121 protein-coding genes, 1 tRNA gene, 1 pseudogene and 1 other annotated feature (2 of these 124 cut by a window edge) are annotated in these 115343 nt (G+C 39.8%); of the genes and pseudogenes, 59 read left to right on the forward strand and 64 right to left on the reverse strand.

Translation table 11 applies throughout. The annotated features are described in order from the left end of the window. From tolB to L5B90_RS04610, 9 genes are all read right to left on the reverse strand, one after another. A protein-coding gene (gene tolB, locus L5B90_RS04570) for a Tol-Pal system beta propeller repeat protein TolB (protein ID WP_265762263.1) crosses the window boundary here: on the reverse strand, positions 1-203 show its start. 1105 nt of this gene lie to the left of the window's left edge; 203 of the gene's 1308 nt are visible here — the first part of the coding sequence; its start codon is at positions 201-203; the stop codon falls past the left edge of the window. A gap of 39 nt (positions 204-242) precedes the next feature. Next, on the reverse strand, positions 243-1457 hold the full coding sequence (tolA, locus tag L5B90_RS04575; protein WP_265762264.1) for a cell envelope integrity protein TolA: 1215 nt from the start codon (positions 1455-1457) through the stop codon (positions 243-245). 16 nt (positions 1458-1473) lie between these two features. Continuing rightward, positions 1474-1896: a colicin uptake protein TolR gene (gene tolR, locus L5B90_RS04580; RefSeq protein ID WP_250351601.1), complete on the reverse strand. Its 423-nt coding sequence runs from the start codon at positions 1894-1896 to the stop codon at positions 1474-1476. A 49-nt stretch (positions 1897-1945) separates the two neighbouring features. Continuing rightward, positions 1946-2629 (reverse strand): protein TolQ, encoded by a 684-nt coding sequence (gene tolQ, locus L5B90_RS04585; protein WP_265762265.1) that lies wholly within the window; start codon positions 2627-2629, stop codon positions 1946-1948. 44 nt (positions 2630-2673) lie between these two features. Then, a complete protein-coding gene (gene ybgC, locus L5B90_RS04590) occupies positions 2674-3072 on the reverse strand; it encodes a tol-pal system-associated acyl-CoA thioesterase (RefSeq protein ID WP_250350889.1) in 399 nt (132 codons plus the stop codon). A 170-nt stretch (positions 3073-3242) separates the two neighbouring features. Continuing rightward, complete coding sequence (gene ybgE / locus L5B90_RS04595; protein ID WP_250364130.1) at positions 3243-3545, reverse strand: cyd operon protein YbgE; 303 nt, start codon at positions 3543-3545, stop codon at positions 3243-3245. 4 nt (positions 3546-3549) lie between these two features. Continuing rightward, positions 3550-3648, reverse strand: coding sequence for a cytochrome bd oxidase small subunit, CydX/CbdX family (locus tag L5B90_RS04600; protein WP_103853713.1), 99 nt, complete (start codon positions 3646-3648; stop codon positions 3550-3552). Positions 3649-3659: 11 nt separating this feature from the next. Further along, positions 3660-4796, reverse strand: a complete 1137-nt coding sequence (gene cydB / locus L5B90_RS04605) for a cytochrome d ubiquinol oxidase subunit II (protein ID WP_250364129.1) — start codon at positions 4794-4796, stop codon at positions 3660-3662. Positions 4797-4810: 14 nt separating this feature from the next. Beyond that, the gene (locus L5B90_RS04610; protein ID WP_250364128.1) at positions 4811-6376 is read right to left on the reverse strand and encodes a cytochrome ubiquinol oxidase subunit I; all 1566 of its coding nucleotides are present in this window, start codon (positions 6374-6376) and stop codon (positions 4811-4813) included. A 427-nt stretch (positions 6377-6803) separates the two neighbouring features. Between L5B90_RS04610 and L5B90_RS04615 the strand changes: the two genes are divergently transcribed. Beyond that, positions 6804-7109 carry a DUF5339 domain-containing protein gene (locus L5B90_RS04615; protein WP_250351602.1) on the forward strand — a complete coding sequence of 102 codons (306 nt, stop codon included), beginning with the start codon at positions 6804-6806 and terminating at the stop codon, positions 7107-7109. Positions 7110-7172: 63 nt separating this feature from the next. Here the strand turns inward: L5B90_RS04615 and hpt are convergent, their stop codons facing one another. Together hpt and pmbA are read right to left on the reverse strand one after the other, a co-directional pair. Next, positions 7173-7715: a hypoxanthine phosphoribosyltransferase gene (gene hpt, locus L5B90_RS04620; protein WP_250364127.1), complete on the reverse strand. Its 543-nt coding sequence runs from the start codon at positions 7713-7715 to the stop codon at positions 7173-7175. 243 nt (positions 7716-7958) lie between these two features. Continuing rightward, on the reverse strand, positions 7959-9308 hold the full coding sequence (pmbA, locus tag L5B90_RS04625) for a metalloprotease PmbA (protein WP_265762266.1): 1350 nt from the start codon (positions 9306-9308) through the stop codon (positions 7959-7961). A gap of 119 nt (positions 9309-9427) precedes the next feature. Between pmbA and yjgA the strand changes: the two genes are divergently transcribed. After that, positions 9428-9961, forward strand: a complete 534-nt coding sequence (gene yjgA, locus L5B90_RS04630; RefSeq protein ID WP_265762267.1) for a ribosome biogenesis factor YjgA — start codon at positions 9428-9430, stop codon at positions 9959-9961. A gap of 62 nt (positions 9962-10023) precedes the next feature. Here yjgA and hflC read toward each other — a convergent pair whose 3' ends face one another. From hflC to bioA, 18 genes are all read right to left on the reverse strand, one after another. After that, positions 10024-10911 (reverse strand): protease modulator HflC, encoded by an 888-nt coding sequence (gene hflC, locus L5B90_RS04635; protein ID WP_250350896.1) that lies wholly within the window; start codon positions 10909-10911, stop codon positions 10024-10026. Then, positions 10911-12131 (reverse strand): FtsH protease activity modulator HflK, encoded by a 1221-nt coding sequence (gene hflK / locus L5B90_RS04640; RefSeq protein WP_265762268.1) that lies wholly within the window; start codon positions 12129-12131, stop codon positions 10911-10913. The genes hflC and hflK overlap by 1 nt, the downstream gene beginning before the upstream one ends. Before the next feature lie 96 nt (positions 12132-12227). Further along, positions 12228-12965 carry a 4'-phosphopantetheinyl transferase family protein gene (locus tag L5B90_RS04645; RefSeq protein WP_265762269.1) on the reverse strand — a complete coding sequence of 246 codons (738 nt, stop codon included), beginning with the start codon at positions 12963-12965 and terminating at the stop codon, positions 12228-12230. Between the two features lie 30 nt (positions 12966-12995). Then, positions 12996-13259: a DUF5339 family protein gene (locus L5B90_RS04650; RefSeq protein WP_250350899.1), complete on the reverse strand. Its 264-nt coding sequence runs from the start codon at positions 13257-13259 to the stop codon at positions 12996-12998. 70 nt (positions 13260-13329) lie between these two features. Then, positions 13330-15213: a molecular chaperone HtpG gene (htpG, locus tag L5B90_RS04655; protein ID WP_265762270.1), complete on the reverse strand. Its 1884-nt coding sequence runs from the start codon at positions 15211-15213 to the stop codon at positions 13330-13332. Between the two features lie 147 nt (positions 15214-15360). Beyond that, a complete protein-coding gene (locus L5B90_RS04660; protein ID WP_250364120.1) occupies positions 15361-16695 on the reverse strand; it encodes an anaerobic C4-dicarboxylate transporter in 1335 nt (444 codons plus the stop codon). Positions 16696-16860: 165 nt separating this feature from the next. Continuing rightward, on the reverse strand, positions 16861-17091 hold the full coding sequence (gene acpP / locus L5B90_RS04665) for an acyl carrier protein (RefSeq protein WP_005544465.1): 231 nt from the start codon (positions 17089-17091) through the stop codon (positions 16861-16863). A gap of 295 nt (positions 17092-17386) precedes the next feature. Beyond that, the gene (gene fabG, locus L5B90_RS04670) at positions 17387-18115 is read right to left on the reverse strand and encodes a 3-oxoacyl-ACP reductase FabG (protein WP_265762271.1); all 729 of its coding nucleotides are present in this window, start codon (positions 18113-18115) and stop codon (positions 17387-17389) included. 17 nt (positions 18116-18132) lie between these two features. Continuing rightward, positions 18133-19077, reverse strand: a complete 945-nt coding sequence (gene fabD, locus L5B90_RS04675; RefSeq protein ID WP_265762272.1) for an ACP S-malonyltransferase — start codon at positions 19075-19077, stop codon at positions 18133-18135. 47 nt (positions 19078-19124) lie between these two features. Next, on the reverse strand, positions 19125-20075 hold the full coding sequence (locus L5B90_RS04680; protein WP_250364117.1) for a beta-ketoacyl-ACP synthase III: 951 nt from the start codon (positions 20073-20075) through the stop codon (positions 19125-19127). A 142-nt stretch (positions 20076-20217) separates the two neighbouring features. Continuing rightward, the gene (plsX, locus tag L5B90_RS04685) at positions 20218-21249 is read right to left on the reverse strand and encodes a phosphate acyltransferase PlsX (protein ID WP_265762273.1); all 1032 of its coding nucleotides are present in this window, start codon (positions 21247-21249) and stop codon (positions 20218-20220) included. A 23-nt stretch (positions 21250-21272) separates the two neighbouring features. Beyond that, on the reverse strand, positions 21273-21443 hold the full coding sequence (gene rpmF, locus L5B90_RS04690) for a 50S ribosomal protein L32 (protein WP_005544470.1): 171 nt from the start codon (positions 21441-21443) through the stop codon (positions 21273-21275). A 17-nt stretch (positions 21444-21460) separates the two neighbouring features. After that, entirely contained in the window at positions 21461-21985 is a 525-nt protein-coding gene (yceD, locus tag L5B90_RS04695; protein ID WP_250364115.1) for a 23S rRNA accumulation protein YceD, read from the reverse strand. A gap of 80 nt (positions 21986-22065) precedes the next feature. Beyond that, positions 22066-22716, reverse strand: a complete 651-nt coding sequence (bioD, locus tag L5B90_RS04700; RefSeq protein ID WP_265762274.1) for a dethiobiotin synthase — start codon at positions 22714-22716, stop codon at positions 22066-22068. Positions 22717-22726: 10 nt separating this feature from the next. Beyond that, positions 22727-23488 carry a malonyl-ACP O-methyltransferase BioC gene (gene bioC, locus L5B90_RS04705; RefSeq protein ID WP_265762275.1) on the reverse strand — a complete coding sequence of 254 codons (762 nt, stop codon included), beginning with the start codon at positions 23486-23488 and terminating at the stop codon, positions 22727-22729. Next, positions 23488-24192: a DUF452 family protein gene (locus tag L5B90_RS04710; RefSeq protein WP_265762276.1), complete on the reverse strand. Its 705-nt coding sequence runs from the start codon at positions 24190-24192 to the stop codon at positions 23488-23490. Before L5B90_RS04710 ends, bioC begins: the two co-directional genes overlap by 1 nt. 5 nt (positions 24193-24197) lie before the next feature. Beyond that, positions 24198-25367, reverse strand: a complete 1170-nt coding sequence (gene bioF, locus L5B90_RS04715; RefSeq protein ID WP_265762277.1) for an 8-amino-7-oxononanoate synthase — start codon at positions 25365-25367, stop codon at positions 24198-24200. After that, positions 25360-26649 carry an adenosylmethionine--8-amino-7-oxononanoate transaminase gene (bioA, locus tag L5B90_RS04720; RefSeq protein WP_265762278.1) on the reverse strand — a complete coding sequence of 430 codons (1290 nt, stop codon included), beginning with the start codon at positions 26647-26649 and terminating at the stop codon, positions 25360-25362. The genes bioF and bioA overlap by 8 nt, the downstream gene beginning before the upstream one ends. A 265-nt stretch (positions 26650-26914) precedes the next feature. Between bioA and asd the strand changes: the two genes are divergently transcribed. Continuing rightward, the gene (asd, locus tag L5B90_RS04725) at positions 26915-27799 is read left to right on the forward strand and encodes an archaetidylserine decarboxylase (RefSeq protein ID WP_250364109.1); all 885 of its coding nucleotides are present in this window, start codon (positions 26915-26917) and stop codon (positions 27797-27799) included. 25 nt (positions 27800-27824) lie between these two features. Next, entirely contained in the window at positions 27825-28457 is a 633-nt protein-coding gene (locus tag L5B90_RS04730; RefSeq protein WP_250364108.1) for an FKBP-type peptidyl-prolyl cis-trans isomerase, read from the forward strand. A 109-nt stretch (positions 28458-28566) separates the two neighbouring features. On the opposite strand, the gene L5B90_RS04735 is transcribed toward L5B90_RS04730, so the two are convergent. Beyond that, the gene (locus L5B90_RS04735) at positions 28567-31140 is read right to left on the reverse strand and encodes a penicillin-binding protein 1A (RefSeq protein WP_265762279.1); all 2574 of its coding nucleotides are present in this window, start codon (positions 31138-31140) and stop codon (positions 28567-28569) included. Between the two features lie 157 nt (positions 31141-31297). On the opposite strand from L5B90_RS04735, the gene L5B90_RS04740 reads away from it, so the two are divergent. From L5B90_RS04740 to L5B90_RS04775, 8 genes are all read left to right on the forward strand, one after another. Then, positions 31298-32086 carry a competence protein ComA gene (locus tag L5B90_RS04740; RefSeq protein ID WP_265762280.1) on the forward strand — a complete coding sequence of 263 codons (789 nt, stop codon included), beginning with the start codon at positions 31298-31300 and terminating at the stop codon, positions 32084-32086. Further along, positions 32076-32600 (forward strand): hypothetical protein, encoded by a 525-nt coding sequence (locus L5B90_RS04745; protein ID WP_265762281.1) that lies wholly within the window; start codon positions 32076-32078, stop codon positions 32598-32600. Before L5B90_RS04740 ends, L5B90_RS04745 begins: the two co-directional genes overlap by 11 nt. Continuing rightward, positions 32581-33120: a hypothetical protein gene (locus tag L5B90_RS04750; protein ID WP_265762282.1), complete on the forward strand. Its 540-nt coding sequence runs from the start codon at positions 32581-32583 to the stop codon at positions 33118-33120. Before L5B90_RS04745 ends, L5B90_RS04750 begins: the two co-directional genes overlap by 20 nt. Continuing rightward, the gene (locus L5B90_RS04755) at positions 33117-33482 is read left to right on the forward strand and encodes a pilus assembly protein PilP (RefSeq protein ID WP_265762283.1); all 366 of its coding nucleotides are present in this window, start codon (positions 33117-33119) and stop codon (positions 33480-33482) included. The genes L5B90_RS04750 and L5B90_RS04755 overlap by 4 nt, the downstream gene beginning before the upstream one ends. Before the next feature lie 9 nt (positions 33483-33491). Next, the gene (locus L5B90_RS04760) at positions 33492-34904 is read left to right on the forward strand and encodes a type IV pilus secretin PilQ (RefSeq protein ID WP_265762284.1); all 1413 of its coding nucleotides are present in this window, start codon (positions 33492-33494) and stop codon (positions 34902-34904) included. 135 nt (positions 34905-35039) lie between these two features. Then, positions 35040-35588, forward strand: a complete 549-nt coding sequence (gene aroK / locus L5B90_RS04765; RefSeq protein WP_326938203.1) for a shikimate kinase AroK — start codon at positions 35040-35042, stop codon at positions 35586-35588. Positions 35589-35608: 20 nt separating this feature from the next. Next, on the forward strand, positions 35609-36697 hold the full coding sequence (gene aroB / locus L5B90_RS04770; protein ID WP_265762551.1) for a 3-dehydroquinate synthase: 1089 nt from the start codon (positions 35609-35611) through the stop codon (positions 36695-36697). Positions 36698-36702: 5 nt separating this feature from the next. After that, positions 36703-37569, forward strand: a complete 867-nt coding sequence (locus L5B90_RS04775; RefSeq protein ID WP_265762285.1) for a Dam family site-specific DNA-(adenine-N6)-methyltransferase — start codon at positions 36703-36705, stop codon at positions 37567-37569. Here L5B90_RS04775 and L5B90_RS04780 read toward each other — a convergent pair. Continuing rightward, on the reverse strand, positions 37557-37871 hold the full coding sequence (locus L5B90_RS04780) for a DciA family protein (RefSeq protein ID WP_250350924.1): 315 nt from the start codon (positions 37869-37871) through the stop codon (positions 37557-37559). The genes L5B90_RS04775 and L5B90_RS04780 overlap by 13 nt on opposite strands. Positions 37872-37977: 106 nt before the next feature. On the opposite strand from L5B90_RS04780, the gene secM reads away from it, so the two are divergent. The 3 genes from secM (at position 37978) to mutT (ending at position 41602) form a co-directional block, all read left to right on the forward strand. Beyond that, complete coding sequence (secM, locus tag L5B90_RS04785) at positions 37978-38289, forward strand: secA translation cis-regulator SecM (protein ID WP_265762286.1); 312 nt, start codon at positions 37978-37980, stop codon at positions 38287-38289. Between the two features lie 88 nt (positions 38290-38377). Next, positions 38378-41086, forward strand: a complete 2709-nt coding sequence (secA, locus tag L5B90_RS04790) for a preprotein translocase subunit SecA (protein ID WP_250350926.1) — start codon at positions 38378-38380, stop codon at positions 41084-41086. Positions 41087-41200: 114 nt separating this feature from the next. After that, complete coding sequence (gene mutT, locus L5B90_RS04795; RefSeq protein ID WP_265762287.1) at positions 41201-41602, forward strand: 8-oxo-dGTP diphosphatase MutT; 402 nt, start codon at positions 41201-41203, stop codon at positions 41600-41602. A gap of 456 nt (positions 41603-42058) precedes the next feature. Here the strand turns inward: mutT and mltF are convergent, their stop codons facing one another. From mltF to mfd, 3 genes are all read right to left on the reverse strand, one after another. Then, positions 42059-43447: a membrane-bound lytic murein transglycosylase MltF gene (gene mltF, locus L5B90_RS04800; protein WP_265762288.1), complete on the reverse strand. Its 1389-nt coding sequence runs from the start codon at positions 43445-43447 to the stop codon at positions 42059-42061. 111 nt (positions 43448-43558) lie between these two features. Beyond that, on the reverse strand, positions 43559-44143 hold the full coding sequence (gene lpcA / locus L5B90_RS04805; protein ID WP_250350929.1) for a D-sedoheptulose 7-phosphate isomerase: 585 nt from the start codon (positions 44141-44143) through the stop codon (positions 43559-43561). 86 nt (positions 44144-44229) lie between these two features. Then, complete coding sequence (gene mfd, locus L5B90_RS04810; RefSeq protein ID WP_265762552.1) at positions 44230-47664, reverse strand: transcription-repair coupling factor; 3435 nt, start codon at positions 47662-47664, stop codon at positions 44230-44232. 231 nt (positions 47665-47895) lie between these two features. On the opposite strand from mfd, the gene L5B90_RS04815 reads away from it, so the two are divergent. Beyond that, positions 47896-47985: transfer RNA gene (locus tag L5B90_RS04815), tRNA-Ser, on the forward strand. Positions 47986-48212: 227 nt separating this feature from the next. Further along, positions 48213-49400 (forward strand): tyrosine-type recombinase/integrase, encoded by a 1188-nt coding sequence (locus L5B90_RS04820; RefSeq protein ID WP_250364096.1) that lies wholly within the window; start codon positions 48213-48215, stop codon positions 49398-49400. 31 nt (positions 49401-49431) lie between these two features. Here L5B90_RS04820 and L5B90_RS04825 read toward each other — a convergent pair whose 3' ends face one another. Both L5B90_RS04825 and L5B90_RS04830 read right to left on the reverse strand, forming a co-directional pair. Next, positions 49432-49689, reverse strand: a complete 258-nt coding sequence (locus tag L5B90_RS04825; protein ID WP_250364095.1) for a hypothetical protein — start codon at positions 49687-49689, stop codon at positions 49432-49434. A gap of 226 nt (positions 49690-49915) precedes the next feature. Next, entirely contained in the window at positions 49916-50038 is a 123-nt protein-coding gene (locus L5B90_RS04830) for a hypothetical protein (RefSeq protein ID WP_265748357.1), read from the reverse strand. A gap of 330 nt (positions 50039-50368) precedes the next feature. On the opposite strand from L5B90_RS04830, the gene L5B90_RS04835 reads away from it, so the two are divergent. From L5B90_RS04835 to L5B90_RS04895, 13 genes are all read left to right on the forward strand, one after another. Further along, a complete protein-coding gene (locus tag L5B90_RS04835) occupies positions 50369-50575 on the forward strand; it encodes a helix-turn-helix transcriptional regulator (protein WP_035688126.1) in 207 nt (68 codons plus the stop codon). A 3-nt stretch (positions 50576-50578) separates the two neighbouring features. Then, complete coding sequence (locus L5B90_RS04840; protein ID WP_250364094.1) at positions 50579-51256, forward strand: hypothetical protein; 678 nt, start codon at positions 50579-50581, stop codon at positions 51254-51256. Between the two features lie 2 nt (positions 51257-51258). After that, a complete protein-coding gene (locus L5B90_RS04845) occupies positions 51259-52317 on the forward strand; it encodes a P2 family phage major capsid protein (RefSeq protein WP_250364093.1) in 1059 nt (352 codons plus the stop codon). 132 nt (positions 52318-52449) lie between these two features. After that, positions 52450-52710, forward strand: a complete 261-nt coding sequence (locus tag L5B90_RS04850; RefSeq protein ID WP_250364092.1) for a type II toxin-antitoxin system Phd/YefM family antitoxin — start codon at positions 52450-52452, stop codon at positions 52708-52710. A 74-nt stretch (positions 52711-52784) separates the two neighbouring features. Next, a complete protein-coding gene (locus L5B90_RS04855; RefSeq protein WP_250364091.1) occupies positions 52785-53882 on the forward strand; it encodes a hypothetical protein in 1098 nt (365 codons plus the stop codon). A 174-nt stretch (positions 53883-54056) separates the two neighbouring features. Next, positions 54057-54272, forward strand: a complete 216-nt coding sequence (locus tag L5B90_RS04860; RefSeq protein ID WP_250364090.1) for a helix-turn-helix transcriptional regulator — start codon at positions 54057-54059, stop codon at positions 54270-54272. Beyond that, a complete protein-coding gene (locus L5B90_RS04865; RefSeq protein WP_250364089.1) occupies positions 54262-54567 on the forward strand; it encodes a transcriptional regulator in 306 nt (101 codons plus the stop codon). The genes L5B90_RS04860 and L5B90_RS04865 overlap by 11 nt, the downstream gene beginning before the upstream one ends. 102 nt (positions 54568-54669) lie before the next feature. Continuing rightward, entirely contained in the window at positions 54670-55254 is a 585-nt protein-coding gene (locus L5B90_RS04870) for an ash family protein (RefSeq protein ID WP_250364088.1), read from the forward strand. Beyond that, positions 55247-55516 (forward strand): hypothetical protein, encoded by a 270-nt coding sequence (locus L5B90_RS04875; protein WP_250364087.1) that lies wholly within the window; start codon positions 55247-55249, stop codon positions 55514-55516. The genes L5B90_RS04870 and L5B90_RS04875 overlap by 8 nt, the downstream gene beginning before the upstream one ends. Beyond that, on the forward strand, positions 55506-55832 hold the full coding sequence (locus L5B90_RS04880) for a hypothetical protein (protein WP_250364086.1): 327 nt from the start codon (positions 55506-55508) through the stop codon (positions 55830-55832). The genes L5B90_RS04875 and L5B90_RS04880 overlap by 11 nt, the downstream gene beginning before the upstream one ends. After that, on the forward strand, positions 55822-56046 hold the full coding sequence (locus L5B90_RS04885; RefSeq protein ID WP_250364085.1) for a hypothetical protein: 225 nt from the start codon (positions 55822-55824) through the stop codon (positions 56044-56046). The genes L5B90_RS04880 and L5B90_RS04885 overlap by 11 nt, the downstream gene beginning before the upstream one ends. Then, on the forward strand, positions 56046-56189 hold the full coding sequence (locus tag L5B90_RS04890; protein WP_250364084.1) for a hypothetical protein: 144 nt from the start codon (positions 56046-56048) through the stop codon (positions 56187-56189). Before L5B90_RS04885 ends, L5B90_RS04890 begins: the two co-directional genes overlap by 1 nt. Before the next feature lie 59 nt (positions 56190-56248). Further along, a complete protein-coding gene (locus L5B90_RS04895; protein WP_265762289.1) occupies positions 56249-58441 on the forward strand; it encodes a DUF927 domain-containing protein in 2193 nt (730 codons plus the stop codon). Positions 58442-59203: 762 nt separating this feature from the next. Here L5B90_RS04895 and cysK read toward each other — a convergent pair. Then, a complete protein-coding gene (cysK, locus tag L5B90_RS04900) occupies positions 59204-60154 on the reverse strand; it encodes a cysteine synthase A (RefSeq protein WP_250364082.1) in 951 nt (316 codons plus the stop codon). A gap of 118 nt (positions 60155-60272) precedes the next feature. Then, positions 60273-61121: a sulfate transporter CysZ gene (gene cysZ, locus L5B90_RS04905; protein WP_265762290.1), complete on the reverse strand. Its 849-nt coding sequence runs from the start codon at positions 61119-61121 to the stop codon at positions 60273-60275. Positions 61122-61270: 149 nt separating this feature from the next. Here cysZ and zipA point away from each other — a divergent pair, with 149 nt between their 5' ends. Both zipA and ligA read left to right on the forward strand, forming a co-directional pair. Next, complete coding sequence (gene zipA / locus L5B90_RS04910; RefSeq protein WP_265762291.1) at positions 61271-62263, forward strand: cell division protein ZipA; 993 nt, start codon at positions 61271-61273, stop codon at positions 62261-62263. Between the two features lie 119 nt (positions 62264-62382). Continuing rightward, positions 62383-64413, forward strand: coding sequence for an NAD-dependent DNA ligase LigA (gene ligA, locus L5B90_RS04915; protein ID WP_265762292.1), 2031 nt, complete (start codon positions 62383-62385; stop codon positions 64411-64413). A 109-nt stretch (positions 64414-64522) separates the two neighbouring features. On the opposite strand, the gene L5B90_RS04920 is transcribed toward ligA, so the two are convergent. The 5 genes from L5B90_RS04920 to ubiA form a co-directional block, all read right to left on the reverse strand. Further along, positions 64523-64951, reverse strand: coding sequence for a hypothetical protein (locus L5B90_RS04920; protein ID WP_265762293.1), 429 nt, complete (start codon positions 64949-64951; stop codon positions 64523-64525). 28 nt (positions 64952-64979) lie between these two features. Beyond that, a complete protein-coding gene (gene hslU, locus L5B90_RS04925; protein WP_250350937.1) occupies positions 64980-66311 on the reverse strand; it encodes an HslU--HslV peptidase ATPase subunit in 1332 nt (443 codons plus the stop codon). Between the two features lie 46 nt (positions 66312-66357). Further along, complete coding sequence (locus L5B90_RS04930; protein WP_250364077.1) at positions 66358-66678, reverse strand: DMT family transporter; 321 nt, start codon at positions 66676-66678, stop codon at positions 66358-66360. Next, complete coding sequence (gene hslV, locus L5B90_RS04935) at positions 66678-67202, reverse strand: ATP-dependent protease subunit HslV (RefSeq protein WP_017805350.1); 525 nt, start codon at positions 67200-67202, stop codon at positions 66678-66680. Before hslV ends, L5B90_RS04930 begins: the two co-directional genes overlap by 1 nt. Before the next feature lie 82 nt (positions 67203-67284). Then, positions 67285-68160: a 4-hydroxybenzoate octaprenyltransferase gene (gene ubiA / locus L5B90_RS04940; RefSeq protein WP_265762294.1), complete on the reverse strand. Its 876-nt coding sequence runs from the start codon at positions 68158-68160 to the stop codon at positions 67285-67287. Between the two features lie 130 nt (positions 68161-68290). On the opposite strand from ubiA, the gene glpE reads away from it, so the two are divergent. After that, positions 68291-68626, forward strand: coding sequence for a thiosulfate sulfurtransferase GlpE (glpE, locus tag L5B90_RS04945; protein WP_265762295.1), 336 nt, complete (start codon positions 68291-68293; stop codon positions 68624-68626). A gap of 31 nt (positions 68627-68657) precedes the next feature. Here glpE and brnQ read toward each other — a convergent pair whose 3' ends face one another. Beyond that, the gene (gene brnQ, locus L5B90_RS04950) at positions 68658-69977 is read right to left on the reverse strand and encodes a branched-chain amino acid transport system II carrier protein (RefSeq protein ID WP_265762296.1); all 1320 of its coding nucleotides are present in this window, start codon (positions 69975-69977) and stop codon (positions 68658-68660) included. 12 nt (positions 69978-69989) lie between these two features. Beyond that, entirely contained in the window at positions 69990-72308 is a 2319-nt protein-coding gene (locus L5B90_RS04955; RefSeq protein ID WP_265762297.1) for a Tex family protein, read from the reverse strand. 160 nt (positions 72309-72468) lie between these two features. Between L5B90_RS04955 and L5B90_RS04960 the strand changes: the two genes are divergently transcribed. Genes L5B90_RS04960 through greB form a run of 3 tightly spaced genes read left to right on the forward strand, consistent with a single transcriptional unit; the run spans position 72469 to position 73666 of the window. Next, positions 72469-72729: a type II toxin-antitoxin system Phd/YefM family antitoxin gene (locus L5B90_RS04960; RefSeq protein WP_250350943.1), complete on the forward strand. Its 261-nt coding sequence runs from the start codon at positions 72469-72471 to the stop codon at positions 72727-72729. A 7-nt stretch (positions 72730-72736) separates the two neighbouring features. Beyond that, on the forward strand, positions 72737-73156 hold the full coding sequence (locus L5B90_RS04965; protein WP_265762298.1) for a type II toxin-antitoxin system VapC family toxin: 420 nt from the start codon (positions 72737-72739) through the stop codon (positions 73154-73156). A gap of 33 nt (positions 73157-73189) precedes the next feature. Continuing rightward, a complete protein-coding gene (gene greB / locus L5B90_RS04970; protein WP_250350945.1) occupies positions 73190-73666 on the forward strand; it encodes a transcription elongation factor GreB in 477 nt (158 codons plus the stop codon). 2 nt (positions 73667-73668) lie between these two features. Here greB and agaF read toward each other — a convergent pair whose 3' ends face one another. The 9 genes from agaF to L5B90_RS05015 all read right to left on the reverse strand — a co-directional run bounded on the left by agaF (position 73669) and on the right by L5B90_RS05015 (position 83542). Further along, a complete protein-coding gene (agaF, locus tag L5B90_RS04975; RefSeq protein WP_265762299.1) occupies positions 73669-74103 on the reverse strand; it encodes a PTS galactosamine/N-acetylgalactosamine transporter subunit IIA in 435 nt (144 codons plus the stop codon). Positions 74104-74162: 59 nt separating this feature from the next. Continuing rightward, positions 74163-75005: a PTS N-acetylgalactosamine transporter subunit IID gene (agaE, locus tag L5B90_RS04980; protein ID WP_250350947.1), complete on the reverse strand. Its 843-nt coding sequence runs from the start codon at positions 75003-75005 to the stop codon at positions 74163-74165. Then, the gene (gene agaW, locus L5B90_RS04985; RefSeq protein WP_250350948.1) at positions 74995-75771 is read right to left on the reverse strand and encodes a PTS N-acetylgalactosamine transporter subunit IIC; all 777 of its coding nucleotides are present in this window, start codon (positions 75769-75771) and stop codon (positions 74995-74997) included. Before agaW ends, agaE begins: the two co-directional genes overlap by 11 nt. Before the next feature lie 18 nt (positions 75772-75789). Beyond that, positions 75790-76263: a PTS N-acetylgalactosamine transporter subunit IIB gene (gene agaV, locus L5B90_RS04990; protein WP_250350949.1), complete on the reverse strand. Its 474-nt coding sequence runs from the start codon at positions 76261-76263 to the stop codon at positions 75790-75792. A 375-nt stretch (positions 76264-76638) separates the two neighbouring features. Beyond that, a complete protein-coding gene (ispH, locus tag L5B90_RS04995) occupies positions 76639-77583 on the reverse strand; it encodes a 4-hydroxy-3-methylbut-2-enyl diphosphate reductase (RefSeq protein WP_250350950.1) in 945 nt (314 codons plus the stop codon). Beyond that, positions 77580-78077 (reverse strand): signal peptidase II, encoded by a 498-nt coding sequence (gene lspA, locus L5B90_RS05000; RefSeq protein WP_265762300.1) that lies wholly within the window; start codon positions 78075-78077, stop codon positions 77580-77582. The genes ispH and lspA overlap by 4 nt, the downstream gene beginning before the upstream one ends. A gap of 863 nt (positions 78078-78940) precedes the next feature. Beyond that, positions 78941-81760, reverse strand: a complete 2820-nt coding sequence (gene ileS / locus L5B90_RS05005; protein WP_265762301.1) for an isoleucine--tRNA ligase — start codon at positions 81758-81760, stop codon at positions 78941-78943. Positions 81761-81932: 172 nt separating this feature from the next. Continuing rightward, positions 81933-82880: a bifunctional riboflavin kinase/FAD synthetase gene (gene ribF / locus L5B90_RS05010; RefSeq protein WP_265762302.1), complete on the reverse strand. Its 948-nt coding sequence runs from the start codon at positions 82878-82880 to the stop codon at positions 81933-81935. A gap of 251 nt (positions 82881-83131) precedes the next feature. Next, positions 83132-83542 carry a helix-turn-helix domain-containing protein gene (locus L5B90_RS05015; RefSeq protein ID WP_265762303.1) on the reverse strand — a complete coding sequence of 137 codons (411 nt, stop codon included), beginning with the start codon at positions 83540-83542 and terminating at the stop codon, positions 83132-83134. A gap of 130 nt (positions 83543-83672) precedes the next feature. Between L5B90_RS05015 and L5B90_RS05020 the strand changes: the two genes are divergently transcribed. Both L5B90_RS05020 and L5B90_RS05025 read left to right on the forward strand, forming a co-directional pair. Continuing rightward, on the forward strand, positions 83673-84248 hold the full coding sequence (locus L5B90_RS05020; RefSeq protein ID WP_265762304.1) for a hypothetical protein: 576 nt from the start codon (positions 83673-83675) through the stop codon (positions 84246-84248). A 1-nt stretch (position 84249) separates the two neighbouring features. After that, on the forward strand, positions 84250-84975 hold the full coding sequence (locus L5B90_RS05025) for a hypothetical protein (RefSeq protein WP_265762305.1): 726 nt from the start codon (positions 84250-84252) through the stop codon (positions 84973-84975). 78 nt (positions 84976-85053) lie between these two features. On the opposite strand, the gene mnmE is transcribed toward L5B90_RS05025, so the two are convergent. The 5 genes from mnmE to rpmH form a co-directional block, all read right to left on the reverse strand. Further along, a complete protein-coding gene (gene mnmE, locus L5B90_RS05030; protein ID WP_265762306.1) occupies positions 85054-86412 on the reverse strand; it encodes a tRNA uridine-5-carboxymethylaminomethyl(34) synthesis GTPase MnmE in 1359 nt (452 codons plus the stop codon). A gap of 511 nt (positions 86413-86923) precedes the next feature. Beyond that, positions 86924-88537 (reverse strand): membrane protein insertase YidC, encoded by a 1614-nt coding sequence (gene yidC / locus L5B90_RS05035; RefSeq protein ID WP_265762307.1) that lies wholly within the window; start codon positions 88535-88537, stop codon positions 86924-86926. Next, on the reverse strand, positions 88537-88797 hold the full coding sequence (gene yidD / locus L5B90_RS05040; RefSeq protein ID WP_250350956.1) for a membrane protein insertion efficiency factor YidD: 261 nt from the start codon (positions 88795-88797) through the stop codon (positions 88537-88539). Before yidD ends, yidC begins: the two co-directional genes overlap by 1 nt. Then, positions 88761-89120 (reverse strand): ribonuclease P protein component, encoded by a 360-nt coding sequence (gene rnpA, locus L5B90_RS05045; RefSeq protein WP_250350957.1) that lies wholly within the window; start codon positions 89118-89120, stop codon positions 88761-88763. The genes yidD and rnpA overlap by 37 nt, the downstream gene beginning before the upstream one ends. 14 nt (positions 89121-89134) lie before the next feature. Beyond that, positions 89135-89269 (reverse strand): 50S ribosomal protein L34, encoded by a 135-nt coding sequence (rpmH, locus tag L5B90_RS05050; RefSeq protein ID WP_005539760.1) that lies wholly within the window; start codon positions 89267-89269, stop codon positions 89135-89137. Positions 89270-89624: 355 nt separating this feature from the next. Here rpmH and dnaA point away from each other — a divergent pair, with 355 nt between their 5' ends. From dnaA to L5B90_RS05075, 5 genes are all read left to right on the forward strand, one after another. Next, positions 89625-90983, forward strand: a complete 1359-nt coding sequence (gene dnaA, locus L5B90_RS05055; protein ID WP_265762308.1) for a chromosomal replication initiator protein DnaA — start codon at positions 89625-89627, stop codon at positions 90981-90983. Between the two features lie 10 nt (positions 90984-90993). Continuing rightward, a complete protein-coding gene (gene dnaN, locus L5B90_RS05060) occupies positions 90994-92094 on the forward strand; it encodes a DNA polymerase III subunit beta (RefSeq protein ID WP_265762309.1) in 1101 nt (366 codons plus the stop codon). Positions 92095-92099: 5 nt separating this feature from the next. Then, complete coding sequence (recF, locus tag L5B90_RS05065; RefSeq protein ID WP_265762310.1) at positions 92100-93191, forward strand: DNA replication/repair protein RecF; 1092 nt, start codon at positions 92100-92102, stop codon at positions 93189-93191. Between the two features lie 304 nt (positions 93192-93495). Then, positions 93496-94188, forward strand: coding sequence for a 7-cyano-7-deazaguanine/7-aminomethyl-7-deazaguanine transporter (locus tag L5B90_RS05070; RefSeq protein ID WP_265762311.1), 693 nt, complete (start codon positions 93496-93498; stop codon positions 94186-94188). 36 nt (positions 94189-94224) lie between these two features. Then, on the forward strand, positions 94225-95529 hold the full coding sequence (locus L5B90_RS05075) for an MFS transporter (RefSeq protein WP_250364059.1): 1305 nt from the start codon (positions 94225-94227) through the stop codon (positions 95527-95529). A 124-nt stretch (positions 95530-95653) separates the two neighbouring features. On the opposite strand, the gene L5B90_RS05080 is transcribed toward L5B90_RS05075, so the two are convergent. The 3 genes from L5B90_RS05080 to L5B90_RS05090 are packed head-to-tail and all read right to left on the reverse strand — an operon-like array spanning position 95654 to position 99290. Beyond that, a complete protein-coding gene (locus L5B90_RS05080; RefSeq protein ID WP_265762312.1) occupies positions 95654-97021 on the reverse strand; it encodes a hypothetical protein in 1368 nt (455 codons plus the stop codon). 12 nt (positions 97022-97033) lie between these two features. Beyond that, positions 97034-98260 carry a ribonucleoside-triphosphate reductase gene (locus L5B90_RS05085; protein WP_265762313.1) on the reverse strand — a complete coding sequence of 409 codons (1227 nt, stop codon included), beginning with the start codon at positions 98258-98260 and terminating at the stop codon, positions 97034-97036. A 13-nt stretch (positions 98261-98273) separates the two neighbouring features. Beyond that, positions 98274-99290: a hypothetical protein gene (locus L5B90_RS05090; protein WP_265762314.1), complete on the reverse strand. Its 1017-nt coding sequence runs from the start codon at positions 99288-99290 to the stop codon at positions 98274-98276. A 343-nt stretch (positions 99291-99633) separates the two neighbouring features. Here L5B90_RS05090 and tnpA point away from each other — a divergent pair. Next, positions 99634-100099, forward strand: a pseudogene (gene tnpA / locus L5B90_RS05095) (IS200/IS605 family transposase). A 189-nt stretch (positions 100100-100288) separates the two neighbouring features. On the opposite strand, the gene L5B90_RS05100 reads toward tnpA, so the two are convergent. Together L5B90_RS05100 and ppa are read right to left on the reverse strand one after the other, a co-directional pair. After that, a complete protein-coding gene (locus L5B90_RS05100) occupies positions 100289-101059 on the reverse strand; it encodes a M48 family metallopeptidase (RefSeq protein ID WP_250364055.1) in 771 nt (256 codons plus the stop codon). Between the two features lie 73 nt (positions 101060-101132). Next, positions 101133-101660, reverse strand: a complete 528-nt coding sequence (gene ppa, locus L5B90_RS05105; RefSeq protein ID WP_250351556.1) for an inorganic diphosphatase — start codon at positions 101658-101660, stop codon at positions 101133-101135. A 160-nt stretch (positions 101661-101820) separates the two neighbouring features. Here ppa and L5B90_RS05110 point away from each other — a divergent pair, with 160 nt between their 5' ends. From L5B90_RS05110 to upp, 15 genes are all read left to right on the forward strand, one after another. After that, positions 101821-103065: an aromatic amino acid transporter gene (locus tag L5B90_RS05110; protein ID WP_250364054.1), complete on the forward strand. Its 1245-nt coding sequence runs from the start codon at positions 101821-101823 to the stop codon at positions 103063-103065. 74 nt (positions 103066-103139) lie between these two features. Beyond that, entirely contained in the window at positions 103140-103904 is a 765-nt protein-coding gene (locus L5B90_RS05115; protein WP_250364053.1) for a class I SAM-dependent methyltransferase, read from the forward strand. Positions 103905-103975: 71 nt separating this feature from the next. Beyond that, positions 103976-104104: a sequence feature (His leader region), on the forward strand. Between the two features lie 30 nt (positions 104105-104134). Further along, on the forward strand, positions 104135-105034 hold the full coding sequence (gene hisG / locus L5B90_RS05120; protein WP_250351553.1) for an ATP phosphoribosyltransferase: 900 nt from the start codon (positions 104135-104137) through the stop codon (positions 105032-105034). A 37-nt stretch (positions 105035-105071) separates the two neighbouring features. After that, on the forward strand, positions 105072-106367 hold the full coding sequence (gene hisD, locus L5B90_RS05125) for a histidinol dehydrogenase (protein ID WP_265762315.1): 1296 nt from the start codon (positions 105072-105074) through the stop codon (positions 106365-106367). 137 nt (positions 106368-106504) lie between these two features. Further along, positions 106505-107491, forward strand: coding sequence for a virulence protein RhuM/Fic/DOC family protein (gene rhuM, locus L5B90_RS05130; RefSeq protein ID WP_265762316.1), 987 nt, complete (start codon positions 106505-106507; stop codon positions 107489-107491). 41 nt (positions 107492-107532) lie between these two features. Beyond that, a complete protein-coding gene (gene hisC, locus L5B90_RS05135) occupies positions 107533-108585 on the forward strand; it encodes a histidinol-phosphate transaminase (RefSeq protein WP_265762317.1) in 1053 nt (350 codons plus the stop codon). Positions 108586-108677: 92 nt separating this feature from the next. Then, complete coding sequence (gene hisB / locus L5B90_RS05140; protein WP_265762318.1) at positions 108678-109772, forward strand: bifunctional histidinol-phosphatase/imidazoleglycerol-phosphate dehydratase HisB; 1095 nt, start codon at positions 108678-108680, stop codon at positions 109770-109772. 32 nt (positions 109773-109804) lie between these two features. Then, the gene (locus tag L5B90_RS05145; RefSeq protein ID WP_265762319.1) at positions 109805-110818 is read left to right on the forward strand and encodes a PDDEXK nuclease domain-containing protein; all 1014 of its coding nucleotides are present in this window, start codon (positions 109805-109807) and stop codon (positions 110816-110818) included. A gap of 15 nt (positions 110819-110833) precedes the next feature. Next, on the forward strand, positions 110834-111427 hold the full coding sequence (gene hisH / locus L5B90_RS05150) for an imidazole glycerol phosphate synthase subunit HisH (protein WP_265762320.1): 594 nt from the start codon (positions 110834-110836) through the stop codon (positions 111425-111427). Continuing rightward, positions 111427-111921, forward strand: a complete 495-nt coding sequence (locus tag L5B90_RS05155; protein WP_265762321.1) for a protein disulfide oxidoreductase — start codon at positions 111427-111429, stop codon at positions 111919-111921. Before hisH ends, L5B90_RS05155 begins: the two co-directional genes overlap by 1 nt. A gap of 23 nt (positions 111922-111944) precedes the next feature. Beyond that, positions 111945-112694, forward strand: coding sequence for a 1-(5-phosphoribosyl)-5-[(5-phosphoribosylamino)methylideneamino]imidazole-4-carboxamide isomerase (gene hisA, locus L5B90_RS05160; RefSeq protein ID WP_265762322.1), 750 nt, complete (start codon positions 111945-111947; stop codon positions 112692-112694). Continuing rightward, positions 112676-113455 carry an imidazole glycerol phosphate synthase subunit HisF gene (gene hisF, locus L5B90_RS05165; protein ID WP_250364044.1) on the forward strand — a complete coding sequence of 260 codons (780 nt, stop codon included), beginning with the start codon at positions 112676-112678 and terminating at the stop codon, positions 113453-113455. The genes hisA and hisF overlap by 19 nt, the downstream gene beginning before the upstream one ends. 1 nt (position 113456) lies before the next feature. After that, positions 113457-114083 (forward strand): bifunctional phosphoribosyl-AMP cyclohydrolase/phosphoribosyl-ATP diphosphatase HisIE, encoded by a 627-nt coding sequence (gene hisIE / locus L5B90_RS05170; RefSeq protein WP_250364043.1) that lies wholly within the window; start codon positions 113457-113459, stop codon positions 114081-114083. 9 nt (positions 114084-114092) lie between these two features. Continuing rightward, positions 114093-114596: a chorismate--pyruvate lyase family protein gene (locus L5B90_RS05175; RefSeq protein WP_250364042.1), complete on the forward strand. Its 504-nt coding sequence runs from the start codon at positions 114093-114095 to the stop codon at positions 114594-114596. A gap of 150 nt (positions 114597-114746) precedes the next feature. After that, positions 114747-115343, forward strand: the 5' portion of a protein-coding gene (gene upp, locus L5B90_RS05180) for a uracil phosphoribosyltransferase (RefSeq protein ID WP_250351541.1). The gene runs 30 nt beyond the window's last position; the window shows 597 of its 627 coding nt (coding positions 1-597); its start codon is at positions 114747-114749; its stop codon lies off the right edge, out of view.

Genomic DNA, 115343 nt, shown 5'->3' on the forward strand with positions numbered 1-115343 from the left:
CGTAGATCTGCTGAAATAATTTCAGCTACATCTGTTGGCATTGACCCAGCACCATTCCATTTGAATGGTACGACGGCGATAGGACGCGCCCCATCCACCCCTTCATCAATAACGATTCGGACTTCATCATCAGCAAGTGCTGTATTTGCTAATAATATCCATAACATCGTTAATAATTGTGTTATACGAATAATCATTTTCATTTAATTCACCTTAGGTTTAATTATTGACCTAGTCGCCGATCATTTTAGATCAAAATCAATGATTGGCGTTCTATATTTATTATAAATTGCATCTGATGGTGCAGCCGGCACTTTTTTAGTTCTCGCCACCGCACTCATTGCTGCAGAACAAATATCATCAGGACCTGAAATCCGTTGATAATTTGAAATAGTCCCATCACGCTCTAACTGGATCTTAATACGGCAGGTTTTACCGGCGAAACTCGGATCTTTTAAGAAACGGCGCTGAATTTCTTTCTTAATTACGCCTGCATAGCGATCGCCTACCTTACCGCCATCACCAGCACCTAAACCGGCTCCGTTGCCTTGACTTCCTTTTTTATTGGCGTTGCCACCCACTTTAGCACTGCCGCCACCAATATCACCGCCATTGATGAAGTCATCTAGTGCAGATTGTTGTGCGCGACGTTTATCTGCTTCCGCTTTGGCTTTTGCTTCTGCTTTAGCTTTATCTGCTTTTGCCTTAGCCTCCGCTTTTGCTTTAGCATCAGCGTCTGCTTTCGCTTTAGCCGCAGCATCAGCCTTTGCCTTTTCGGCTTTCGCTTTTTGCTCTGCATCTGCTTTTGCTTTAGCCTCAGCCGCCGCTTTTTCCGCTTTTAACTTTGCCTCTTTTTCGGCTTGTTCCTTCGCTTTTTTGACTTGCTCAGCGGCTTTTGCTTTTGCTTCTTCTTCCGCTTTTTTGGCTTGTGCAGCTAAACGTTTTGCTTCAGCCTCGGCTTTCAGCTTCGCTGCTTCGGCTTCTTGTTTCGCTTTAGCTTCTAGTTGCTTCTGCTTTTCTAATGCGATGCGTGCTTGTTCTTCGCGTTGTCTTTGTTGCTCAGCCAGCTGTTCTTGCTGTTTTTTCAGTTCAAGCTGTCTTTGACGCTCTTGCTCACGCTGTTTTTCAAGCTGCTTTTGGCGTTCCAATTCTTGCTGACGCTTTTGTTCTTCTAGTTGTGCTTGTTTTTGCTCTTGTGGATCAGGTTCTTTTTGCTGTGGTTGAGTGGGTTTATCCACTTGACCTTTTTTCTGTTGTTGCAAACGTCCCCATTCCTGTGCAGCAGATCCCGTATCGACCATAACAGCACTGATGACATCGCCATCACCTTCACCGCCCCCCATTATTTCCACTTTGTAATAAAGCGAGCCAAGAATTAACAAGCCAAATAGAATAATGTGCAGAATAATTGAAATGGCAAATGCACCAATTCCGTTATTTCGTTGATTATTACGCACAATAGACCTACTTACCTTAAATTGGGTTTGTCATTAATCCAACAGATTTTATGCCTGCTAGATGCAGTAAATTGAGTGCTTTAATCACTTCTTCATAAGGCACATCTTTCGCTCCGCCAACCAAGAACATTGTGTTGCTGTCTTTATCATATTCTTGTTTAGCCATTTGGGTAACCATTTCCTCTGTGAGGTTTTCACTGCGTTCGCCACCAATGGAAAGGCTATATTGCCCAATACCCGAGACTTCTAAAATAACGGGGACTTTATCCTCATTAGACACGGATTGACTTTCTACCGCATCAGGTAATTCCACTTGCACACTTTGTGAAATAATCGGCGCTGTTGCCATAAAAATAAGCAACAGCACTAATAACACATCTAAAAATGGCACTATATTGATTTCAGATTTTATATCACGACGTTTACGACGATAAGACATCATTGCCTCTAAAAACTTTACTAAAAATTACCGCACTTTGTGCGACAGACTATTGATGACGACCAAAAACTTGACGATGCAAGATGGTAGTAAATTCATCAATAAAGTTACCATAATTTTGCTCAAGTTTATTCACGCGTAAACTTAAACGGTTATACGCCATCACCGCAGGAATAGCAGCAAATAAACCAATTGCTGTTGCAATCAAGGCTTCGGCGATGCCCGGTGCGACCATTTGTAAGGTCGCTTGTTTTGCACCACTTAATGCCATAAAGGCGTGCATAATTCCCCAAACCGTACCAAATAAGCCGATATATGGACTGATTGATGCGACGGTTGCCAAAAATGGAACACGTGTTTCCACATCTTCAATTTCACGGTTCATTGCTAAATTCATTGCACGGGTGCTACCTTGAATAATGGCTTCTGGCACATCTGGATTCGCTTGTTTTAAGCGAGAAAACTCTTTAAACCCTACATAGAAAATTTGTTCGCTGCCTGTTAGTCCATCGCGGCGATTAGATAATCCGTCATATAATTTATTTAATTCTTCACCAGACCAAAAGCGATCTTCAAAGGTTGTTGAATCTTTTAACGCTTTTGTCAATATACGGCTACGTTGAATAATGATTGCCCAAGACATAATAGAAAATGCAATCAATATTACAATTACAATTTGAACCACAATACTGGCTTTTAAAAATAATTCCAAAAAGTTCAATTCACTGGTCATTTATCTTGCTCCAAGAAAGAGAATAAAAATAGGCGAGTACCTATTTACACTTTAAATGCTGCTTTAATTTCCTGAGGAATCGCAGCGGGTTTCATTTTTGTGAGATCTACACACGCTACTTTGACTTCAGCGCTGCAAATCAGTACATCATTGCGTTTTATTTGCTGCAAAAACAAAATTGTTGCGCCTTTAATCGCACTTACTTCTGTTTCCACTGTTAATAAATCATCTAGCTTTGCAGCAAGACGATAATCAATCTGCATTGTTTTGACAACAAAGGCTAAATTATGTTCCTCAAGCAATGTCTGTTGAGAAAACCCTAATGCACGTAGATAATCGGTTCTGGCTCGCTCAAAAAAATGCAGATAGCGAGCGTGGTAAACAACACCACCAGCATCGGTATCTTCATAATAAACGCGTACGGGTAAAGAAAATCTTTGCATATATGGGCAAACCTGAGTTTGTTTAATCGTTCTTTTTTAATACAGAAAATTGCGCGTATTGTAGAGAGCTTAATCAGGATTAGCAAGAAATAAAGTGCGGTGCAAATTAAAAAGATTTTTACTTTATTTGTTAATATAAAAAAATTTGGCAAAAAAACACCGCACTTTAATTAATGAGAGAAAGCTGGCAAAAGGAAATTGTAGATTAAAGCAACAATTCCGACGACATAACCAATATAAGGAAAAAATAAAAGTTTCCAAATGGTCGCCCGAATTTCAAACCCAATGCCGTGAATCCATAAAATAACCGTTGCCCACAAAATAAACATTACCCAAATAGGTGCTGTCGTTCTTAATTGTGTGACAAATCCATTGATATTAAAGAAAAAACAGAGGGTTAATGCGATAGCCAAGATCAACGAAAGGGCTCGCCAAGAGCCCTTATTTACTAAATGATACGCTTTATTAATCATTGACTTACTCGTCAAACTTACCTGTTTTTTCAATGCCAATGGTGATCACTGCACTTAGCATTATGGCAAACAAGACACCCACTACCCATAAAACATAAAACATAATTTCGCTCCTTAGTATAATGAGTTTTTGTTGTCTTCGATGAAATCACTGTCCAAACGACCAAACATTTTGATATATGACCAAATGGTATAAGACAATAAGATCACCACAAACACTAATGCAAAACCAAACATTAAGGTTAAGGTTAATTCGCTTGATGTGGAATCCCACATTAATAGGCTCATATCAGGGTGAGAGCTTGATGGCATTACAAATGGGAACATTGCTACACCACAAGTTAAGATCACACCAGCCATAGTTAATGATGAGAATAAGAAGGCAAATCCACAACGGTTTGCTTTCGATGCCAATACATTTAATAATGCACCACCTACTGCTAGAGCAGGGAAGATGAACAATACTGGAGCATCAAAATAATTTTTAAACCAAGCACTTGCCTCAACCGCAACCTGTTTATTCAATGGCGATGATGGGGCATTGTGATCAATCACACTGGTTACCACATAGCCGTCTTTAAAGTACAACCATACCCCTGCTAACACAAAGGTAATTAAGGTTACCATTGCACCCACTTGGGTAATCACTCTTGCACGCTCACGCAATTCAGAAGTGGTTTTTAATTGTAACCACGCTCCACCTTGGGTAATAAGCATTGACAAGCTGATTAAACCACAAAGTAATGCAAATGGGTTTAATAATTCAAAGAATGATCCAGTGTAGAAAATTTGTTGCATATCATTGAAGTAGAATGGTACGCCTTGCAACAAGTTACCAAAAGCCACACCAAATACAACGGATGGCACAAATCCACCAATGAATAAGCCCCAATCCCAAGCCTTACGCCATACAGGATTATCAATTTTCGCGCGATATTCTAATCCAACTGGGCGGAAGAATAATGCGGCTAATACTAAAATCATTGCAATAAAGAAACCAGAAAATGAGGTTGCATAAACAATTGGCCAAGCCGCAAACATTGCGCCGCCAGCCGTTAATAACCACACTTGGTTTCCGTCCCAGTGGGGAGCGATTGAGTTGATCATAATACGTTTTTCCACTTCTTTTTTACCCGCAAAAGGAAGAAGGGTTAAAACGCCCATATCAAATCCATCGGTTACTACGAAACCAATCAGTAATACACCAACGAGAACCCACCAAGCAAAACGTAGAAATTCGTAATCAATCATAGTTAGGCTCCTGCTTATTTAGATGATTGTTCAAAATAGTAACGACCTGTTTTTAATGCACTCGGACCAAGACGAGCATATTTAAACATTAAATACATTTCTACTACTAAGAAGATTGTGTAAAGTGCGCAAATTAAACCAATTGAGAACCAAAGATCGCCTTTAGTCAAATTCGAGGCCGCTACACCAACTGGTAACATATCATAAACTGCCCAAGGCTGACGACCGTATTCCGCTAAAAACCACCCACTTTCAATTGCAAACCACGGTAATGGAAGTCCCCATAATATGGCTTTTAACAATAATGGGCTACGGCCAACGGTTTTACGTACGTTTTGTACGACAGCGGCAAGCATTAGAAGGAGAATTAAACCGCCTGATGCCATCATTACACGGAATGACCAGAACGTTGGCCCAACTTTTGGCACTGTATCTGCAACAGCTTGTTTGATTTGTTCTTCTGTCGCATCAACCACTTTATCTGTATAACGTTTTAACAATAAGCCATAGCCTAAATCATTACGTACAGCATTGAATTGTGCTTTGGTTTCTTCATTAACTTGGCCTGTCGCCTTTTTCTCTGCTCTTAATTTCTCAAGTAAATCATAAGCGATCATACCTTGGCGTACACGTTGTTCATTTTTCTCAACGATGTCATTGATCCCTGCAAAGGTTTTATCAAAAGAGCGGGTTACGATAATTCCAGCGGCATAAGGAATTTGTAAGGCAAAATCATTGCGTTTTTCAGCTTGATTTGGAATAACAATCGCATTCCAACTTGCTGGAGCCGGTTCAGTATGCCATTCCCCTTCCATCGCAGCTAATTTCATTGGTTGTTTTTGACCAATTTCATAACCAGATTCATCACCCATAATTAACACCGACACAACAGCAATCATACCGAATACCGATGCGACAGAGAAAGAACGCTTCGCAAAGCCAATATCACGACCTTTTAAGATGTAATAGGCGCTAATAGCTAACACAAAGAATGCACCAGATACATAGCCAGCTGATAAAGTATGTAAGAATTTACTTTGTGCAACAGGGTTCAACCAAAGTTCCATAAAGCTGGTCATTTCCATTCGCATTGTTTCAAAATTAAATTCTGAACCAACAGGAGATTGCATCCAACCATTTGCTACTAAGATCCACATTGCAGAGAGGTTAGAACCAAAGGCAACACAGTAAGTTGCAAGTAAATGCTTACCTTTTGATAAACGATCCCAGCCAAAGAAAAATAATCCGACAAACGTGGATTCTAAGAAGAAGGCTAAGAGTGCTTCAATTGCCAATGGCGCACCAAAAATATCGCCTACATAGTGGGAATAATATGACCAGTTAGTCCCAAACTGGAATTCCATTGTAATACCAGTTGTTACCCCAAGAGCAAAGTTAATACCAAATAACTTACCCCAGAATTTTGTCATATCTTTGTAAACTTCTTTGCCTGTTGCCACGTATAAGGTTTCCATTATTACCAGAACAAAAGATAAACCTAACGTTAATGGCACAAACAAAAAGTGATATAACGCAGTTAAAGCAAACTGCAATCTAGAGAGTTCAACAACGTCTAACATCTCAACTCCTTGTAAATGCTACAAGTTCTTCATTAATGATTACTTTGTAACCACCCCAATTTCTTAAAGGATTGCCCTTAAGCTCAATTAATTGAATTATCTTCAACAGTAACTATCCAGATAACTCAAGATCGGTATGTATTCTACTACTAAAAGTGTGGATAAAAAATAGCAAATAATGTAACACCGATCACATTTTTTAGATTTACATCAAAAATAAACCCATAGAAAGTATGCGTTTTTTTGACAGGGTTCAAATTATAGTTTCTCTTAACATTTTTACAACAAGAATTGTGTGTTGCCTCGCAAAATAGAATAAAAAACGATGAATAACTAGACTTTCCTCCCAGATTTTGCTAACTTTCGCAAAGCTCATTTTTTATTATATGTTTACAGATTTGAAAATAAGGGAGTTTTAATGAAAATAATGAAGGGAATGATGTTGGTAGCAACACTGGCTGTAACCGCATTGATGAGCGTTTCAATTTCAGCAGCGCCACAACAAACAGAAAAAAATATCCTCCCTCAGCAATGCGCTAAACTCTTCAAAGAAACAGAAAACCTCATTGCTGAAGCGGAAAAACAACCAGGTACACACACTCAGTTGAATAAAATTAAGAGTAAACTAAATCAAAGTAAAAAGCAGATCCTTGAAATGGAACTTGCAACCCAAATGAAAAGTTGTGATGCGGCACTAGCGAGACTTGCCTCTAAACAACAAAATACACTTTAATAACATTAATAATTAAAAAGGCTTGTTACAAAACAAGCCTTTTATGTTATCTCAGATAGCCGTTTATTCTTCCTGCAAAACCACTTTGCCAATATAGCCCAAATTCCGATAACGTTGTGCATAATCAATGCCATAGCCCACAACAAACTCATCAGGAATAGTGAACCCCACCCAATCTACTGGCACTTCCACTTCACGGCGTGAAGGTTTATCCAATAGCGTACAGATACGTAATGACGCAGGATCACGCAGTTTTAGCATTTCACGCACTTTTTGCAGGGTGTAACCGGTATCAATAATATCTTCTACAATGAGAACCTGTTCGTTACGAATATCGCCATCAAGATCCTTGCTAATTTTCACATCGTGATTGGTTGTCATTCCACTACCATAGCTTGTCGTGGTCATAAATTCTACTTCCACAGGTAAATCAATTTCACGTACCAAATCAGCCATAAACATAAATGAGCCACGTAGCAAACCAACCACAATCAACTTTTCCACTTGTTGCTGATGGTAATATTGAGTAATCTCGCGCCCCAATTCACCAATTCTAGTACGCACATCTTGTTCCGAAATCATCACATCTACATAGTGTTTTTTCATTATTAATTTACCTTTAAGCACCCAATGGCACAAATGATCGAGTTAAAAACGGCGAAATTGTAGCAAAAAAAAGGCCGAGATATAAGTCTCAGTCTTTTAAATACCCTAACGAATTTACTTTCTACTCTACTTGTTTGGAGCATCTTAAAAATGAATGATCATTTTTAATAACAATACTTAACAAACAGGGGCATTTTAACAAACTAAAAAACAATGTCAATAAGAATAATTCTCATTTGTAAATTAATTTCCTGATACTTTCATTCTTTCTAACAAAATCGACCCTGTTTGAATATTAGAGCGGTGTTCCACATCATCTGCCACTGCGATAATTTGCTTAAACATTTCAGGGAGCAAGCCAGCAATAGTAATTTCTGCCACAGGATACTGAATTTCCCCCTTTTCAACCCAAAAACCTGATGCACCACGAGAGTAATCACCCGTGACTAAATTTACCCCTTGCCCCATTAAATCCGTAACAAGTAAGCCTGTTCCCATTTCTTTCAAGAGTGCGGGTAAACCACCTTGCAAATTCGGGGTTACTTGCCAATTATGAATACCGCCAGCGTGTCCTGTACTTTGCATACCAAGTTTTCGTCCACTGTAACTGGTTAATAAATAGGTTTGCAAAATACCTTGCTCAATGATTTCCCTATCTCGGGTTCGCACCCCCTCACTATCAAAAGGAGAGGAGGCCAATTTACCGATTAAATGTGGGCGCTCACTAATGTGAAACCAATCTGGCAAAATAGGTTTTCCTAAAGCATCTAACAAAAAGCTCGCTTTGCGATATAAACTGCCACCACTAATCGCCGCCGTTAAATGGCTAATCAGCCCTGTGGCGACATCATTTAGAAAGATCACTGGCACTTCTTGGGTCGCAATTTTTTGTGGATTGAGGCGTGATAAGGCTTTTTTCGCCGCATTTTCACCCACCCAAGCGGGATTTTCTAATTTATCGGGGTAACGCGAAACCGTATATTCGTAATCACGCTCAAGCTGATCATTGTCAGCGGCGATCATTGAACAAGAAAGGGAATAACGACTAGACAAATAGCTTTGTAACATTCCATAACTATTACCATACACTCGCACACCTGTATGAGAATTAAAAGCAGCGCCTTCACTATTTACAATGCGTTCATCATAATCTAACGCCGCTTTTTCCACCTGTAACGCTAACGCAGCCGCCTGATCCACATCAATTTCAGCAGGATGATAAAGAGATAAATCTGGTGCCTCAAACGCCATTAAATCGCGATCAGCCAAACCGGCACAATCATCAGGTGAGGTATATTTCGCAATGGCAAGCGCTGCTTCCACGGCATTTTTTATTGCCACAGGGCTTAAATCCGAAGTGGAAGCGTTGCCTTTTTGTTGTCCTAAATAAACCGAAATGCCCAATGCGCCATCATTATTAAATTCCACATTTTCAATTTCTTGCAAACGCGTGGAAACAGAAAGCCCATTTACTTTGGTCACAGCGACTTCAGCACTAGCCCCAGCTTTTTTTGCAATATCAATGGCATAACTTACAGCCTCACGTAATTCTTGCTCTTGCTGTTTTAAAAGTGCGGTGGAATTTTGTTGCATTTTTTTAACCTCTTATCCAAATTTGCCGTATTTTATCCCATTTTCCCTTATCTCGCTAATTTAGACGAAATTATGCTACACTAACGGCTATTTAATGCATTTCGATTTAGGAAACCCTTATGGCAAAACGTAAGAAAGAACAATTTGATTGGGAAGATGACGAACAAGAAGAGATTATTTGGGTAAGTAAAAGTGAAATAAAACGCGACGCAGAAGCGTTAAAACAGCTTGGTGAAAAATTAGTGAATCTGACTAAAACAAACTTGGAAAAAATACCGCTGGAAGAAAATATTCTCGATGCGATTGAACTTGCCCAACGTTTACAAAAAGAAGCCAAGCGTCGCCAATTACAATATATTGGCAAACTGCTACGCCAGATTGATACCACGGCTATTCAAGAAGCGTTGGATAAAATAGAAAATAAGCACAACCATCAACAAGCCTTACTACACAAATTAGAATTATTGCGTGATGAACTTATCATCAAAGGGGATGAAGTATTAGGCGACGTCCTGAATGATTATCCTAATGCAGATCGCCAGCATTTGCGTAACTTAATCCGTGCCGCTCAAAAAGAAAAAGCACAAAACAAACCACCAAAAGCCTATCGTGAACTCTTTCAATACTTAAAAGAATTAGCGATTGAGGAATAATTTCGAATATCTCAATAAAAATGGCACGTTAATGTGCCATTTTAGTTTCGGATGTTACTTACCTATTTCTTCGGCGCTTGCATAAAGCGGAAGAAGTCGCTGTCTGGTTTGAGAATCAGCATATTGTTGGATTCTGCAAAACTTTTTTCATAGGCTTTCATACTACGCACAAAGCTGTAAAATTCAGGTTCTTGTGCGAAAGCATCAGCATATAATTTAGCGGCTGTGGCATCACCGTTACCACGCAATTCTTGTGCTGTTTTATTGGCTGTGGCTAAAATAACGGTAACTTTACGATCTACATCAGCCTGAATAAAGGCAGCTTTTTCTTTACCTTGTGAACGATGCTCACGAGCCACTGCATCACGCTCCGCACGCATACGTTGGTAAATTGAGGAAGACACTTCATCAGGTAGATTGATTTGTTTTACCCGCACATCTACTACTTCGATACCTAATTCTGAGGTGCTATCTTGCCCTGTATTCAAGGCTTTGCGCGCACCAACCATTAATTCGCCGCGTGTGCCTGATACAATGTCTTTAATGGTGCGTGAACCCACTTCAGAACGTAAACGGTCATTCACTTTACGGCGTAGTAAATTAGAGGCTTGTGTATAATCCCCGCCACCTGTTGCTGTGAAGAAACGGCCGAAATCACTGATTCGCCATTTCACATAAGAATCCACTAAAAGATCTTTTTTCTCAACGGTAACAAAGCGATCTGGCGCACCATCAAGGGTGCGAATGCGGGCATCTAACACTTTCATTGAATCAATAAAGGGGATTTTGAAATGTAAACCCGGTTCATAGACAACCACTTTATTGTCTGAATCACGATGAACCTTGCCGAAACGCAACATAATGCCACGCGTGCCTTCATCAACAATCACAAGGCTAGAATAAATCACCGCGAGCAATACCAGTAAAACAGGGGTTAAAATCTTACGCATTAGTTAAATCTCCCTTGGCGGTTTTCAGATGATTGTTGATCGTTCTCACTGTTGGAAAAACGGCGAGTATCGGAATAAATTTCCTGATTTTTCACCGCACTTTGTGAATTTGATGAATTAGGTGCGGTGCTTTTTTCGCTATTTTTTTGCGATAAAATTTTATCCAACGGTAACACACTTAAATTATTGCTGTTGCTATCTAGCAAGACTTTCGGTGTGTTTGCCATCACTTTTTCCATTGTTTGAATATATAAGCGATCACGCAATAATTGCGGTGCTGCTTTAAATTCAGGTAAGAGACGTTGGAAACGTTCTACTTCCCCTTGCGCATTTAACACCACTTGATCTTTATAGGCAGTAGCTTCTTCGATAATACGTTGCGCATTACCACGTGCGATAGGCTCTTGCTCACGGGCATAAGCTTCAGCTTCACGAATGTAGCGCTGTTCATCTTCTTGTGCTTTAATCGCATCATCAAACGCCGCTTTGACTTCTTCTGGCGGACGGGCTGATTGGAAGTTTACATCAAGCACTTCTAGTCCCATATCATAAGGCTGAATAATGCCATTTAAGGCTTTCCAAGTGTCTTCACGCACAATTGAACGCCCTGTGGTTAAAATATCATCCATTGACATATGTCCGATCACATAACGCAAGGCACTGTCGGTAGCTTGATTTAAGCTATCGTCAGCATTGGTCACGCTGAATAAATATTTCGCTGGATCACTCACGCGATATTGTACGGTCATTTCTACTTTCACCATATTTTCATCGCGGGTAAGCATTGCACCTTGAGTTTTCAATTCTTTCACTTGTTCTACATTGACGGGAATGACTTTATCCACGAAAGTCGGTTTCCAGTTCAAACCCGGTTGGACGATTTTTTCCAGCTCACCAAAACGCAACACCACGCCACGTTCCGCTTCTTTTACAGTATAAAACCCACTCACGCCCCAAACAATTGCCCCAATTACTGCGGCAACAGGTAATAATTTACCTAAGCCAAAAGAGGTACCTTGACCGCCGTGATGGTTACCACCATTTTGACCACCGCCAAGTTTTTTCAATAAATTACTAAAGACTTCTTCAAGGTCAGGTGGGGATTGCTCTTGCTTATTGCGCTTATCCCATTGGTCATTCGGATTGGCTTTGTTATCCGATTGATTTGGGTTATTCCCCGGTTTTCCCCAAGGATCTTGATCTGAACCATTTAAGGACATTTTTTTCTCCATTTGTCAAAAAATTGTTATCAGTCTAAACAAAATATATCGTGAAGTCTAGGGCGGATTGCCCCCCTTTTCTCATTCCCTTTCCTTTCAAAAATCCGTTAAAGTGGGGTTTACTTTATAGCCAATTTTTTGCTTTAATTCGATTTGTTTCAACCCTTTGTCATTCCAATAAAAATAATGCGCTGCGGCAAGCGTTTCATTAGCAAAAGCGGACAAATAAAAGGGCAATTCTTGCGTGAATATGGCTTCCCCTTGCGGGCAATGCGCAGAAAATAATTGCAAATCATCTGCTTGGTGATCCACTTCAGACAATTTTACAATGCCAACGCCTTGAGATTTCAGCAGTGCTTCACGCAAACACCAAATGCGATAAAAGGCGTTTTGTTTATCAGGCTGTTTAGCAAACCATTGCTGCTCTTGTTCAGAGGCAAAATAGCCAAGCAAGGCAGTATAATCTCGGTTTTTTTGCGGAAATTCAATATCAATTCCTACCGCACTTTGCTTTTGGCTTGCTTTTTCATTCACGCTTAGCATCACCGCCACCCAATCTCCCGAATGGCTAATATTAAAATCAATCGTGGGGTCAGGAAAATAAGGACGCAGGCTTTGGCTGTAAGCAATCTGAGATAAAAGTGCGGTGGAAATTTTTGCTTTTTTTAATAATTGCCATAGTAAAAAATGCGCCACCCAACGGCAACGATAACGTTGCAGCAAACGCGGTTGTTCAGGCGGTGTTTGACGCAATTTGGGCGTGAGTAATGCTGTTGGAATTTGCTCGAAAGGATAAGACTGATGAATATTTCCCCACGCAATAAAAATGCTCATTGATGCTCCTTGTTACGCAGGGAAAGAAAATTAATGCTGAAAACGTGCTAAACGCGCACGGCAGAATTGCGCTTGTTTCTCGGCAGAAAGTTGAGTAAATGCTTTGCGATATTGCGCAAAATCTTGTTGCAATGCCTGCAATGTTTCCGCAGGTAAGGTGGAGGTAGCAACATTCTCATCTAAAATATTGAAATAGGTTTGGCAACTGTTCACTAATTTATCCGATTGACTGATATTCAATACTGAACTACACGCAGATAGCAATAAGCTGATAACGACAATAAATTTTTTCATACCATTCCTTTTTATAAGTCAAAAAATAAGCGTTGCCGCATTTGAGACAACGCTTCTATTCTAACCGAATTTATTTAGATAACAACTCATTTACACGTTTAATGAATGCCGTTGGGTTTTCTAATGAACCACGTTCAGCAAACATTGCTTGCTCAAGCAGTAACTCAATCCAGTTTGCAAATTGTTCTTCATCTGCCATATCAGCCACTTTTTTCACTAAATGATGCTCTGAGTTTAACTCGAACGTATATTTTACTTCAGGCACAGGCTGACCGCTCATCGCAAACAATTTTGCCATTTGGGTAGTCATCTGATCATTGTCCGTTGATACCACAGCGGGGGTGTCTGTTAAACGATGGGTTAAACGCACCGCTTTTACGCGATCTCCTAATAAGGTGGTTACTCGTTCAATAAAAGATCCAAAGGCTTGATCTTGGGCTTTTTGCTCTTCCTGTTCTTGGTCAGCCAAATCACCTAAATCGAGATCGGATTTTGTGATTGGTTGCAATGGTTTGCCATCAAATTCAGTGAGATAGCTAAGCATCCATTCATCAATACGATCAGAAAGCAATAAGACTTCAATGCCTTTCTTATTAAATAGCTCTAAGTGCGGGCTATTTTTCGCAGCAATATAGCTATCTGCGGTGATGTAATAAATGGCTTTTTGCCCTTCTTTCATTCGTGAAACATAATCATCTAAAGAAACGGTTTGCTCGTTGCTATCATTATGTGTTGAAGCAAAGCGATACAAGCGCGCAATTTGCTCACGATTAGCAAAATCTTCTGCAACCCCTTCTTTTAACACCAAACCAAATTCTTTCCAGAATTGTAAGTATTGCTCTGGGTTGTCTTTTGCTAATTTTTCTAGCATTTGTAATGAACGCTTGGTGAGCGCTTTACGCAAGGCGGCGGTAACTTTGTTATCTTGCAAAATTTCGCGAGATACGTTAAGCGGTAAATCATTGCTGTCAATTAAACCACGCATAAAACGCAGATAGTTCGGCATAAATTGTTCTGCATCGTCCATAATAAATACACGTTGCACATAGAGCTTCAAGCCCTGTTTATGATCACGGTTGAACAGATCCCAAGGGGCTTTAGATGGCACATAAAGCAGGCTCGTATATTCTTGATTGCCTTCCACTTTATTGTGCGCCCATAAAAGCGGATCAGCAAAGTCGTGGCTTAAATGCTTATAAAATTCCTTATATTCCTCATCAGAAATATCGCCTTTTGCTCGTGTCCAAAGTGCTTGCGCTTTGTTAATTTTTTCCCATTTTACGCCCGTTTCTTTGCCTTCATCGTCATATTCTTGCGTTAAAATTTCTACTGGCAAGCCGATATGATCAGAATATTTGCTGATGATTTCACGCAAACGCCACGCATTGGCAAAGCCTTTATCTTCCTCGCGTAAGTGTAAAGTAATCTCGGTGCCACGATCTTTTTTCTCAATATTTTCAACGGTATATTCACCTTCACCAGCGGATTCCCATAACACGCCTTGATCGGCAGGCACGCCCGCGGCACGGGTTTTCACCGTAACTTTATCCGCCACAATAAAGGCTGAATAGAACCCCACACCAAACTGTCCAATAAGCTGACTATCTTTAGCTTGATCTGCACCAAGGGCGCTCAAAAATTCTTTCGTGCCTGATTTGGCAATTGTGCCTAAATGGTCGATAACTTGCTCGCGTGTCATCCCAATGCCGTTATCGCTAATGGTGATCGTGCCTTTTTCCTCATTAAAGCTGATACGTACTTTTAAATCACCTTCGCCCTCATACAGTTCTGGAGCAGAAAGGGCTTTAAAGCGCAATTTGTCCGCTGCATCAGAAGCATTTGAAATTAGCTCACGTAAAAAGATTTCTTTATTGGAATAAAGTGAGTGGATCATTAATTGAAGCAATTGTTTAACTTCAGACTGAAATCCACGGGTTTCTTGATTTTTGTTCATATTGTATCCTCTCTTTTTAATGGGATCTTATATAAGAATAAATGAAGGAATTTCAATGGCCTCGGTTTTATTCGATGAAAGTTTAAGCATTTCTACATAATAAAAATGCGGTGAAAAACCACCGCACTTTTTTATTTATGAAATCAATTATCTAATCACAATTTCTGCGATGACATAACCAACCATACAAGCGACAACCACGCCAATTAAGCCCGGCATCATAAAGCTGTGATTGAAATAGTATTTACCAATTTTGGTTGTTCCTGTTACGTCAAAGTTCACGGTTGCAATATCTGACGGATAATTTGGAATGAAGAAATAACCGTAAGTTGCTGGCATTAAACCAACCAGTAGCGGTGCTGGTAAGCCTAAACCAATACCAACAGGCAACATCATTACTGCCGTAGCGGCTTGACTGTTAATCACAACAGAAACAGCAAACAAGGCGAAAGCAAATGTCCAAGGGTAGGCTTTTACCATTTCAGTAATGCCCGCTTTAAATTGTGGCATAGCATATTGGAAATATGTATCGCTCATCCACGCAATCCCAAAAATCGCAATCGCCGCAACCATTCCTGATTTAAATACCACACCATTAGGCACAATTTGCGGGTTAGTTTTTGTCACTAGGAGAATAATCCCACCGAAACATAGCATCATCATTTGAATAATGATAGACATTGAAATGGCTTTTGTCCCCTCGCCGATAGTACGTACTTCTGGGAACATTGCGATACAAACAATCACAATAAGTGAAAGAATGAAAAGATAAACAGACTGTTTCGCTGCGGGTGGTAATTCTTCATTCAATGTGGTGCTTGTTGTATTTAAAATACGTTCACGCCAAATAGGATCTTGTAAACGGCGTTGATATTCTGGATCTTGTTCTAATTCTTTACCACGACGCATACTATATAATGCAAGTGCAATCGTACCGGCAAACGTAGCAGGAACAGTAACACAAATAATATCCAATAAACTAATATGCTCAAATCCCGGTAATTCCGTAATTTTACCTAGATAATATACCACTGCCGCAGAAAGTGGGCTTGATGTAATCGCTAACTGGGAGGCAACAGAGGCTGCAGCCATTGGTCTTTCTGGACGAATTTTATTTTTTAGCGCAACATCACCAATAATTGGCATAATAGAATACACGGAATGACCTGTACCAAGCATAAAGGTCATCAAATAAGTAACGATTGGCCCAAGTAACGTAACGCGCTTAGGGTTATTACGCAAAATCCGCTCTGCCACTTGTAACATAAATTTTAACCCACCCGCGGCTTCTAATACGGAAGCACAAGTAACAACCGCTAAGATGATTAGCATTACACTGATAGGCGCTTTCCCTACGGGCATTCGTAATACAAAAACCTCAATGGCAAGACCTATTCCTGAAACAACACCAAGACCAATCCCGCCATAACGGCTACCGATATAAAGCATTAAAAGTAGAAATAAAAATTCTAAATAAAGCATAGTCTATCCCTAAAATGAGTTATAAAAAATTCTACTCACAATAATACTTTATTTACTATTTTCTACAATATGGGAAGAGAAATTATTTAATGAAAAGGCTATCTAAATCAAATTTTACAGAAAAGAGAAAAAATTAAGGCGGTCTAAAAACCGCCTTAACTATAATTATTGATTGTTTTGAACGTAATCAATTGCAGATTGAACTGTCGTAATTTTTTCTGCTTCTTCATCCGGAATTTCAATATCAAATTCTTCTTCTAAAGCCATTACTAATTCAACAGTATCTAAAGAGTCAGCACCTAAATCTTCAACGAATGAAGCTTCTGGTTTTACATCTTCTTCTTTAACACCTAATTGTTCAACAATGATTTTTTTTACGCGTTCTTCAATGCTCATTTGCTTTTTCCTATTTATAGTTAGCCATAAAATAATGGTTTTATAGTGTATTTATTTTTTGCTAAGTTGCAACCTCTTTTTACAAGGTCAAACCACAAATTCTTAATGAAAATACACTTGTTAAAATACGTTAGCTTACTCTGCTAACGCAACAGCCAACGTAAATAATTTACATCGCTACCAATGATTCTAGCATTAAGGCTAGTTTTTGGCTATGTTTTCATTCGATAAATTGCGTTAAATTCAAGATAGATCAAACAAATTTAATGGAATACCTCCACGAAATGTTTCTATCTTAAGTCATATACATACCGCCATTAACGTGCAATGTGCTTCCTGTAATATAGCCAGCATCATCAGAGGCTAAAAAAGCCACTGCTTTGGCAATGTCTTTTGGCTCGCCTAAACGCCCAGCAGGCACGTTAGCCAACGTCGCTGCTTTTTGTTCTTCAGTTAACGCATCGGTCATATCTGTTGCAATAAAGCCGGGCGCAACAACATTAACCGTAATGCCACGGGAAGCCACTTCTTTTGCTAATGCTTTACTAAAGCCGATAAGCCCCGCTTTTGCCGCGCAATAATTTGATTGTCCAGGGTTACCCATTGAACCAACCACAGAACCGATAGTAATAATACGCCCAAAACGTTTTTTCATCATTGAACGTAGCATCGCCTTAGAAAGATGGAATACGGAAGTAAGGTTAGTTTGTAAAATATCAAACCATTCTTCCTCTTTCATTCTCATTAATAGGTTATCACGGGTGATCCCAGCGTTATTAACCAGAATATCAATATCACCAAAGTCTGCTTTAATTTTCGCTAATACATCTTCAATAGATTGCTGATCTGCAACATTTAAAACTAAACCTTTACCTTTCTCACCTAAGTAAGCTGAAATACTTTCCGCCCCTTTTTCAGAGGTCGCTGTACCAATCACAAAAGCCCCTTTAGCACTTAACTCTTCGGCAATTGCACGACCAATGCCACGGGTTGCTCCTGTTACTAACGCAATTTTACCTTGCATAATGTTTCTCCTAATTTTTAGGCTTCAGTTAATAAAGTGTGCGCCTTTTCTAATGAGGCAAGATCATTTACCGCAACAGCCGTTAATTCTTTCACAATACGACTCGTTAATCCTGTTAATACTTTATTCGGTCCGATTTCAAGTAATACTTCAATGCCATTCTGTGCCATTGCTTCTACGCTTTCAGTCCAACGTACAGGGCTATATAGCTGGCGAACAAGTGCGGTGCGAATTTCGTGACTTTTTTCTTCTGCTTTTACATCAACATTGTTAATCACCGCAATTTCAGGCGTTTTGATGGCAATGCTTTCTAAAGAGACCGCTAATTGATCGGCAGCTGGTTTCATTAATGCACAATGGGATGGTACGCTTACTGCAAGTGGTAAAGCACGTTTTGCGCCCGCTTCTTTACAAGCCGCTGCGGCACGTTCTACTGCAGCTTTTGCACCAGCAATCACCACTTGTCCCGGTGAATTAAAGTTCACCGCTGAAACCACTTCACCCTGCTCTGCCTCTTTACAGGCTTTAATGATCGATTCATTATCTAAGCCAATAATGGCATACATTGCCCCAGTTCCCTCTGGCACGGCTTGCTGCATTAATTTTCCACGTAACTCAACTAATTGGATAGCGTCTTGAAAATCAATTACGCCAGCACAGACTAAGGCTGAATATTCACCTAAGCTATGCCCCGCCATAACAGCAGGCACTAACTGTGGATATTGCTGTTGCCATACTCGATAAATTGCAACAGATGCTGCTAAAAGAGCGGGTTGAGTTTGCCACGTTTTATTTAATTCTTCAGCGGGTCCTTGTTGGACTAATTGCCATAAATCATAGCCAAGTACCTCTGAAGCTTGCTTAAAGGTTTGTTCTACAACAGGAAATTGCTCAGCTAATTCCGCTAACATTCCCACTGTTTGTGATCCTTGTCCGGGGAAAACCATTGCAAATTTTTTCATTCTTATATCCTATTTTTGAAATTGAGTTGCTATTCTAGCAGATAAAGTTAAAAACGAACTAAGGCTGATCCCCAAGTCCAACCACCGCCAAAGGCTTCTAATAAAAGTAATTGACCGCGCTGAATACGCCCATCGCGTATTGCTTCATCTAGCGCGGTAGGAACGGTTGCGGCACTGGTATTACCATAACGATCAAGGGTAATAACCACTTGTGCCATATCCATTTCTAGTTTTTTCGCAGTGGCACTAATAATGCGTAAGTTTGCTTGATGTGGCACTAACCAATCCAGATCTTTTTTATCTAAGTTATTGAAAGAAAGGGTTTCTTCCACCACGTTAGATAATTGACTTACCGCCAGTTTAAAGGTCGCATTGCCTTGCATTGAAATATAACCAGACTGCTCATTACCACGTTGTGCCTGCGGTAAGACGAGCATATCTTCTGTATCTGGTGAAGCGTGTAGATGGGTAGAAATAATTCCCGCTTTTTCGCTTCCTTCCAAAATCACAGCCCCTGCCCCATCACCGAATAGCACCACAGTACTACGATCTGTTTCATCAAGATGGCGAGAATTTAGATCTGCACCAAGCACCAAGGCTTTTTTTACCTGTCCGTTACGCACAAATTGATCAGCAACAGAAAGCGCATAAATAAAGCCTGTACAAGCTGCTGCGACATCAAATGCAATCGCATCTTTAATTCCTAATAAGCCTTGTATTTGACAGGCGGCACTTGGATAAGAATGAGAATTTGTCGTTGTCCCCACCACAATCAGATCAATTTCTTGTGGATCAAGATTTGCCATTGCCAAAGCATTTTTTGCTGCTGCTGCGCCCATTGTTGCAACGGTTTCATTCTCACCAGCTATGCGACGTTCTTTAATACCTGAACGAGTCGTAATCCATTCGTCCGAGGTATCCACCATTTTTTCTAAATCCGCATTTGTTCTCACTTGCTCTGGTGCATAGCTACCAGTGGCTAAAATTCTACTATACATAATAATTTCAAATAATTAATGTTCACTAACGAGGAAAGCCCGCTGAAAAAAGAAAGTGTATTAAAAGTGCGGTCTGTTTTTTGCACATTTTTACTAAAACACCGTTTATCCTATCAGCTTGACAGAATAATCATCTCCGAGATTACTTTTCTAACCCTGCCAAAATTTTTTCTGGAAGGTTGTACCTTGCTTGCTGTGCGGCATCAAGGATTGCATAAGCAAAACCATCAATATTTGCACTACCGTGGCTTTTTACAACCACTGCAGTTAAACCGATTAGGGTTGCACCGTTATATTGATCAGGATTAATTTGTCTTAATCGCTGAAAACTTCCTTTTAATAAAAAAGTTTTGACGAACCAACGCCCAATAAATTTACAAATATGATTTGTTTTATTCAATGTTGAATGCCCTTTGAATAAAGAAATCACATTCTTCGCTGCGCCCTCTAAGGTTTTGAGCGCAATATTACCCGCAAAACCATCATTTACGATAACATCTGCTTTACCATTAAGTAATAAATCCCCTTCAATAAATCCGATATAATTTAACGCCGGATTTTGCTTCAACAGGGTGGCGGCCTCACGAATAGACTTATGCCCTTTAATTTCTTCAATACCAATATTCAATAACGCAATACGAGGATAAACCAATCCAAGACAACTTTCCGCAAAAATTGCCCCCATTAAGGCAAACTGATAAAGATTCTGTGCAGAACAATCAATATTTGCCCCTAAATCTAACATCACACTGCGATCGCCATTAATCGTAGGAATAAGTGAAACGAGTGCTGGACGTTCGATCCCTTTAAGCGGTTGCAATAAAATTTTTGCTAAGCCCATTAATGCCCCTGTATTCCCTGCACTGACACAAGCCTGTGCCTCACCTTTTTGCACGGACTCAATGGCTAAACGCATTGACGTCCCTTTACTATGACGCAAGGCATAAGATAAATCTTGGCTATTATCAATCACCTTAGTGCAGTGGCAAACTTTAATTCGTTCTTGCAAAGATGAAGAGAGGTTTTCTAATAAAGGAAGAATTTGTTGGCTATCGCCAAATAATAAAACAGAAAGCATTGGATCTTGCTCCAACGCTTTTATTGATGCGGGGATAGTAACACGGGGACCAATGTCCCCGCCCATCACATCTAACGCAAGGGTTAGACGGCTCAAGTCAATACCTTATAGAAAAGGAATTACTTGTTGATCACTTTACGGCCACGGTAATAACCGTCAGCGGTAACGTGATGACGTAAATGAGTTTCGCCACTTGCTTTATCTACTGATACTGCAGCAGTAGTTAAGGCATCGTGTGAACGACGCATATCACGACGTGAACGAGATTTTTTATTTTGTTGAACAGCCATTGGCTATACTCCTAAATTTACTTTTGCTTTAAACTAGCTAATACAGCGAACGGGTTCGGTTTTTTTGCCAACTCTTCGGGCAATGTTCCAAAAACCTGTTCAGCCACGGACACTTCACAGTGTTCAGATGAATGCATCGGCACAATCGGCAGACATAACATAAGTTCATCTTCAATCGTTGCCAATAAATCTATTTCACCAAATTCGTTAAGTTCTATTGGTTCATAAATGTCTGGTAACGCATCAGCTTGATCCAAATGAGAAACAGGGCTATATGCAAATTCAGTTTCTAAAAGCTGATTAAAAGGTTCTCCACAGCGCTGACAAGTAAGTGCCACCTCAACGCGTGCGTTGCCTTTCATAACAACTAATTTTTGTGGATCAATGAAAAATGATAATGTTACCTGTGCATCGCTGAGCACTTTATCTACTGATTCAGCCAGACGGCAAAGTTGCTTGATCGCATAATAACCATCATAATCCAACCTACGTTGCGCATCTCTTACTGGATCAGTTGTAAGGGGTAATTTTACCTTTTGCATAGGGCGTGAATATTACCTTTTGATGTGCAAATAGTCAAAGGAAATTATAATTTTTTATGTGAAAAAGCCAAATTTCCTTTTTAGCAGATTGACGTTAATTTTTCTAAAGAGAGAAATTCCGCTTGCGGAAAATGTTTTTGCAAATAATTTTGCAAATATTGTGCCGTTTCCTTGTTAATCATTTCATCACCTAATGGATAGCGATTATAAATTAATCCTTTTACTTCAATATGATACTGTTTACAGGCTAACAAGCTGAGTAAGGTGTGATTAATGCTACCTAATTTCCCTGAAGTAACAAGGATAAGGGGATATTGTTGCTGGGCAATATAATCCAATGTGGTATGTTGATCATCATAAGGCACACACAAGCCCCCAGCACCTTCCAGTAAAACATAATCATAACGGCTTGCCAGTTCATCTGTGGCTTGACGGATAAGTACGGTAGAAATTTTTCGATTTTCTAGCTGTGCTGCTAAATGTGGCGAACAAGGGTAAGAAAATAAATAAGGACAAGTCAGCCCTTGCTTATCTTCTGGCAATAAGTCTATGCCTTGTAATTTACGATGCTGTATGATGTCTTCTGAAATGTCTTCACAGCCCGTTTGGATCATTTTCTGCGTAATCACCGAAGCTCCTTGGTCGGCGAGCTTTTTCGCATACCAACCTGTGGCAATGGTTTTGCCCACATCCGTATCAATCCCAGAGATGAATAATACTTGCCCTGCCATTTTATTCCTCTTACGTTAATTTTTCTGCCAAAATAAAAAGTGGCTGATAATTCAACCGCACTTGCCCCTGCGTATTTTGATATTGCGCGTTGTAATCTGCAATAAATTGTTGTAAGCGCCCTTTTGTCCAGCCCCCTTGTCCTGTCGCTGTTACACCAGTCACTTTGAGATGTTGCAAGACCGCCAACGGACTAGCAAAATAAAGCGGAATCGCTTGCTCAAACAGCGCTTTGATTTCAAATCTAGCACTCAACCATTGTTGCCACTGCGATAGATCAGGATAGTCCAAACCAATTCCCGTCAAAGCACGAATTTCTGCTAAATTTTTCGGTGTAAAAGTGCTAATAAGTAAAATGCCTTTTTCACGTAATAAATCGGCACATTTATTGACGAACGCTTGCGGATCGGCAAACCACTGTACTGCTGATGCTGAAGCGATCAGATCATAATCGGTAGGAAAGGGATAAATTTCTCCATCTCCTTGATAAAAAACAAAATTATCTTGTGGGAATAATGTATCAAGTTGATTTTTTACATCACATAAATCATTAAACGTCCAAGATTCTACTTGTAAATGTTGTGCCAAAAGTTGGCTAAAATGCCCTGTTCCACAACCAATTTCTAACACCTGTGAAAACGTAGTGCGACCCGTTTGCAATAAAAGCTGCAACAGTTGTTGATTAATTTGCTGTTGTGCTTTAGCTTGACTGTCGTAGCTGTGTAAAGCTTGGCTAAAGCATTGTGCAACACGAGATTTATCCACCACGTTCATTAAAATAACTCAGTCCAAGTATGAAATTGTGCAAAGGGATAGTGAGGCAATGGCATTGTTTGCAAGACAAATTCTGTGGAATTTTGCACCGCACTCGGTTGTGCGGTATTGCCTGTTTTTTCACTCATATAAGTTTGCCAATAAGCGCGCTGATTCTGACTAGGAAAAATGCGATCTTTCTCACCAATAATGGCGCGTGTCCAATCAATAGTGTCTCCCTTATCCTGTTGAATATATTGATAAAGTTCGCCTAATTCTGACCGCACTTGTTGCCAATCACGTTGTCCTTTTAATTGACAATATTGCTCAAATGTGGCGTTATCACCGCACATTCTGCGTTGAAATTTCACTAAATGGCGTTCATCTAGCTGTTCCAGTGTACCGATAAATACGGCTTGCGGAATGCCCATTGTATCATCACAAGGTTTGCCTGTGCCGTTTATTGCGGTAGCACTCGTAAGAGGCATTTGTCCTAGCACTTGATTTGCCACCCACACGCCCATTGACCAAGCCACAACTCGGATCTGTGCATAATGAGAAAGATCAAAATGAAAATTCAGATCTTGATAGTCATAGCACAGTAATAAATCCGTTTTTTCTGGTAACGCCAAGTGAGATACGGCACTGGTTGGCGTTCCCCAGCCGGCAAAATAGAGGATTAAATTCGGGCTATGTTCTGCGCCTTTGATCAATTCTGTTTGCATTGTTGTTACTCAAATTTTACTAAGGTTGTGAGAAAAGCGTTCACGTCTTGTTCTGTCATATCTGCGGTTAAAGATAAGCGAATACGCGATGTGCCTTTAGGCACTGTAGGTGGTCGGATTGGCAAACAATAATAGCCTTGCTCTTGTAACGCAAGTGCCGTTACCACTGTTTTTTCATTATCGCCAATAATATAAGGAATGATACAGCTTTCACTAACAAGAGACTGGGCTAAATTCTGCTTAAAAAACGACTGCACTTTTTCACTTAACTGGTGTAAATGCTGGCGTCGTTGGGTAAAGTGCGGAAGTTTTTCAAATAAAAATGTCGTCCACGCCACACACAGCGGAGGCAGAGCAGTAGAAAAAATCAATGGTCGCATTTTATTTATTAAATATGCTTTAATCAATTCATCGCATACCACATAAGCGCCCATTGAAGCTAAAGCCTTACCAAAAGTGCCAACTAAAAAATCAATCTCTTGAATACAGCCTTGCTGTTCAGCGATACCTAGCCCTGTTTTGCCGTAAGCACCAATAGCGTGGGCTTCATCCACATATAATAAGACATTGCCAAAGCGTTGCTTGAGAGCCACGAGCTGAGGTAAATCCACCACATCACCGTCCATACTAAATACACTTTCGGTAACAATGATCATTCGTTGATATTGGTTCTGATGCTTACCTAATAGGGTTTCTAAATGGGTAAAATCATTATGTCGATAGCGTACAAAATCCGCTTCACTCAAACGAATGCCATCAATAATACTGGCGTGAACCAGTTTATCGGCTAAAATTAACGTTTTTTTATTCGCCACTGCGGGCAAAATACCGATGTTAGCGTGATAGCCACTATTAAACAATAAGCACGCCTCTCGCCCAAAACATTGCGCCATTAGACTTTCTAATTGTTGATAAACCGCAAAAGATCCCGTTAATAAACGTGAAGATGAAGAAGTAAAGTGCGGTAATTTTTCGCCGTATTTTTGTAAAAATTCGGTTTTTAATGCCTCATCATTGGCAAGACCTAAATAATCATTAGAAGACATATTGAGCATTAAACGCCCATCTTTTTCGATCATTTTGCCTTGATGATCTAACTGAGGAAGCTGACGAAACTGCCCAACCGCCTTGAGTTCAGCCAAGGTTTGTGCAAAATCAGCGAGATGATTATTCATTGTAAACCTCTTTAAGTACAGACAATAAGCCTTGCGTGAGCTGGCTAAGTTGCGTTGGCAAAATAATAAAAGGTGGCATAATATACACCAAATGCCCAAAAGGACGTAACCAAATGCCTTTTTCAACAAATTTTGGCTGTAATACTGCTAAATCCACAGGGGATTTCATTTCTAACACCCCAATGGCCCCTAATACACGAACGTCTTTCACCGATTGAAAATCTTTCGCTACCGCAAGCTCTGTTTTTAATTGTTGTTCAATGGCTTTAACCTTGCCTTGCCAATCACTTTCTAATAATAAATCAATGGATGCACTGGCAATGGCGCAAGCAAGTGGATTCCCCATAAACGTTGGCCCGTGCATAAAGCATTTTGCTTCGCCATGACAAATGGTTTGTGCAATATGCGCGGTGGTTACCGTTGCAGAAAGTGTTAAATAACCGCCCGTTAAGGCTTTTCCTAAGCACATAATATCCGGTTTAATGGCAGTATAGTCGGTGGCAAACAGCTTACCCGTGCGTCCAAATCCTGTGGCGATTTCATCGAAAATCAGCAATATGCCATATTCATCACACAACGCCCGTGCTTTTTCTAAATAGGTGGGCGAATAAAAATACATTCCGCCAGCGCCTTGTACAATCGGCTCTAAAATTAAGGCGGCAATTTCACCGCTCTTTTCTGCAAGTAACGCTTTAAGCGGTTGAATATCCGCTTCTTGCCATTGTCCATCAAAGGGGGTTTTAGGTTGCGGTAAAAAATATTGCACGGGCAAGCCTTTAGCGAACAGGCTGTGCATTCCCGTAACAGGATCACACACTGACATTGCGTGCCAAGTATCGCCGTGATAGCCCGAACGTATCGTGGCAAATTTATATCGTCCAGTTTCACCTTTTGCTTGCTGATATTGCACCGCCATTTTCATCGCGACTTCAACCGCGACAGAGCCACTATCTGCAAAAAAAATTTTATCCAGTCCTTCAGGCAATAATTTCACCAAGCGTTGTGCTAATTCTCCCGCAGGATCGTGAGTCAATCCGCCAAACATAATATGGCTCATTTTGTCTAACTGGGCTTTCGCCGCTTGATTCAATTTGGGGTGATTATAACCGTGTAATGCCGCCCACCAAGAGGACATTCCATCAATCAAGGTGTTGCCATTTTTTAATGTGATCTCCACCCCGTCAGCACGTTCCACCGCAAAAATAGGCGCATCGCTATTTATTGATGAATAAGGATGCCAGATATGATTTTTATCAATATTAAGAAGGGATTGTTCTTGCATTTTTATCCTATTATTCCAGCAAATTTTAGGGAAAACGATGTATTCGCCCGTATTTCATATCATTTTTCTGTAGGGACGGACCTATGTGTCCGTCCGTATAATCATTAATGTTTCGGGCAGACACATAGATCTGCCCCTACAGCCATATAATCGAAAATGAACACTACCCCTATTCCCACGAGAAATCAAGGCAAATTCTGCATATCATTGCACAAGTAGGATAAGTTGATATAATCCCCTTTCCATTTTAACAAAGGAAAACGTTATGACAGTAAAAACGCAAATGCCTTTAACTTATTGGCAACGTGCAAAAGTGGCATTTCAATATCTGATGCCGCAGCTTTATTTAACTCAACTTGCGGGTTGGTTTGCTAAACAACGCTGGGGAGTTGTTACCCATTTTGTCATCAAATTATTTGCTAAAAAATATCAAGTTAATATGCAAGAGGCCGCAAAACCTCATTTTAATGATTATGCGACGTTCAATGAATTTTTTATCCGTCCCTTAGCAGAAGGTGCAAGAAAAATTGATGAAAATCCTACCGCACTTTGTTTACCTGCGGACGGCAGAATCAGCCAATTAGGACACATTGACGACAATCGTTTATTACAAGCTAAAGGGCATAATTTTCATTTAGAGGATCTATTAGCGAATGATGACGAATTAGTCCAGACCTTTAAAAATGGTGAATTCGCCACTATCTATCTTTCACCGAGAGATTATCACCGTGTACATATGCCTTGTGATGGCACATTACGCAAAATGATTTATGTTCCGGGTGCGCTTTTTTCAGTAAATCCATTTTTAGCCGAGCATATACCAAATCTATTTGCACGTAATGAGCGTGTCATTTGTCTTTTTGATACAGAATTTGGGCAAATGGTACAAATTTTAGTTGGTGCGACCATCACGGCGAGCATTAGCACGCAATGGGCTGGCATTATTAATCCTCCACGCTCAAATGAAGTGAAAGTTTGGACCTATGAGGGTGAAAATGCGGTAAAACTGCACAAAGGACAAGAAATGGGGGCTTTCCAACTTGGTTCTACGGTAATTAACTTATTCCAACAAAATCAAGTGAAATTAGCCGAGCAATTAGCCGTTGATACACCAGTCCATATGGGTGAAGTCTTAGCCTATAAACAGTAATTTATTTAATGAAAAGGAAAAAACAATGTCAGAACAATTTTTTAATCAAGTCTCTTTAGATGATATCTCAGCAAAAGGTAGCTATGGTATCGGTTTACAAATCGGTCAACAATTAGTAGAAAGTAAATTAGCGGTTAAGCCTGAAGCCGTTGCCAAAGGGATTTTCGATGTGTTAAATCAAAATCCACCTGCAATTGATTTAAACGAAGTAACTCAAGCCTTACAACAACTTCAACAACAAGCTGCTGAGGCGGCGAAAGCACAATTCAAACAAATTGAAGAAGCCGGCAAAGCCTATCTTGCGGAAAATGCCAAAAAAGAGGGCGTGCAAGTAACAGATTCAGGCTTACAATATGAAATCTTAGTTGAAGGCAATGGCAAGATCCCAAGTAAACAAGATCAAGTACGCGTTCATTACACAGGTACCCTTACTGATGGCACGGTTTTTGACAGCTCTGTACAACGCGGTCAGCCGGCGGAATTCCCTGTAAGTGGCGTGATTGCTGGTTGGGTTGAAGCCCTTTCAATGATGCCAGTAGGCTCAAAATGGAAACTCACTATTCCACATAACCTTGCCTACGGTGAACGCGGTGCTGGTGCGTCAATCCCACCATTTAGCACCCTTGTTTTTGAAGTGGAATTGTTAGATATTCTTTAATTGATCTTCTCCGTAAAAAAGACCTAGCTAATGGCTAGGTCTTTTTTCAATTAGAAAAATGCGTGGAAAAATAACCGCACTTTGTTTTTATGCACTCCCTTAAGTCAGACTAGAATAGTTCTTGTTGCTCAGAGGATTTCACTCCACCGTTTAAACGCTCCAATAATTCAGGCGGTACATAATAACCACGTTCTTTCACATAAGCGCGTTTAGGTTCAGTACCTTTGATAAAGTATTCCTTACGTCCACCACTATTAGAAAGCAAACCAGAACCTGTATCAATACGCTTTTCTATAATATTTTGTGGAAGTGGAAGAATACGCTCGGGTACATCTTTCAAGCTCGTTTTCATATAATCAATCCACGCTGGCATTGCTGTTTGTGCGCCAGCCTCGCCTTTTCCTAAATTACGTTTATTATCATCAAAGCCAACATAGACCGCCGTGGTGATATTTGCCCCGAAACCTGCATACCAAGCCACTTTTGAATTATTGGTAGTCCCTGTTTTTCCGCCAATATCCGAACGCTTAATTTGATTTGCCATTCGCCAGCTGGTTCCTTTCCAACCTAAGCCTTGTTCGCCATAAATTGCGGTGTTCAACGCACTACGAATTAAGAACGCCAGTTCACCACTAATGACACGAGGGGCATACTGCACTTGGGCATTGGCTTTTTTATCTTGTGCCATAAAATCCAGTGCATTTTCATCTAACTTTTTATTTTGACGATCAAGTTCTGGAATATCGTTAGGCTGTTCATCTTGATCTAGCTCCTCACCATTGGTGCTGCTATCCGTGGCGGCTAAATTATCTGGTTTTTCTAAATCAAGGTTTTTAAAGCCATCTAATTTTTCAGTTTCCCCATAAATCACAGGAATGTTATCACAGCTTACACACGCAATTTGTGGGTTCGCAACAAACAGTTCTTTGCCGCTATTATCTAGGATTTTTTCGATAAGGTAAGGATTTACCAAGAACCCCCCATTATCAAACACGGCATAAGCACGCGCCATTTCAAGTGGGGTGAATGACGCTGCACCTAAAGCCAAGGCTTCACTGGCGAAATATTGATCGCGTTGGAAACCAAAGCGTTGTAGGAAATCCGCAGTAAACTCAATGCCTGCCATTTGGATTGCTCGGATAGCAATCATATTTTTGGATTGCCCTAGCCCCACGCGCAAGCGCATTGGTCCATCATAGCGGTTTGGTGAATTCTTCGGTGTCCACACGTTTTGCCCCGGTTTTTTGATTACAATCGGGGAATCTTGTAGCACACTTGATAAGGTTAGCCCTTTTTCTAAGGCGGCTGCATAGATAAAAGGTTTGATTGATGATCCCACTTGCACTAAAGATTGAGTGGCACGGTTAAATTTGCTTTGTTCAAAGCTAAAGCCACCGACTAATGCTTCAATCGCGCCATTATCACTATTGAGAGAAACCAACGCGGAATTGACTTCTGGGAGTTGAGAAAGTTGCCATTCTCCATTACCACGTTGGCGCAACCAAATTTGTTCACCTGCTTTTGGCTGTTTTTTACCCGCCCAGCGCATTGCGTTTGGCGAAAGGGTTAGGCTGCTGCCATCATCTAATAACACTTTTGTGCCAGCTTTACTATTTTCCAATACCGCAGCTGGTATGAGAGGGGCTGAGTCAGGTAATTTTTTTAGGGCGTCGATAATTTTATCTTCGTCCCACGCGCTTTCCTCTTTTTTCCATAACACCGTTGCACCACGATAACCGTGACGCATATCATAGGCGAGCAAATTATCACGCACTGCTTTTTGTGCTTCTGCCTGATCAGCAGAAAGCACCGTCGTATAAACTTTATAGCCGCTGGTATAGGCATTTTCTTCACCAAAACGTTTCACCATTTCTTGGCGAACCATTTCAGTAACATAATCCGCTTTAAAATCTAATTGTGCGCCGTGATAGCTTGCTACAATCGGTTCGTTAATCGCTTCATCATATTCTGCTTGGCTGATATATTTCATTTCTAACATTCGTCCAAGCACCACGTTTCGGCGTGCGGTGGCACGTTTAAGCGAATAGAGAGGGTTCATTGTGGAGGGCGCTTTTGGTAATCCTGCAATGACCGCCATTTCTGACAAAGTAAGTTGATCGAGCGATTTGCCGAAATAGGTTTTTGCCGCCGCAGCAACACCATAAGCACGGTAGCCAAGATAAATCTTATTCAGATAAAGCGCCAAAATTTCATCTTTGCTTAGGGTGTTTTCAATTTCGATCGCCAAAATGGCTTCTTTTGCTTTACGCACGATGTTTTTTTCTGGCGTTAAAAAGAAATTTCGTGCAAGCTGTTGAGTAATAGTACTTGCTCCTTGGGAAGCCCCCCCTTTCATCACCGCGACACTAATTGCACGCGCAATCCCCACAGGGTCTAAACCGTGATGTTCATAAAAACGGCTATCTTCTGTTGCCAATACGGCATCAATTAATTTTTTTGGCACTTCATTCAGTTTCACAGGAATACGGCGCTGTTCTCCCACTTCACCAATGAGCTTGCCATCAGCCGTATAAATCTGCATCGGCTGTTGTAATTCCACCGTTTTTAGGGAATCTACACTCGGCAAGCTTGATTTTAATTGAACATAAAAAATTCCTGCGACAACACAGCCTAAAATAATGATTGTCAGCAAGCTACTTAAAATTAATTTTGCGATCCGCATCGTAAAATTCTCTCTTCATTCGTGCAAAATTGAAAAAAATCAGAAAAACTAAAACCCAAAATTTTAGCTTAACTACTTCCTTAAAACGTAAGTATAAAGTTTAGTCAAAGAAATCCAAAGCTAAAAGTGCATTTAAAATGAATATTAGGTAAAAAGAATGAGGAAAATAATGCATTGCACCGCACAAAAACAACAAGTAGGTGTATGGAAAAAGGGCGAAAATTACCAATATGTTTGGTTTGATGAAACCAATCAACCACAGTGTTGCACGCTATCCTCACCAATTTCGTTACCACAGCTTGCGCGACATATGCCATCATCAAGTCGCCATTCCTTGAAAACAATGAGGTTTATTACCGCAATCTCACCACAATACACGTGGATACAAACTCTGTTATTACCACAAATTTTAACGGCCGCAGAATGTGAGCAACAATGCCGATTTTTATTCTCACAAGCCTTGCCTCTTCCTCTTGAAGAAATTTGGTTTGATTATCAATTAGAAACGCTCAAACAGGGCGTGAAACTGAGTATTGTTGCGATAAAAAGACAAACCGCCTTGGATTATGTAAACGCTTACGCCCCTTTGCCCATTCAAGTGCTGGATTGCTGTATTCACGCCATTATCCGAGCATTTCACTACCTGACAGGGATTGGCACGGAAAGTCAGGTACTTTTTCTTTACCAAGATGAGCAATACACCTTTGCCATTCAACCCAACGCGCCCGCAATGCAATTTATGCAACATATTGATAAAAATCTCCCCGCACTTGCTGAAATGTTCTGCCAACGTTATTCCTTTCAGCCTGAACAAATTTATGTCTATTGCGGTGATGTACAAGCCCAACCCTTACCTAGCCAATGGCAGACCGTAGAAACCCATTTGCCTTTTATCGCGTTAGGTAATGCTTTATGGCAACAAGAAGGGGCCGGGAGTGGCGATTAATTTACTACCGTGGCGATTGGCGACTCATCATAAGAATGTAAAAAGATTGCTGATTCGGGCAGGCATTTGCTTAGTCATTAGCCTTGCTGGTCAGATTATGATGCGCCACGTTTTACACGCAGAGCAAGCCATCGCACCACAAAAAAATGAGCAATATGAAACCCTCTCACAGCGTTTAGCCGAAACCATTGAACAAATTAATGCGTTAAGGCAAAACTATGTTTCTCAGCAAGAACAACAACCTTTGCCAGCACAAAGCATTGTTCAATTTTTAAACTGGCTTGCAGCGCTTCCTTTGCAACAAGGGGAATTAAATGAAGTGTCGCTGACACAACAAAAATTATTACTCAGCGGTTTTACGGAAAATCAGCAAGAATTTGAACAATTACAGCAACGCATTACACAATTAGAACAATTTAACCACTCACAACTTACCCAATTTCAGCCCACGGGTTCACAACTGACGTTTGAATTTCAATTAAGCAATGAACAAGATGACGATGCTACTTTTTAACAATCCGCATAATTTACTTGGCAAGTTCGCCCAACTTTCCGCCTTCAAGCAATATGCCATATTGCTCATTTGCACCTTTTTGCCGTTGTTTTTCTTGGTGATCGAATATCAGCAAGCCCAACAGCAAAATGCGCAAACCGCGCGTCAAATTGTGCAATTAACGCAAGATTTGGATCATCAAAAACAAATTTTAAGTTCATTACAGCAAAGTAAACAACGCCCCTTTACACCCGCACTCACACGCGATATCGCTGAAATAAACCAAGCACTACGCCCACAGGAGTTTCAATTACAAGTCAAAAATAGCCAGTGGCATTTTTACCAAGCCCCTTATTTAACAATGCAGTTGGCTGGCAAATTTGAGCATTTACGCCAATTTTTGACCGCACTTTTAGATCGCACGCCAAAGCTCAATGTATTACAACTTCACATTTACAAAACACAAGAAAATCCACTCTCACAACGCTCACTCATCACTGAGGTTCGCTTTAAACTTTCTTTACATAAGGATAAGCAATGAAAAAATCGTTTCTTTTTTTGCTCCTGTTCAATGCCTTTTTTTCTGCGCAAGCACAGGATCCCTTTGATCATACTCAACGTACAACACAAACGAAAGTTATCAATCAAGCAAATTCTGTACACTGTCCTAGTCATCAAAAAGTCTTGGCGGAAAATTCCTCTTTCCAGCAACTTAAGTTAGTCGGCATTATTCAGTTACCAGAACATCTCAACGCCATTTTTAGTCATCAACATCAACAAATTATCTTTGTTAAAAACCAAGATGTGATCGCTCAAGAAAGATTACAGATTACGGAAATCTCACCACAGCAAATTACACTTTTTGACTGTGCGCAATCACAAATTGTTTATCTAACCTTTTAGGAGAGAAAAATGCGATTATTAAAGTGCGGTGCATTTTTTCTGAGTTTTTCATTGCTTGCCTCAGCAAGCGAAAAAATCGATGAAACCTTTTCAATTCGCTTACAGCAAGCCCCTTTGGTACATACCGTGCAACAACTCGCGGCACAACAAAACGTGAATTTAGTGATCGATGATGAATTGCAAGGCTCGATTTCGTTACAACTGCAACAAACAACGCTTGCGCAATTTCTGCAAGTGGTGGCTAAAATTAAACAACTCCAATTTTGGCAGGAAAATGGCATTTATTATTTAAGCAAAGCCACGCCACATTCTTCATCAGAAAGTACCAATCCCCTTCCCATTGAATTTGTCGATACATTACCCGAAATGAGCGCCCCTGTTTTGCCCACGCTATCCACAATGACGATAAAATTACACTATGCTAAAGCCTCTGAAATGATGAAAACACTGACTTCAGGCAGTGGTTCATTGCTTTCTGCAAATGGCAGTATAAGCTTTGACGATCGTAGCAACCTCTTGATCATTAAAGATGAAAAAGCAATATTGAAACAAATTAAAGGGATAGTAACGGAAATGGATAAACCCATTGAGCAAATCGCTATTGAAGCGCGTATTGTTACCATTAGCGATGAAAGCCTGAAAGAACTTGGCGTGCGTTGGGGGATTTTCACGCCGACAGAGGTAAGCCATAAAGTGAGTGGCAGTCTGAATGCGAATGGCTTTGCCAATATTACGGATAATCTCAATGTGAATTTTGCCACCACGAATACGCCCGCCGGCTCAGTGGCACTGCAAATTGCCAAAATTAATGGACGATTGCTTGATTTAGAATTAACTGCGTTGGAGCGCGAAAATAGCGTGGAAATCATCGCTAGCCCAAGTTTGCTTACAACGAATAAGAAAAGTGCTAGCATCAAGCAAGGGACGGAAATCCCTTATGTGGTGAATAATAGTAAAAATGATAGCCAGACCATTGAGTTTCGCGAAGCCGTGCTAGGATTAGACGTTACCCCTCATTTATCAAAAGATAACGGCATTTTACTGGATTTAGTCGTCAGTCAAAATGCGCCGGGGCGGCGTGTTGCTTACGGTGAAAACGAAGTGATTGCCATTGATAAGCAAGAAATTAACACGCAAGTCTTTGCCCAAGATGGGGAAACCATTGTGTTAGGGGGTATTTTCCACGACACCATTACCAAAGCCTTAGATAAAGTGCCGGTGCTAGGTGATATTCCCGTGATTAAACGTTTATTCAGTAAAGAAGTGGAACGTCATCAAAAACGGGAACTGGTTATTTTCGTTACACCACATTTGATCAAAAAAGGGCAACGCGCAGAAAAACCAAGTGCGGTGAAAAATCCACCAAAAAATCACCGCACTTCGCCATCTTCTTTGAAAATTTCGTCCAAATCTCGTAAATAAATTTATTTTGACGGTTGAAAAAGGTGGGCATTTATTGAGATAATCGCCATTATTTTTTGGGTGATCTTTTAGCAACCATATTTGATTTTGTGGTTGTCTTTTTATTTATCGGAAAGATCAATTATTTTAAATTTTATTAAAGAAGAACAACGAGAAATGGCAGAAAAACGTAATATTTTCTTAGTAGGTCCAATGGGCGCGGGAAAAAGCACTATTGGTCGTCAATTAGCGCAAATGTTAGGAATGGATTTTATTGATACCGATGCGGAAATTGAACAACGTGCCGGTGCTGACATTAGCTGGATTTTTGATGTTGAAGGCGAAGAAGGTTTCCGCAAGCGCGAAGAACGTATTATTAATGAATTAACACAAAAACAAGGCATTGTGCTTTCCACGGGTGGCGGAGCGGTAATGTCAAAAGAAAACCGCAACCATCTTTCTGCGCGTGGCATTGTGATCTATTTAGAAACCACCGTAGAAAAACAATTCCAACGTACGCAACGCGATAAAAAACGCCCGTTACTACAAGATGTAGAAGATCCACGTCAAGTGCTTGAGGAACTTTCAAAAATTCGTAATCCGCTGTATCAAGAAGTGGCGGATATTACCTTACCCACTGATGATCAAAGTGCCAAAGTAATGGCAAATCAAATCGTTGATTTAATTGAAAATATCAACGGCTAATTAAGCAAAAGGAAAAAATGATGTTGTGCGTAAATGTTGAATTAAAAGAACGTCGTTATCCTATTTATATCGGCGCTGGCTTGCTCTCCGATCCTAGTGTTTATCCCCTAAAAGCAGGCGATAAAGTAATGCTTGTGAGCAATCCGACCATTGCACAACATTATCTTGCTCCAGTCACAGAAACATTAACTCAGCTTGGTTGTCAAGTTGATCACGTATTATTACCCGATGGTGAGCAATATAAAAATCTTGAGTCGCTCAATCTGATCTTCACTGCATTATTAGAAAAAAATCACGGTCGCGATACGACTTTGATTGCGTTAGGTGGCGGGGTAATTGGCGATGTCGTGGGCTATGCTGCAGCCAGTTATCAACGTGGTGTACGTTTTATCCAAATTCCAACCACGCTACTTGCTCAAGTCGATTCTTCTGTTGGTGGAAAAACCGCTGTGAATCACCCACTCGGTAAAAATATGATTGGGGCGTTTTATCAACCTTGTACGGTGATTGTAGATACCCTCACCCTTCATACCTTACCGAAACGCGAAGTCAATGCAGGTTTAGCGGAAGTGATTAAATACGGCGCTATTTTAGATTACCCATTCTTTGAATGGTTAGAACAACATATTGATGAATTGGTTGCCCTTGAACAAGCCCCGTTACAGCACTGTATTGCCCGTTGTTGCCAAATTAAGGCTGATGTGGTGGCAAGAGATGAAACCGAAAAAGGCGACCGAGCCTTACTTAATTTAGGTCATACTTTTGGTCACGCCATTGAAACCCATTTAGGCTATGGGCAATGGTTACACGGTGAAGCCGTCGCCGCTGGCTCAATGATGGCAGCAGCCCTTTCTGAAATGTTAGGCGATTTATCCGTACAAGATGTGGGGCGTTTAGAAAAACTTTTTGCGCACGCGAACTTACCTACGGTTTCGCCAGATACAATGCAACCTGAAGATTACTTACCACATATGATGCGTGATAAAAAAGTATTAGCCGGAAAATTACGCCTCGTATTGCTGAAATCACTTGGACAGGCTTATGTGGCTACCGATAGCGACAAAGATCTTGTTCTTGCAGCCATTGCCCGTTGCACACAAACTGACTAACTTCAATGTATCCTAATGCGACAATTTTCCCACAACAAAAATACCGCCCTTTTCTAAAATGGGCGGGCGGAAAATTTCGTCTTACCGATCAAATTAATAAATTATTTCCTAAGAAAAAACAATGCCTTATTGAACCTTTCGTCGGCGCTGGGGCAGTTTTTTTGAATAGCCAATTTGAACGCTATATTTTGGTAGATATTAATGCGGATTTAATCAATCTGTTTAATACGGTTAAGCAAGATGTAAATTTGTATATTGAGGCAGTGAAAACGGTCTTTTTCCACCCTGATGCCAATACACCTGAGTATTATTACGCACAGCGTAACCAATTTAATCAATCCAGCAATCACTTTGAACGTTCCGTTTTGTTTTTGTATCTCAACCGTTTTGGTTTCAATGGGTTATGCCGTTATAACAGCAAGCAGGAATTTAACGTGCCTTTCGGAAGTTATAAAACCCATTATTTCCCCGAACTTGAGCTACGTTATTTTGCCCATAAAGCACAAAGTGCGGTGTTTATTTGTGCCGATTTTCACGAAGCGTTTAAATTTGCGGATGAAAATTCCGTTATTTATTGTGATCCGCCTTATGCGCCGATTAAGCAAGAAAGCAATTTCACCAGTTATGCGGGCAATGATTTTTCTTTAGCGCATCAACAAGCCTTGGCAAACTTAGCACAACATACCGCCAAGGAACATCAAATTCCTGTCTTGATTTCCAATCACGATACCAAATTTACACGTCAAATTTATCAAGGGGCGAAAATCAAACGTTTAAAAGTGCAACGTTCAATCAGCCAAGCCTCTCATAAACGGATTAAAGTCAATGAGTTAATCGCCACTTTTCACGGCAACCAAACTCAACGAGGCTGACTGAGCAAGGCAGGATTGACGTTAAATTGAAGTTGCTGAATTTGCGGATTTAACTCCTTTACTTTTGCTAATAGCTCTTTTTCTCTGAATAACAAACCTTGGCGCACCATCGCATTTGCCACCTCAATCACCAATACCGTTTCAGAAAAATTTGCCACACGATAAAAACCGTTAAATTGACTTGGAAATAACCGCGCTAATTGCTCGTTTAATTGTTGTAACAAAATGCCTTTTTGCATAATTTTGCCAAGGCGAGAATTTTCTAACACGTCTTGTACATTGGTGGGTTTACTGTATCGCATTACTTGTTTTCTACTTTTTTGACCTAATATTACACATCAAAGTAAGACATTGTAGTGATTTTCCGCTACAATAACAGTGATTTTTTGATTAAAAATAAGTTACCGAATGATTTCATCTAAAAGCACACAGAATTTTTGGTCGCAATTCCTACTCAGTATGATTGCGATCTTTGCCTTGCCTAATGCACAAGGTATAGAAAATGCGGGGCTTGCTTGTGAAAATTATTCTCGGGAACAACGCCAAACGCAACAGCTTGCTTGTCATCAGCTTGTTGCGCACAAACAAAGTATTCAACAGCAACAAAAACCAACGAAAAACCATTTTGTTGCCCCAAAAATTCTCCATCAAAAAGCACCGCACTTTATTTTTCCTGTATTGCGTGCGGCTACACCAATCCGCGCTGGCCCTGTTGCTTAGCCTTTTTCCGCCAAATATATATCCTTTGAATGATTTCAGCGCCTTGCTGAAGTTTAATTTAACCTATTGATATAAAAGAAATAACATTATGTTTAGAACTATTTTTACAAAAATTTTTGGCAGTCGTAATGACCGCATTCTACGTCGCTTAAACAAACAGGTGGCAAAAATCAACAAAATGGAACCGGAATTTGAAGCGTTAAGCGATGAACAATTACAAGGCAAAACCGCAGAATTTCGTGAACGCCTAAAAAACGGTGAAACCTTACAAAGTCTATTACCTGAAGCTTTTGCTACGGTGCGTGAGGCAAGTAAACGTGTACTTGGTATGCGTCATTTTGATGTGCAATTAATTGGTGGAATGGTGCTGAATGATCGTTGCATTGCAGAAATGCGTACTGGGGAAGGGAAAACGCTGACCGCTACCTTACCTTGCTATCTTAATGCCTTAACTGGGAAAGGGGTACACGTTGTAACGGTAAACGATTATCTTGCTCGCCGAGATGCAGAAACTAACCGTCCTTTATTTGAATTTTTAGGTATGACTGTGGGCGTAAATATTCCGGGATTACCTGCTGAGGAAAAACGTGCTGCTTATGCTGCAGATATTACTTATGCAACAAATAGCGAATTAGGCTTTGATTATTTACGCGATAACCTTGCTCATTCTGCTCAAGAACGTTTCCAGAAAGAACTCTACTACGCCTTAGTGGATGAAGTGGATTCTATTTTGATTGACGAAGCTCGTACTCCGCTGATTATTTCAGGGCCTGCGGAAGATAGTTCGGAACTTTATATTGCCATTGATAAGTTAATCCCACACTTAATTAAACAAGATAAAGAAGACACCGAAGACTATCAAGGTGATGGGGATTACACCTTAGATTTAAAAACAAAACAAGCCTATCTGACTGAACGTGGGCAAGAAAAAATCGAAACGTGGCTGATTGAACAAGGATTAATGCAAGAGTCAGAATCCCTTTATTCCCCAGCCAAAGTCGCATTGTTACACCACGTTTATGCTGCATTGCGTGCGCATACCCTCTTTGAACGTGATGTTGATTACATCGTAAAAGATGGTGAAATTATCATTGTTGATGAACATACAGGGCGTACAATGGCAGGGCGTCGTTGGTCTGAAGGTTTACACCAAGCCATCGAAGCCAAAGAAGGGGTGCCAATCCAAAATGAAAACCAAACGGTGGCATCCATTACTTACCAAAATTATTTCCGTCTTTATGAAAAATTAGCCGGAATGACCGGAACAGCAGATACGGAAGCCTTTGAATTTCAACAAATTTATGGCTTGGAAACCATTGTAATCCCAACCAATCGACCAATGATTCGTGATGATCGTACTGATTTAATGTTTGAAAATGAACAATACAAATTTGCGGCGATTATCGAAGAAATCAAAGACTGCATTGCCCGTAACCAACCTGTATTAGTAGGGACAGCATCGATTGAAAAATCAGAATTATTATCTGATGCGTTAACCAAAGCGGGAATTAAGCACAGTGTGTTAAATGCCAAATTCCACGCACAAGAAGCAGAAATCATTGCCAATGCGGGTTATCCCGCTGCCGTCACTATTGCCACCAATATGGCAGGACGCGGTACAGATATTGTACTTGGCGGGAACTGGAAAGCAGAAGTGGCGAAATTAGATAATCCAACTGACGCACAAATCGACGCGATCAAAGCCAACTGGCAAACACGCCACGACATTGTAAAACAAGCTGGCGGTTTGCATATTATCGGCACAGAACGCCACGAGTCACGCCGTATTGATAACCAATTGCGTGGACGTTCAGGACGTCAAGGCGATCCCGGTTCATCACGTTTCTACTTATCCTTAGATGATGCCTTAATGCGAATTTACCTGAATGAAGGTAAATTGAATATGATGCGTAAAGCCTTCAGCACACCGGGGGAAGCAATGGAATCTAAGTTGCTCACCAAAGTAATTGCCTCAGCCCAAGCAAAAGTGGAAGCGCATAACTTTGACGGGCGTAAAAACTTATTAGAATTTGATGACGTTGCGAACGATCAACGCCACGCGATTTATCAGCAACGTAATGAATTACTGGATAATGAAAACATCGCTGACACCATTGAAGTGATCCGCCAAGATGTGTTTAACACGGTTATTGATCAATATATTCCACCAAATTCTCTGGAAGAAATGTGGGATATTCCCGCGTTAGAACAACGTTTAAAACAAGATTTTGCGTTAGATTTACCTATCGCACAATGGTTAGAAGAAAATAATGCCTTACACGAAGAAACCTTGCGTGAACGCATTATTGAAGCGGCTGTTGCTGAATATAAACGTAAAGAAGAACTAGTTGGTTCGGAATCAATGCGCCATTTTGAAAAAGGCATTATGTTACAAACCCTTGATGAACTTTGGAAAGAGCATTTATCGGCAATGGATCACCTGCGCCGTGGCATTCACTTGCGTGGTTATGCACAAAAAGATCCAAAACAAGAGTATAAGAAAGAATCTTTCCAAATGTTCACAGATATGCTTGACGCATTAAAGCTCAGCGTTATCACGACACTCAGCCGTGTACAAATCCGTACGCAAGAAGAAATTGAACAAGCAGAAAGATTACAACAAGAAATGGCTGCCCGTGAACAGGCACAAATGCAATATAACACTGACGATGAACAAGCGGAACAAACCCCATTGCCGCCTTCAGATCGTAAGATTGGTCGTAATGAGCCTTGCCCGTGCGGTTCAGGGAAAAAATACAAACATTGCCATGGCAATCGTGCGGCGAACTATCGTTAATTGATAAAATATAAAAGTGCGGTAAAAATTTCTGATTTTTTTACCGCACTTTATAGAGGGTCTGTTGATCATTCATTTTACATTTGAGTTATCCACAAACCCTAAGGAGAAAAAATGGCAAAACCGATTATCCAAGTTGCAGCCGGGATCATTCGTAATGAATTTGGGCAAATTTATCTTACTCAACGCCTTGAAGGGCAGGATTTTGCGCAATCTTTAGAATTCCCCGGCGGGAAAATCGATAAAGGTGAAACGCCCGAGCAAGCCCTTGCCAGAGAACTTGAAGAAGAAATCGGCATTCATATTCTCAACGCCGAGTTATTTGAGCGTTTTACCTTTGAATATCCCAGCAAGGTCATTCAATTTTATTTTTACCTTGTGGAACAATGGGTGGGCGAACCTTTTGGTCGAGAAGGGCAGGAAGGAATGTGGATTGCACAATCTGAACTCGATGCCAGTCAATTTCCGCCCGCTAACAGCAAGCTTATTCAACGTTTACTGGCTGAAAATCGATAAGTTATCACCAATCAAAAAGCATTATATGAAAAATATAATGCTTTTCTTTTTTCAACGAATTAGGTGCTATGCCCATTTAGCACGCTAACAACGTGGTGTTCTCACCCAAAAAAAATCTCATAAAACGTGGTTAAATTGCTTGAGAAAATTCCTCTATGCTCTACAACACGTTGTCTTGTGTTGTGTGCGATTTTGGCTATTTTTAGTCCCGTTACCCAAATAGCGTCTTAGCAACAAATATCCTGTATCACAAATTGCAATGAATGACGTTCGTGTAAGCGGAATTTTCTTTGCTTCAAACGTTTTAGTCTTAACGCTCGTACCTGAGATAAACGGAATAATTTCGTGTTGTTTTTCTTCAAAAATGTTTTTCTTTTTATTGCCATAATGTCCTTCTCTTTTCTATTCACAACCTAAGGAAAATCTTCTAAATGATTTTCTATGTTAGGGTAAACCTTAGTGTGGTGCTTCTTGGTTTTGCTGTATGCGGTGATAATTCACAATGCTGTTCATATAGCGACGAATATTTTCAATATACTGATAAGCCTCATAACCTCGTGCATAGCCATATTTTAAATTAGTGTAATAACGTTTTTCCGCCAATAAAGGCAGATTTTTCTTCACATCAAGCCAGTTATCGGGATCGCCACCAAGGCTCTTTGTTAAGCGGCGTACATCAAGCAAATGCCCAAGTCCCATATTATACGCACACAAAGCAAACCAAATGCGATCTTCTTGGCGGATGGTATTTGGCATTTGCGCCAGTAATAAATGCAAATATTCCGATCCCGCTTTAATGCTTTGCTCCGCATCTAAACGATTGTTGATTTTCATTCGTTCCGCTGTTGCCTTAGTCAGCATCATCATTCCGCGTACGCCTGTTGGCGAGGTGGCTTCTGGATTCCAATGGGATTCTTGATAGGCAATCGCAGCCAATAAACGCCAATCTAACTCCCCTTTATACTTATCAAAAAGATCCGCATATTTCGGTAAAATCGTTTCAATTGCATTTAAATAAGAACGGGTATCCACATAGTCAAATTGGGCTAAATGGTTAAAATATTTTTCCTCAATGCGTGCAATAAGCCCTGTTTCAATGGCATTATTCATAAAATCGAGCAATGCGGCTTGCAGTTCATTATAGGTATTATTCGCCAAATACCAATGAATGGTCGCTTCGTCAGTAACATCAAAGGCAACCGCCAGCTGTGGCTTAATTTGTTGCGTAATAGAAATATCTATTGAATTGGCAATGGTGTAATCCAGTTTACCTTCTGCGACTTGCAGTAATAATTCTTCTTGGCTTTGATCCACGGTTGTCCATTGCAAATCAGGATATTGCTCTTTAAAACGATTAAGTAATAGATTAAGTTCAGAGCCTTTCGCCAGCACTAAGCGTCCATTTAATTTTTCTAACGAAGTAGGGCGATTTTCTCCTTTACGGTAAACCAGTTGCCACGAGGCAGAAGAATACGCAGGACCGAGCTGAAATTGTTCTAACTTTTCGGGTTGATAAAGCAAATTCGCTGCTGCTAAATCAATTTGATGCGCGGATAAGGCAGAAAACAGTGCTTGAGTACTCTCCATTGGGCGAATATCCAATTCCACATCCAAATAATCTGCAAAGGCTTTTGTGAGTTCATATTCAAACCCCGTTGCGCCCTCTGAACCAATAAAATAAGAAATGGGATTATTCAGTGTGCCAACAATCAATTTACCTTTGGTTTGCACCATTGCATAAGGATTATCTTCCGATTGCATTATGCGTTGCCACGGGAACACCATATCAATGGCCCACAATAATAAGGCAACGGCACTCACTATACGTAAAAATAAACCTTTCAATCTTGCTCTACTCTATCATCACAACACATTGTCTGTGCTTGGTTAAAGTTAAAAGTGCGGTAAAAAATCATTTAATTTTGTACCGCACTTATCAAATAAATGAAAGCGAAATTATGCTGCTTTCGCCATTTCAAATTCAATCAACATCATTAAAATATGGATCACTTTGATATGAATTTCTTGAATGCGATCGGCATAACGGAAATGTGGCACGCGAATTTCGACATCGGCAAGCCCCGCCATTTGTCCCCCATCTTTACCTGTCATGGCAATCACTTTCATTCCTTTCTCTTTTGCCGCTTTAATCGCATTCAAAATGTTCTTAGAATTACCTGAAGTGGATAAACCAAAGAGTACATCCCCTTTTTGCCCCACTGCCTCAATATAACGAGAGAACACATAATCATAGCCAAAATCATTACTCACGCAGCTTAAATGGCTGACATCAGAAATCGCAATGGCAGGGTAGCCGGGGCGGTTTTCACGATAACGCCCAGTGAGTTCTTCAGCAAAATGCATTGCATCGCAGTGCGATCCGCCATTTCCGCACGAAAGCACTTTTCCACCTTGTTTAAAACTCTCCGCAATTAACAACGCAGCTTGTTGAATTAATTCAATATTTTTTTCATCATTGACGAATTTATTAAGCACATCTTGTGCTTCGTTAAGCTCGGCTTTAATTTGATCTAAGTACATTTTATTCTCCTTTTGCAAACACGCCTCAAAATTAAAATGGCGTTAATCTATCACGATTTTGCCATTAATTCATTATATTTCCGTTGCTATGCGTTTAATGTTTGGAGTAATTCCGTTACAAAATCCAACCGCACTTTATTTTCTGTTAAATCACGCTGAAATCTAAATTTCGTTGGGCCGTCAAAGCGATATACCGCCGGCGATTGCTGAATAAGTTGCAAGAATTTTGTCGGATCAAGGCTGGCTTTAGGAGAAAACTCAATAAAGCCACCTTGCGCCGTGGCTTCCATACGAATAATCTGTAATAGCTTAGCTTGCAAACGCAACTGGGCGATCTGTAATAAATTTTTTGCAGGTGTCGGCAATAAGCCAAAGCGATCGATTAATTCCACTTTTAATTCATCAAGCTCTTGGGCGTTTTCAGCACCGGCAATACGTTTATAAAAGCCAAGACGCATATTCACATCGCCTAAATAATCATCAGGTAACAAGGCAGGAATGCGTAAATCAATTTCAACTTGACGCTGAGTGAGTTCATCAAGGGAAGGCTCACGTCCCTCTTTCAGCGCATTCACGGCACTTTCTAGCAGATCCATATACAAAGAGAAACCAATGCTTTCAATTTGTCCGCTTTGTTCATCACCAAGTAATTCCCCTGCCCCACGAATTTCTAAATCTTGCGTTGCCAACATAAAACCTGCGCCAAGGTTATCGAGACTTTCTAATGCTTCAAGGCGTTTTACTGCATCTTTTGTCATCGCTTTCGGATGAGGCGTCAATAAATAGGCATAAGCTTGGTGATGAGAACGCCCCACTCGCCCACGCAGTTGGTGTAATTGGGCTAAACCAAAACGATCCGCACGCTCAATGATGATGGTGTTCGCAGTAGGCACATCAATCCCTGTTTCAATAATGGTCGAGCAAACCAGTACGTTGTAGCGCTGATGATAAAAATCTGACATCACACGCTCTAACTCACGCTCACGCATTTGTCCGTGTCCAATAACAATGCGCGCTTCAGGCACAAGTGCGGTTAAATTTTCGGCACAATTTTCAATACTCGCCACATCATTATGCAAATAATAAACCTGCCCACCACGTAGAATTTCACGCAAAATGGCTTCGCGGATAATTAAATCATCAGCTTGCCGTACAAAGGTTTTAATCGTCAAACGGCGTGCTGGTGGCGTGGAGATAATAGAGAGATCGCGAATACCATTCATTGCCATATTTAACGTGCGTGGGATCGGCGTTGCCGTAAGGGTGAGAATATCCACATTAGCTCGCAATTGCTTAATTTTTTCTTTTTGACGCACGCCAAAACGGTGTTCCTCATCAATAATCAGCAAGCCTAGATCGTTAAATTTAACTTCTGGCTGAATAAGTTTATGTGTGCCAATCAAAATATCAATTTTCCCCTCTGCTAAAGCTGTAAGCAGCGTTTTTTGCTCTTTTGCTGTTTTAAAGCGGGAAAGTACTTCCACATTCACAGGTAAATTAGCAAAGCGATCTTTGAAATTTTCATAATGTTGCTGGGCAAGGAGCGTAGTCGGCACAAGTACGGCAACCTGCTTATGATTCATCACCGCTAAAAATGCGGCACGCATTGCCACTTCTGTTTTACCGAACCCAACATCACCACACACCAAACGATCCATTGCTTTCGGCTGGCACATATCAGAAATCACCGCATTGATTGCGGTCATTTGGTCTAGGGTTTCCTCAAAAGGGAAGGTAGCTGAAAACTGCCTAAATTCATCGCGATCATAATGAAATGCAAAGCCTTTTTGTGCCTCCCGTCGAGCATACACATCTAATAATTCTGCCGCCACATCACGAATTTTCTCAGCCGCTTTCTGACGGCTTTTCACCCAAGCATCACTGCCTAATTTATGCAATGGTGCAGTTTCTTCTGAACCACCTACATAACGGCTAATTAAGTGGAGTGAAGTAACAGGCACATAAAGTTTAGAATCATTAGCATATTGCAACAGTAAAAATTCCGATTTTATCCCTGCATTTTCTAGTGTCACCAAGCCTGCATAACGCCCTACACCGTGATCTAAATGCACCACAGGCTGACCAATTTTCAGTTCAGCCAAATGGCGGATTAAGGTATCTGGATTAACCGATTTTTGTCGATCTCGGCTACGCTGTTGCACACGTTCACCAAGTAATTCCGTTTCCGTAATCAATGCAATGGAATCATTGTCTTTATCAATAATAAAGCCTCGATCTTGGCTACAAATCAGTAAATTTTGCTTCGCTTGTAAATCGGAAAGATGCGTAATTTGCTTTGGTCTTAACTTCAACGAACTAAGCAAATCAAGCAGGGTTTCTCGACGCCCTTCTGTTTCAACACAAAACACAATATCCCCATTAAATTGCGTCATAAACTCACGCAAATTTTGGAGAGGTTCTTTTTGTTGTAGCTTTAAGCTTAAATCCGGCAAGCCTTGCACGGGTAAGTTTTGCTGACGAACAGAAGCACGTGCCACTTTCTCCGCTTTCAGGGTGATTTTAGGAAAATGTTTGAGCTGATGATTAATTTGGTCAATCGGCAACCAAAGCTGATCTGGCGGTAATAAAGGGCGCATAGGATCAACACGGCGACTTTCATAACGTTGCTCACAATCTTGATAAAAACGCTCGCCTTGTTGCTGATTGTTAGCAAAATCAATAAATAAAGTCTGTTCAGGTAGGTAATCAAATAAGGTTGCCATTTGCTCAAAAAACAGAGGTTGCCAATACTCAATCCCAGCCGCCAACGTGCCTTTGCTCACTTGCTGATAAATATGCTCTGGATCACGGCGAATTTCACCAAAAGTATCACGAAATTTTGTACGGAAAAACTCAATGCCTTTATGATCCGTAGGAAATTCTTGTGCTGGTAATAAACGGATAGAAGGAATTTCTTCTAATGTTCGCTGGCTATCCACATCAAAGGTGCGAATGCTCTCAATTTCCTCATCAAAAAAATCTAAACGAAAAGGCACCGCACTTCCCATAGGAAAGAGATCGAGTAACGCACCACGCAATGCGTATTCACCGTGTTCCAACACTTGTTCCACAGCACGATATCCTGCATTTTCTAACTGTAAACGGAAATCGTTAATGACAATACGATCATCTTTTTTAACCAGTAAAACATTATGTTGCAAATACGCTGGCGGGCAAATTTTTTGCATTAAGGTACTGATTGGCAAAATAAAAATGCCATTTTTTGCATTTTGTAAATGGAATAACGCACTGAGTCGGGAAGAAATAATATCTTGATGTGGCGAAAAACTGTCATAAGGCAAGGTTTCCCAATCAGGAAAAAAGGTAATCGGCTCAGAGATAATTTCTGCCAAAATTTTAGATAAACGTACCGCACTTCGTGTGTCTGGCGTAACAACAACCGTTAGTCCTTGATGTTGTTGGGCAATTTCGGCAATTGCTAAAACATCACTACCTGCAATGACATTAGCTAAAATTTTGTGATCATTCGCTTTTGTTGGGATATTCAAATCAAAATACATCATAATACTAAGTGCGGTGTTTTTTTCCGTCTTTTTTAAGATTAAAAATACGGCTAGTCTAACGGAAATCCACGCATTTGCAAAGAAGAATACTGTTTTTTTACACAGTATAAAAATGCCCAAAATGACCACTCGCATTGACTGTCCCTATTTTAATCAGTTAGGTGATAAAGACAGAAAAACGCTTGACGAAAGCCGATGAAATCTTTATATTCTGCCTCTATTCCCAATGGTGAGATGTCCGAGTGGTTGAAGGAGCACGCCTGGAAAGCGTGTATGTGCGAAAGTGCATCGGGGGTTCGAATCCCCCTCTCACCGCCATCGCTGATATTTTTTCAGTTCTTTTTGTTCGTATTGTTCACTAACTTATTAAAAAACAAGGATTTTTGTAGTTCGTTCTGTTTTTTCTGTTCTTTTTGCGTGTTTTTGTTCTTGGCGAAATGATCCCAAATGATCCCTTTTTTGTTAGCTCTCACTTACAAAAATGGATTTTTTAGATTTTAGGGATCATTTCTTGAAATTTTTCAATTAAATCAAGAGCTAACACTATGACAAAAATCAACCAAACTTTTATCAATAAACTGAAAGCCACAGGCAAAGAAGAACGCTATTCACTAGGGCATAAACTCTTTTTAGTGATGACCCCTAAAGGTAGCAAGTCTTATCGTTATATTTACCGCTTACCCGATACCAAGGCGATTAGAAAAAAGAACCTTGGGCGGGCTGATATTATTTCCCTTGAAGAAGCGTTAAATATGGCGATTTCTTATAATCTTTCGATTGCCCAAGGCATTGATCCTTTAGCGCAAATTCAAGCAGAAGAAAAGCAATTACAGTTGCAAAAAATCACGTTGATAGAGATTGCGGAAGATTGGCATAAGACAAAAGGCGTTAGATTAAGCGAAGCGCATTTAAAAGATCGCTTAGCACGTTTTAAAAATCATTTATTTCCAATTTTGGGCGAATACCCTATTTCAGCCATTACCCTTTTTAATGCAAGAGAGTTGATTAAACCTATTGCCAATAAAGCCCCGTTTATGGCTGAAAAAGTTGCACGGGATTTAAGAGAATTAGGCAATCACGCCGTTGAAATGGGGATTTTATCTAGTAATCATCTCGCTTTAATCAAGCAGTCTTTCCCTAGACCGAAATCAAAGCCTAATCCTTGCATTAAATCGCAAGAATTACCGCTATTCTTTAAGCGCTTATTTGAATCAAATTTAGCGCTACAAACACGCTTACTTATCGAATTTGAGCTTTTAACTATGGTAAGGGCTAACGAAGCGGCAAGTGCTGAATGGGTTGATATTGATTTTGCTACTAAGCGCTGGGTTATTCCCGCAGAAAAAATGAAGATGGATAAGCCCCATTATGTGCCATTAAGCACGCAAGCCATTGAGATATTGCGGCTATTACAGCAACTTAATGGGCATAAAAGATATGTTTTTTCGCATCGTTCTGATGATATGAGCCACATTTCACCAAATACGGCAAACCAAGCATTTAAGCGTATTGGCTATAAGAATATTATGACCCCGCACGGTATGCGCTCACTGGCTGCAACGTATTTAGAAGATGTTGGGGCAGAAGCTCACGAAGTAATTAACGCTTGCTTGGCGCATAATGAGAAATCAACAACTGCAAAAGTCTATTTGCGCAGTAACTTCTATGAAAGACGGATCCCCGTTATGCAAATATGGGGCGATTATGTAGAGCAATGCAAGAAAAATCGTTAAACAAGAAATTAAGCGGCGCAATGCCGCTTTTTTATTCATCTTCACATTCCTCTTCATCTTCTTCGCATTCATCATCATAGGAAGAATAAGGCTCTTCAACATAATATGATTTTGGTTTGCTTTCTTCTTTTTTGTCTTTACCACTCGTTATGACTTTATAGGCAACGTAGGCAATAGCCGCTTTCTTAACTATGCTACTTTTCTTTTTTGTCTTCTCTTTTGCTAGTGCTGGATTTAATCCGCCGAATAGTAAGGAAAGAATAAGCCCGAATGTAAGAAGTTTTTTCATTCTTTTAATCCTTAATGAAAGTTGAATATGTTAAATAATCATCTATTTCTAATTCTTAAAAAGCAAGAAAAATCATATATGACTGTTATTATTAAATTTATATTCAACAATGGAATATGAAAATAATTCATATATCAAAACTAGCTCATTTTTATTGTATCTATATACAGCCATCAAAAACGCCATAAAACGCCTATTTTGGGGCGTTTCTTTTAGCTTAGCATATTTACAGATTTTTTATTTTCCCTTCTTGGTGCGCTTCTGCTTGGGCTAAACGTTGGAAAACGTGCGGCGATAAAATCGCTAGCATTTCCTCGCCACGCCCGCGCATTAAATGTAGTGTTTTCAACGCAAATTGCGGTGATGGTTCAAGCCTTGCCCCGCTTGGTATGAATTAAATTCATAAACTGCGTTTCTTCAACGCAAATCAACGCAAAAAAACGCAAAAAATTGTGCTTTTAGTTATAAGAAAGTGCGGGGCTTTTTGGCTAAATTTTGCCCTTATCATATTTCTAGCCTTATTTTTGGCGTTGCTACATAAAAAATAAGCCTGATTTTGTGATCATCACCCTCACAATTCAAACAAAATGACAAAAAAACGCCCCTTTTTTATCCTTAACACGAACAAAAACGAACGCCAACGAAACAGGGCGGAAACAAAATACAAGGGGCTAAAAATGTGAGTGAAAACCAAAGAAAACAGCGATTTATCAGCCTTGAGCAAGTGATCGACCGCACAAGCCTGAAAAAAACGACCATTTACACACTAATGGCAAGAAATGAATTCCCACAATCTATCAGCATTTCAGCAAATCGCCGTGCTTGGCTGGAAAGCGAAATAGAAGACTGGATAGAAAGCAAAATCAACGCACAAAAAGAGATTTAACCAATGGAAAAACCAAAAACCGAATTTCAACAACATAAAACGAAATATCTAGCTGAAAAACAAGCCTTAGATAATCTGCTGAAAGAAAAAAGCAAAACGCAGAATATTATTGCCGCACTTCAGCAAGATTTAATCGAACAAGCGAATAATGCAGAAAACAAGCTAGAAAAAGAAAATTTTATTTCAGCTGATGATTATGTTGCATTAAAACAAGCTGAAACGGGGATAAAAACACGAATTGAATATTACCAAGCCTATTTAGAAGGAATAGACGCCAAAATATATCAACAGAAAGAACGTTTATTTAACGAATATCAGCAAATTTTGCAAATGCGAGAAAAAAGCCTACTGGCTGAATTTAACGCATTATTTGAACATTTTTTAAATGAACAAAAAGACACCCTAACCCGCCTTTATTCATTGCTCAAATATAGCGGCGTTGCACAACCTAATCCCCTTGATGACAGCTACAAAGGCACGCTTGAATATGCCGTAAAACAAATGCTACTTAAAAAGATTGAAAAAGGAATAAATAGCGAAATTCCGCTAGATAATGAATGGGAATTGCCTCTTTTTGTGAACCGTGATGAGTTAAAAACACCAACACAAAAGCATAAAGAAAGTTTTTCCAAAGAAAAAACGGGATTTCAAAAATTAATCAATAATTTAAAAGGTGAATAAAAATGAATGTTACAGAAAAAGTAAAAAAACTACTTGATAGAAGTCAAAATAGTTCAGGTGAAGAATACGCTGAAACAGATATTCACAATAATATTTCTAAAAACTTCAATAGGTATATTGTTAAATTAGGAAATAGCTTAGGTTTAGATCTGAATGGTGATGCGTACCATACGCTAGATTTAACAGCAGAAAATAAATTACTTGAAAACTTATCTAAAAATAGCTTATTTGGTTTAATTAATGTTATTAAAACAACCAATCAAGAAGGCGACACACTAGGAATTCATATTCCTATTGCAAGCACAGTTGATACAAATGTTGAAGAAAGAACTCCTACAAAAGGTTATATCTCACCAATTCAGCAATTTAATTGTGAACAAATCAACATAGATACTTTTGTGAGTTATGAAAAATTAGATAGACTAGCGAATTATTTAGATAAAGATTTTGAACAACTATTTGATAGTCAACTCACAAAACAAATGCTACTAAGCCTTTTAATGATTGGCTTTAATGGAAAATCTCGCTCAAATCATTCTAATCCTGATAGTAACCCACTGGCCCAAGATGTAAAAAAAGGTTGGGTGCAAAAAATTAAAGAAAATGCACCAGAAAAAATCATTACAGCGGGAAATGTAGGAGCAGGTGAAAAATATAAAAACTTGAAAACATTAATCAATGCAGCAAAAGAAAAAATTAGCTACCCTTCACGTTTAGCTGATGATTTAATCATTCTGTGCGGTAGAAATATTCTTGATGATCGCAAAATTATTGTTGAATACAGTGATTTATCACAAGATAACACGGGGCTTATTACGATTAGCCAAGAACTAATAAGCGGCTTAAAAGCAATTAGCGTTCCTTTTTTTCCTGAAAATTGTGTATTAATCACTTCATTAAAGAATATTTCTCTTTATTTACAAAGCGGAACAGTGCGCAGATTTATGAAAGATGAAGCAAGGCACGATCGTATTGCTAACTACATTTCAATGAGCTTAGATTTTATCATCGAAGACTACAACGCCTTAGCATTAATTGAAAACATCAATATCATAGATTAGCTTTCGTTGCGCAGTAAGCTTTGGGCGGATTTATTACCGCCCTTTTTTATTGCCTTAAGGTTTGAAAGTCTTTTATAAGATTTTTGATGGTGCTAATATTTAGCCGAATTAAACACAACAAGGAACAGCACAATGGCAATTCATCAAATCTTAACCCGCCACACGGCAAGCATTAGCGACTTGAAAAAAAATCCTATGGGGATCGTATCAGAAGGCACGGAAGAAGAAGGCGCAATCGCTATCTTAAACCGAAATGAACCCGTTTTTTATTGCGTTAATCCACAACTTTTTGCTGTTATTCAGGAAATACTCGAAGATAAAGAACTAAGCGAAATTGTCAAAAAACGCCTTGCAACCATTGCCCCTGTAAAAGTTAGCCTAGATGACCTATAACAGCCCAATAACGGGCTTTTTTGCTATCAAATAACAATCAAATAACCATCAAATAAATCAAGGATTAAATCAAAATGGCACAGCAAAAAATAAATTTACCACCGCGAAAATGGTACACACTAAAACAAGCCGCTGAAAAATTTACTTATGAAATAAATCATCAAATCACCGTATCAGATATGATACATTATTTATTTAATGGTTATTTCTTACCTTATATTCATACAAGATATAAATTAAATCATTCCCTTATTTTTAACGGTAAATATTATCTTGATTTTAAAGAAACAAAGAATAAACTTTTAGAGAAAATCAATTCAACACTTAAACTAAACTATCAAAACTTAACTATTCTTGATGACTATTGTAAATTAGCCGTTTTTCATATAGATCGCCCTAAAATCCCTTCAGAAATTTGGATAAATGAATATCTAGCTAATTTTCTTGATATTCTTAACCTTAAATCAGAAAATGAACTCAACGACAATATACTTGATAATTTTTTTAGTAAAAATCGCGTAATGACCTATGGAATTGATGGCTTATTAGCAATAAAAATAGACAGCCTATATAATGGCTATTCTTCAACTTTTGAAGAAATGCGAACACTAGAAAAGGGCGTAATGCTTTACCATACCGATTTATTTACACCGCCTATAGAAAATCTTGATGATAAACTTGCCCTTTACCGCTTAGAATTAACCAGCCCTATTTTTATTCCCGCTGAAGAAATTATTATTCTTTATGATGATTTACAGCGAATAATTGAAAATGAGCGGGTAAATTTAAAATCTCTTGCCAATGAAAGAATAGAAACGACAGAAACAGCCGAAAAAACAAACAAAACGATTAAAAATAAATCGAATGAAGAATCGAATAATGGAACAGATGAAAAAATCAAAAACAAGAAAGACTTTTACAACAAAGCAATTTTTAACGCAATCAAGCTCACCGCAGAGGCAAATCCAGAATGCGGCGGCTATCAGATAGTTAAAGCCGTAATCGCTGAAATAAAGGCGCGTTATAATTTAAAAGATGTTACTGATCTTTATTCTGATCGCCATTATCTCGATAAAGCTAAAAAAGAACTCAAGCTAACCTTTCCAAAAAATAGCGGAAATCGAAAAACCAAAATCAACGTTATCTTAGATAGCGAACAGCCTAATAAATAATCGAACAAAGTCTATAAAATAATCGAACGGTGCAATTTTTGCCGTTCGATTTTCTCTTTCTCTTTTCGATTTTTCTCACACTCTAACCTTTCTACCATTCCCCCCGAACAAAAACACGCTTAAAGCACAGAACGAACAAAAAGAACTTTTTCAACCAAAACCACTGGGGAAACGATGAGCGAAACGATCACATTATCCCGCTATGCCAATGCCAAAGAAGTTTGTGCATTGCTTGGCATTTCAAAAACAGCCATTCATAAATACAGCAAAAGCGGCACATTTCCAAAGCCAATCAAGATCGGCAATTGCTTACGCTGGAATATGGAAAGCGTGCGGGCTTGGATAGCGAAACAAGAACAACCAACTAATAGGGGAATTAATGGCAATTAACATTAAATGCCCGTTTTGCGGGGGCGATACAAAAACCCGCTCAAGCCATAAACCATCACTATTAAGCGTAAACGCTAGTGTTTATTGCCCCAACTGTGGGCAACTAAAGGCGCAATTTGTGGGGCAACTTTATGAAGTAAAAAGAGCCGTTTATATTGATTGCCCAGAGGCGCAAAAGTGGAATGAAACAGAAAAAGAACAGATAGACAAAGGCACGCTAAAAGCCGTGAGCAATCAAGAACGGCTAGATAGCCTAATGAAAAAGGAAGAACCACAACAGAAATTCAAATTTTAGCCAATAAAAAAGGCTCACACCCCAATAATGTAAGCCTTTTTTGCTATGCCATCAATTAAATCAAAATGAGATTAAAACAATTCATAACAGGAAAGGAACGCTATGAATAACTTTCATAATACAGCAAAACGCCTTAAAATCAAGGCATTCACACCATTTTTTTATAAGTGCGGTGCTTTTTTTGCAGATTTTTGCTTGACAGAAAACGCCTTTGAAAATTACAGTATTCCCGCTTTCGCAAAATCGAAAGCCGAGCCTGGAAACTCGAACGATATACTTGTGGCGTATAGTAACACGCCTATTAATGCGTGTTTTTTTATGCGTAGCACAAACACACCCAAAGAAAGCGTTATGCAAATTTGCACAACGGCATTTCTCTCTATGGTGGCGTGTTATGGGAAAGGTTTCGCCCTTTGCTGTGTTCCACAAGTCGCAGTTTTCCAGCCCGTAACACGTTACCGCCCAAGCCTGGAAACTTTAGCGGTAACTTCACGAAAACTATTTACTTGTGGAGTAAACGCAATGATCTATCTATTCAAAGCCGTAAGCCGTTCAGACTTACGCAATACCAAAAAACATCTTTCCTCTTTCCCACGCTATACCGTACGCATAAATGCCGACAGTATCGAGCAAGCCACCGCACAAGTTGCTCCATTTTTTGTGATCTTGGGGGTGAAAAATGCGTAATCTCACTAAAGCCGATCTTTTAGATGAATTAATAACGATAGAATTTTTGTTTCACCAGGCAAAAGAAGCGCTATCAAAAGAAGATCTTAATATTGCATTTAATGCGATTAAGGAAATTCGATCCGCACAATATAGCAACGTTGCATTAAATGCATATTCAAATCAGCAACTACTAAAAGAGATGATGAAAATCATAGAGCAAGGAATAAACCCATCTACGCCAGCAGAAAAGGAAAACGAAGGGGGCGATTATGTGCATTAAAAATAACCTAACAAGCATAAAACGTATTAACAACCTAATGCGCCACTATCGCCCACAACCCAGCAAGGAAAGGAGATTAAGTGAAAAATTGCAAGCCTTATCTAACCTAATTGGCTTAAATAACTCACTTTTTGAAGTGATGGATCGTAATTTTCAAGAGTATATGACTTCAAAAGATGATGATCTAATTTACGCCAAGCAGTGCATTCATTTTGATTTGATGATTATCGCCCAGTTACTGAATGACAATTTAGAACGGGAGTTCGACCAGTTCAGCACGTTCTTATTAGAGCAAGGGGGCAACGATGATCACTAAACGCATCACCCTACCAGATGGTACGCTTATTGAGTTTTTCGCCAATAATACGGAAGAAATGGCGCTAATGTTGCCAGAATATGCCGAAACACTAGCCCAAAAGCGGGCGGCACGATTGCAACAACTAAAAGAAACCCAACGCAACCAGCAAAAAGCCCGCAGAAAGCGCCTACAACGCCAAAAACTGGCAAGACGCAAGGCAAGGGGGCAATAATGACGTACACAAAATTGCCTTTATTGGTTGTTTATTTAGCCGCACATATTCCAACGGAAAAAGCCGCCAATCGCTTAAGTCTTGGAAGACAAGCAAATAAAACAATGCCAAAACGGAACAAAACGGCACAATTACCCGCTTAATTTATTCACACCGTCTTATTCATTTAAGGCGGTGATTAACGCAAAAAAGGTTATAAATTATGATGAACGGAAAGAGAAAATATCAGCCAACCAAACCCAAAGCGCAAGAAGATCAAATCATTTTAATTGGTGATGAAGCGTGGCAAGCGTGGAATAACGGAAATGGCACATTATGGCAAATGCTGAATGAAAACTTGCTTAAATTAGGTTGTGATTTTAAGCCATATATTTTTGGTGAAAATCCGCTTAAAAATATTCCCGCACAAACCCTTGCGCCGAAAACGCAAGAATACATTAAACTGTTTGAATGCGGGCAATTAACCGAACCCCAACGCACGGCAATTTGCCATAACCTCGCGACAAAAACCACGGCAAAATTTGTTACCTTGCATAGTGTTGTAACAGGGGAACTAGTCGAAAATTTTAGCCCTTATATTGAGAAAATTCGTAAAGGTGAAGAAGCCGAAACGGCTAAACTCATTGCTCAAGCGAGCATAGATCAAAGCGCCCCTAAAACCTCACCTTATATTGATTATAGAGAAAATGGGCTACTAGAAGGGCTTTTCTATGTTGTGCCTAAGCTGGATAAAGACACAGGCGAAGTGCTACGTGAAGATCTAAAATGGATTTGCGATAAACTGGAATTAGTCGGCAAAGGTAAAAACGAAAACGGCGATTATTTCTATATTTTCCAATGGCATAACCCTGATGAAAACGCCCCACGCATTGAAGCGATAAATTGCGGTGATTTTGGCACAGATACCGCTTGGCGATTGCTCAAAAACCAAGGCTTTAAAATGACACCAAAAACAGGGATTGCACAAAACCTTGTAGAACATTTTCACGCCTTGGGGCTAAATGTGCAATCTTGGGCGGTTACACATTCCACAGGCTGGCATAATGGGGCGTATTTATTGCCTAGCGGTGAGATTTTGGGCGAACCTAGTCAACCAATTATCTTCAAAAACAAAAGTGCCAATGCGGGCGGCTATGACACCAAAGGCACGCTTGAAAGCTGGCAACAAGAAATAGCCCATTATGCCAATAAAAACACGTCTATGATGTTAGGCATCGCTACCGCCCTTGCTAGCCCACTTTTACGCTTAATCAATGCAAAAAGTTTTGGGGTGCATTTATTTAATTCTTCTAGTAAGGGGAAAACAACCACGCTTAACATTGCCAATAGCCTTTATGGCAACCCTGATTTAATTGATTTGAGTTGGAACACCACCGCCACCGCCCTAAATAACGAAGCGGCAGCCAGAAATGACGGCTTTATTACCCTTGATGAATTGGGGCAAGCCAAAAAAATCTACGACGTGGAAAACATCGCCTATTCACTTTTCAATGAAAAAGGACGGGCAAAAGGAATGAAAGAGGGGGGCAATGATGAACTTTCACGCTGGAAAATCACCGCACTTTCAACGGGTGAAAAAGATGTAGAGGGCTTTTTACAGTCTAAAGGGGTAAATATTAATGCGGGGCAATTAGTGCGCCTTTTGAATATTCCTTTAATCGAAGCCAATCATCTTCACGGCTTCGCCAACAATAAAGCCCACGCCGACCACCTAAACGAAGCAAGCCTTAATCATTATGGCGTAGTGGGGCGGGAATGGATTAAATACATAGCCGAAAATAAAGCCCTGATTAAAGCAGAATATCAACGCTATAAAGCAGAATGGGCGGAACGTTTAGCAAATCACCCAGCCGCACAAATCCAGCGAGTAGGCTCTAATTTTGCTATTCTGGAAACCGCCTTACAGCTTGCCCGCCATTTAACCCAATGGAGCGAAGCGGATAATCGGGAATGCTTAATTCAATCTTTCAATGATTGGCATATTGACTACGGTACAGGTGAACGGGAAGAAGAAAAAATCATAGAATTCTTCAACGGCTGGCTTGATGAAAATGCAGAAAGCGGGTTTATTCAAGTTCCTGAACCCGCCACGCAACGGATTATTCAGAAAATCTTGGGCTATCGTGTTTTAGAAGTATTTAACGGCGAACCAGAACACTTTTATATTCACCCTAAAGCCTTTAAAGACGTGATTAAAGAGAGTGAATTCCCGCGCAAGCTGGTTTATGAAGCAATGGAAAAGCACAAAATGATTAGAACGGGAACGGAACAAAAGCAAAGGCCCTATCAGCACAAAGTGCCTACAAAATTAGAACGGTATATCAACAGCAAGGGAAAACGCTTTTTTATCGTCTATCCTGCCTTAATCGAAGAAACAGAAAAAACCGAAGAATAATCACCGCACTTACTCAATAAGCCAGCTTTTACAAGTTGGCTTTTTTTTGCTCAACATCTTACAACGCCAAGTAAACTATAAAATAAAATTTTACTAGAATAGATGAAATAAATTGGGAAAGTGGGAAAATAGTATTAAATGGATATATTATTATATTAAAATCAATAAGTTATAGAAAAACAATTTTCCCACTCTTTCCCAAAATAAAGAAAATATTCCCAAAAACAGGCTTTTTATTCCCAAATTGGAAAAAGCTGTATTTTTACACGAAAATGAATAAAAAATAGGCATATTTAGAAAAATCCCAATTTTGGGGGTAAAAAATCCCAAAATTTCCCTTGAAAATCCCAAATTGATTTTTATTGTAACTCATTGAATAATCATAGAAAAACGGCGATTTTTCCCAATTTCCCACTTTCCCAATTGTTTTCTACACTCAGACAAAAAAAATTTTTTCACCCAAGCCGATAATTTTTTTATTCATTGGCCGACAACCAAGAATATTAAAATTTTTCATTATGCTGATGATGTTTGATGAATGATAATTAACCTTGGGCAAAATCTAGCAAAAAATAACAGTGATCCTAAATGATCCCTTTATGCAATAAGAGAAATTAAAAAGCCTTATAATACAATGCGTTAAATAGCTGAATGGCGAACCCTCTCACCGCCATTCTATCTTTCAAAATTCTCTTTTTTGTCATTAAAAAAGGATTTATTCCGTAAAATAAATCCCTTAGTCTATTCATTGTAAAATGACGATTATCCCTCAATCCCTTCAAACAATGCGGTACTTAAATAACGCTCTGCGGCGGAAGGAAGGATCGCAACGATCAGTTTATCGGCAAATTCAGGCAATTTTGCAAGACGATCGGCTGCTGCGACCGCCGCACCTGATGAAATCCCCGCTAAAATACCTTCTTCCGCCATTAAACGGCGAGCTGTGGCAATAGCGGTTTCACTGTTTACCTGCTCTACGCGATCAATTAAAGAAAGATCAAGGTTTTTCGGGATAAACCCTGCACCAATACCTTGGATTTTATGTGGACCGGGTTTCACTTCTTCGCCATTTAAGGTTTGCGTAATGACTGGACTTTCTTCGGGTTCAACGGCAACAGAAAGAATTTGTTTCCCTTTATCTAGTTTGATCGCACGTGAGATCCCTGTGATTGTTCCACCAGTTCCCACGCCAGCTACCACAACATCTACCTTGCCTTCTGTGTCATTCCAAATTTCTACTCCCGTAGTTTGACGATGAATATCAGGATTCGCTGGATTTTCAAATTGTTTAAGCATCACATAACGGTTAGGATCACTGGCCACAATTTCTTCTGCGGCGGCAATTGCCCCTTTCATTCCTTTTGCGCCTTCTGTTAGCACTAGATTGACACCTAAACCTCTTAATAAACGTTTACGCTCAGAACTCATTGTTTCAGGCATAGTGAGGGTCAGTTTATAACCTCGCGCTGCTGCCACATAAGCGAGTGCGATGCCTGTATTACCGCTAGTGGCATCAACAATTTCTTTCTCTTTGGTGAGAATGCCATCTTTTTCTGCTTGCCAAATCATATTCGCCCCAATACGGCATTTCACACTAAAACTTGGATTTCGCCCTTCAATTTTTACGACCAGATTTCCATTATTACCAAAATGTTTTAAACGGACTAATGGCGTATTGCCGATTGAATAAGAATTATCACTGTAAATCGTCATTATGTTCACCTATTTAATTTAATTGAAAGTGCGGTTAGTTTTAGCATAGTTTTTCTGCAATAAAAAATAGCCGTTGGCTATATTTTATAACCAACGGCTATTTACGCACTCATTTCAACTAATTAATAAAACGATTTGGCTGATGTTTTAATTGCTCTTGTTGATGATTAACAATTTTGGTGCGGTGATTTTGCGCTGACTGCTTATGTGGTTTAAATGCAAATAAGGCATTATCTCGATATTTTTCCACCCACATTGCTGTTGCACCGCATACTGCGACGGGAATAATCACTAAATTAATGACTGGTACAAAAGTACAAAAAGTTACTAAGCTACCAAAGGTTAAGCTGAGCGTACGCGTTTCGCCTAATTCATTACGCATAATGCGAAAAGGAATTTTATGGTTATCAAAAGGATAATCACAATACTGAATCGCCATCATCCACGCGGTAAATAAAAAGGTTAGCACAGGCACCACGGATTGCCCTAATACAGGGATAAAACTTAATAAAAACAAGGCAATTATTTTGGGTAGGCTATACCATAATTTTTGCCATTCTCGCCCTAACATTCGAGGAATATCTTTGAGGAAATCAATTGTACTCATATCAATCAGATTTTCCCCCGTGAGCCTTTGCTCCACTTTTTCCGCTAATAAGCCATTAAACGGGGCGGCAATAAAGCCTGAAAGCATAGTAAATGCAAAATAAAACAGGGTTAAAATCATAAAAATGGATAATGCTAACAAAATCCCACTAAGCCACGCTAACCAATCAGGCACATAACTCATCAATTCATCAATTAATCCACCAATATTACTGATAAATAGCCAAAACAAGCCTGAAAGTAATAGGATATTGAGCAAAACCGGCATAATAACAAAACGTCTTAAGCCTTTTTGTGTAATCAAATGCCAGCCCATCACGAAATAATGAAAACCTTCGCTGAGTTCCTTTGCTTGTAACATTTTTTGTTTCCTAATCAAATAAAATGCGATGTAGCATACAAAGTGCGGTAAAAAAAATCAATTTTTACATATCACCGAATTTGCAAAATATGGTAAGCTATCGGCAAATTTATTCCGCCCTTTAGCTCAATGTTGGGAGAATGCAAGTAATGGATTTGAATACTATTTTGATTATTTTAGGGGTAATTGCCTTAATCGTTTTAGTGGCTCACGGGATATGGTCTAACCGCCGTGAAAAATCGCAAATTTTTGAAAATGGAAATACATTTAGCAAAGATTATCGCGTTCGCCAGCCACAAGAAAATATTAATCAGCACATTCAGAATGAAAATGCTTCACAATCTGTGCCTGAAAACCTTCAGCCAGCCCAACAGCATTTAGATTTTGAGGCTGAACAATATACCTTTTCAACACCGCAACGAGAAGAATCTCAAAATGTAGAGCAGGCAATTAATCAAATTAAAATTAGCTTGCCAAATGAGCCAGAACCCATTCAAGCCAGTGTTGAGCCAGTTGTGAACTATCAAACACCCCAACATTTGGCAACGGCAACTATCTCGGAAATTGAAGCAACCCTCAATACTGATGAAGGGATTCACGCCGAACACAAATTATCTGAGGTGCTAGCTAGCGCATCTGAAACTCACCTTCAAATTGAACGTGAACGTCCAACCATCGAATTTGAGGAAATCACAGAAAACACGCCAACACCACAAGTGGAAGAAAAACAGACAACGCAAGCAGCAGATTTTCTAATGCTCTATGTTGTCTCACCAGAAAATCGTGATTTTAATGGGGCGGAATTAGCCAAAGTGCTTGATGACCTTGGTTTTCTTTTTGGATATCAACAAATTTACCACCGCCATTTGGATCTCAGCGTTGCAAGCCCTGTGCTATTCAGTGCAGCCAATATTCAACAGCCCGGTACGTTTGAGCCAAACAATATGGCAGATTTCTACACAGTGGGCATTGCGTTATTTATGCAACTACCGTCGCACGGTAATGATTTAGTCAATTTGCGAATGATGATCCGTGCTGCCAAAACCATTGCCGAAGAACTGGGTGGTTTTGTACTTACCGATAAACAAGAAATTTTTGATGACAATGCGGAAAAAACGTATTTCGCCAAAGTGAGTGCTTAAAAAGACAGAAAAAAGCACCGCACTTTCTTTTATCGCAAATGGCGGGCCAAAGTGTCCGCCTTAATTATTTGCCTTGTGGTAAAACAACAGTGCGATGATTTTTTAGAAGGAAAGTTACAATGAAAAAAGCAAATTTAGAAAGTATAAGAAGAGAAATCAAACTATTAAAAAAGAAATTGATGCGTGCAGAATACGAATATCATGTACTAGATGCCCCAAGAATATCTGATTATGAATATGACAAAAAATTTAAAAAACTTAAACAATTAGAACAGGAATATCCTGAATTTGCGGATAGCCATTCGCCCACCCAACGCGTGGGGGCAAAACCGCTTTCGGGCTTTGCTCAGGTAACCCACGAAATTCCAATGCTGTCCTTAGATAACGCATTTTCTGATGAGGAATTTACTGCCTTTGTAAAACGTATTCAAGATCGTTTGGGCGTGTTGCCCGATCCATTAACCTTCTGTTGTGAACCCAAATTAGATGGTTTAGCGGTAAGTATTTTGTATGAAAATGGTATCCTCACCCAAGCCGCCACCCGTGGCGATGGAACGACTGGAGAGGACATCACGGCGAATATTCGTACCATTCGCAATATTCCTTTGCAACTTTTAACTGACAATCCCCCCACACGTTTGGAAGTTCGCGGTGAAGTGTTTATGCCACAAGCAGGTTTTGAAAAACTCAATGAAATGGCGTTAGCCAAAGGGGAAAAAACCTTTGCCAATCCTCGCAATGCGGCAGCAGGCTCATTGCGTCAGCTTGATCCCAAAATCACTCGCCAACGCCCATTAATGCTGAATGCTTATGGTATTGGCGTTGCCGAAGGCGTGTCGCTACCTAATACCCATTTTGATCGCCTACAATGGCTAAAATCTATCGGTATTCCTATTAATAAAGAAATTGAACGCTGTAATGGTGTCGAAAATGTGCTGAAATTCTACCGCACTATGGCAGAAAAACGCCCTCATTTAGGCTACGACATTGATGGTACGGTGTTGAAAATTAACGATATTGCATTGCAGGAACAGCTTGGCTTTATTTCCAAAGCACCACGTTGGGCAATTGCTTATAAATTCCCCGCGCAAGAAGAACTCACCGTGCTAAATGATGTGGAATTTCAGGTGGGCAGAACGGGGGCAATCACGCCAGTGGCAAAACTTGAACCGGTCTTTGTTGGCGGGGTTACCGTCAGCAATGCCACCTTACATAATGGCGATGAAATCGAACGTTTGAATATCGCTATTGGCGACACAGTCATTATCCGTCGCGCTGGTGATGTGATCCCACAAATTATTGGCGTAATGGCAGATCGTCGTCCAGCCGATGCTAAACCCATTATTTTTCCAAGCCATTGTCCTGTATGTGGTTCTGTGATCGTGCGTATTGATGGTGAAGCCGTAGCGCGTTGCACCGGTGGTTTATTCTGCGAGGCACAACGTAAAGAAGCACTCAAACACTTCGTTTCTCGTAAAGCAATGGATATTGATGGTGTGGGCGCAAAACTGATTGAGCAACTGGTAGATCGTGAGCTTATTCACACCCCAGCGGATCTGTTTAAATTAGATGAAGTAACCTTAATGCGTTTAGAACGTATGGGGGCAAAATCGGCAGAAAATGCGTTAAATAGCTTAGAAAAAGCCAAAAATACCACGCTTGCACGCTTTATTTTTGCCTTAGGCATTCGAGATGTTGGAGAAGCGACCGCGCAAAATCTCGCTAATCATTTCAAAAATCTGGATGCTATTAAACAGGCAGAGATCGCACAACTCCAAGAAGTTCCAGATGTTGGCGAAGTTGTGGCAAATCGTATTTTTGTCTTCTGGCGTGAACAGCATAATGTAGATGTGGTGAATGATCTTATCAACCAAGGCATACACTGGGACGATGTGCAAGTGCAAGAAGTGGGCAAAAATCCACTGAAAGGTAAAACCGTGGTACTCACTGGCACACTCACCCAAATGGCACGCAATGATGCCAAAGCCTTATTGCAACAACTCGGCAGTAAAGTAACAGGCAGTGTCTCTGCCAAAACAGATTATTTGATCGCAGGCGATAACGCAGGTTCAAAACTCAACAAAGCCCTTGAATTAGGGGTTAAGATTTTAACCGAAGAAGAATTTCTCGCTATGGCGAATTCAATTTAATTATGCCGAAAATAATAAAGAGCGGTAAAAAATCTTGAAATTTTCTACCGCTCTTTATTTCAGCAAATATTTATAAAAGTAAATATAATCAACTAGTTGATCTTATTACTTATTTTCTTGTAGCATTATTATTCTTCAATTTTTTTCGTTCCTCTCTAAGTACAGCTTTTAAAGCGTTACTTATGCGATTAGAAAACAAAATATATAACAGAGGAATTATTATTCCTGACAGGAGTGTATCAGGTGTATTGTTAGGGATATCGTCGCCTACCAAACAGGCTGGGCAGAATTGGGATGTATCAAGTGTATTTTTAGAGATGTAAAAAATAATGGGAACCCAAAGCACAACTCCCACAATGGATAGTAGGCAAATGAGACGAGAATACCTGTATTTCTTTCTATGATGCAAAACAATAGCTACAAAGGACATGAAACAACATATAGCCGTTGACAATAAATTACAAAAAACCCCCATCACTCCTAAAATCGTGAAGAGTATAAAAATATAAATAATAATTGTGTTTTTTTTATTTGTCATAAAGACCCCCATAATTTGTCTTATATTATCATAGAATAAAACGACTTAAATCTTCATTTTCTACCACTTCGCCTAAGGCTTCTGCAACATAAGCGCCATCAATGACTACCTGTTCACCATTCATATCGCTGGCATTAAACGAGATTTTATCCATTAAGCGTTCCATCACCGTATGTAAGCGACGCGCACCGATGTTTTCCGTTTTTTCGTTTACACGGAAAGCCGCTTCAGCAATTTTCTTAATTGCATCTTGGGTAAAGGTGATGTTTACGCCTTCTGTTGCCATTAACGCTTTATACTGCTCTGTTAGAGAGGCGTTTGGTTCAGTAAGAATTCGCTCAAAATCCTCTGCACTTAGTGCCGAGAGTTCTACGCGAATTGGCAAACGACCTTGTAATTCAGGGATGAGATCAGAAGGACGTGCCACTTGGAATGCGCCAGAGGCAATAAATAAAATATGATCGGTTTTTACCATTCCGTGTTTGGTGCTAACCGTTGAGCCTTCAACTAATGGCAATAAATCACGCTGTACGCCTTCACGGGAAACATCTGCACCGCTGTATTCGCCTTTTTTACAGATTTTGTCGATTTCATCAATAAAGACAATACCGTTTTGTTCTACCGCTTCAATTGCTTTTTGTTTGAGATCTTCAGGGTTAATTAATTTCGCCGCTTCATCATCAACAAGGGCTTTGAATGCGTCCTTAATTTTCATTTTGCGAGTTTTGGTTTTGCCACTGGAAAGATTTTGGAACATTGATTGCAACTGGCTTGTCATTTCTTCCATTCCCGGTGGCGCCATAATTTCAACGCCCATTGAAGGGGCGGCGACATCAATATCAATTTCACGATCATCAAGCTGTCCTTCACGTAATTTTTTGCGGAATACTTGACGAGTACTGCTATTGGTATCGTGATTTTCCACTTCACCCCATTGGTTTTTTGCTGGTGGTAAGAGTGCATCTAAAATGCGATCTTCTGCCGCTTCTTCGGCACGGAAACGATTTTTTTCAATTTCTGTCTGACGGACTAATTTCATCGCACTGTCGGTTAGATCACGAATGATCGAATCCACTTCTTTCCCGACATAGCCCACTTCGGTAAATTTGGTGGCTTCCACTTTAATGAAAGGCGCATTGGCTAATTTTGCTAAACGGCGGGCAATTTCAGTTTTACCCACCCCAGTAGGCCCGATCATTAAAATATTTTTTGGTGTTACTTCGTGGCGTAATGGCTCTTGTAATTGCATTCTACGCCAGCGATTACGCAATGCGATTGCCACGGCTCTTTTGGCATCAGCTTGTCCGATAATATGTTGATCTAATTCAGAAACAATTTCACGAGGGGTCATTTCAGACATAATTTAATCCTTTTTGATAAGCCATTTATAGTATGAATAAATGGAATTAATGTGATGCTAATTTAAGTACAATAACACCACTTACAATCATTATTGCTCCCAATGCTCGCCAAAATGTGAGTGCATCATTGTAACAAAGCACGCCAACGATAAACGCACCAGCAGCACCGATTCCTGTCCATACCGCATAGGCGGTTCCCATTGGGATAGTCCGTTGTGCAAGGTAAAGTAATAATCCACTGCCCACCATAAAAACAACGGCAAGTAATGAACCTAGCACCACTTTATTGGGTTGAGTGGCCATTTTTAGTCCAATTGGCCAGCCAATTTCAAGCAAGCCGGCACAAACTAAATAAAGCCACGCCATTATGGCAATTCTTCAATGGTGAAATTTGTGTTGGTATAAACGCAAATATCCCCAGCAATTTTGAGTGATTTTTCTACGATTTCACGGGCAGAAAGATCGGTGTTTTGTACTAACGCACGTGCCGCAGACATCGCATAATTACCGCCTGAACCAATCGCCAGAATTTGATCTTCTTCTGGCTGAACCACATCACCAATCCCCGTAATAATTAAACTTTCTTTTTCATCGGCGACAATAAGCATCGCTTCTAACTTGCGTAACGCACGATCTGTCCGCCAATCTTTCGCTAATTCCACCGCACTTTTTAGTAAATGCCCTTGGTGCATTTCTAATTTACGCTCAAATAATTCAAATAAGGTAAAAGCATCTGCTGTTCCTCCAGCAAATCCTGCTAACACTTTGTTATTATATAAACGGCGAACTTTACGGGCATTGCCTTTCATTACCGTATTACCGAGAGAGACTTGGCCATCGCCACCGACAACAACTTTCCCGTTGCGACGAACACTTACTATTGTGGTCATACTTTTTCCTTTTTTAGATAAAAGAGATGGCTATAAAATTAGGGCAAAAATTTAAATTTCAAGATAATAATGCGTATTTCTTTTAGAAAAATGCTGTCCCAGCGATTCCCATAAGAAAAGCAAGAAAAATGCCTAATCCCACATAATTATTATTAAGAAAGGCGTTAAAGCAGTCTTCACGACGACGATGACGGGTGAGTTTACATTGATAAATAAAAAGCAGTGCGGTTAGCGCAAGTACAATAAAATAGCTGTAATGCAAATGAGATTGGTAGCCGATAATAACCAACAGCCCCAAAGCAATAGATTGCAATAATGCAATGATTTTATTGTCATATTGCGCAAATAAGATCGCCGTGGATTTCACCCCAATTCGTAAATCATCATCACGATCCACCATTGCATATTGGGTGTCATAAGCCACTGTCCAAGCAAGATTGGCAATAAATAATAACCAACATTCCAAAGGAAGTTGTTCAATTAATGCGCCATAAGCCATTGGAATAGACCAGCCGAAAGCCGCCCCTAAGAAAAACTGGGGAAGATGGGTATAACGCTTCATAAAGGGATAAATAAAGGCTAACAAGACGGCAATAAATGATAAACCAATCGCGTAATAATTCAAAAATAGCACCAAAATAAAAGCGCAGAAAATAAGCCCTGCAAAAAGTAATTTCGCCTCTTTCTCGCTGACTTTTCCTGTTGCCAAAGGGCGTTGTGAAGTGCGTTTCACTTTGCCATCAATATGGCGATCGGCATAATCATTAATCACACAACCGGCGGCACGCATAATGATGACGCCAAGGACAAAAACGATTAACACAGAAACAGGCGGAATGCTTTTCTCTGCCAAAAACAATGCCCAAAGTGTTGGCCACAATAACAATAATGTGCCAATGGGTTTGTCAAAACGCATTAATTGTGCGTAAGCAGTCAGTTTTTCCGAAAGTTGTGACATAGTCCTAAATTAGCTAAATCAAAAGTGCGGTTATTTTACTTGAAAAAAGGGAAAAGGTCTTGAACAAATTGATCTATATCAATAAGATAACGTTTTATTCTTTTATTCACCGCTAAAAACAAGGAAAAAAATGACCGCACTTAAAGAAATCACACCACAGCAAGCTTGGCAAATGATGAACGAAGAAAATGCCACGTTGGTGGATATTCGTGATTTCCCTCGTTTTACCCATAGCCACCCAAAAGGGGCTTTTCACTTGACGAATCAAAGCTATGGCGAATTTCAACAGAAAGTGGATTATGATGATCCTATCATCGTGAGCTGTTATCACGGTATTAGCAGCCGCAATGTGGGGGCGTTTCTTATCGAGCAAGGCTACGATAACGTATATAGTATGCAGGGTGGCTTTATGGGGTGGGAACAAGCTGATTTACCGCTAGAAGGCGAAGCTATACCAGAAAATTAAACAAGAAAAAGGCGGAGATACCGCCTTCTGTTTATTCTGATTTAATCGGAAAAATCACTTTTTCTTTTGATTTAGCTAACAAATATCCTGCCACCAAGCCCACCAATGCAAAAGGTAGCCATTCAATGGAATAAGGCTTAAGTGGAAGTTGGTCGAGCAAATCAATTTTGCCTGAACCTAGCACGGATAAAATCGACACCAATGTCACCAAACCAATCGCTAAGCGGTGAGCCAAGATCGGCATTGGCAAAAATAAATTCAGTAGCAACAGCAAAATCACCGTAATGGTAATAGGGTATAAAATCATCAACACAGGCAAAGAAAGCCCAATCACTTCTTTCAACCCAAGATTGGCGATCACAAAGCTAATCAGACAAAATAAGATGGCATAAGTGCGGTAAGAAAATCGCGGAAATTGTTGGTGAAAATAACTACTAACCGAAGCACACAGCCCTACCGCGGTAGTCAAACAAGCCAACGATACAATGATATTCAGTACCATTCGCCCTAGCTCACCAAAAGCCATTGTCGTAACCTGATTTAAAATATAAGTACCAAGATCCTGCTTATTTTGCTGTAACTGTGCCAGCACGTCAGGGCTAATCATTAAGTGATTGCCTACCCAGCCAAGGGAAATATAAATCAATGCCAAGGCAATACCGGCGATTATTGCGGCAAAAATGGTTTGTTTTTGTAATGAAACGGTTTTTACCGCACTGGATTTGATCGCCCCTAACACCATCGTAGAAAATGCGATGGAAGCCAATGCATCCATCGTTAAATAGCCGTTAATCGCCCCATTGAAGAAATAAGTATGGCTTGCTGCAGGCATTGGCAAAGGCGTTTTTCCCACCAACATTAGCCCTGCTTTGACCACCAACGCAATAATCGCTAGCAATAACACAGGAGTAAGAATAGAGCCTATACGTTCCACCATTTTGGAGGGATTTAGGCTCAGCCATAAGGTAAGTGCGAAATAAGCCAACGTGAACAACAGTTGGGAAAGGCTATCTGCTTCTTTAAGAAAAGGGATCATCACCATTTCATAAGACATCGCCCCCGTTCTCGGCCCAGCAAAAAAAGGCCCGACCGCAAGGGAAATGGAAACCAAAAACAGCACAGAAAACCACGGATGAATTTGCCTTAATGCGACAATATATCCACCACGGTAAAAAGCGCTCACAATAATACCAAGCAATGGCAAGCCCACGCCAGTTAGTACAAAGCCTGAAATAGAAGACAAAAATGCCGTTCCTGTTTCAAAGCCTAATTTAGGCGGGAAAATCAGATTTCCCGCACCAAAAAAAATCGCAAAAAGCATAAACCCAATAATAAAGGTATTTTTTGTCATTCAACTTTCCCTTTATTTTTTCCAGTTTTTCAACGCATCGGCAAAGGCATTACCCATTGCACTATTATTTTGTGGTTTACGCTGTGGCTGTGGGCTACGAGGATTTTTTGCTACTAAAGTGCGGTGATTTTTTTCATTATTTTCTGCTTTATCCCCTGCTTGTTCATCTAAACGCATCGTTAAAGCGATACGCTTGCGGGCCACATCCACTTCTAAGACTTTCACTTTTACAATATCACCGGTTTTCACCACATCGTGCGGATCTTCAACAAATTTATTGGAAAGCGAAGAAATATGCACAAGCCCATCTTGATGAACACCAATATCCACAAACGCCCCAAAATTGGTTACATTAGTTACCGTGCCTTCCAGGATCATTCCTACTTTCAAATCACTGATTTCTTCCACACCGTCCATAAAGGTGGCGGTTTTAAACTCGCCACGCGGATCACGTCCCGGCTTTTCTAATTCTTTGAAAATATCTTGCACCGTTGGTAAACCAAATTGTTCATCAATAAATTGTTTTGCATCTAACTGACGAATTGCACTGGCGTTGCCCATTAAATCTTGAATGGATTGCTGAGTTGCTTGCAAGATTTTTTCCACCACAGGATAGGTTTCTGGGTGAACACCTGACGCATCAAGAGGATTTTGCCCAGCTGAAATACGCATAAAGCCTGCGCATTGTTCAAAGGCTTTTGGCCCTAAACGAGAAACTTTTTTCAGCTCTTCGCGGTTTTCAAAACGGCCATTTTCATCACGAAATTGCACGATATTTTGTGCGAGCGTTTTGGTCATTCCTGCTACGCGAGAAAGCAACGGTACAGAGGCGGTATTGAGATCCACGCCTACCGCGTTTACACAATCTTCCACCACTGCATCTAATTTACGCGCCAGTTGAGTTTGATTGACATCGTGCTGGTATTGCCCCACGCCAATGGCTTTCGGCTCAATTTTCACTAATTCTGCCAATGGATCTTGCAAACGGCGCGCAATAGACACCGCCCCCCGTAAAGACACATCAAGCTGTGGGAATTCTTGTGCGGCTAATTCTGATGCAGAATACACGGAAGCTCCCGCTTCACTGACGACCACTGTTTGTGGTTTTTGCCCTGAGATTTGTTTTACCACCTCTTTAGCAAAACGCTCCGTTTCTCTTGATGCTGTACCATTACCAATAGCAATCAGTTCCACATTATGGCGTTCGATTAATTGATAAAGGCTCGCCATTGCTGCTGCCGTTTGTCCTGTGTGTGGATAAACCGTATCCGTTGCCAATAATTTACCCGTATTATCCACAACCGCCACTTTTACCCCTGTTCGCAAACCGGGATCTAGCCCCATTGTGTTTTTTGCCCCGGCTGGTGCCGCCATTAAAAGTGCGGTAAGATTTCGAGCAAATACATTGATTGCCTCATCTTCTGCTTTTTCACGCAATTGGCTCATTAATTCCGTTTCTAAATGGAGTGAAACCTTAATCCGCCACGTCCAGCTTATCACCTGCTCACGCCATTTGTCCGCTGGCTGTTGGTTAAAATGTACGCCCAGATGCTGACGAATAATTTCCTCGCAATAACTTTGACGCGCCCCTTCTTCTTGTTCGGGATCCGCATTTAAACTTAACTGTAAAATGCCTTCATTGCGTCCACGGAACATTGCCAAAGCGCGGTGAGAAGGCACATTATGCCAAAGCTCTTGGTGATCAAAATAATCTTGGAATTTTTCGCCTTCTTGTTCTTTGCCCTCTAAAACTTTAGAAATTAACACCGCACTTTGTTGTAAATACTGACGCACTTTCGCCAATAATTGGGCATCTTCCGCAAAACGTTCCATTAAAATATAACGTGCGCCGTCTAACACCGCCTTGCTATCGGCAAAGCCTTTTTCCGCATCAATATAAGCACTTGCTGCGGTTTCCGGATCTTGGCTTGGATCATTCCATAAACGATCAGCCAGAGGTTCAAGCCCAGCTTCAATGGCGATTTGCCCTTTGGTACGGCGTTTCGGCTTGTACGGCAAATATAAATCTTCTAACTCCGTCTTGCTTTGAGTTTGTTGGATTTGGTTGCGTAATTCGTCCGTTAATTTGCCCTGTTCTTCAATAGATTTTAAAATCGTTTGACGGCGATCTTCTAACTCACGCAAATAAATCAAGCGCGTTTCAAAATGGCGTAATTGAGTGTCATCTAAGCCACCAGTAACCTCTTTACGATAACGAGCAATAAAAGGAATGGTATTGCCTTCATCTAATAATTGAATGGCAGCAAGAATTTGCTGTGGTTGCACCGTTAATTCAGCGGCAATGATCTGTGAAATTTGTTGATTTAACATTGGCGTTTATTCATTAGTAAAAGTAAAAATTCGCCATAGGATACTGGTTTTATGGGCTTTGCTCAAATGTTTCTTTGCTCATAAAGTTAGCCTACAATTTTTCTTGTTATTTTTTTACTTTTACACTAAATTGTAGAAACGTTGCTATAAGGAAATAAAAATGACGATTATGACTAGCCGAGAATTTAACCAGCATCTCAATCAGGCACAAAAAGCAGCACAAATCGCGCCTGTTATTGTAACAAATCGCGGTGAACCCACTTATGTACTAATGAGCTATGCAGATTACCAGAAAATGTTGCAATCTCATTCTCCCCGCAATGCTTTAGAGGCATTAACACCACAAGATGAGGCGGATATTGAGTTAGACATTCCACCTCGTTCAATAAAGCAACGCACGCCGCTTGAGTTTGATGAATGAGGGAAAAATGTATTTTATTGACACCAATGTATTAAGTGAAATTCGTAAAATTAAAAGTGGTAAAGCGAACCAAGGGGTCATTAATTGGTTATCTGGAATTAATGAACAACAAATTTATACGAATATTATCGTAATGATGGAATTGGAACGTGGAATTTTAGCCAAAGAACGTAAAGATCCTTGGCAAGGAAAAATACTCCGTCAATGGTTTGAACATACAATAAAGACAGGCTTTTCAAATCGTATCCTTCATCTTGATGATAAAACAGCGAAAATTTGTGCTACCTTACACATTCCCGATCATTGTCCTGAGAACGACGCTTGGATTGCTGCCAGCGCTATTCAATATGGTCTGACGCTGGTTACACGAAATACCGCAGATTTCTCGCGTATGGGCGTAAAATTATTGAATCCATTTGATAAATAAGTTTTATCCATTCAAAGGTAAAGGAATAGCAAAATGCCAAAATCAAATTACATCACACGCAGTGGCTGGAATAAATTAGATCAAGAATTAAAATTTCTATGGAAAGAAGAGCGCCCAAAAGTTACCCAAGCGGTTTCTGATGCCGCTGCGTTAGGCGATCGTAGTGAAAATGCCGAATATATTTATGGTAAACGCCGTTTACGTGAAATTGATCGCCGTGTGCGTTTTTTGACAAAACGTTTAGAAGTGTTACAGATTGTGGATTATCACCCAAGACAAGAAGGCAAAATTTTTTTTGGTGCTTGGGTTAGCCTTGAAAATGAAAATGGAGAGGAAAGTCAATACCGTATTGTGGGCTGCGATGAATTTGATCCAGCTAAGAATTGGATTTCCATCGACAGCCCCGTAGCCCGCGCGTTGATTGGCAAAGAAGTCGATGATGAAGTGAAAGTCCATACACCATCGGGCTTGGTAACATTATTTGTGAATAAAATTTGGTATGAGATATAGCCTCAAATCCCCTCATTTTCTACGCAAGCCGTTCTTTTTATTTTTTGTTGTGCTGAAAGTGTCGTGATGCCTTGATTTGCACTGGCTAGGGCTTGCACCACCAATTCTGGAAATGTCAGTTCATCCTTTGCCATTATGGTTTCAATCAACATTTGTAAATTCGTGCCAACAATAACTTCCGTGCGCTCAAACTGTTGGGCAATCATTGCACATTGACGAAATGGCGTGCCACCTAAAATATCACAGCAAAAAAGTACCGCACTTGCATTTTCCGCTATGAGATATTGTGCGATGTTTTGATGTAGCTGTTCGGGCGTGATTTGCTTATCATCAAAATCAAAAAATGCCACATTGGGATATTGCCCGATAATTTGTTCCAACGCGCTTTGTAGTCCTGTGGCGAAATGTCCGTGTCCACTCACGATCAAGATTGTCATTTTTTCTCCTTATTGATAAAAAATGCCGAGCAAATACTCGGCATTTGTCATCACTCATTTTATAAGATACCCGCAAAACGTCCGCCAATACCAATAACGACGGTGAGAATAATTAAGCGTAATGGCGACCAATTACGTTTCACCAAGTAGTACATCAATAAGGTGTACACCAACGGCAAGAAAGCTGGCATAAGTTTATCAAGCACATCCGCTTGCACTTTCACCACGGCATCGCCTGCGGTGATTTCTGCACTAGTTTGGAAACGAATGTAAGTGGCAACTAATGCCCCAATCACAGTCATACCAATCATTGATGCGGCGTGCGACACTTTTTTCGTGTTAGCTTTAATGGTTGGAATAGCCGCAACTCCCATTTTGTAGGCATAGTGTGCTAAACCAAAACGTAAACCGAAATGCACGATATTGAATACGACAAAGAAGAAAATCGCTCCAAGGATCGAACCTTGTAAAGCAAGGCTTGCACCGATCCCGCCACAAATGGGTAGTAAGGTAAACCAAAATAAGGCATCCCCAATACCTCCTAAGGGCGCTCCCACTGCAATTTTTGTACTTTGAATGGCGTTTACTTCCTGTTTGGAGCGTTCCATTGCTAGCACAATTCCCATAACGAACGTAACAAGGAATGGATGGGTATTAAAAAAGCCCAAATGCCCTTTCATTGCCTTACTTAAATCCGCTTTGTTAGTATGAATTTTTTTCAATGCAGGGCTAATTCCATATAACCAACCTGCTGCTTGCATACGCTCATAATTGAAAGAGGCTTGAAGTAATAAAGAACGCCACGCCATCGTATTAATATCAGCTTTAGTCAGTTCTTTTCCCATTGTTTGATCTTCGTACACATTATCATTTTGTACGTTTTGACGTGCTTTAGATTCCATCTTGAAACTCCTCTTTTGGCGTTGCTTTCGTTTCAGTATTCCCCTTACGCATATAGTCAATAAGAGCCATTGCAACCGCTGCAGCAGCAATCGCTAACACAGGAAGCTTAAGCCAAGCTGCCCCCACAAAACCGAGAATAAAATAAGGGATATAGGCATTTTTCATCATAATTTTCATCAATACTGCAAACCCGATGGCCGGCATAATGCCTCCAGCGACACCCAAACCGTCAATCACTTCTTTTGGCAACATTGCAATGATTTTCCCTGCATATTCCGCGCCAAAGTAAGTTGGCAAGAACGCACAGAAGAAATAGAACGTACCTAGCACTAACAAACCAAGGTAGTTCACATAATCAATGCCTTTGAGATTCGCTTCTTCCGCCATTTGATCACAACGAGACATCACCGCTGACATAACAGAGAACAGAAAGGTGATTCCCATTTGTACCGCAATAGCAAAAGGCACTGCCACACCAACCGCAACTTTCGGATCGGTTTTCGTCGTGATGGCAAATGCAGTTCCCACAATAGTGCCGATAATCACATTGGGTGGTTGCGCACCTGCCAATGGTGCAAGCCCCATCCAGACTAATTCGAGGGTACCGCCAACTAAGATCCCTGTTTGTAAATCCCCTAAAATCGCCCCTACAATAGGTCCTAATACAACGGGTCTATGAAAATGTGTTAAACCATTATAGAGGTCAAGACCTGCAAAAAATGCGAGTACACCCAATAAGAGTGCCTGTAAAAGTCCAATTTCCATCGTTTCCTCTCTTCTTTCTTACAATAATTTAAATAAATCTATTGCCTCTTCGGTTGGTACACCTTGGATAAAACACTGCACACCAAGCTGACGTAGCTGTTCAAATGCCGCTCTATCTTTCTCATTTACGGATACGGTTTTATGGATCTGCGTTTTGCCCTCCTCATAATGCATATTGCCTACGTTGATTTTGTCAATGGGTACCCCACCTTGCACTAAGGTTAAAAAATCACTCGGCGTTTTGCACACAAGCAAGATTTTTTGCCTATCCGCTGCGCGATGGATATTATCAATCACCTTTTGTAATGGCCAAAAACGCACATCGATCCCTTCCGCCAATACCATTTCCATTAGGTTTTGTTGCATTGGATCTTCAGCCACTTCATCATTAGCAACCAGCACCAAATTAGCTCCCGCAAAACCAACCCACTGCACCCCAACCTGCCCGTGGATTAAACGCTCATCAATTCGATTTAACACAATATTTGGCATAGTACACTCCTTGATAACTCATTTTGAGTATCTTCTTTTTACGCCTAAAAAATAGGAAATGCAAAGAACAAAATAAGGAAGTGTGATGAAGATCTAAAAATATTTTTATCGTATAGTAAGAAACATAAGCATCATAAAAAATCAGCTTATGCGGTCTCATTTTAAAATGGAATAATAAGAAGAAAAAAGACAAGCACATAGATTGTACGCAAAATACACATCACTTACCTTTCAAATAAATAAGACAATAAGTTACAACTGATATGAAATAATGATTTCAACTAACGATAATAAGAAGGTGGGGTATCATTCTTAATTTTGATTAGCGATAAAAAAACCACTTATCCTATAAGTGGTTTCGTAACGGATTGAGGATCAATGCACCTCTTTAATTCGCAGCTCTTTTGGTACTTCAAACACGGTGTTTTCTTCACAGCCTTGCAGCTCTTCTACTTGCGTTACACCTAGTTCTTTTAAGCGATTTACCACAGATTGCACTAGCACTTCTGGCGCCGAAGCGCCGGCGGTGATGCCTATGGTGGAGACCTCTTTGAGCCAAGCAATGTCAATATCATTGGCATCATCAATCAATTGAGCCGTTACCCCCATTCTTGTGGCAAGTTCTGCTAAGCGGTTGGAATTTGAAGAGTTTTTTGAGCCAACTACGATGACTAAATCCGCCATCTTAGCTAATTCTCTTACCGCTTGTTGGCGATTGGTGGTGGCATAACAAATATCATTTTTACGCGGCCCTTGAATAGCGGGATATTTCTCTTTCAATGCGGCAATCACTTCACTGGTATCATCAATAGAAAGGGTGGTTTGCGTCATAAAAGTGATGTCATCATCCTTTGTTAAGGCTAATTTTGCAATGTCTTCCACATCTTCCACCAAATAAATTCCGCCTTCTGCATTATCATATTGCCCCATTGTACCTTCTACTTCTGGGTGGCCTTCGTGTCCGATTAGCACAGCTTTAGTGCCTTTTCGGCTAGCTCGTGCCACTTGCATATGCACTTTGGTTACTAACGGACAAGTCGCATCAAAGACTTTCAACGCACGTCTTTTGGCTTCTTGACGAACAGCTTGAGAAACGCCGTGGGCGGAAAAAATGACGATAGCACCATCTGGCACTTCATCTAATTCTTCTACAAACACGGCGCCACGTTCACGCAATCCATTAACCACAAAGCGGTTATGTACCACTTCGTGGCGCACATAAATCGGCGCACCATGAATTTCTAAGGCTAATTCGACAATGCTAATTGCACGATCTACCCCAGCACAAAAGCCACGTGGGTTGGCTAAAATAATTTTCACTTGGCTTTCTCCGTTTTTTTCTCATTATTTTTAATCGCATCAATAGCAAGCAATGCCGCGCCAATACAAATAGCAACATCCGCTACATTAAACACGGGATAATGCCATTGTTGCCAGTAGAAATCAAAAAAATCCACCACAAAGCCGTGATAAGCCCGATCAGCCATATTGGCTAATGCCCCACCAATAATTAACGCATAGGCACTATTTTGTAAGCGTTGGCTCGCTTTATTTTTTGCTAAGAAAACCGTGAGTATTACGGAAATCCCAATGGCAAGTAAGATAAAAAAACTTTTCTGCCAGCCTGAATGATCCGCTAAAAAACTAAATGCTGCACCATAATTTCGCACATAGGTGAGGTTAAAAATAGGCAAAATTTGGATACTTTCATATAGCTCAAAATGACTGACCACGAAATATTTAGTCAATAAATCTAAACAAAACGCCACTGCACTTAGCCAGAGAAATAATAAACCTGATTTAGATTTTGACATCTATTTGCTCCAAAATGTAGTTTGTTTACAAATGTAGGAACGCACCTATGCGTGCGTCCAGCTAGGCTATCGACACGGGCGGATACATCGGTCCGCCCCTACAAATTTAATATAAATCGTAGTTTCCAAATGTAGGGATGCAACTATATGTGCGCCCAATTTGGATATCAACACTGGCGGCCCCTCGGTCCCCTACAAATTTAATATAAATCGTAGTTTCCAAATGTAGGGGCGCACCTATGTGTGCGCCCAATTTGGATATCGACACCGGCGGATACATCGGTCCGCCCCTACAAATTTAATATAAATCGTAGTTTCCAAATGTAGGGGCGCACCTATGTGTGCGCCCGATTTGGATATCGACACCGGCGGATACATCGGTCCGCCCCTACAAATTTAATATAAATCGTAGTTTCCAAATGTAGGGATACACCTATGTGTGCGTCCGATTTGGATATCGACACCGGCGGACACATCGGTTCGCTCCTACAAATTTAATATAAATCGTAGTTTCCAAATGTAGGGGCGCACCTATGTGTGCGCCCGATTTGGATATCGACACCGGCGGATACATCGGTCCGCCCCTACAAATTTAATATAAATCGTAGTTTCCAAATGTAGGGATGCACCTATGTGTGCGCCCAATTTGGATATCGACACCGGCTGACACATCGGTCCGCCCCTACAAATTTAATATAAATCGTAGTTTCCAAATGTAGAGGCGCACCTATGTGTGCGCCCGATTTGAATAGCAACAGGGCGGACGGATCAACTCGCCCTACAAATTCAATTATGTTAAATAAAAATTTGCGAAAAAATCACCGCACTTTATGATTTCAGCAAATCAAAGTGCGGTGGAATTTTTACGCAAAACGTCTGACTTCGCCTTTGCCATCGACATTTTCAACACAGCGCGAACACAGCGTCGGGTGTGCTGGGTTTGTACCAATGGTATCAGAATAGTGCCAACAGCGTGGGCATTTTTCATTTGCAGAACGCACCACTTTCACCTTAAAGCCTTCTACCTCGCCCCCTTCAACATCGGCTTCAGCCAATGGTTTGACTTGAGCTTTTGACGTGATTAAGACGAAACGCAATTCATTTTCAAGTTGCGATAAGATCTTCGCATATTCATCGTTGGCATAAAGGGTTACTTCTGCTTCCAATGCGGCACCAATGGTTTTATCTGCACGGGCTTGCTCTAACACACGGTTTACTTCATCACGCAATTTCAACACTTGTTGCCAATAGGCATCATTCATTGTTTCTTCTGCGTTTAATGGGAATAAGCCGTTATAGAATTCCTCTGTAAACACAAATTCCGCACGTTCACCTGGGATATATTGCCAGATTTCATCGGCAGTGAAAGATAAAATTGGCGCAATCCAACGAACCAACGCCTCGGCAATATGCCATAAGGCTGTTTGACAGCTACGACGTGCAAGGCTGTCCGCTTTGGTGGTGTATTGACGATCTTTGATAATATCTAAATAAAATGATCCCATTTCAATTGAACAGAATTTCATTAAACGCTGAACAACGGCGTGGAATTGATAATTATCATACGCTTCTTGGATTTCTTTTTGTGCATTTAAAGCACAATCTACCGCCCAACGATCTAGCACGATCATTTCCTCTGGTTTCACTAAATCACGTTTCGGATCAAAACCATTTAAGTTCGCCAAAAGGAAACGTGCGGTATTACGAATACGGCGATAACTATCGGCTGCACGTTTTAAGATTTCGTCTGAAACAGACATTTCCCCTGTATAATCCGTTGAAGCCACCCATAAACGTAAAATATCGCCACCAAATTTATCCATCACTTCTTGTGGGGTAACAATGTTACCGATAGATTTAGACATTTTACGCCCTTTGCCATCAACGGTGAAACCGTGGGTTAGTACCTGCTTATAAGGGGCTTTGTTATCCGTTGCAGTTGAAAGCATTAATGATGACATAAACCAGCCACGGTGCTGATCCGAGCCTTCTAAATACATATCGGCTTCCTGCCCATTAAATTCTGGACGTGCTTTCACAACCGAAGAATACGTTGATCCTGAATCAAACCAAACATCAAGGGTATCTGGCACTTTTTTATAATGTTCAGCATCTTCACCAAGCAAATCTTTCGGATCCAGATCCCACCACGCTTGAATGCCGGATTGTTCCACGAGTTGCGCAACTTGCTCAATAAGTTCAAGTGTGCGAGGGTGCAATTCTTCTGTGGTTTTATGGATAAATAACGCCATTGGCACGCCCCAAGTACGCTGACGAGAGATACACCAATCTGGGCGGTTTTCCACCATTGTTTCGATACGCGCTTGCCCCCAATCTGGAATCCAACATACTTTTTTGATTTCGCTTAACGCTTGCGGACGTAAGCCATTTGTTTCCATTCCAATAAACCATTGCGGTGTCGCACGGAAAATAATTGGCGTTTTGTGTCGCCAGCAATGCGGATAACTATGACGAATTTTTTCTAATTTCAATAAGTTACCTGTTTCTGTAAGTTTTTCAATAACCAAATCATTGCTTTCAAACACGCCTTTACCCGCAAAAAATGGCGTTTCAGCTTTAAATACGCCTGCATCATTAATTAATGCCGCCATTTCTAAACCATATTTCAAGCCAACCAAATAGTCGTCTTGACCGTGATCTGGTGCGGTATGCACTAAACCTGTACCGCCATCGGTGGTAACGTGATCGCCTAAAATCACTGGCACACTATAATCATAGAACGGGTGGTTAAAACGGAGAAGTTCTAAGTCAGCCCCTTTTGCTTCACCTAGCACCTTCACGTTTTCTTCACCTAAGGCTTTTTGCACGCCTTCGACCAACGCTTTCGCTAAAATTAAACGCTTATTGCCAAATTGTAATAATTGATAAACTAGCTCTGCATTCACTGCAATGGCACGGTTTGATGGCAATGTCCAAGGGGTGGTTGTCCAAATCACTGCCGCTACTTCACCGCTACCTGTTTGGCTTAAATTAAATTTATTTAGCACCGCACTTTCATCCGTTGCTGGGAATGTTACATAGATAGACGGGGAAGTTTTATCTTCATATTCCACTTCGGCTTCTGCCAAAGAAGAAGCACAGTCCAAACACCAATGCACAGGTTTATAGCCTTTGTAAAGATGCCCGTTTTCGACCACCTTAGCCAGCGTGCGAATGATATTGGCCTCAGTGTCGTAATTCATTGTTAAATAAGGATTATCCCAATCGCCCAAGACGCCTAGACGGATAAAATCTTTCTTTTGCCCTTCCACTTGTTCACGGGCATAGTTACGGCATTCTTGGCGGAATTGTGCAGCAGAAATTTTTTCGCCCGGTTTTCCTACCAAACCTTCTACTTTCAATTCAATCGGCAAGCCGTGGCAATCCCATCCCGGGATATAAGGACTGTCAAAACCTGCGGCGGTTTTGGATTTTACAATAATGTCTTTCAGAATTTTATTTACAGCGTGTCCGATATGAATTGAGCCGTTAGCATAAGGAGGCCCATCGTGCAAAATAAAGGATTTTTTTCCTTGTGCAGATTGTCTGATTTTTTCGTAAAGTTTTTTCTCATACCAATTTTTTAGCATTGCTGGCTCACGTTTTGCCAGATCACCACGCATCGGAAAACCTGTTGCTGGCAGGTTTAGCGTATTTTTGTAATCTACGTTTTCATTCGACATTTTGTTTTTTCCACGTTGTATAAAATAAAATCTTGCATTAAATGCACAATAACTTTGGCATTATACGCATAAATAACACAATATTAAAGAATAGGAGTGGCGGAATTATGATTCAATCCCTAATGAAAGTGCGGTGATTTTTTGATAACTTTTTTACCGCACATTAAGCCCTTTAGCTCGTTCTTTTAGCTTGGCGAAAATACGCCTTTGCCACGTCCACATCTTTTACAATTTGTGCTTTAAGATCCTCAAAAGAGGGAAATTTGACTTCATCACGAATTTTATGACACAGTTCCACCTTAAGCGGCAGTCCATAAATATCTTGTTTAAAATCAAATAGATGAACCTCTAACAATTGTTTAACCCCATTAATGGTCGGGCGACGTCCAATATTTGCCACCCCTTCATATTCTGTACCATTAGGCAATTTAGCTCTTACTGCATATACCCCTTTCACGGGATTAACTTGGCGTTGTAAGCGAATATTTGCTGTTGGAAAGCCAATAGTTCGCCCTAGTTTATTGCCTTGTACAACACGCCCATAAATGCAATAAGGCTTGCCCAAAAGTTGCTTAGCAAGGGCTAAATGATCATCAGCAAGGGCTTGTCGAATCGCCGTGCTACTGATACGTTGTTCATTTAAACGAAAACTGCAATTATCTTCTACACGGAAGCCGTATTGCTCCCCCGCTTGTTGTAGCAGAGCAAAATCCCCTGTACGCCCAACCCCAAAACGGAAATCATCACCAATGCTTAAAAATTTCACGTTGAGTTTCTGCACCAAGCATTGTTCAATAAATTGTTGTGCGGAAAGCTGAGCAAAAGTGCGGTCAAATTTGATGCGAATAACATAATCCACGCCCAAATCTGCCAATGCACTTAATTTATCGCGCAGCCGCATTAAGCGCGGTGGTGCGTTGTCGCCCATAAAATATTCGCTCGGCTGGGGTTCAAAAAGCATCACAACCATGGGCAAAGAAAGCGCACTTGCTTTTTCACGCAAATGGCGCAACACCGCTTGATGACCTAAATGCACACCATCAAAATTCCCAATGGTTAAGGCACAGCCTTGTTGCTGAAAAATAGCGGGCAGTTGTTTTAACCCTTGAATTAATTGCATTAAAAATTCCGTTAGTAGAGTAATGTTATAACGATAGTGAAAAACAGCCTCATCTTATATCTCAATTTGCTATGCCAATCAAGAATGAATAAGATAAGCGCATCACTCACTATCATATAGAATGGTATAAATATAAGTATGCTTTTTGAAGAAAAGGCCAATCATCTTAAACTAGCAAAGATGATTGAAGATATTCCCCACAATCTTTAATTGTGGTTCAAAAAGGTTCCTAAAATGGGCTTCTAACGAATTTAATCAGTCAAACATTCCCTTTGCTGTTTTAATAACTCATTCATTTCCATCAGTAATTTATTTTCTCGCTTTAAACTTTCAATTGTTTCTGTCTGATGAGAAATGATCAAGTGCAATTTTTGCAAATCATTATCTGAAGCTTGCCCTGCAGAAAAAAACGTATGTGATACAGATTCATTATTTGAAATATTATTAAATTGGATTGCTGATTCTTCACCATAAGAAAGCAATTCCATTATATCAATGCCAAAAACTTCCGTAATCTGCCCCAATCGGTCTAAATTTAGGCGAGTATCTCCACGTTCAATTTTCGCATAGCCTTGGGTGGACATGGACAATCTGTTAGCCATATCTTCTTGAGTCCATTGATGACTTTCTCTTAAATGGCGGATTTTTTCATTCGTTTTCATATATCACTACTTTTAATATAGGTTGATCTATTATTTTGGAATGCGTACTTTACTTTTGGTTGATTGTAGCATGGATTAGATGAAATGTATAATATCTAAATATTTTGGTCTATTTTTAAGAGAGGATTCGATGGAAGAATACAAAAATATAATTCTTTTTTTATGTTATTTGATCGCGCTTGTAACAATAATAGTTAAAGCGCTAAACTCACATAAAAATGGCACAATAACAATTTTTTATAGTTATACTGATTTTGGCATCTGCATTCTAACTTCACTTTATACTCTTTTTTTAATATTTATACTTTCCCAGTTTCAACCTGAACAAGAATATATAAAATTAATATTCTTACCATATTTATTAGCATCACTATTCTTATTATTTACAGCATATCGTTCAAATCATAGAAAAATATTCAAAACACTAAGAGTATTTTTTATTCAGATTTTATTATTCTTAGGTATGACTTTCTTCGGAGTAATAGCAGCTTTTATTGCAATAGCTATTATTTCGTTACTTTCACCAGGAAAACGGCAGAAATATGAAAGAAAAGCGAAACATAAATCTAAGGAAACTGCGGCTAAAATTACTGGCGCAGCAGTTGGAATTACAAGCTATACCCTAGTAATCGGAAAATTAAAAGATTATATCTGTCGAAATAATAATTTCTCACTACCACCAAAATATTTAATTCAGGAGAACTAAAATGGTAACAGAACAATTCAAACGCACCGCGCTTTCACTAGCAGGTTGCGATGGTGGTAATCCTGCTTCTGAAGTTTGGTTTTGTGGTTTAGAGCATGGCTATGACTTATCTGAAAAAATAAGTGAATTCTTGGCATTACCACATGATAGAGCCCCAATTTTCTCTTGGGATCATCCTGATTGCGTTGATGATTGGAAATATGTATATAATCGAAAAATTTGTTGGTTTTTGCAGTATTTTTATCATTTAGAATTGCATGATAATGAAAATATGGGAGCTTTAGTTAAACGTCATCATATTCTCTATTCGGAGCAAGCTAATGGCATAGGTTTTAAACTCAATATGTATCCATTACCCTTCAAAAATCGTAGTTCAATAAATTGGACAGAGAATTATCAAAAAGCAACAGGATTTTCCTCATTTTACGAGTACCAAAATTGGTGCGTAGAATATCGAGGCAAATACTTCCGTGCTTTAGTAGAAAAATATAGACCTAAATTAATTGTTTGCACCGGTATCAGTGAAGTAAATAATTTCGTCCATTGTTTCACTGGAAAAGACAATTTTACTTATTCAAATAACGCTGAGATGAAAATAGCTTATGCTAAGTTTGAAGAAACTTTAATTTGTGTCTGCCCATTTTTCACCAATTCTTCAGGTATTAATTCATACGCAAAAATGGAAGTACTCGTGAAAGATATAAAAGAAAGACTAAATATTCATTAATTAAGGGCTATTTAATATAGCCCCTAATTTATTTTCTCCAAATCCAATACCAAGATTTATTCTAACCTTTATATTAATTTACTTACCAATACAAAACGAGCTGAAGATATTGCCAAGCAAATCATCAGAGGTAAATTGTCCTGTGATTTCGCTCAGGTGATTTTGTACCATTCGCAATTCTTCGGCGAGCAGTTCACCGGCATAAAACTCGGTCAGCTGAATGAGTCCTGCTTGCAAGTGAACATCCGCTTGTTCTAAAGCCTCTAAATGGCGACGGCGTGCAAGAAAACCACCTTCTGTACTGGTGTTATAGCCCATTGATTGTTTGAGATGTTCACGCAGTAAGTCCACCCCAACTTGTGTTTTCGCCGAAAGGCTGATTGAGGTTTGTCCATTTTGTTCGCGAATGGTTTCCGCTTCACCACTTAAATCCGCTTTATTACGCACAATGGTCAAAGGGATATTGTTCGGCAATTTTGCTAAAAATTCTGACCGCACTTGGGCGAGATTTTCTTCGCTATCCGTGCTGTCTAACATCAGAATAATGCGATCGGCTTGCTCAATTTCGTCCCACGCACGACGAATCCCAATACGCTCCACTTCATCGGTGGCATCACGCAAACCTGCGGTATCAATAATATGCAATGGCATTCCGTCAATATGAATATGCTCACGCAGCACATCTCGGGTTGTACCAGCAATATCTGTCACAATCGCCGCTTCACGTCCAGCAAGGGCATTTAATAGGCTAGATTTGCCCGCATTTGGCCGCCCCGCGATCACCACTTTCATTCCTTCGCGTAAAATCGCCCCTTGCTTGGCTTCCGCTCGCACGGCAGCAAGTTGAGCAATAATCTCACGCAATTTGGCTTCGATTTTACCATCGGCTAAGAAATCAATTTCTTCATCAGGGAAATCAATTGCGGCTTCCACATAGGTGCGTAGATAAATGACATCATCAACAAGCTGATTGATTTTATTAGAAAATTCCCCTTGGAGGGATTTCAGTGCAGAGCGTGCTGCTTGTTCAGAAGTGGCATCAATCAGATCAGCAATCGCCTCTGCCTGGGTAAGATCCAATTTATCATTCAAAAATGCCTGTTCAGAAAATTCCCCCGGGCGAGCCAAGCGCACGCCTTTAACTTGCAAAATGCGTTTGAGCAAGAGATCTAAAATAATCTGCCCACCGTGGCCTTGTAGCTCTAATACATCTTCACCGGTGAAAGAATTTGGGGCTTTAAAAAATAGCGCGATCCCTTGGTCTAACACCGTACCATCGCTATCTTTAAAGGGTAAATAATTGGCAATACGAGGCTTAAGGCTTTTGCCTAGCACTGACTCTGCCACTTGTTGGGCGAGTGGCCCTGATACCCGTAAAATACCGACACCGCCACGTCCAATCGGCGTGGCTTGGGCGACTATGGTTTCTTTTGACATAATTTTTCCTAAAAAACGACCGCACTTTTAAAAACGCTCAAATATTATCTCATACTTGTAAAAGTCAATAAGCCGTGCGGTGAATAATCTTTATTTTATTAGATTTCTTCGACCAATGGTGAACCTGTTTCCTGATTACCGTCCAACCATTGCCATTGTTCATTCAAGCGTTACCATAAGGCAATTTTTCAATTCAATAGCTAGGGCGAACACTTAGGTTCGCCCCTACAGGGAGATAATTGTATTACAGATTAAAAGCAATCACTAACGTTCTTTTCAAACAGCCAGTCATATAACAAAATCAATAAATTAAAGGGATTTTTTGATCTAAAATGGGCGAACACTTAGGTTCGCCCCTACACGGGGATAATTGTATTACAGATTAAAAGTAATCACTAACGTTCTTTTCAAACAGCCAGTTATATAAAAAATCAATGAATTAAAGGGATTTTTTGATCTAAAATGGGCGAACACTTGGGTCGCCCATAAATCAATTATCTACGCTAGCAAGTTATTTTTTACGGGAATGTAATCCTTTTTTCTCTAACCCACGGTAAATCCATTGTTGTTGCGCAATAGTGATAAGGTTAGAGACTAACCAATAGAGTACCAATCCTGCCGGGAAGAATAGGAAGAATACGGTAAAAATCACTGGCATAAAGGTCACTACCTTTTGCTGCATTGGATCAGCCACTGGAGTTGGCGACATTTTTTGTAATAAAAACATCGACACGCCCATTAAAATAGGCAAGATGTAATATGGATCTTGTGCTGATAAATCTTGAATCCAACCGAAGAATGGGGCGTGGCGTAATTCAACGGCTTCCATAAATGTCCAATATAAGGCGATGAAAATTGGCATTTGTAATAAAATTGGTAAACAACCACCGAGTGGGTTTACTTTTTCTTCTTTATATAATTTCATCATTTCTTGGCTCATACGCTGACGATCTTCCCCATAACGCTCACGCATTTCTTGGATTTTCGGTTGCAGCATACGCATTTTTGCCATTGAAGTGTATTGTGCTTTAGTTAATGGGTATAAAAGCCCTTTCACCACTAAGGTTACACAAATAATTGCAAGCCCCCAGTTCTTCACTAAATCGTGAATGTGGGTAAGTAGCCAGAATAAGGGTTTCGCAATAAACCACGCCCAGCCGTAATCAACGGTAAGATCTAAATGGTTTGCCACTTGTCCCATTTCATTTTGTAATTTCGGTCCTGTCCATAATTTGCTGGTGATGGTTTCTGTTGCACCTGATGGAATATCAATAGCTGGTCCACGATAACCGATTGAGCCTAAGTTACGTGCTTTGTCGGTGGTAGAATAAAATTGATGGGTTGCATCTTGATTTGGGATCCAAGCAGAAACGAAATAGTGTTGTAAAATTGCAACCCAGCCCACTTTGGTTTGTAGCGAAAGATCTTTTTCTTCCATATCTTTGAAACTGTATTTTTTATAATTTGTTTCAGAAGAAGAATAAGCACCGCCTGTATAGGTTGGCATCGCCATACTGCCTGAGCTTTCAACCAATGTATGGGTTAATTGGGCATAAGGTTCAACTTCAATGGCTTGATTGCTTTGGTTAGCAATTTCAAAATTCACTGCCACATCATATTCACCACGTTTTAATACGAAAATTTTGCGATAAGTTACCCCATCTTTTTCAAACACGAAAGGGACAGCAAGTTCATTTTGCCCATCTGCCAATTTGAAGGTATCCCCTTCTACTTGGTAGTTTGCACGACCGGCTTTGGTATCAATCCCGTTTTTACCAACCAGACCACTTTGTGCAATATAAATATGCTCAGGCGTATCTTTTAACAAAATGAATGGCGTATTAGAATGTAATGTTTCATCATATTTTAATAATTCAGAACCGACAACATCTCCACCTAATGTATTAATTTGTAAGCGGAAAACGTCATTTTCTAAAGTAATTACTTTACCTTGTGCAAGGTTAGTTAGATCCGAATTTGAAGCGAATTCACTTTGATTATTCGTTGTCTGAACTTGTTCAGTGGCAACTGGCTTAGGTGAATGATAGTCCACTTGCCATTGCTGATAAACAAGAAAAGAAATAAAGAGTAGTGCGAGCACTAACAGGCTACGTCTTGAATCCATTATTTGTTCTCTTTGTTGTTATTGATCTTTGGTGGAACAGGATCGTATCCACCCGCGTGTAAAGGATGACATTTTAATATACGTTTTAACGTAAGCCAACCACCTTTTAACGCACCGTGCGTTTTTAATGCCTCAATGCCATAGCAAGAACAGGTTGGTGTGAATCGGCAACGTGGGCCAATTAAAGGGCTAATTACCAGTTGATAAAAGCGAATAAGCGCAATTAAGATTTTTGAGCCAAGCGAATGTGGCGTTGCCATAATTTATCCAATAAATTGAATAGTTGTTGATTATCTAACTGACCAATGCCTTGTTTAACAACGATAACAAAATCATAATTTGGCAGTTGGTGTTGCAATAAGCGAAAGCGTTCACGGCATAGACGTTTAATGCGATTACGATCGTGGGCGCGTTTTAAATGCTTCTTAGCAACAGCAAGCCCAAGACGGGGGTGATTTTCCTGATTAATGCGAGCAAGTATGGTAATTTGCGCTGAACTGGCACGTTGTGGATCTTGGAAAACGTATTTGAATTGAGCGGGAGTTAGCAGACGTAACTCCCTAGAAAAGTTTAGCTTAATCACAGCAAAAGGCTGGATTATGCAGATAAACTCTTACGACCTTTAGCACGACGACGAGCTAAAACTTGACGGCCGTTTTTAGTTGCCATACGCGCACGGAAACCGTGAGTACGACTACGTTTTAATACAGATGGTTGAAATGTACGTTTCATAATTATAATCTACCTAAATCAACATTGTTTAATTATTGCCTTTGACATTTAGATAGCCAAAAACGAATTGAAACAAGGGTTACTAAAATAAGGAACGGAATTGTAATCACAAATGAACCGTTCGTCAAATAAGAATAAGAAAAATCATAACATAATCTGTATTTTTCTTATTTGAAAGCATAAAAGCGGGGAGAATTATACTTTTTTTGGCAGAAATCTCAAGCAGCCTTTTTCGATTTTTTTGATCCTTTTATAAAGATCTTTTCTCAACTTTATTGTAGAATTAGCCGAATTCTCACCGCACTTTTCAGCGGACTATTCAGATGTTTAACGGATAAACCAAGACATAATAACAATGAAAACCACGCTCGCATCGCTTTGGCAGGATTGCCTTTCACAATTACAAGATCAAGTTTCACCAACGGATTTCAGCACTTGGTTACGTCCATTGCAAGCTGATATTGTGGGTGAAAACAATATGGTGTTATATGCTTCCAATGTTTTTGTTAAAAACTGGGTGGAAACCCATTATCTTGAACTAATTAGCCGCTTAGCCCAACAATTTTCTGGCAATGCAGATTTTAGTGTAAAAGTGCAGGAAGGCTCAAAACCCGCGACGCGTACCACACCTACGCCTGTTATCGCACCAAATACCGCCCCCACACCATCGAATGAACAAAAGGCCAATTATCGTTCTAACTTAAATACTAAGCATATTTTTGACAATTTTGTCGAAGGGAAATCAAACCAACTTGCCCGCGCAGTGGCACAAAAAGTGGCAATTAATCCGGGGGAACAAAGCGCCAATCCCCTGTTTCTTTACGGTGGCACTGGACTTGGCAAAACCCACTTATTACACGCAGTAGGTAATGGCATTTTAACCACAAAACCAGAAGCACGCGTAATTTATATCCACGCAGAACGTTTTATGCAAGAATATGTCCGGGCGCTTCAAGAAGACAAAATGGAAAACTTCAAAAAATTCTACCGCACTTTAGATGCCTTGCTGATTGATGATATTCAATTCTTTGCGGGCAAAGACGGTACGCAAGAAGAATTTTTCCATATTTTTAACTCGTTATTTGAAAGTAGTCGGCAAATTATTTTAACCTCTGACCGCTATCCAAAAGAGATCGAGAAAATTGAAGATCGCTTAAAATCTCGCTTTGGTTGGGGGTTAAGCGTAGCCATTGAACCCCCAGAACTTGAAACTCGTGTCGCCATTTTATTGAAAAAAGCAGAAGAAAAAAATATGCGCTTACCCGAAGAAGTAGCGTTGTTTATCGGCGAAAAATTACGCACGAATGTACGTGAATTAGAAGGCGCACTCAACCGTGTTCACGCTAATGCAGAATTTACGGGCAAACCGATTACCATTGATTTTGTGCGTGAGACCCTCAAAGATATGCTGGCGTTACAAGAAAAATTAGTGACCGTGGAAAATATTCAAAAAATCGTGGCAGAATATTACCGTATCAAAGTGGCCGATCTTAAATCGAAAAGCCGCGCAAGATCAGTGGCTCGCCCTCGCCAAATTGCAATGGCACTTTCACGCGAACTGACTAATCGCAGTTTCCCTGAAATTGGCAGTAGCTTTGGTGATCGTGATCATACTACTGTTTTGCACGCCTGTCGCAGTGTAGATAAACTCAAGCAACAAGACCCAAGCATTCAAGAAGATTGGTCTAATTTAATCCGAACCTTATCAGTTTAAGGACGAAACTATGCAATTTACTGTATCAAGAGAAAACCTGTTAAAGCCCTTACAACAAGTATGTGGTGTATTGAGTAGTCGCCCTAATATTCCTGTGTTAAACAATGTATTACTACACATTGAAGGGCAATCTTTAACCATTACAGGAACAGATTTAGAAGTGGAACTTTCCACCCAAGCACAGTTAAATAGTGCTGAACAAGATGGGCATTTCACCATACCCGCTAAAAAATTCCTTGATATTTGCCGTAGTTTTCCTGATGGTTCAGATATTACGGTAAGTTTTGAAGAAGAACGTGCCTTAGTGCATTGCGGTAGAAGTAAATTTAATCTAACAACCCTTCCAGCTGAGGAATATCCAAATTTAGCTGATTGGCAAGCGGAGGTAGATTTTACCACCACACAAGCCACCTTACGTCGCCTCATTGACGCCACTCAATTTTCTATGGCAAACCAAGATGCGCGTTATTTCTTAAATGGAATGAAATTTGAAACCGAAGGTAACTTATTGCGTACTGTTGCAACAGATGGACATCGCCTTGCGGTTTGTACAATTCCCCTAGAACAAGATTTACAGCTTCATTCTGTCATTGTGCCACGTAAAGGCGTGCTAGAATTAGCCCGTTTATTAGAAAGTAATGATCAGCCAGCTCGCGTACAAATTGGTACAAATAATTTATGCATTGATTTAGGACACATTATTTTTACCTCTAAATTAATTGATGGACGTTTCCCAGATTACCGTCGCGTATTACCACGCAATGCGCAACGTATTATGACAGGCGAATGGGAAAGTTTAAAACAAGCCTTTGCCCGTGCCGCCATTTTATCCAATGATAAAGTAAGAACAGTACGTTTACAGCTTGCAGAAAACCAGCTCACAATCACCGCGACAAATACAGAGCAAGAGCAAGCCGAAGAAATCATTGACATCGACTACAACGGCGAAGAAATGGAAGTCGGCTTTAATGTCAGCTATTTGCTTGATGTACTCAATGCCCTCAAATGCAAACAAGTGCGTATGCGATTGACAGATGCTTCTTCCAGTTGCTTAATTGAAGATGTGGATGACAATAGCGCAGAATATGTGATTATGCCAATGCGTTTATAATTGATATGGCAATTTCACGCTTAACGGTTGAAAATTTTCGTAATTTAAACGCCGTGGATCTAGAATTTGACCACGGCTTTAACTTTTTAGTGGGCAATAACGGCAGCGGTAAAACCAGCCTACTTGAAGCCATTTTTTATCTTGCTCACGGACGTTCTTTTAAAAGTGCGGTAGCAAATCGCATTATTTCTTACGAACAGCCTCACTTCACCCTTTATGGCAAAATTCAAGAGCAACAACATCAGTGGTCAGTGGGATTGCAAAAACACCGCCAAGGTAACACACAGGTAAAAATTAACGGAGAAGAAGCAAAAAAAATTGCCGATCTTGCCCATTTGTTACCAATGCAAATGATTACCCCAGAAGGATTGACCTTGCTCAACGGTGGGCCAAGCTATCGCCGTGCTTTTTTAGATTGGGGACTATTCCATCATCATAATGATTTTCACCCTGTTTGGAACCAACTTAACCGCTTATTGAAGCAACGCAATGCCGCTTTACAACAAGCCTTGCACTATGAACATATTCAGATTTGGGATAGAGCGCTGGTCAATCTTGCTAACCAAGTCAGCCAATGGCGTGCCGATTATGCCGAAGCCTTACGCCCTGAAATTGAACGCACCTGTCAGCTATTTCTGCCTGAATTAGAAATCAGTGTCAGTTTTCATCAAGGCTGGGATAAAAACAGCGATTACGCCAAATTGTTATGTCAAAATTTTGAACGGGATCGTGCCATTGGTTACACCGTATCTGGCCCTCAAAAGGCCGATTTTCGCTTTAAGGCGAATGGATTGCCGGTAGAAGATGTGCTTTCTCGTGGACAATTAAAACTGCTAATGTGTGCCTTGCGCCTAGCTCAAGGTGAACATTTGATGCAACAAAAAAATCGTCATTGTATTTTTTTAATTGATGATTTCGCTTCTGAATTAGATCAAACAAAACGTGCATTATTAGCTGAACGCTTACAACAAAGCGGCTCACAAGTGTTTGTTACCGCCATTACACACAACCAACTAAAAGAAATGCAACCAGAAAAACACCGTACTTTTAGTGTCAATAACGGTAAACTCAGTGAAAACGTGTTTTGCTCTTCCTAACCTCTCTTGCTAAAACAAGAAACCTCTTATAATTCTCCCAGCAAATGTCAGCTATACACAAATCATTCCCCATTCCCTCAAAACAAAAATCAACAAAAAAGCACCGCACTTTATAATAGAGAATTTTCTGCACTTATTCCTCAAAATAAATCGAGATATTCCTTGAAATATCAACAAAAATACGTATTATCAGCGATCCTTTGAGTAACCTGTATGTCGAACATCAGCTATTCAAAGATTACGCAATTTTTCCACTTAATTTGGGTTCCCTCACCCCAATATTTTCAACAAAAAGGTATAAAAGATGAAAGTAACTTCTCCGATCTTTAATGTTCACCAAAAACGTAACGCATTAATTATTTTAAGTTTTTTCCACATTTTTATTATTACCGCAAGTAACTATTTAGTACAAATCCCGTTTGAGATACACTTGCCATTTCATCTACTCGGACTAGCAGATTTCTCGTTCCACAGCACTTGGGGAACGCTTACTTTCCCATTTATTTTCCTTGCAACGGATCTAACTGTGCGAATTTTTGGGGCAACCGCCGCAAGATGGATCATTTTTGCCGTGATGTTTCCCGCATTAATTATCAGTTATGTGATTTCCACGCTCTTTTTGGACACGCAATATCAAGGGATCGAAGCCTTATTTGATTTCAACTTATTCGTTTTTCGCATTGCCATTGCCAGTTTTGTCGCCTATGTTTTCGGTCAATTACTTGATGTACTTGTATTTAATCGATTACGCCAGTTAAAAACCTGGTGGATTGCGCCGAGTAGCTCAATGATTTTCGGCTCAATGGCAGATACCTTCTTATTCTTTTCCGTCGCATTTTTCGCAAGCAGTGATCCTTTTATGGCGGAACATTGGTTTGAACTTGGTTTTGTAGATTATCTTTTCAAACTTTTTATCGGCATCGTGCTATTTGTTCCTGCCTATGGCGTCGCACTGAATATTATTTTGCGTAAGCTTCAACAACTCACAAGAGAATAAAAGGATTTATTCATCAACATATCATAAGGAAACACAATGAATATACGACACCTTATCGACCAACATCCTATGACGCCTTACCAATGGGCGGTTGTCGTAATGGCAACCATAATGAATCTTTTAGATGGTTTTGATGTCCTTGCACTCGCCTTTACTGCCACGGGTATCCGTCACGAATTTGGTTTAACTGGCGCAGAACTTGGCTCGCTACTCAGTGCAGGATTATTCGGGATGGCAGCCGGATCACTCTTCCTTGCTCCCCTTGCAGATAAAATTGGGCGTCGTCCATTATTATTAATCAGTGTATCCCTTTCTGCTGCGGGAATGTTAGGATCATTTTTTGCCATAGATTCCTCTGCTCTTGGAATTTGGCGAATCGTAACAGGCTTAGGCGTTGGCGGGATTTTAGTTGGCACAAACGTGCTAACGAGTGAATATTCCTCAAAAAAATGGCGTAGCCTTGCTATCAGCATTTATGCCGCCGGATTTGGTATTGGTGCGATTTTAGGTGGGCTTTTTGCCGTCGCGTTACAAGCAGAATATGGCTGGCGCTCCGTTTTCCTTGCTGGTGCAATTTTAACAGGGCTATGTTTGCTCTGCTTAATATTGTGGTTGCCAGAATCCATTGATTATTTAGTTAATAAACAACCAAACAATGCGCAAGCTCGATTAAATAGAATTCTCAAAAAAATCGGTATTGCTTCGTTTATCTTACCAGAACTCACAGAACACAAAGCTAAAACTGCGCCAATTACCCAGCTCTTTAATCCACAATATCGTAGTTCAACTTTAGCTATTTGGTTGGCTTTCTTCACAATAATGTTTAGTTTTTATTTCATCAGCTCTTGGACGCCCGCCCTGTTAAAAGACGCAGGAATGACCACAGAGCAAAGTGTTACCATTGGTATGATGATTTCTTTAGGCGGTACTTGCGGAGCATTATTCTATGGCTTATTGGCAAGCTACTGGTCTGCACGCAATGTCTTGATTTTATTTACGATTATTGCAGCAATTGCCGTCATTGCTTTTATTCTTTCTTCAACTATTCTATGGCTTGCAATGGTACTTGGGATAATGGTAGGGGCATTAATTAACGGCTGTATCAGTGGGCTTTATACCCTAAATCCGAGTATTTACCCTAGTGATATACGAAGTACAGGTGCTGGCTGGTCAATCGGCATAGGACGCATTGGCGCAATCCTTGCTCCAATAATCGCTGGTATTTTATTAGATAACGGATGGGAAAAACAAAATCTTTATATCGGCGCAGCATTCGTGCTATTAATCTCAACCTTTGCTTTACTCTTGCTGAAGCGGAATACTATGATAAAAACCTTATGAAAAGATAATTAAAAAGGGCTATTAAGTTAGCCCAATTATTTCAATACTATAATGTTACAAACTTATATATCACTCTCATAATAAGAAATGATACAGATAAATGATAATCAGAAGATTTCAATATTTATTTCTTTTTGTTACTAGGGATAGGACGTTTTTTGATTAAGCTATTACTAATTTCCTTTATCCTATTGTCCTGTTCAACCAGTTTATTCTCTATATTATCTAACTTTGTAGCTAGCTCATTTGTCAATTTATTTAGGTTTTCCCCATTATTCATAGGCATATTATTCCCAGTAAACCGCTGAACACCGATAACAATAGCAAAAATTAATGAGAGAACAAAAAACATCCAAGTAAATATAGATTCCTTTCTCACCTCTTTAGGCTTTTGCATAATATAGTGGAAATCTAATTCTTTGATATTTCTATTAACTTTATCAAATCTTTCGATTAAATCTTGATATAAATTTCTGTCAGATTGAATAGTAGGCAGTTCATTTAGGTCAATCAAAGAGATATTTTCTTTGTTCTGAGAAAAAACTTTAACCATATCTTCTGCAAAATTAACCAGAGTTTTATTATTTTGAAAATATTCAGCCTGCATTCTTAGATTGGCCTCTGCCTCTTGTAACTGGCGTCCAATCCTATCATTATCATTCATAATTGCTGATATTTCGCTCTCTTTTTCTACCTCTAAAATTTTTCTTTGGTATTCTAATTGGTGTTGATATTTCTGTTTTAATTGTAAAATTTCTTGTTGATATAAAGTAGAAAGTTCATTAGAAAATGATACTGTTGATGATAGCAGCGATGAAGATGAGATTATTTTTATTCCTTTCTTCTTATTTTTCAATCTCTCATAAATTTCATCGCTTGATGAAAAATAAATATTATTATAGATATAATATAAATCTTTTTCTAAAATAATATTTAATATATCTATACATTCTCTATCATTTGATAAATAAATATAGAGATCGTCTTTAAATGCAACTGAAATAGAAGGAGTTCTAAGTTTCTGTAGAGAATTTGCTATTGTATCAAGTTCTGTCTCTGGCGAGATAAAATCAACATCATCAATTAAAGCGTTATAGGAAATCTCTTGACGATCAATAAAATTCATTATCTGATATTGATTCATTTTATCTAATGCAGAAAAAATACTTTCTGCAGAGGTAAAGCGTGTATTAATAGCTTCAACAAAAGAACCTAGGTAACTTCCCGGTCGGCTTTGTCCCATTTCCCCCACTGAGTAATATTCAGCAATACCTAATACTTTCTGACCGTTAGTAATCCCTTGATAAGTTAAATAATATAATGTGGTACTTAACTGGTCTGTTTTAGGGGAAGGTAAAGCACCTCCATATATTTGGCTTAAATCAAAATATTTCGCGAAATGTATTTCTTTGTCAGCCCCAGCATTTGAATATTGCCTGCCTTTTGGCGCACCGACAATCCCAAACCCAATAAATTTTCTATTCTCAACCATAGCTTATTATCCTTATTTTCCTTTGAACCAATTAAGAAATCTTTGCCAAAGAGTAAGCTCTTTAACAGGAGACATTCCTCCTGTTCCTGACATATAAAGCCATTTAAATATCTTTTCTGGGCATTCTTTATCAAATTCCAATAAACGATCCGAATTATCAGAAAATTTCCCCATTTTATAAAAAATGGTTTTATTTTTTTCTGATTCATTAAAAAAGCTATTTGCAAAGGTTGGAATTTTTTCCATCGCATAAAGCATAGGATCATATCCATTACGTTCTACCGTCGCATAATCCATTAATTCAATACGATCTCCCTTAGAAAGTAATAATGCTTTTGAAAAGAGTTTATCATAGCGGTTTTGAATTTGTTGAATGTGCGTAAATACAGCATCTAATATATTAACTTGTGGGGTCGCACCTTCTACGTCTTTTAAAGATTGATCATAAACAAAGAATAATGTAGCTTTAACATCCGATTCTAAAATTGCTGCTAAATAATTCGGCAATTTACCCGATTCTTTCTGCCCTTTCTTTCTAAATGCTTGCTCTGAATGCTCACCAGAACCATCAATAAAAACAAAATTAATTGGAGGTTTACTTGAATCTTTTGGAGTGAATGAAACGTGGAATTCAAAATACTGTTTCGTATCTGTACTCGTTATTCTTTCTGCAAACTTAACACCATTAAAATTATCTTGTAACTGATAAAATAACTCTTCTTCTCTTTCTGTACTTTTATCCGTATCTAAATAAACCGTCCCTCCAAGATGATTTTTCATATAATGTAATAAACTGCCAATAATCCACGTTTTTCCTGAAGCTGGTTGCCCAAAGAATAAAACATAATGTTTTTCTTCATCTTCATTTAGATCGAATAAACGCTGACAATATTGTTCAATATCAAGATCTAAAGTTCGAGTTAACTCTTTTTTTATTGGCATCCTAGATTGATATTTATCAATCATAGGTGGTGGCGTTTCCTCAAGTTTAGATTCACTATTAGGCGAAGAGATCTCACTAGAACTATCTAAATTAAGTGAAATATCATCAAAAAACTCAAATCTATCTTGATCAAGTGTATTTTCTAAATTGAGAGGAAGATCATTAGAAATTTTAAAATGATCTTGTTCAATTGGATTTCCTAAATTAAGAGAAAGATCGTCAGAAAATCTTACTTTCTTCTGTTCGACAGGATCTTTCATATTATTTTCTTTCTCTATAAATAAATTCTCTTTCATTTTTAGCTCCTATCTATATTTGACGACCAGAATTAATAACAGGCTTAGTTTCTTTATTTCCAAAGAAAATTAATAAACTTAATACCACTGCCCAATCAATAAATAGACATAAAATCGTAAACAAAAAACCGACTAAAATATGCTGTGTAAAACCTGATTTAAAAGAAAAGGCAAGCTTTCCAATTTCTTGGTTTTCAAAAGGTATAGCTGTAAATTTGAATAATGCGGGATTATTGATAAACTCTTGTACCGTCGATCCTATCTCATTGATCATATTTGTTACTTTTAAATTGGTATCAAAACCATATTCTTTCACCGATGTAGAATTTCTTAATACATTATCAATCAGCTTAAGGGTTTCTTCCTCTTTCTTCATTACATTTTGGCGAACTTCTTCAATACGTTCATAATCTTTAGATGTAAGTTTACGACGCGCAATTTGATCAATATTTTCTCTATATCGTTGCGCAATCGCATTCCAATCACCGCCTCGAGTTCCAAATTCCGTTAATTTTTCACCTAATACGTCTTCAATTTCTGAAATAAGTTCTAATGCTCTATTCCCTAATCCTGGACGGTTAGGATCAGTAATTTGGCTAACTAACTGTTCGGTTAAACTCTCTAAACGATTACGCTTTTGAGTGATTTCTGGGCTGAAACTATTTAACGCTTTATCCGCCGCATTTACCACATCGTGTAATTGCTGTTTATGCTTTACTAGCTCATCTCTATATAATTGCTCTTTTTGATACGATGTATATACTGAATTAAAATTCCCAGTAAAAGAGAAAAGTGAAATAATAAAGTAACCAATTAAAAATCCGAAGATTGGTAACCCGTTTAAGCGTCGATAACCAATTAATAATGTAAATCCATACATTAAAATACTAATCGCACCAGAAAATGCCCAAGAAAAAGCTTGACCAAATAAGTCTTCAAAACCTATTGCAGTTTGGATAAAACTTATTGTCAAAAAAATTGCCAAAGGAATATGTACCCAACCAGGTAATTTACGTGAAACGGGTTTCATTTTTACTCCATGTTAAATGAATAAGAAAGTCCAGTTTTCTCTAAAAAAGAGCTTGTTACAAAAATCTCCCTATTCAAAGGAAAAGAACGTGTCTTGTCAAGGAATAAATAACACTTTTTGACTAAAAACCATTAATGGAAAGGATAAAAGCTATTTAATTCAAAGTGCGGTGGAAAATTTTGTAAAATTTACACCGCACTTTTATTATAGCCAGCCAAAGGCTGGCTATAAAAACCATATGCTATGCGTATGGTGTTAAAGAGCTTAAGCGATAAAAAGAAAAATCCTCACTATATAATGAACGAGGCTGACAACCAAAATTCAACATATAGGAGGATATGTCATGGCAAATAAAGCGAATGACGATTCAAGTTTATCACACACAAAGTGGAACGGTAAGTATCACATAGTATTTATACCTAAATACAAACGGAAAGCTATTTTCGGTAAGCTAAGAGCCGATATAGGGAGTATTTTAAGGCGTTTATGTGGATTATAAAGGCGTAGAAATTGTAGAAGCTTATGCAATGAAAGAGTATATCCATATGCTTGTAAAAATACCACCGAAATTAGCTGTTTCAAGTTTTATGGGATATTTGAAAGGAAAATCATCATTGATGATTTTTGAAAAGCATGTAAATCTAAAATATAAATATGGCAATAGACACTTTTGGGCAAAAGGCTATTATGTAAGCACGGTGTGCTTAAATGCTAAGGTGGTAGAGGAATATATACATAACCAAGAAAAAGAAGATATGGTACAAGATAGTTTAAATACGAAAGAATATGTGGACCCCTTTAAGGGGTAACCAAAGTAATCTCTAAACACGGTTGTCGGTCTTTTCACACATCCCTTGAGGGATGTGTGAAGTAAAGGCCCTTATAGGGTAGCCTCAAAACCGCACGTTTCACGTGCGGATTGTTATTGCATTTCAGTTGAACAGAATAAAAGTGATTCTGAATATTAGTGGCTATTTACTCTTTTCAACAGCGATAGTTTATTGACGACCTTTATAAATTGCCACCGCCTCAGGCATTAAACGAAGTAAATTGGCTTGGCGATCTTTATCACTCGGGTGAGTGGAAGACAGTGCCGCTAATACACCGCTATTTCCTGAAGAAGCTGTCTGCATTTTTTCCCATAATTTTGGTGCTGCCTCTGGGTTATAACCTGCTTTTGCCATTAAAAACAGTCCCACTTCATCCGCTTCCGTTTCTGCACTACGAGAATAAGGCTTATCTAATGCCCAATCTTTGGTAATACCGATAATTAGCCCACTTCCTTCTGAACCAATTTGTGTGGAAAGTGCAATATGCGCAACCTGTGCGACCACATTCGTGAATGTTCCCATATTCACTTTCTTTTTACCGTGTTCTTTCAGTGCGTGTGCCATTTCGTGCCCCATTACAGTGGCAATTTCATCATCATTTAAGTGTAATTTATCCACAAGCCCTGTATAAAATGCCATTTTACCGCCCGGCATCGCCCACGCATTGAGTTCATTTGATTTAATTACGGTAATTTGCCAATTAAATGGCTGCCCCGTATTATTTTCACGATTGGCATAAGGATACATTTTATTAAATACTTGATGAATGCGTTTTGATGTTGTTGAACTTGTATCAACAACCCCTTTTTGTTTTGCTTCATTCACCGTTTGTAGGTAACTTGTCGCCGCTTGTTGATTAACACTTGCAGAATCGGCACAAGCATTAAGCATTAGGGTAAAAATGCAAAGTGCGGTGATTTTTTTCATTGTTTTTAACATATTCACTCCTTAGGTTAAACATAGAAAAATACCGCATTAGGTAACGCGGTATTTAAAAAGAACAGGTTAAGAATTATTTTTTTGCACGCTCAAAAGAGTCTAAAATTTCTTTACGTGCCGCCGCAGCATCTTCCCAACCATCAACTTTCACCCATTTCCCGGCTTCTAAGGCTTTGTAGCTTTCAAAGAAATGTTGAATCTGTGCTTTTAGCAATGCTGGTAAATCACCAACATCTTTAATGTGATCGTATTCTTTGCTTAATTTTGTATGTGGTACTGCAATAACTTTAGCATCTTGACCCGATTCATCGGTCATTTTTAATACGCCCACTGGACGACAACGAATCACTGAACCCGGTTGTAAGGGATAAGGGGTTGGTACTAATACATCAACAGGATCGCCATCTAACGATAAGGTGTGGTTAATATAGCCATAGTTTGCTGGGTAGAACATTGCTGTCGCCATAAAACGATCAACAAATAAGGTACCCGTTTCTTTATCCACTTCATATTTGATTGGATCTGAGTTTGCTGGAATCTCAATCACAACATAAATATCATCAGGAAGTTCTTTTCCTGCTGGAACACTTTCTAAGCCCATTTGCTCTTTCCTTCTAGTTAATGAATGGTAATAAAACGCTTGAATTATAGCTTGATTTTTTTACTTTTGCCAAGCTAAATGGGCAATTTTGGCATTGTGTTTTTATTTTGCACTATTATAATAGTTCACTAATACCAATATAAAACTTATAGGTGAATTTATGAAAAAAAATACTTCCTTATTTGGTGGTGCGATGATTATCGCAGGCGGTACAATTGGTGCGGGTATGCTCGCAAACCCTATTGCCACCTCTGGCGTGTGGTTTATCGGTTCAATTTTGATCCTCTGCTACACTTGGTTTTGTATGACCACATCAGGCTTAATGCTACTTGAAGCAAACTTACATTATCCTACTGGTGCAAGTTTTGACACCATTGTAAAAGACTTGCTTGGTAAAGGCTGGAATGTGCTAAATGGGCTTTCCGTTGCATTTGTTCTCTATATTCTCACCTATGCATATATTACTTCTGGTGGCGGTTTAACAGAAAGTTTTCTTAATCAATTACTGAGTAGCGAACAAAGTGCGGTGGAAATTGGACGCATTTCTGGCTCACTGATTTTCTGTGCGGTTCTCGCCTTTTTCGTATGGTTCTCAACAAAAGCGGTGGATCGTTTTAGTACCATTTTAATTGCTGGAATGGTGGTGGCATTTTTCCTTTCGGTTACCAATTTATTAGGTATGGTAAACACCGATATTCTGCTTGATAGCACAGGGGATAGCCAATACTTGCCTTTCGCCCTTGCTGCCTTGCCAGTTTGCTTAGTTTCGTTCGGTTTTCACCAAAACGTGCCAAGCCTTGTGAAATATTATGATCGCAACAGCAGCAAAGTGACAAAATCGATTGTTTACGGTACATTCATTGCCTTAATCATCTATATGCTATGGCAACTTGCTATTCAAGGCAATTTACCACGTAATGAATTTATCCCGGTTATCCAAAAAGGGGGCGATATTGCGGTGCTACTGGAAGCCTTAAATAGTCAAATTCAAACGGATTTTGTCGGCTTAATGTTACGCTTTTTTGCCTATATGGCGATTGCTAGCTCGTTCCTTGGGGTAACTCTCGGCTTATTTGATTACATTGCGGATTTATTTAAATTCGACAACAGTAGTGTAGGCAGAAGCAAAACCGCATTAATCACCTTCTTACCACCGTTGATTTTAAGCTTACTTTTCCCATACGGTTTTGTTATCGCCATTGGTTACGCAGGATTAGCAGCAACAATTTGGGCGGTCATTACGCCTGCATTATTGGCTAAAGCAAGTCGGGCTAGATATCCAAATCAAACTTACCAAGTGTATGGTGGTTCAGCGATGATTTATTTTGTTATCTTATTTGGATTAATTAATATTCTTGTTCAACTCGCTGATTTAGTTGGCTGGTTACCAGTATTTGGAAGATAGTTGAAAATCCCTTAAAATAACAGAAAATAGACACAATTAGCACGGATAACCGTGCTAATTTTTTTACCGTTAAGATGATAATGAAAACCTCTGTTTACGATAAAGAAGGCTTTTTTGAGCTTTACCAAAAATTACGCCAGAACCCATCTAGTTTAAATGAAATTGTGGAAAAACCCACAATGTTAAGTTTACTGCCTGATTTAACGGGGAAAAAATTGCTCGATCTCGGTTGCGGAATGGGAGAGCATTTACAACTTTATTTGCAACAAGGTGCAGCATTTGTGGTCGGAATGGATTTATCTCAAGCGATGTTACAGCAAGCAGCAAAAAATCTCGCTGAAAAACGACCGCACTTTGCTTTGCATCAACTGGCAATGGAGCAACTTAATGAATTACCTGATGGAAATTTTGATGTCATTACGAGTTCTTTTGCATTTCACTATATACAAGATTTTCCCCAGTTATTAGCCCATATTCAGGCAAAACTTAAACCTAATGGCTGGCTGATTTTCTCTCAAGAACATCCGATTGTTACTTGCTATCAAGGGGGAGAGCGTTGGGAAAAAGATCAGCATAAACAACAAGTGGCTTATCGACTTAATTATTATCGCGATGAAGGTGAACGGCAACGAAACTGGTTTAAACAACCATTTAAAACCTACCATCGAACACTTTCAAGCATTATTAATGATCTTATCAATGGCGGGTTTCAAATAGAAAAAATGGTAGAACCAATGCTCGCTGAACAACCCGAATGGCAACAAGAATTTAAAGATCTACAACATCGCCCCGTGCTGCTTTTTATCAAAGCGAAAAAAATAAAAAATTTGCTTGCATAAAAATTTTTTTTGCGTAGAGTAATGGCTAAGCAATTTTTGGAGCAAAATAAAATGAATTTTAATCGTAATACTCATCATCACCATCACCCTGAATAATCTTTCGGGCGATGGCGATTGCTTGGAAGATAAGCTTCCGAGTGAGTATTGCTGATACCAAAACACATAAACCTCTCGGAAGTTAATTTCGAGAGGTTTTTTTATACTTAAATTTTGATTTAGAAGGAAAAATTATGGCTAACACAACACGTTTACGTATTGCTTTACAAAAAAAAGGCCGTCTTAGTAAAGATTGTGCTGAGTTATTGAAACAATGTGGGGTAAAAATTAATTGGAATGAACAACGTCTGATTGCTTACGCGGAAAATATGCCCATTGAAATTTTACGGGTGCGTGATGATGATATTCCGGGGTTGGTTTTTGATGGCGTGGTTGATCTTGGCATTATCGGGGAGAATGTCCTTGAAGAAGAGGAGCTTGGTCGTATCGCAACAGGCGAAAACGTAAGTTATAAAAAATTACGCACACTTGATTTCGGCGGTTGCCGTTTGTCTTTAGCCATTGAGCGAGATCGTTCCTATAATGGCGTGCAAGACTTTGCCGATTCTCGCATCGCAACCTCCTACCCTAATTTATTAAAACGTTATATGAATGAACAAGGTGTTCCTTTCAAAAGCACCTTATTAAACGGATCCGTTGAAGTTGCCCCTTCCGCAGGATTGGCTGATGCTATCTGCGACCTTGTTTCCTCAGGTGCAACCTTAGAAGCAAATGGATTAAAAGAAGTGGAAGTCATTTATCGTTCAACTGCGTGTTTAATTCAACGTCAAGAGGCGTTATCTGCCGAAAAACAAGCCTTAGTAGATAAATTATTAACGCGGATTCAAGGCATACAACAAGCTGGCGAATCAAAATATATTATGCTTCACGCCCCCAAAGCACAATTGGAACAGATTATTAATCTGCTTCCCGGTGTGGAAAATCCCACAATTTTACCACTTGCGCACGATGAAAGCCGCGTTGCATTACACGCAGTAAGCCAAGAAACCTTATTCTGGGAAACGATGGAAGAACTCAAAGCACAGGGCGCCAGTTCGGTATTAGTATTACCTATTGAAAAAATGCTCGCGTAAAGTGCGGTCAGAATTTAAAACGTTTTAAGGAAAAATTATGCAAACACTAATTTGGAAAAATTTATCACAACAAGCGCGAAAAGACGCATTAATGCGACCTGCAATTTCTGCCGCACAGTCCATTCAAGAGGCCGTTGAGGCTATTCGTGAGCAGGTGCAAAGCAATGGCGACCAAGCATTATTTGAGCTAGGTGAAAAATTTGATAAGGTGAAATTAACCCGTCTGACGATTTCTCCACAGGAAATTGATGCCGCCTCTCAACGCCTCACTCAGGAATTAAAAACAGCAATTCAAAATGCTAAACGTAATATTGAACGCTTCCACCAAGCACAAATTCCGCAACCTGTGGATATCGAAACACAAGCTGGCGTGCGTTGTCAGGTGGTTACTCGCCCAATTAACCGTGTAGGGCTATATATCCCGGGGGGATCGGCACCACTTTTTTCGACCGTATTGATGCTCGCAATTCCCGCCAAAATTGCAGGTTGTAAAAAAATTGTACTTTGTAGCCCGCCGCCTATTGCAGATGAAATTCTCTATACGGCAAGCCTATGTGGCATTGACACAATTTATCCCATTGGTGGCGCACAAGCCATTGTCGCAATGGCATTCGGCACAGAAAGCGTCACTAAAGTAGATAAAATTTTTGGCCCCGGTAATAGTTTTGTGACAGAAGCAAAACGTCAAGTAAGCCAAGCCGTAAATGGCGCTGCGATTGATATGCAAGCAGGCCCTTCCGAAGTATTGGTGTTAGCGGATGAAAATGCCGATCCTGATTTTGTTGCCAGCGATCTGCTTTCTCAAGCTGAACACGGTGCTGACAGCCAAGTGATTTTAGTTACCCCTAGCGAAGCCTTAGCAAAACGCACCGCACTTGCTATTGAACGCCAGCTTGCTCAACTTCCTCGTGCTGAAACTGCCCGTAAGGCGCTCAGCCATAGCCGAATTATTCTTGCGGAAGATTTAGCGCAAGCCATTGAAATTAGTAACGAGTATGCGCCAGAACATCTTGTGGTGCAGGTAAACAACGCCCGTGAATTGCTCGATCAGCTTGATAATGCAGGATCGATTTTCCTCGGCGCATATAGCCCTGAAAGTATGGGCGACTATGCCAGCGGCACTAACCACGTTCTACCTACTTATGGCTATACCCGTACAACTTCAAGCCTTGGCTTAGCCGATTTTAGTAAACGAATGACAGTGCAAGAATTGACGCCACAAGGTTTTAAAGATCTGGCAAAAACAGTGGAAATTATGGCAGAAGCGGAACAACTAGATGCCCATAAGCAAGCGGTTTCTATCCGATTGGTAAAGCTACAATCCTCAAGCTAGCTACTTGTTACATTTTGTATCGAAACGGGCAATAAATTGTGATGAAGATCGTAAAATTGAGGGAAACCGCTTGCACATTCTGTGCTTTCCATTAAGGATTACTGTGTTTTTATACATTAAAATGAGAGGCTAGAAAAATGCAAGATCAACGAGGTAATAACCAAATTGAAATTTATCAATTAGCAAACGGCGAAACTCAAATTGAAGTGAAATTTGAAAATGACACGGTTTGGCTTTCTCAAGCCCAAATAGTGAAACTTTTTGGTAGAAATCAGTCTGTAATTTCACGTCATATTCGTAATGCAGTAACAGATGGTGAAATCTCAGAAAAAAGCAATATGCAAAAAATGCATATTGCTTTTGCAGACCGTCCAGTCACCTTTTATGATTTGGATACCGTGATTTCTGTGGGATATCGAGTAAAATCGCCAGAAGGTGTGTCATTCCGCCGTTGGGCAACACAACGCTTAAAAGAATACCTTATTCAAGGTTATACGCTGAATCAAAAGCGTTTAACAGAAAAAGGCGTGGAATTTAGCCAAGTGATTACCTTATTGGATCGTACATTAAGTAATCAAGCCTTAGTCAATGAGGAAGGAAAAGCAGTGCTTAATGTTGTACAAGAATATTCACGCAGTTGGAGCTTGTTACAGGCTTATGACGAACAACGCCTTGATTCTAAACAGCAAAAACAAAATGAAATGCGCCCATTATTAATGGAAGATGTTACAGTAGCTATCGCTCATTTAAAGCAAACACTCATCGAAAAAGGTGAAGCCACGCCACTTTTTGCAAATCCGCGTAATGAGGGTTTAGCTTCTGCGATTCATACTATTGAACAAGGTTTTGGTGAGGAACTGTTTTATCCGAATGTTGCTAGTCGGGCTGCTCACTTGTTATATTTCATCATTAAAAATCATCCACTTACTGATGGAAACAAGCGCACAGGCGCATTTCTATTCCTTTGGTACTTACGATTAAATCAACATTTACTCGCTAAACCTGTAGAGCGACTGATTAATGATAACACGTTAGTCGCACTTGCACTTTTGGTAGCGGAAAGTTTGCCAGAACAAAAAGAATTAATGATAAAACTGATCGAACATTTTATTTTGATCAAATAAAAGTGCGGTCAAAAAAACGAAAATTTTTAGAGAGAACAACAATGACAATCACAACCTTATCACGCAAAAATATTCAAGCCCTCACGCCTTATCAATCGGCGCGCCGTTTAGGTGGGAAAGGGGATATTTGGTTAAATGCCAATGAATTTCACTCATCTCCTCAACTGAATTTGACTCAGCAGAATTTTAATCGCTACCCCGAAGCTCAACCACAAGCATTGATTCAAGCGTATGCTGATTACGCGGGGGTAAAAAAAGAAAATGTGCTAGTAAGCCGAGGAGGGGATGAAGGGATTGAATTAATCATTCGAGCGTTTTGTGAAGAGCAAGATAGCGTGTTATATTGCCCGCCGACCTATGGAATGTATGCGGTGAGTGCGCAAACCTGTGGTATCGCAACGAAAACCGTTCCTCTAACGGCTGATTTTCAACTTAATCTTGCCGAAATTGAACAACAACTTGATGGCGTTAAAGTTATTTTTGTATGTAGCCCAAATAATCCGACAGGCGGTTTGTTGAAACGGGAAGATTTACTTACCTTATTACGAATGACTCAAGGCAAAGCCATTGTCGTCGTTGATGAAGCTTATATTGAATTCTGCCCAGAAGCGACAATGGCTAATGAACTCGCCCATTATCCTCACCTTGCGATTATCCGAACCTTATCAAAAGCCTTTGCACTTGCGGGATTACGTTGTGGTTTCACCTTAGCGAATTCTGCGCTGATTGATGTCTTACAAAAAGTGATCGCGCCTTACCCAATTCCGGTTCCGGTATCAGATATTGCCGTACAAGCCTTAAGCAAGGAAGGGGTAGCGACAATGCGAGCAAATGTGGATGAAGTCATCACGCAACGCCAATGGCTGGTTAAGCAATTAGGTCATTTACCTTTGGTGGAACAGATTTTTGAGAGTGAGGCAAATTATCTGTTAATTAAATTTAAAGAGGGGCAACACGTTTTTCAGCAATTATGGGAGCAAGGCATCATTCTACGTAACCAACACACTGCGCTAGGATTGCAAAATTGCGTGAGAATGACGGTGGGAAGTGCGGTCGAAAATCAACGTGTAATCAATGCGTTAAAGGCACTTTAGCCATTTAAACCCGTAATAAGAAAAAATACGCGTTTATCTTATTTTCTGATGATAATATTAAACACACGACGTTACTTTATAAGGAAACACCAATGACACAACAATCTATTTTATTTATTGATCGAGACGGAACCTTAATTGATGAACCGAAAACAGACTTTCAAATTGATAGCCTAGAAAAATTAAAATTTGAAAAAAACGTTATCCCAGCCTTACTCAAATTGAAAAACAAATATCGCTTTGTTATGGTCAGTAACCAAGACGGTTTAGGTACTGTCTCTTTTCCACAGGCTGATTTTGATGCCCCTCATAATGCAATGATGATGTTGTTTAACTCGCAAGGTATTGAATTTGACGATGTGCTGATTTGTCCGCACAAGCCTGAAGATAACTGTGATTGCCGTAAGCCAAAAACTAAATTATTGCAAAAATATATCGACCGTGAATTATTTGACCCCGCAACCAGTTTTGTCATTGGCGACCGTGCAACCGATGTGCAATTGGCGGAAAATTTAGGCATTCGAGCCTTACAATATCATCCTGAAAAATTAAACTGGGATCTAATCAGTGAAAAATTATTAGGCGAACCTGTTACTAACATAGGAAACCGTCAGCCACGCTATGCTGAAGTAGAACGAAAAACGAAAGAAACAGAGATTAAAGTTCAAGTATGGCTAGACGAAACAGGACATAATGACATCAAAACAGGCGTGGGTTTTTTTGATCATATGCTTGATCAAATTGCCACGCACGGCGGTTTTAGAATGAATGTGTATTGCAAAGGCGACCTTTGGATTGATGAACATCACACGGTTGAGGATACCGCCCTTGCCTTAGGCACGGCACTGAAACAAGCCATTGGTGATAAACGTGGCATCGCCCGTTTTGGTTTCGTATTGCCAATGGATGAATGTCGAGCCGAATGTGCAATGGATCTTTCCGGTCGCCCATTTATTAAATTTAATGCACAATTTAAACGCGAAAAAGTCGGTGATTTCAGTACTGAAATGACGGAACATTTCTTCCAATCTATCGCATTTACCCTATTAGCAACCTTGCATTTAAACGCTGAAGGCGATAATGATCACCATAAAATTGAAAGTTTGTTTAAAGTGTTTGGACGAACATTAAGACAAGCGATTAAAATTGAAGGGAATGAATTGCCGAGTAGTAAGGGGGTACTCTAATTCTTATGGGTAAAGTCTGAAGGGAAATGACTATGCTAAGCAACACAGCCATCATTACTGATATTAAACAAATCATCGCGCAATCTCGTGAAAATGCAGTAAGAGCGGTAGATTTTCAACGTGTGCTGATGTATTGGCACATTGGTAAACGTATTTTCGAAGAAGAACAGCAGGGGCAAGCGCGGGCGGATTATGGGAGTTATTTGATCAAATCTCTTGCAAAACAATTGCAACCTGAGTTTGGTACGGGGTTTTCTGCTCGTCAGCTAGAACGTTACCGTCAATTTTATCGAACTTTTCCAATTGCGACCGCACTGCGGACGCAATTAAACTGGACCCAGTATAAAAGCTTAATTTCAATTAATGATCCTGATAAACGCGAATTTTACATTGCCGAAAGTATCAAGAATAATTGGAGTTCTCGTCAGTTAGAACGTCAAATTAATAGCAGTTTATATGAACGTTTACTGTTAAGTAATGACAAAGAAACCGTGCTTGCAGTGGCGAATAATCAGCTTATCCCTAATGATCCTAAACAGATTATTAAAGATCCTATGGTGTTGGAATTTCTCGGGCTGCAACGTGAAAGTGCCTATTATGAAAAAGATCTTGAACAAGCGATTATTACTCATTTACAGGAATTTTTGCTTGAATTAGGTAATGGTTTTTCTTTTGTTGCACGGCAGAAACGTTTACATCTTGAGGGCGATGATTTTTTCGTGGATCTCGTTTTATATAATCGCTTACTACAATGTTTTGTGATTATCGAAATCAAAACCCATAAATTAACGCATCAGGATTTAGGACAGTTACAAATGTATGTCAATTATTTTGATCGTGTTGAAAAGCTGCCACGAGAAAATCCAACCATTGGGATTTTATTATGTGCAGATAAAAATGATAGCGTAGTGAAATTTTCCTTACCTGAAAATCAACAGCAAATTTTTGCTAGTCAATATCAACTTTATCTACCATCAGAAGAATTATTGCTGACAGAAATACGCAAAGAAATTGAAAATTTTGAACAAAAACAACAAGAAAACTAGGATACTCAGAAAACAATGCAAACCATTACTATCATCAATACAGGCTGTGCTAATCTTTCTTCGGTGAAATTTGCGTTTGAGCGATTAGGCTATCAAGCGGATATTACCGATGATCTTGCCAAAATTCAGCGTGCTGAAAAGCTTATTTTACCGGGAGTGGGAACGGCATTGGCCGCAATGCAAAGTATGCAAGCCCGTCAATTAACCCACGTTTTAACTCAGCTTACGCAGCCGGTTTTAGGCATCTGTTTGGGAATGCAGCTAATGACAGATTATTCTACGGAAGGTGATGTGGAAACGCTGAAACTTATTCGCGGTAACACGCAATGTTTGCCAAATAAAGGATTACCATTACCCCATATGGGCTGGAATAAGGTACATTATCAGGATAACCACCCATTATTTAAAAACATTCCGCAAGACATCTATTTCTATTTTGTGCATAGCTATGCCGTTTTGCCAAACGAAAATACGATTGCTACCTGCGATTATGGCGTGCCATTTTCTGCAGCGATTGCGAGAAAAAATTTCTATGGCGTGCAATTTCACCCTGAGCGTTCAGGCAAAGTAGGCGAACAATTATTGCGCAATTTTATGGAAAATCTCTAATGAACAAAATCCAAAGTGCGGTGAAAAATCTGCTCATTTTTGTCTTATTGTTTGGCGTTATCTCTCTCGCAATGGATTATTGGCGGCGTCCCAATGCCCCTGAAAATGCGTTGCAACAACCATTGAGAAAGTTGGCAGGAGAACGTATTCAGTTAGCCAAGCTCAGCAAAGAAAAGCCCGTGCTACTTTACTTTTGGGGAAGTTGGTGCAGTATTTGTTCACTGACTTCACCAAGCATCGCAAGCCTTGCCAATGAGGGCATACAAGTCATTAGCGTGGCATTAAAATCGGGCGATGATCAGACGGTACAAGACTATCTACAGCAACACCAATATAATTTTTTGACCGTAAATGATCCACAGGGGACACTTTCCGCCCAATGGCAAATTCAGGTAACACCAAGTATTATCATTATTAAAAATGGCAAAATTGTGCATACCACCACAGGATTAAGTAGTCCTTGGGGCTTAAAATTACGTTTATGGCTTAGTTAATAAATCCAAAAGAGAAAATAACAATGAAAAAAACATCACAAATTATCCCCGCACTTGATCTCATTGACGGCAAAGTGGTGCGTTTATATCAAGGGGATTACGCGCAGCAAACACAATATAGCGATAACCCCATTGCTCAATTTCAGCATTATTTATCGCAAGGTGCGAAGCAGTTACATTTGGTAGATTTAACGGGAGCGAAAGATCCAAGCAAACGTCAAACCAAGCTTATTGGTGAAATCATTGCGGCAACCCAAGCCAATATTCAAGTGGGGGGCGGTATCCGCACAGAACAAGATGTGACAGATTTACTCTCCGTCGGTGCTAATCGCGTGGTGATTGGTTCAACGGCAGTAAAACAACCTGAAATGGTGAAACAATGGTTCACTCACTATGGTGCAGAAAAATTTGTTCTTGCCTTAGATATTCATATTGTAGAGAGTAAAAAACGCATTGCCATTCACGGCTGGCAAGAAACCAGTCCACTTACTTTAGAACAAGTCATTGAGGAGTTTCATCAAGTGGGCTTACAACACGTCCTTTGTACGGATATTTCCCGTGATGGCACATTACAAGGCTCTAATGTTGCCTTATACCAAGAAATTTGCGCCGCTTTCCCACAGATTGAATTTCAATCTTCTGGCGGTATTGGCTCACTGGCAGATATTGCTGCATTAAAAGGCACTGGCGTCTCAGGTGTGATTGTCGGGCGTGCATTATTAGAAGGAAAATTTAACCTAGCGGAGGCGATTCAATGTTGGCAAAACGGATAATTCCTTGTTTAGACGTGCGTGATGGGCAGGTGGTAAAAGGTGTGCAATTTCGCAATCACGAAATTATTGGGGATATTGTTCCTTTGGCAAAACGCTATGCAGAAGAGGGGGCGGACGAACTGGTGTTTTACGACATCACGGCCTCATCAGACGGGCGCACGGTGGATAAAAGCTGGGTGGAGCGGGTAGCGAAAGAAATCAATATTCCATTTTGTGTCGCAGGAGGAATTAAAACCATCGCAGATGCGGAGCAGATTTTTACTTTTGGTGCGGATAAAATCTCAATAAATTCCCCCGCACTTGCTGATCCTACATTAATTACACGGTTAGCGGAGCGCTTTGGTGTTCAAGCCATTGTGGTTGGTATTGATAGTTGGTTTGAGCAAGAAACCGGAAAATACTGGGTTAATCAATATACCGGCGATGAAAAACGTACACGCCAAACAAATTGGCAGTTATTAGATTGGGTCAAAGAAGTACAACAACGCGGAGCGGGGGAAATTGTGCTAAATATGATGAACCAAGACGGTGTACGTAATGGCTATGATTTAGTTCAACTTAAAAAAGTGCGTGAAGTATGCAACGTGCCACTGATTGCCTCTGGCGGTGCTGGCGAAATGGTGCATTTCCGCGATGCCTTTATTGAAGCGAATGTGGACGGTGCATTGGCAGCAAGCGTGTTTCATAAGCGGATTATTGATATTAGTGAATTAAAACGTTATTTACGCAATGAAAAAGTTGAAGTGAGAGGTGAGGAATAAAATGACAAATCAAGTATTAAAAGCCAAAATCAACTGGCAAAAAGTGGACGGCTTACTTCCGGTTATCGTGCAAAATGCGACGACTTGCGAAGTGTTAATGCTAGGCTATATGAACCCTGAAGCACTAGAAAAAACCCTTTCAGAAAAACGGGTTACCTTTTATTCTCGCACCAAGCAACGTCTTTGGACAAAAGGAGAAACTTCAGGGCATTTCCTTAATGTGGTGGATATGAGTTTGGATTGTGATAATGACACCCTATTAATCCTTGCTAATCCCATTGGCGAAACGTGCCATACTGGGGCGGAAAGTTGTTTTCATCAATTTGAAAAACAAGATGAGCCAGATTGGATCTTTTTTAGTAAATTAGAACGTTTAATTGCGAGCCGCAAAGGGGCTGATCCTGAAAGCTCTTACACCGCCCACTTGTATTCACGCGGCACAAAACGCATCGCACAAAAAGTGGGGGAAGAAGGGGTGGAAACCGCACTGGCAGCGACAGTAAAAGATCGTGAGGAAACCATTTGCGAGGCAGCAGATTTAGCCTATCACTTAACCGTGTTACTGCAAGACGCGAATTTAAGCTGGGCAGATGTGATTGCGAAGCTGAAAGAACGGCATCAAAAATAAGTCTAAAAAATGAATTTTGCACACTATCGTCAATTACTCTCTCGCCCTGATTGGCAAACATCAGGGCATTTTGCCACACCTGAAATAGCGCAATGGATACAGCATCAAGGTTCGCTAACGCAGAAATTGCAACAAGCCTGCCAGCAACTTTCCGTGGAGGTTATTCATCAGGGCTGGCAAACAAATTCCTCGACAAAAACTTCCGAAAAAAGCACCGCACTTAATGATGTCTGGCTACGCGAAGTATTGCTAAAAGGCGATGGCATCCCTTGGATTTTTGCACAAACACGCCTGCCTAAAGATACCGTTGATAACGTCGCACAATATGTATTGCAACTAGATAATGCACCCATTGGCTTGTGGTTATTCAAACAACCCATACAACGCACCTCTCTTTATTGGCGACAAGATCCTGAAACTGGCTTATATGCACGTTATTCAGATTTTGACCTCAAAGGATATGTTTTACAAATCAAAGAGTTATTTCTTGATAATTTCTCTTTCCCAGTCTAGCTCTTTCTTTATATGAGTGCGACATCAAAAAAATGAATGAAAAAACACCGCACTTTTTTCATTGATTTTGCATAATTTTGCTGTTCATTTTGATCACTTTGATTTAGAATTTGTCGATTTTATTTTTACGGGTCGAATAAGGGGTTAAAAATGAAAATTGTTGAAGTTAAACATCCATTAGTGAAACACAAATTAGGTTTAATGCGTGCGGCTGATGTTAGTACCAAACACTTCCGTGAACTCGCTACTGAAGTAGGGAGTTTATTAACCTATGAAGCAACCGCTGATTTAGAAACTGAAAAAGTGATTATTGATGGTTGGTGTGGCCCCGTAGAAGTAGATCGAATTAAAGGCAAAAAAGTAACGGTTGTGCCGATTTTACGTGCTGGTTTAGGAATGATGGACGGAGTGTTAGAGCATATTCCAAGTGCGAGAATTAGCGTAGTTGGTATGTATCGTAATGAGGAAACCCTTGAGCCAGTTCCTTATTTCCAAAAATTAGCAAGCGATTTAGAAGAACGTTTAGCCATTGTCGTTGATCCTATGCTAGCAACAGGGGGATCGATGATTGCCACAATTGATTTATTAAAAGAAAAAGGCTGTAACCAAATTAAAGTATTAGTGTTAGTAGCCGCACCTGAAGGGATTGCTGCATTAGAAAAAGCCCATCCAGATGTAGAATTATATACCGCTTCTATCGATCAAAAATTAAATGAACAAGGCTATATTATCCCGGGCTTAGGTGAT

Source organism: Avibacterium sp. 20-129 (assembly GCF_026226845.1).
In the GTDB taxonomy this organism is placed as follows: domain Bacteria; phylum Pseudomonadota; class Gammaproteobacteria; order Enterobacterales; family Pasteurellaceae; genus Avibacterium.

What these genes read in the sequence shown, in the direction of transcription:
- hisF (WP_250364044.1), top strand. Translation starts at nt 112,676, where the DNA reads ATGTTGGCAAAACGGATAATTCCTTGTTTAGACGTGCGTGATGGGCAG.
- L5B90_RS05175 (WP_250364042.1), top strand. Translation starts at nt 114,093, where the DNA reads ATGAATTTTGCACACTATCGTCAATTACTCTCTCGCCCTGATTGGCAA.
- L5B90_RS04760 (WP_265762284.1), top strand. Translation starts at nt 33,492, where the DNA reads ATGCGATTATTAAAGTGCGGTGCATTTTTTCTGAGTTTTTCATTGCTT.
- lpcA (WP_250350929.1), bottom strand. Translation starts at nt 44,143, where the DNA reads ATGTACTTAGATCAAATTAAAGCCGAGCTTAACGAAGCACAAGATGTG.
- L5B90_RS04920 (WP_265762293.1), bottom strand. Translation starts at nt 64,951, where the DNA reads ATGACAAATAAAAAAAACACAATTATTATTTATATTTTTATACTCTTC.
- L5B90_RS05115 (WP_250364053.1), top strand. Translation starts at nt 103,140, where the DNA reads ATGATAATGAAAACCTCTGTTTACGATAAAGAAGGCTTTTTTGAGCTT.
- lspA (WP_265762300.1), bottom strand. Translation starts at nt 78,077, where the DNA reads ATGTCAAAATCTAAATCAGGTTTATTATTTCTCTGGCTAAGTGCAGTG.
- L5B90_RS04870 (WP_250364088.1), top strand. Translation starts at nt 54,670, where the DNA reads ATGAATAACTTTCATAATACAGCAAAACGCCTTAAAATCAAGGCATTC.
- glpE (WP_265762295.1), top strand. Translation starts at nt 68,291, where the DNA reads ATGACCGCACTTAAAGAAATCACACCACAGCAAGCTTGGCAAATGATG.
- dnaA (WP_265762308.1), top strand. Translation starts at nt 89,625, where the DNA reads ATGAAAACCACGCTCGCATCGCTTTGGCAGGATTGCCTTTCACAATTA.
- brnQ (WP_265762296.1), bottom strand. Translation starts at nt 69,977, where the DNA reads ATGACAAAAAATACCTTTATTATTGGGTTTATGCTTTTTGCGATTTTT.
- L5B90_RS05085 (WP_265762313.1), bottom strand. Translation starts at nt 98,260, where the DNA reads ATGAAAGAGAATTTATTTATAGAGAAAGAAAATAATATGAAAGATCCT.
- yceD (WP_250364115.1), bottom strand. Translation starts at nt 21,985, where the DNA reads ATGCAAAAGGTAAAATTACCCCTTACAACTGATCCAGTAAGAGATGCG.
- agaF (WP_265762299.1), bottom strand. Translation starts at nt 74,103, where the DNA reads ATGACAATCTTGATCGTGAGTGGACACGGACATTTCGCCACAGGACTA.
- L5B90_RS04880 (WP_250364086.1), top strand. Translation starts at nt 55,506, where the DNA reads ATGTGCATTAAAAATAACCTAACAAGCATAAAACGTATTAACAACCTA.
- aroB (WP_265762551.1), top strand. Translation starts at nt 35,609, where the DNA reads ATGTTGTGCGTAAATGTTGAATTAAAAGAACGTCGTTATCCTATTTAT.
- L5B90_RS04885 (WP_250364085.1), top strand. Translation starts at nt 55,822, where the DNA reads ATGATCACTAAACGCATCACCCTACCAGATGGTACGCTTATTGAGTTT.
- mutT (WP_265762287.1), top strand. Translation starts at nt 41,201, where the DNA reads ATGGCAAAACCGATTATCCAAGTTGCAGCCGGGATCATTCGTAATGAA.
- L5B90_RS04965 (WP_265762298.1), top strand. Translation starts at nt 72,737, where the DNA reads ATGTATTTTATTGACACCAATGTATTAAGTGAAATTCGTAAAATTAAA.
- hisG (WP_250351553.1), top strand. Translation starts at nt 104,135, where the DNA reads ATGGCTAACACAACACGTTTACGTATTGCTTTACAAAAAAAAGGCCGT.
- L5B90_RS04820 (WP_250364096.1), top strand. Translation starts at nt 48,213, where the DNA reads ATGACAAAAATCAACCAAACTTTTATCAATAAACTGAAAGCCACAGGC.
- hslV (WP_017805350.1), bottom strand. Translation starts at nt 67,202, where the DNA reads ATGACCACAATAGTAAGTGTTCGTCGCAACGGGAAAGTTGTTGTCGGT.
- L5B90_RS04865 (WP_250364089.1), top strand. Translation starts at nt 54,262, where the DNA reads ATGGCAATTAACATTAAATGCCCGTTTTGCGGGGGCGATACAAAAACC.
- L5B90_RS04730 (WP_250364108.1), top strand. Translation starts at nt 27,825, where the DNA reads ATGTCAGAACAATTTTTTAATCAAGTCTCTTTAGATGATATCTCAGCA.
- rhuM (WP_265762316.1), top strand. Translation starts at nt 106,505, where the DNA reads ATGCAAGATCAACGAGGTAATAACCAAATTGAAATTTATCAATTAGCA.
- L5B90_RS04895 (WP_265762289.1), top strand. Translation starts at nt 56,249, where the DNA reads ATGATGAACGGAAAGAGAAAATATCAGCCAACCAAACCCAAAGCGCAA.
- hisD (WP_265762315.1), top strand. Translation starts at nt 105,072, where the DNA reads ATGCAAACACTAATTTGGAAAAATTTATCACAACAAGCGCGAAAAGAC.
- dnaN (WP_265762309.1), top strand. Translation starts at nt 90,994, where the DNA reads ATGCAATTTACTGTATCAAGAGAAAACCTGTTAAAGCCCTTACAACAA.
- hflC (WP_250350896.1), bottom strand. Translation starts at nt 10,911, where the DNA reads ATGCGTAAGATTTTAACCCCTGTTTTACTGGTATTGCTCGCGGTGATT.
- L5B90_RS04615 (WP_250351602.1), top strand. Translation starts at nt 6,804, where the DNA reads ATGAAGGGAATGATGTTGGTAGCAACACTGGCTGTAACCGCATTGATG.
- ribF (WP_265762302.1), bottom strand. Translation starts at nt 82,880, where the DNA reads ATGCAATTAATTCAAGGGTTAAAACAACTGCCCGCTATTTTTCAGCAA.
- htpG (WP_265762270.1), bottom strand. Translation starts at nt 15,213, where the DNA reads ATGAACAAAAATCAAGAAACCCGTGGATTTCAGTCTGAAGTTAAACAA.
- mnmE (WP_265762306.1), bottom strand. Translation starts at nt 86,412, where the DNA reads ATGTCAAAAGAAACCATAGTCGCCCAAGCCACGCCGATTGGACGTGGC.
- asd (WP_250364109.1), top strand. Translation starts at nt 26,915, where the DNA reads ATGACAGTAAAAACGCAAATGCCTTTAACTTATTGGCAACGTGCAAAA.
- yjgA (WP_265762267.1), top strand. Translation starts at nt 9,428, where the DNA reads ATGGCAAAACGTAAGAAAGAACAATTTGATTGGGAAGATGACGAACAA.
- L5B90_RS04660 (WP_250364120.1), bottom strand. Translation starts at nt 16,695, where the DNA reads ATGCTTTATTTAGAATTTTTATTTCTACTTTTAATGCTTTATATCGGT.
- L5B90_RS05070 (WP_265762311.1), top strand. Translation starts at nt 93,496, where the DNA reads ATGAAAGTAACTTCTCCGATCTTTAATGTTCACCAAAAACGTAACGCA.
- secM (WP_265762286.1), top strand. Translation starts at nt 37,978, where the DNA reads ATGATTTCATCTAAAAGCACACAGAATTTTTGGTCGCAATTCCTACTC.
- acpP (WP_005544465.1), bottom strand. Translation starts at nt 17,091, where the DNA reads ATGAGCATTGAAGAACGCGTAAAAAAAATCATTGTTGAACAATTAGGT.
- ybgE (WP_250364130.1), bottom strand. Translation starts at nt 3,545, where the DNA reads ATGATTAATAAAGCGTATCATTTAGTAAATAAGGGCTCTTGGCGAGCC.
- L5B90_RS05075 (WP_250364059.1), top strand. Translation starts at nt 94,225, where the DNA reads ATGAATATACGACACCTTATCGACCAACATCCTATGACGCCTTACCAA.
- hisH (WP_265762320.1), top strand. Translation starts at nt 110,834, where the DNA reads ATGCAAACCATTACTATCATCAATACAGGCTGTGCTAATCTTTCTTCG.
- recF (WP_265762310.1), top strand. Translation starts at nt 92,100, where the DNA reads ATGGCAATTTCACGCTTAACGGTTGAAAATTTTCGTAATTTAAACGCC.
- L5B90_RS04650 (WP_250350899.1), bottom strand. Translation starts at nt 13,259, where the DNA reads ATGAAAAAATTTATTGTCGTTATCAGCTTATTGCTATCTGCGTGTAGT.
- L5B90_RS04850 (WP_250364092.1), top strand. Translation starts at nt 52,450, where the DNA reads ATGGCAATTCATCAAATCTTAACCCGCCACACGGCAAGCATTAGCGAC.
- L5B90_RS05080 (WP_265762312.1), bottom strand. Translation starts at nt 97,021, where the DNA reads ATGGTTGAGAATAGAAAATTTATTGGGTTTGGGATTGTCGGTGCGCCA.
- ubiA (WP_265762294.1), bottom strand. Translation starts at nt 68,160, where the DNA reads ATGTCACAACTTTCGGAAAAACTGACTGCTTACGCACAATTAATGCGT.
- agaW (WP_250350948.1), bottom strand. Translation starts at nt 75,771, where the DNA reads ATGGAAATTGGACTTTTACAGGCACTCTTATTGGGTGTACTCGCATTT.
- L5B90_RS04960 (WP_250350943.1), top strand. Translation starts at nt 72,469, where the DNA reads ATGACGATTATGACTAGCCGAGAATTTAACCAGCATCTCAATCAGGCA.
- cysK (WP_250364082.1), bottom strand. Translation starts at nt 60,154, where the DNA reads ATGACGATTTACAGTGATAATTCTTATTCAATCGGCAATACGCCATTA.
- ppa (WP_250351556.1), bottom strand. Translation starts at nt 101,660, where the DNA reads ATGGGCTTAGAAAGTGTTCCAGCAGGAAAAGAACTTCCTGATGATATT.
- hflK (WP_265762268.1), bottom strand. Translation starts at nt 12,131, where the DNA reads ATGTCCTTAAATGGTTCAGATCAAGATCCTTGGGGAAAACCGGGGAAT.
- bioF (WP_265762277.1), bottom strand. Translation starts at nt 25,367, where the DNA reads ATGAATAATCATCTCGCTGATTTTGCACAAACCTTGGCTGAACTCAAG.
- L5B90_RS04780 (WP_250350924.1), bottom strand. Translation starts at nt 37,871, where the DNA reads ATGCGATACAGTAAACCCACCAATGTACAAGACGTGTTAGAAAATTCT.
- hisIE (WP_250364043.1), top strand. Translation starts at nt 113,457, where the DNA reads ATGACAAATCAAGTATTAAAAGCCAAAATCAACTGGCAAAAAGTGGAC.
- L5B90_RS04710 (WP_265762276.1), bottom strand. Translation starts at nt 24,192, where the DNA reads ATGCAAACAGAATTGATCAAAGGCGCAGAACATAGCCCGAATTTAATC.
- rpmF (WP_005544470.1), bottom strand. Translation starts at nt 21,443, where the DNA reads ATGGCTGTTCAACAAAATAAAAAATCTCGTTCACGTCGTGATATGCGT.
- hpt (WP_250364127.1), bottom strand. Translation starts at nt 7,715, where the DNA reads ATGAAAAAACACTATGTAGATGTGATGATTTCGGAACAAGATGTGCGT.
- L5B90_RS05090 (WP_265762314.1), bottom strand. Translation starts at nt 99,290, where the DNA reads ATGAAACCCGTTTCACGTAAATTACCTGGTTGGGTACATATTCCTTTG.
- L5B90_RS05100 (WP_250364055.1), bottom strand. Translation starts at nt 101,059, where the DNA reads ATGTTAAAAACAATGAAAAAAATCACCGCACTTTGCATTTTTACCCTA.
- L5B90_RS04840 (WP_250364094.1), top strand. Translation starts at nt 50,579, where the DNA reads ATGGAAAAACCAAAAACCGAATTTCAACAACATAAAACGAAATATCTA.
- rpmH (WP_005539760.1), bottom strand. Translation starts at nt 89,269, where the DNA reads ATGAAACGTACATTTCAACCATCTGTATTAAAACGTAGTCGTACTCAC.
- ileS (WP_265762301.1), bottom strand. Translation starts at nt 81,760, where the DNA reads ATGTCGAATGAAAACGTAGATTACAAAAATACGCTAAACCTGCCAGCA.
- L5B90_RS05015 (WP_265762303.1), bottom strand. Translation starts at nt 83,542, where the DNA reads ATGAAAACGAATGAAAAAATCCGCCATTTAAGAGAAAGTCATCAATGG.
- yidC (WP_265762307.1), bottom strand. Translation starts at nt 88,537, where the DNA reads ATGGATTCAAGACGTAGCCTGTTAGTGCTCGCACTACTCTTTATTTCT.
- bioD (WP_265762274.1), bottom strand. Translation starts at nt 22,716, where the DNA reads ATGGCAGGGCAAGTATTATTCATCTCTGGGATTGATACGGATGTGGGC.
- mfd (WP_265762552.1), bottom strand. Translation starts at nt 47,664, where the DNA reads ATGTATTTTGATTTGAATATCCCAACAAAAGCGAATGATCACAAAATT.
- L5B90_RS05145 (WP_265762319.1), top strand. Translation starts at nt 109,805, where the DNA reads ATGCTAAGCAACACAGCCATCATTACTGATATTAAACAAATCATCGCG.
- L5B90_RS04845 (WP_250364093.1), top strand. Translation starts at nt 51,259, where the DNA reads ATGAATGTTACAGAAAAAGTAAAAAAACTACTTGATAGAAGTCAAAAT.
- greB (WP_250350945.1), top strand. Translation starts at nt 73,190, where the DNA reads ATGCCAAAATCAAATTACATCACACGCAGTGGCTGGAATAAATTAGAT.
- L5B90_RS04930 (WP_250364077.1), bottom strand. Translation starts at nt 66,678, where the DNA reads ATGGCGTGGCTTTATTTAGTTTGTGCCGGCTTGCTTGAAATTGGCTGG.
- fabD (WP_265762272.1), bottom strand. Translation starts at nt 19,077, where the DNA reads ATGAAAAAATTTGCAATGGTTTTCCCCGGACAAGGATCACAAACAGTG.
- L5B90_RS05025 (WP_265762305.1), top strand. Translation starts at nt 84,250, where the DNA reads ATGGTAACAGAACAATTCAAACGCACCGCGCTTTCACTAGCAGGTTGC.
- fabG (WP_265762271.1), bottom strand. Translation starts at nt 18,115, where the DNA reads ATGCAAGGTAAAATTGCGTTAGTAACAGGAGCAACCCGTGGCATTGGT.
- L5B90_RS04855 (WP_250364091.1), top strand. Translation starts at nt 52,785, where the DNA reads ATGGCACAGCAAAAAATAAATTTACCACCGCGAAAATGGTACACACTA.
- agaE (WP_250350947.1), bottom strand. Translation starts at nt 75,005, where the DNA reads ATGGAATCTAAAGCACGTCAAAACGTACAAAATGATAATGTGTACGAA.
- zipA (WP_265762291.1), top strand. Translation starts at nt 61,271, where the DNA reads ATGGATTTGAATACTATTTTGATTATTTTAGGGGTAATTGCCTTAATC.
- L5B90_RS04775 (WP_265762285.1), top strand. Translation starts at nt 36,703, where the DNA reads ATGTATCCTAATGCGACAATTTTCCCACAACAAAAATACCGCCCTTTT.
- yidD (WP_250350956.1), bottom strand. Translation starts at nt 88,797, where the DNA reads ATGGCAACGCCACATTCGCTTGGCTCAAAAATCTTAATTGCGCTTATT.
- ligA (WP_265762292.1), top strand. Translation starts at nt 62,383, where the DNA reads ATGAAAAAAGCAAATTTAGAAAGTATAAGAAGAGAAATCAAACTATTA.
- L5B90_RS04680 (WP_250364117.1), bottom strand. Translation starts at nt 20,075, where the DNA reads ATGTATAGTAGAATTTTAGCCACTGGTAGCTATGCACCAGAGCAAGTG.
- L5B90_RS04825 (WP_250364095.1), bottom strand. Translation starts at nt 49,689, where the DNA reads ATGAAAAAACTTCTTACATTCGGGCTTATTCTTTCCTTACTATTCGGC.
- hisC (WP_265762317.1), top strand. Translation starts at nt 107,533, where the DNA reads ATGACAATCACAACCTTATCACGCAAAAATATTCAAGCCCTCACGCCT.
- cydB (WP_250364129.1), bottom strand. Translation starts at nt 4,796, where the DNA reads ATGATTGATTACGAATTTCTACGTTTTGCTTGGTGGGTTCTCGTTGGT.
- L5B90_RS04740 (WP_265762280.1), top strand. Translation starts at nt 31,298, where the DNA reads ATGAGGAAAATAATGCATTGCACCGCACAAAAACAACAAGTAGGTGTA.
- L5B90_RS04645 (WP_265762269.1), bottom strand. Translation starts at nt 12,965, where the DNA reads ATGAGCATTTTTATTGCGTGGGGAAATATTCATCAGTCTTATCCTTTC.
- L5B90_RS05155 (WP_265762321.1), top strand. Translation starts at nt 111,427, where the DNA reads ATGAACAAAATCCAAAGTGCGGTGAAAAATCTGCTCATTTTTGTCTTA.
- bioC (WP_265762275.1), bottom strand. Translation starts at nt 23,488, where the DNA reads ATGAACGTGGTGGATAAATCTCGTGTTGCACAATGCTTTAGCCAAGCT.
- L5B90_RS04955 (WP_265762297.1), bottom strand. Translation starts at nt 72,308, where the DNA reads ATGTTAAATCAACAAATTTCACAGATCATTGCCGCTGAATTAACGGTG.
- hslU (WP_250350937.1), bottom strand. Translation starts at nt 66,311, where the DNA reads ATGTCTGAAATGACCCCTCGTGAAATTGTTTCTGAATTAGATCAACAT.
- L5B90_RS04860 (WP_250364090.1), top strand. Translation starts at nt 54,057, where the DNA reads ATGAGCGAAACGATCACATTATCCCGCTATGCCAATGCCAAAGAAGTT.
- hisB (WP_265762318.1), top strand. Translation starts at nt 108,678, where the DNA reads ATGACACAACAATCTATTTTATTTATTGATCGAGACGGAACCTTAATT.
- L5B90_RS04600 (WP_103853713.1), bottom strand. Translation starts at nt 3,648, where the DNA reads ATGTTTTATGTTTTATGGGTAGTGGGTGTCTTGTTTGCCATAATGCTA.
- tolR (WP_250351601.1), bottom strand. Translation starts at nt 1,896, where the DNA reads ATGTCTTATCGTCGTAAACGTCGTGATATAAAATCTGAAATCAATATA.
- L5B90_RS04890 (WP_250364084.1), top strand. Translation starts at nt 56,046, where the DNA reads ATGACGTACACAAAATTGCCTTTATTGGTTGTTTATTTAGCCGCACAT.
- hisA (WP_265762322.1), top strand. Translation starts at nt 111,945, where the DNA reads ATGAAAAAAACATCACAAATTATCCCCGCACTTGATCTCATTGACGGC.
- L5B90_RS04755 (WP_265762283.1), top strand. Translation starts at nt 33,117, where the DNA reads ATGAAAAAATCGTTTCTTTTTTTGCTCCTGTTCAATGCCTTTTTTTCT.
- secA (WP_250350926.1), top strand. Translation starts at nt 38,378, where the DNA reads ATGTTTAGAACTATTTTTACAAAAATTTTTGGCAGTCGTAATGACCGC.
- L5B90_RS04610 (WP_250364128.1), bottom strand. Translation starts at nt 6,376, where the DNA reads ATGTTAGACGTTGTTGAACTCTCTAGATTGCAGTTTGCTTTAACTGCG.
- cysZ (WP_265762290.1), bottom strand. Translation starts at nt 61,121, where the DNA reads ATGTTACAAGCAAAGGAACTCAGCGAAGGTTTTCATTATTTCGTGATG.
- L5B90_RS04875 (WP_250364087.1), top strand. Translation starts at nt 55,247, where the DNA reads ATGCGTAATCTCACTAAAGCCGATCTTTTAGATGAATTAATAACGATA.
- agaV (WP_250350949.1), bottom strand. Translation starts at nt 76,263, where the DNA reads ATGCCAAATATTGTGTTAAATCGAATTGATGAGCGTTTAATCCACGGG.
- L5B90_RS05020 (WP_265762304.1), top strand. Translation starts at nt 83,673, where the DNA reads ATGGAAGAATACAAAAATATAATTCTTTTTTTATGTTATTTGATCGCG.
- L5B90_RS04750 (WP_265762282.1), top strand. Translation starts at nt 32,581, where the DNA reads ATGACGATGCTACTTTTTAACAATCCGCATAATTTACTTGGCAAGTTC.
- bioA (WP_265762278.1), bottom strand. Translation starts at nt 26,649, where the DNA reads ATGCAAGAACAATCCCTTCTTAATATTGATAAAAATCATATCTGGCAT.
- ybgC (WP_250350889.1), bottom strand. Translation starts at nt 3,072, where the DNA reads ATGCAAAGATTTTCTTTACCCGTACGCGTTTATTATGAAGATACCGAT.
- pmbA (WP_265762266.1), bottom strand. Translation starts at nt 9,308, where the DNA reads ATGCAACAAAATTCCACCGCACTTTTAAAACAGCAAGAGCAAGAATTA.
- L5B90_RS04735 (WP_265762279.1), bottom strand. Translation starts at nt 31,140, where the DNA reads ATGCGGATCGCAAAATTAATTTTAAGTAGCTTGCTGACAATCATTATT.
- tolQ (WP_265762265.1), bottom strand. Translation starts at nt 2,629, where the DNA reads ATGACCAGTGAATTGAACTTTTTGGAATTATTTTTAAAAGCCAGTATT.
- L5B90_RS05110 (WP_250364054.1), top strand. Translation starts at nt 101,821, where the DNA reads ATGAAAAAAAATACTTCCTTATTTGGTGGTGCGATGATTATCGCAGGC.